At 33.6% G+C, this 81223-nt stretch carries 77 protein-coding genes, 1 tRNA gene, 1 pseudogene and 1 riboswitch; of the genes and pseudogenes, 33 read left to right on the plus strand and 46 right to left on the minus strand.

What is annotated here, in order from left to right; all coding sequences use genetic code 11:
• Nucleotides 1–144 precede the first annotated feature (144 nt).
• A complete protein-coding gene (gene ychF / locus E0Y80_RS17420; protein WP_156308958.1) occupies nucleotides 145–1245 on the minus strand; it encodes a redox-regulated ATPase YchF in 1101 nt (366 codons plus the stop codon).
• Nucleotides 1246–1507: 262 nt separating this feature from the next.
• Here ychF and E0Y80_RS17425 point away from each other — a divergent pair, with 262 nt between their 5' ends.
• From E0Y80_RS17425 to E0Y80_RS17440, 4 genes are all read left to right on the plus strand, one after another.
• Nucleotides 1508–1990, plus strand: a complete 483-nt coding sequence (locus E0Y80_RS17425; RefSeq protein ID WP_156308959.1) for a hypothetical protein — start codon at nucleotides 1508–1510, stop codon at nucleotides 1988–1990.
• A gap of 113 nt (nucleotides 1991–2103) precedes the next feature.
• Nucleotides 2104–3060, plus strand: a complete 957-nt coding sequence (locus E0Y80_RS17430; protein WP_231596087.1) for a polysaccharide deacetylase family protein — start codon at nucleotides 2104–2106, stop codon at nucleotides 3058–3060.
• Nucleotides 3061–3109: 49 nt separating this feature from the next.
• On the plus strand, nucleotides 3110–4894 hold the full coding sequence (locus E0Y80_RS17435) for an ABC transporter ATP-binding protein (protein ID WP_156308960.1): 1785 nt from the start codon (nucleotides 3110–3112) through the stop codon (nucleotides 4892–4894).
• 70 nt (nucleotides 4895–4964) lie between these two features.
• A complete protein-coding gene (locus E0Y80_RS17440) occupies nucleotides 4965–5939 on the plus strand; it encodes a 1-acyl-sn-glycerol-3-phosphate acyltransferase (protein WP_156308961.1) in 975 nt (324 codons plus the stop codon).
• On the opposite strand, the gene E0Y80_RS17445 is transcribed toward E0Y80_RS17440, so the two are convergent.
• Together E0Y80_RS17445 and E0Y80_RS17450 are read right to left on the minus strand one after the other, a co-directional pair.
• Nucleotides 5920–6531 (minus strand): DUF4126 domain-containing protein, encoded by a 612-nt coding sequence (locus E0Y80_RS17445; RefSeq protein ID WP_156308962.1) that lies wholly within the window; start codon nucleotides 6529–6531, stop codon nucleotides 5920–5922. The genes E0Y80_RS17440 and E0Y80_RS17445 overlap by 20 nt on opposite strands.
• A 102-nt stretch (nucleotides 6532–6633) precedes the next feature.
• A complete protein-coding gene (locus E0Y80_RS17450; RefSeq protein ID WP_156309027.1) occupies nucleotides 6634–8544 on the minus strand; it encodes an ABC-F family ATP-binding cassette domain-containing protein in 1911 nt (636 codons plus the stop codon).
• 52 nt (nucleotides 8545–8596) lie between these two features.
• Between E0Y80_RS17450 and E0Y80_RS17455 the strand changes: the two genes are divergently transcribed.
• A complete protein-coding gene (locus tag E0Y80_RS17455; protein ID WP_156308963.1) occupies nucleotides 8597–9634 on the plus strand; it encodes a quinone-dependent dihydroorotate dehydrogenase in 1038 nt (345 codons plus the stop codon).
• Nucleotides 9635–9708: 74 nt separating this feature from the next.
• Here E0Y80_RS17455 and E0Y80_RS17460 read toward each other — a convergent pair whose 3' ends face one another.
• From E0Y80_RS17460 to E0Y80_RS17495, 8 genes are all read right to left on the minus strand, one after another.
• The gene (locus tag E0Y80_RS17460; RefSeq protein WP_156308964.1) at nucleotides 9709–10173 is read right to left on the minus strand and encodes a copper resistance protein NlpE; all 465 of its coding nucleotides are present in this window, start codon (nucleotides 10171–10173) and stop codon (nucleotides 9709–9711) included.
• Between the two features lie 144 nt (nucleotides 10174–10317).
• Nucleotides 10318–10731 (minus strand): CBS domain-containing protein, encoded by a 414-nt coding sequence (locus E0Y80_RS17465; RefSeq protein ID WP_156308965.1) that lies wholly within the window; start codon nucleotides 10729–10731, stop codon nucleotides 10318–10320.
• Between the two features lie 152 nt (nucleotides 10732–10883).
• Nucleotides 10884–11543, minus strand: coding sequence for a thiaminase II (gene tenA, locus E0Y80_RS17470; RefSeq protein ID WP_156308966.1), 660 nt, complete (start codon nucleotides 11541–11543; stop codon nucleotides 10884–10886).
• The gene (thiD, locus tag E0Y80_RS17475; protein WP_156308967.1) at nucleotides 11530–12369 is read right to left on the minus strand and encodes a bifunctional hydroxymethylpyrimidine kinase/phosphomethylpyrimidine kinase; all 840 of its coding nucleotides are present in this window, start codon (nucleotides 12367–12369) and stop codon (nucleotides 11530–11532) included. The genes tenA and thiD overlap by 14 nt, the downstream gene beginning before the upstream one ends.
• The gene (gene thiE / locus E0Y80_RS17480; RefSeq protein WP_156308968.1) at nucleotides 12366–12998 is read right to left on the minus strand and encodes a thiamine phosphate synthase; all 633 of its coding nucleotides are present in this window, start codon (nucleotides 12996–12998) and stop codon (nucleotides 12366–12368) included. The genes thiD and thiE overlap by 4 nt, the downstream gene beginning before the upstream one ends.
• Nucleotides 12982–13791, minus strand: coding sequence for a hydroxyethylthiazole kinase (gene thiM / locus E0Y80_RS17485; RefSeq protein ID WP_156308969.1), 810 nt, complete (start codon nucleotides 13789–13791; stop codon nucleotides 12982–12984). The genes thiE and thiM overlap by 17 nt, the downstream gene beginning before the upstream one ends.
• A gap of 56 nt (nucleotides 13792–13847) precedes the next feature.
• A riboswitch (TPP riboswitch) is annotated at nucleotides 13848–13940 on the minus strand.
• Between the two features lie 52 nt (nucleotides 13941–13992).
• Nucleotides 13993–15678, minus strand: a complete 1686-nt coding sequence (locus tag E0Y80_RS17490) for a RyR domain-containing protein (RefSeq protein WP_156308970.1) — start codon at nucleotides 15676–15678, stop codon at nucleotides 13993–13995.
• Nucleotides 15679–15683: 5 nt separating this feature from the next.
• Nucleotides 15684–19019 carry a toll/interleukin-1 receptor domain-containing protein gene (locus E0Y80_RS17495; RefSeq protein ID WP_156308971.1) on the minus strand — a complete coding sequence of 1112 codons (3336 nt, stop codon included), beginning with the start codon at nucleotides 19017–19019 and terminating at the stop codon, nucleotides 15684–15686.
• A gap of 197 nt (nucleotides 19020–19216) precedes the next feature.
• Between E0Y80_RS17495 and E0Y80_RS17500 the strand changes: the two genes are divergently transcribed.
• The gene (locus tag E0Y80_RS17500) at nucleotides 19217–19408 is read left to right on the plus strand and encodes a hypothetical protein (protein ID WP_156308972.1); all 192 of its coding nucleotides are present in this window, start codon (nucleotides 19217–19219) and stop codon (nucleotides 19406–19408) included.
• A gap of 94 nt (nucleotides 19409–19502) precedes the next feature.
• Here E0Y80_RS17500 and E0Y80_RS17505 read toward each other — a convergent pair whose 3' ends face one another.
• A complete protein-coding gene (locus E0Y80_RS17505; protein WP_156308973.1) occupies nucleotides 19503–20030 on the minus strand; it encodes a YceI family protein in 528 nt (175 codons plus the stop codon).
• A gap of 232 nt (nucleotides 20031–20262) precedes the next feature.
• Between E0Y80_RS17505 and E0Y80_RS17510 the strand changes: the two genes are divergently transcribed.
• The 4 genes from E0Y80_RS17510 (at nucleotide 20263) to E0Y80_RS17525 (ending at nucleotide 26544) form a co-directional block, all read left to right on the plus strand.
• Complete coding sequence (locus E0Y80_RS17510) at nucleotides 20263–20667, plus strand: hypothetical protein (RefSeq protein WP_156308974.1); 405 nt, start codon at nucleotides 20263–20265, stop codon at nucleotides 20665–20667.
• Between the two features lie 170 nt (nucleotides 20668–20837).
• A complete protein-coding gene (locus tag E0Y80_RS17515) occupies nucleotides 20838–21920 on the plus strand; it encodes an efflux RND transporter periplasmic adaptor subunit (RefSeq protein WP_156308975.1) in 1083 nt (360 codons plus the stop codon).
• A 24-nt stretch (nucleotides 21921–21944) separates the two neighbouring features.
• Nucleotides 21945–25106, plus strand: coding sequence for an efflux RND transporter permease subunit (locus E0Y80_RS17520; RefSeq protein ID WP_156308976.1), 3162 nt, complete (start codon nucleotides 21945–21947; stop codon nucleotides 25104–25106).
• Nucleotides 25063–26544 (plus strand): TolC family protein, encoded by a 1482-nt coding sequence (locus E0Y80_RS17525; RefSeq protein ID WP_317163562.1) that lies wholly within the window; start codon nucleotides 25063–25065, stop codon nucleotides 26542–26544. The genes E0Y80_RS17520 and E0Y80_RS17525 overlap by 44 nt, the downstream gene beginning before the upstream one ends.
• 97 nt (nucleotides 26545–26641) lie before the next feature.
• Here E0Y80_RS17525 and E0Y80_RS17530 read toward each other — a convergent pair whose 3' ends face one another.
• Nucleotides 26642–27706: a LacI family DNA-binding transcriptional regulator gene (locus E0Y80_RS17530; RefSeq protein WP_156308977.1), complete on the minus strand. Its 1065-nt coding sequence runs from the start codon at nucleotides 27704–27706 to the stop codon at nucleotides 26642–26644.
• Between the two features lie 415 nt (nucleotides 27707–28121).
• Here E0Y80_RS17530 and E0Y80_RS17535 point away from each other — a divergent pair, with 415 nt between their 5' ends.
• From E0Y80_RS17535 to E0Y80_RS17545, 3 genes are all read left to right on the plus strand, one after another.
• Nucleotides 28122–28790: an NAD-dependent epimerase/dehydratase family protein gene (locus E0Y80_RS17535; RefSeq protein WP_156308978.1), complete on the plus strand. Its 669-nt coding sequence runs from the start codon at nucleotides 28122–28124 to the stop codon at nucleotides 28788–28790.
• Between the two features lie 479 nt (nucleotides 28791–29269).
• On the plus strand, nucleotides 29270–32398 hold the full coding sequence (locus E0Y80_RS17540) for a SusC/RagA family TonB-linked outer membrane protein (protein WP_156308979.1): 3129 nt from the start codon (nucleotides 29270–29272) through the stop codon (nucleotides 32396–32398).
• A gap of 20 nt (nucleotides 32399–32418) precedes the next feature.
• The gene (locus E0Y80_RS17545) at nucleotides 32419–33999 is read left to right on the plus strand and encodes a RagB/SusD family nutrient uptake outer membrane protein (RefSeq protein WP_156308980.1); all 1581 of its coding nucleotides are present in this window, start codon (nucleotides 32419–32421) and stop codon (nucleotides 33997–33999) included.
• A 48-nt stretch (nucleotides 34000–34047) separates the two neighbouring features.
• Here E0Y80_RS17545 and E0Y80_RS17550 read toward each other — a convergent pair whose 3' ends face one another.
• From E0Y80_RS17550 to E0Y80_RS17575, 6 genes are all read right to left on the minus strand, one after another.
• On the minus strand, nucleotides 34048–34590 hold the full coding sequence (locus E0Y80_RS17550; protein WP_197091651.1) for an AAA family ATPase: 543 nt from the start codon (nucleotides 34588–34590) through the stop codon (nucleotides 34048–34050).
• 9 nt (nucleotides 34591–34599) lie between these two features.
• On the minus strand, nucleotides 34600–35103 hold the full coding sequence (locus tag E0Y80_RS17555; protein ID WP_156308981.1) for a GNAT family N-acetyltransferase: 504 nt from the start codon (nucleotides 35101–35103) through the stop codon (nucleotides 34600–34602).
• Between the two features lie 91 nt (nucleotides 35104–35194).
• The gene (locus E0Y80_RS17560; protein ID WP_156308982.1) at nucleotides 35195–35545 is read right to left on the minus strand and encodes a hypothetical protein; all 351 of its coding nucleotides are present in this window, start codon (nucleotides 35543–35545) and stop codon (nucleotides 35195–35197) included.
• On the minus strand, nucleotides 35532–36086 hold the full coding sequence (locus E0Y80_RS17565) for an RNA polymerase sigma factor (protein WP_156308983.1): 555 nt from the start codon (nucleotides 36084–36086) through the stop codon (nucleotides 35532–35534). The genes E0Y80_RS17560 and E0Y80_RS17565 overlap by 14 nt, the downstream gene beginning before the upstream one ends.
• The gene (locus E0Y80_RS17570; RefSeq protein WP_156308984.1) at nucleotides 36079–36417 is read right to left on the minus strand and encodes a hypothetical protein; all 339 of its coding nucleotides are present in this window, start codon (nucleotides 36415–36417) and stop codon (nucleotides 36079–36081) included. Before E0Y80_RS17570 ends, E0Y80_RS17565 begins: the two co-directional genes overlap by 8 nt.
• 319 nt (nucleotides 36418–36736) lie before the next feature.
• A complete protein-coding gene (locus tag E0Y80_RS17575; RefSeq protein WP_156308985.1) occupies nucleotides 36737–38569 on the minus strand; it encodes an acyltransferase family protein in 1833 nt (610 codons plus the stop codon).
• 283 nt (nucleotides 38570–38852) lie between these two features.
• On the opposite strand from E0Y80_RS17575, the gene E0Y80_RS17580 reads away from it, so the two are divergent.
• Nucleotides 38853–39077 (plus strand): hypothetical protein, encoded by a 225-nt coding sequence (locus E0Y80_RS17580; protein ID WP_156308986.1) that lies wholly within the window; start codon nucleotides 38853–38855, stop codon nucleotides 39075–39077.
• 7 nt (nucleotides 39078–39084) lie between these two features.
• Here the strand turns inward: E0Y80_RS17580 and E0Y80_RS17585 are convergent, their stop codons facing one another.
• Both E0Y80_RS17585 and E0Y80_RS17590 read right to left on the minus strand, forming a co-directional pair.
• Complete coding sequence (locus E0Y80_RS17585; protein WP_156308987.1) at nucleotides 39085–39594, minus strand: YdeI/OmpD-associated family protein; 510 nt, start codon at nucleotides 39592–39594, stop codon at nucleotides 39085–39087.
• A 214-nt stretch (nucleotides 39595–39808) separates the two neighbouring features.
• The gene (locus E0Y80_RS17590; RefSeq protein ID WP_197091652.1) at nucleotides 39809–40444 is read right to left on the minus strand and encodes a helix-turn-helix domain-containing protein; all 636 of its coding nucleotides are present in this window, start codon (nucleotides 40442–40444) and stop codon (nucleotides 39809–39811) included.
• 605 nt (nucleotides 40445–41049) lie between these two features.
• On the opposite strand from E0Y80_RS17590, the gene E0Y80_RS17595 reads away from it, so the two are divergent.
• Complete coding sequence (locus E0Y80_RS17595) at nucleotides 41050–44307, plus strand: SusC/RagA family TonB-linked outer membrane protein (RefSeq protein WP_156308989.1); 3258 nt, start codon at nucleotides 41050–41052, stop codon at nucleotides 44305–44307.
• An 11-nt stretch (nucleotides 44308–44318) separates the two neighbouring features.
• On the plus strand, nucleotides 44319–46076 hold the full coding sequence (locus E0Y80_RS17600) for a RagB/SusD family nutrient uptake outer membrane protein (protein WP_156308990.1): 1758 nt from the start codon (nucleotides 44319–44321) through the stop codon (nucleotides 46074–46076).
• Between the two features lie 119 nt (nucleotides 46077–46195).
• On the opposite strand, the gene E0Y80_RS17605 is transcribed toward E0Y80_RS17600, so the two are convergent.
• Both E0Y80_RS17605 and E0Y80_RS21030 read right to left on the minus strand, forming a co-directional pair.
• Nucleotides 46196–47011 carry a sterol desaturase family protein gene (locus E0Y80_RS17605; protein ID WP_156308991.1) on the minus strand — a complete coding sequence of 272 codons (816 nt, stop codon included), beginning with the start codon at nucleotides 47009–47011 and terminating at the stop codon, nucleotides 46196–46198.
• A gap of 255 nt (nucleotides 47012–47266) precedes the next feature.
• Nucleotides 47267–47389, minus strand: a pseudogene (locus E0Y80_RS21030) (DinB family protein); the annotation flags it as partial.
• Nucleotides 47390–47513: 124 nt separating this feature from the next.
• On the opposite strand from E0Y80_RS21030, the gene E0Y80_RS17615 reads away from it, so the two are divergent.
• From E0Y80_RS17615 to E0Y80_RS17630, 4 genes are all read left to right on the plus strand, one after another.
• Nucleotides 47514–47789, plus strand: a complete 276-nt coding sequence (locus E0Y80_RS17615; protein ID WP_156308992.1) for a hypothetical protein — start codon at nucleotides 47514–47516, stop codon at nucleotides 47787–47789.
• A gap of 167 nt (nucleotides 47790–47956) precedes the next feature.
• Complete coding sequence (locus tag E0Y80_RS17620) at nucleotides 47957–48235, plus strand: HNH endonuclease (protein WP_156308993.1); 279 nt, start codon at nucleotides 47957–47959, stop codon at nucleotides 48233–48235.
• 4 nt (nucleotides 48236–48239) lie between these two features.
• On the plus strand, nucleotides 48240–48794 hold the full coding sequence (locus E0Y80_RS17625) for a hypothetical protein (protein ID WP_156308994.1): 555 nt from the start codon (nucleotides 48240–48242) through the stop codon (nucleotides 48792–48794).
• A 1-nt stretch (nucleotide 48795) separates the two neighbouring features.
• Complete coding sequence (locus E0Y80_RS17630; RefSeq protein ID WP_156308995.1) at nucleotides 48796–49749, plus strand: DUF4407 domain-containing protein; 954 nt, start codon at nucleotides 48796–48798, stop codon at nucleotides 49747–49749.
• A 237-nt stretch (nucleotides 49750–49986) separates the two neighbouring features.
• Here the strand turns inward: E0Y80_RS17630 and E0Y80_RS17635 are convergent, their stop codons facing one another.
• The 4 genes from E0Y80_RS17635 to E0Y80_RS17650 form a co-directional block, all read right to left on the minus strand.
• Entirely contained in the window at nucleotides 49987–50499 is a 513-nt protein-coding gene (locus tag E0Y80_RS17635) for a DinB family protein (protein ID WP_231596088.1), read from the minus strand.
• An 85-nt stretch (nucleotides 50500–50584) separates the two neighbouring features.
• A complete protein-coding gene (locus tag E0Y80_RS17640; RefSeq protein ID WP_231596089.1) occupies nucleotides 50585–51100 on the minus strand; it encodes a Crp/Fnr family transcriptional regulator in 516 nt (171 codons plus the stop codon).
• 18 nt (nucleotides 51101–51118) lie between these two features.
• Nucleotides 51119–51757, minus strand: a complete 639-nt coding sequence (locus E0Y80_RS17645) for a class I SAM-dependent methyltransferase (protein ID WP_156308997.1) — start codon at nucleotides 51755–51757, stop codon at nucleotides 51119–51121.
• Between the two features lie 79 nt (nucleotides 51758–51836).
• Nucleotides 51837–52847 (minus strand): hypothetical protein, encoded by a 1011-nt coding sequence (locus E0Y80_RS17650; protein ID WP_156308998.1) that lies wholly within the window; start codon nucleotides 52845–52847, stop codon nucleotides 51837–51839.
• Nucleotides 52848–53138: 291 nt separating this feature from the next.
• Between E0Y80_RS17650 and E0Y80_RS17655 the strand changes: the two genes are divergently transcribed.
• The 5 genes from E0Y80_RS17655 (at nucleotide 53139) to E0Y80_RS17675 (ending at nucleotide 57169) form a co-directional block, all read left to right on the plus strand.
• Nucleotides 53139–54269, plus strand: a complete 1131-nt coding sequence (locus tag E0Y80_RS17655; RefSeq protein ID WP_197091653.1) for an alpha/beta hydrolase — start codon at nucleotides 53139–53141, stop codon at nucleotides 54267–54269.
• Nucleotides 54270–54335: 66 nt separating this feature from the next.
• Complete coding sequence (locus E0Y80_RS17660; protein ID WP_156308999.1) at nucleotides 54336–54806, plus strand: nuclear transport factor 2 family protein; 471 nt, start codon at nucleotides 54336–54338, stop codon at nucleotides 54804–54806.
• A gap of 42 nt (nucleotides 54807–54848) precedes the next feature.
• Nucleotides 54849–55571, plus strand: a complete 723-nt coding sequence (locus tag E0Y80_RS17665; RefSeq protein ID WP_197091654.1) for a carboxymuconolactone decarboxylase family protein — start codon at nucleotides 54849–54851, stop codon at nucleotides 55569–55571.
• A 9-nt stretch (nucleotides 55572–55580) separates the two neighbouring features.
• Nucleotides 55581–56642: an alpha/beta hydrolase gene (locus E0Y80_RS17670; RefSeq protein ID WP_156309001.1), complete on the plus strand. Its 1062-nt coding sequence runs from the start codon at nucleotides 55581–55583 to the stop codon at nucleotides 56640–56642.
• An 11-nt stretch (nucleotides 56643–56653) separates the two neighbouring features.
• A complete protein-coding gene (locus E0Y80_RS17675) occupies nucleotides 56654–57169 on the plus strand; it encodes a cupin domain-containing protein (RefSeq protein ID WP_156309002.1) in 516 nt (171 codons plus the stop codon).
• Between the two features lie 102 nt (nucleotides 57170–57271).
• Here E0Y80_RS17675 and E0Y80_RS17680 read toward each other — a convergent pair whose 3' ends face one another.
• From E0Y80_RS17680 to E0Y80_RS17710, 8 genes are all read right to left on the minus strand, one after another.
• A complete protein-coding gene (locus tag E0Y80_RS17680) occupies nucleotides 57272–58450 on the minus strand; it encodes a lipoprotein N-acyltransferase Lnb domain-containing protein (RefSeq protein WP_156309003.1) in 1179 nt (392 codons plus the stop codon).
• A 154-nt stretch (nucleotides 58451–58604) separates the two neighbouring features.
• Nucleotides 58605–58988: a DUF695 domain-containing protein gene (locus tag E0Y80_RS17685; protein ID WP_197091655.1), complete on the minus strand. Its 384-nt coding sequence runs from the start codon at nucleotides 58986–58988 to the stop codon at nucleotides 58605–58607.
• Entirely contained in the window at nucleotides 58985–60535 is a 1551-nt protein-coding gene (locus E0Y80_RS17690) for a HEAT repeat domain-containing protein (protein ID WP_156309004.1), read from the minus strand. The genes E0Y80_RS17685 and E0Y80_RS17690 overlap by 4 nt, the downstream gene beginning before the upstream one ends.
• Before the next feature lie 207 nt (nucleotides 60536–60742).
• Complete coding sequence (locus E0Y80_RS17695) at nucleotides 60743–61297, minus strand: hypothetical protein (RefSeq protein ID WP_197091656.1); 555 nt, start codon at nucleotides 61295–61297, stop codon at nucleotides 60743–60745.
• On the minus strand, nucleotides 61257–61388 hold the full coding sequence (locus E0Y80_RS20885) for a hypothetical protein (RefSeq protein WP_262885874.1): 132 nt from the start codon (nucleotides 61386–61388) through the stop codon (nucleotides 61257–61259). Before E0Y80_RS20885 ends, E0Y80_RS17695 begins: the two co-directional genes overlap by 41 nt.
• Nucleotides 61389–61448: 60 nt before the next feature.
• On the minus strand, nucleotides 61449–62105 hold the full coding sequence (locus E0Y80_RS17700) for a DUF4304 domain-containing protein (RefSeq protein WP_156309006.1): 657 nt from the start codon (nucleotides 62103–62105) through the stop codon (nucleotides 61449–61451).
• A 134-nt stretch (nucleotides 62106–62239) separates the two neighbouring features.
• Nucleotides 62240–62326, minus strand: a tRNA-Ser gene (locus tag E0Y80_RS17705).
• A gap of 114 nt (nucleotides 62327–62440) precedes the next feature.
• Nucleotides 62441–64573: an HD family phosphohydrolase gene (locus E0Y80_RS17710; protein ID WP_156309007.1), complete on the minus strand. Its 2133-nt coding sequence runs from the start codon at nucleotides 64571–64573 to the stop codon at nucleotides 62441–62443.
• Nucleotides 64574–65100: 527 nt separating this feature from the next.
• Here E0Y80_RS17710 and rpe point away from each other — a divergent pair.
• The 4 genes from rpe to E0Y80_RS17730 all read left to right on the plus strand — a co-directional run bounded on the left by rpe (nucleotide 65101) and on the right by E0Y80_RS17730 (nucleotide 71264).
• Nucleotides 65101–65781, plus strand: a complete 681-nt coding sequence (rpe, locus tag E0Y80_RS17715) for a ribulose-phosphate 3-epimerase (RefSeq protein WP_156309008.1) — start codon at nucleotides 65101–65103, stop codon at nucleotides 65779–65781.
• A 143-nt stretch (nucleotides 65782–65924) separates the two neighbouring features.
• Entirely contained in the window at nucleotides 65925–68189 is a 2265-nt protein-coding gene (locus tag E0Y80_RS17720; protein WP_156309009.1) for an aconitate hydratase, read from the plus strand.
• A gap of 800 nt (nucleotides 68190–68989) precedes the next feature.
• Nucleotides 68990–70711, plus strand: coding sequence for a M14 family zinc carboxypeptidase (locus E0Y80_RS17725; RefSeq protein WP_156309033.1), 1722 nt, complete (start codon nucleotides 68990–68992; stop codon nucleotides 70709–70711).
• A gap of 79 nt (nucleotides 70712–70790) precedes the next feature.
• The gene (locus tag E0Y80_RS17730) at nucleotides 70791–71264 is read left to right on the plus strand and encodes a DinB family protein (RefSeq protein WP_156309010.1); all 474 of its coding nucleotides are present in this window, start codon (nucleotides 70791–70793) and stop codon (nucleotides 71262–71264) included.
• 82 nt (nucleotides 71265–71346) lie between these two features.
• Here E0Y80_RS17730 and E0Y80_RS17735 read toward each other — a convergent pair whose 3' ends face one another.
• Together E0Y80_RS17735 and E0Y80_RS17740 are read right to left on the minus strand one after the other, a co-directional pair.
• On the minus strand, nucleotides 71347–71790 hold the full coding sequence (locus E0Y80_RS17735) for a nuclear transport factor 2 family protein (protein WP_156309011.1): 444 nt from the start codon (nucleotides 71788–71790) through the stop codon (nucleotides 71347–71349).
• 205 nt (nucleotides 71791–71995) lie between these two features.
• Complete coding sequence (locus E0Y80_RS17740; protein ID WP_156309012.1) at nucleotides 71996–72358, minus strand: winged helix-turn-helix transcriptional regulator; 363 nt, start codon at nucleotides 72356–72358, stop codon at nucleotides 71996–71998.
• Nucleotides 72359–72512: 154 nt separating this feature from the next.
• Here E0Y80_RS17740 and E0Y80_RS17745 point away from each other — a divergent pair, with 154 nt between their 5' ends.
• Nucleotides 72513–73388, plus strand: a complete 876-nt coding sequence (locus E0Y80_RS17745) for a pirin family protein (protein WP_156309013.1) — start codon at nucleotides 72513–72515, stop codon at nucleotides 73386–73388.
• Here E0Y80_RS17745 and E0Y80_RS17750 read toward each other — a convergent pair.
• From E0Y80_RS17750 to E0Y80_RS17790, 9 genes are all read right to left on the minus strand, one after another.
• Nucleotides 73357–73782: a hypothetical protein gene (locus E0Y80_RS17750; protein WP_156309014.1), complete on the minus strand. Its 426-nt coding sequence runs from the start codon at nucleotides 73780–73782 to the stop codon at nucleotides 73357–73359. The two genes, E0Y80_RS17745 and E0Y80_RS17750, sit on opposite strands and share 32 nt — an antisense overlap.
• Nucleotides 73783–73851: 69 nt before the next feature.
• On the minus strand, nucleotides 73852–74214 hold the full coding sequence (locus tag E0Y80_RS17755; protein WP_156309015.1) for a hypothetical protein: 363 nt from the start codon (nucleotides 74212–74214) through the stop codon (nucleotides 73852–73854).
• Between the two features lie 303 nt (nucleotides 74215–74517).
• The gene (locus tag E0Y80_RS17760; RefSeq protein ID WP_156309016.1) at nucleotides 74518–74931 is read right to left on the minus strand and encodes a hypothetical protein; all 414 of its coding nucleotides are present in this window, start codon (nucleotides 74929–74931) and stop codon (nucleotides 74518–74520) included.
• A gap of 114 nt (nucleotides 74932–75045) precedes the next feature.
• Nucleotides 75046–75405, minus strand: a complete 360-nt coding sequence (locus tag E0Y80_RS17765; protein WP_156309017.1) for a DUF4180 domain-containing protein — start codon at nucleotides 75403–75405, stop codon at nucleotides 75046–75048.
• A gap of 153 nt (nucleotides 75406–75558) precedes the next feature.
• Nucleotides 75559–75771, minus strand: a complete 213-nt coding sequence (locus E0Y80_RS17770) for a YgaP family membrane protein (protein WP_156309018.1) — start codon at nucleotides 75769–75771, stop codon at nucleotides 75559–75561.
• A gap of 70 nt (nucleotides 75772–75841) precedes the next feature.
• Nucleotides 75842–76468, minus strand: coding sequence for a Crp/Fnr family transcriptional regulator (locus tag E0Y80_RS17775; protein ID WP_156309019.1), 627 nt, complete (start codon nucleotides 76466–76468; stop codon nucleotides 75842–75844).
• 384 nt (nucleotides 76469–76852) lie between these two features.
• Nucleotides 76853–77554, minus strand: a complete 702-nt coding sequence (locus E0Y80_RS17780) for a VIT1/CCC1 transporter family protein (RefSeq protein ID WP_156309020.1) — start codon at nucleotides 77552–77554, stop codon at nucleotides 76853–76855.
• 30 nt (nucleotides 77555–77584) lie between these two features.
• The gene (locus tag E0Y80_RS17785) at nucleotides 77585–78445 is read right to left on the minus strand and encodes a nucleotidyltransferase domain-containing protein (RefSeq protein ID WP_156309021.1); all 861 of its coding nucleotides are present in this window, start codon (nucleotides 78443–78445) and stop codon (nucleotides 77585–77587) included.
• Nucleotides 78446–78448: 3 nt separating this feature from the next.
• Nucleotides 78449–79402 carry a hypothetical protein gene (locus E0Y80_RS17790; RefSeq protein ID WP_156309022.1) on the minus strand — a complete coding sequence of 318 codons (954 nt, stop codon included), beginning with the start codon at nucleotides 79400–79402 and terminating at the stop codon, nucleotides 78449–78451.
• A gap of 170 nt (nucleotides 79403–79572) precedes the next feature.
• Here E0Y80_RS17790 and E0Y80_RS17795 point away from each other — a divergent pair, with 170 nt between their 5' ends.
• From E0Y80_RS17795 to E0Y80_RS17805, 3 genes are read left to right on the plus strand one after another with little or no spacing between them, the layout of a single operon-like run.
• Nucleotides 79573–80109 (plus strand): RNA polymerase sigma factor, encoded by a 537-nt coding sequence (locus E0Y80_RS17795; RefSeq protein WP_156309023.1) that lies wholly within the window; start codon nucleotides 79573–79575, stop codon nucleotides 80107–80109.
• Nucleotides 80090–80362, plus strand: coding sequence for a hypothetical protein (locus tag E0Y80_RS17800; protein ID WP_156309024.1), 273 nt, complete (start codon nucleotides 80090–80092; stop codon nucleotides 80360–80362). The genes E0Y80_RS17795 and E0Y80_RS17800 overlap by 20 nt, the downstream gene beginning before the upstream one ends.
• Before the next feature lie 13 nt (nucleotides 80363–80375).
• Nucleotides 80376–81056 (plus strand): ATP-dependent Clp protease proteolytic subunit, encoded by a 681-nt coding sequence (locus E0Y80_RS17805; RefSeq protein WP_156309025.1) that lies wholly within the window; start codon nucleotides 80376–80378, stop codon nucleotides 81054–81056.
• Nucleotides 81057–81223: the final 167 nt, after the last annotated feature.

Consider the following 81223-nt stretch of genomic DNA (forward strand, 5'->3'; position numbering starts at 1 on the left):
GAATAGCCATGGAGCTCCGGGATATGATAACTGCTATTCTAATCATATTTGCAGGAGGCGACCCAGGTAAAGTTTTTAAAACATAAAAAATGGTCGGAATTTCTTCCGACCATGACTACTAGTAAAGCCGCTTTTTTTTATGATTTAAACATTGAACCTGAAGTGCATAATGTCCCCATCTTCAACAATATATGTTTTTCCTTCAACGGATAATTTTCCAGCATCTTTGACTGCTACTTCAGAACCGAATTGTACGAAGTCATTGTATTTAATTACTTCAGCACGTATAAAACCTTTTTCAAAATCGGTATGTATTACACCAGCAGCCTGAGGGGCAGTATATCCTTTTTCAATCGTCCATGCACGAACTTCTTGAACCCCAGCTGTGAAATAAGTTGCCAAATCTAATAAGGAATAGGCTGCACGAATTAATTTGTGAACACCTGATTCTTCAAGGCCAAGATCCTCTAGGAACATTTTACGTTCTTCGTAATCTTCCAATTGTGCAATTTCAGACTCGATCTGAGCAGAAATAACCAAAACCTCAGCATTTTCATCTTTTACAGCTTCTTTTACTTTATCTACGTAAGCATTTCCAGTGTTTACTGATGCTTCATCTACATTACATACATAAAGGACAGGCTTAACGGTTAAAAGAGTTAAATCATCAATAAATTCAAAATCATCTTCTGAAATTGGGGCTGTCCTTGCTGATTTACCTGATTCCAGATGGGTTTTAACGACAGAAAGGACTTCAAAAGTTTTCTTAGCATCTTTGTCTCCACCTGTTTTTGCCATTTTTTCAACTTTTTGAATACGTTTCACTACCGTATCTAAATCTTTAAGTTGTAATTCAGTGTCGATAATTTCCTTATCTCGGATTGGATCTACGGATCCGTCAACATGGATGACATTTCCATCATCAAAACATCTTAACACATGAATGATGGCGTTAGTAGTACGGATATTACCCAAAAATTGATTACCGAGACCTTCACCTTTAGAAGCACCTTTAACAAGACCGGCGATATCTACGATTTCGATGGTATTAGGAACGATTCTTTGAGGGTTTACTAGTTCAGCTAATTTATTTAAGCGTGCATCCGGAACTGTAATTACTCCCACATTGGGTTCGATTGTACAGAATGGAAAGTTTGCAGCTTGAGCTTTAGCGTTTGATAAACAGTTAAATAAGGTTGATTTTCCTACGTTTGGTAGGCCTACTATCCCACATTGTAATGCCATAATGCTATTTTGTTAAAATTGCGACAAAGATAACAAAATGAACATAGATTACCTCAGTAGAATAAGAGTATTTTTCATACGTTAATCATTTTTAAAAGTTTTATAATATGACATTTTTGTGAAGAATAAGTTATTGATTATGAGTGTTGTAGTTGGTTTTTTACATTTTTTAACATTTTTGAATTAATCCTTAAGAATGAAATGGGTGTCAGAACAATAAAATATACGGACAAATTGGTCCTAAATATATAAGGAGGTATTTATGAAAAAGTTATTTTACGTAGCATTATTTTTAGGAGGCTTATTTTTTGTTAAGCCAGCAGAAGCACAAGTAAATGTAAGTTTTAATATTGGGGTACAACCTTCATGGGGACCTGTAGGTTATGAATATGCGCGATATTATTACATGCCAGAATTTGATATGTATTATGATGTTTCCAACAGATATTATACTTATTATGACGGTCGGACTTGGATTTCAAATCGTTCAATACCAAGAAGATATAGGGGTAGGGATTTCCATAGAACTTATAAAGTTGTAATTAACGAATCAAGACCATGGAGAAATCACAATCGTTATTATGATCGCTACCATGGGTATTCAAGAAATTATTCTCAAGTAGCAATTAGAGATGGAGGACGTCATTATCATAAATCTGACAAACACTACCGTAAAATGGAAAAAGAGCATTACAAACGCCACAAGAAAATGGAAAAGCGTTGGAATAAAGGCAGACATCATTAAGAATAGCAATTATAATATAGGGATAAAATGGGATGGGACTTCAGTTGAAGTCCCTTTCTTTTATCGACAAATATTTTTAGTTTTGTAAAAATTTTTAAATGATCCATTTGGCTATGTTGAAGAAGACTTTTGTCGTTTGTATTGCCGTATTATCCAGCCTTATTTTCGTTATTTCGTGCAATTCTATTGTTGGTTCCACAAATTCTAGTGAGTTGGGTGATTCCACAGATGTTGTTGCGGGTAAGAACACGAAAATTCAAAAAGATACCGTTAAGTTGATGGATATTTTGGATTCTTTAAATAAAGGAAAAATTCAATTTCCACCTTTGGATTCTATTAATAAAGTGGATCCGAAACTGGCCAAAAAGATGCTAAGGGATTCGATTTATAGAGAATTAAATAAGAAGGATAAACATATTTATTTAACTTTTGATGATGGACCTTTAATTGGTAGTTCGGCAATTGATTCTATAATTACTTCCAAAAACATAAAAATTTCAACGTTTCTGGTTGGAAAACATGCTGGTATGAGTAAAAGATTAAAGCGTGATTTCGAACGTTATATGAACAATCCTTTAGTAGATTGTTATAATCATAGTTTTTCTCATGCTGCTAATAAATTTCATGTATTTTATAGCAATCCTGAATTAGCTGTTGCAGATTTTGAAAAATGCGAAGAGGAATTAGGATTAAAGCATAAAATTGTCAGGATGCCTGGAAGAAACATCTGGTTATACGACGATGTTAGACGTGTTGATTTAACTTCGGGTAGCCAAACGGCTGATTTACTTGGAGTAAATGGCTATCGAATCTACGGATGGGATGTGGAGTGGAAAATTAATGGGTTAACTGGAAAGCCTGTTCAAAGTGTAGAAGAATTGTATGGTCGTATCCGTAACATGTTAGGAAATAAATCTACTTTAAAACCAAATAATATTGTTTTATTGATGCATGATGATATGTTTCAAAATAAAAAAGGACAACAATTATTGAGCAATTTGATCGATAGTTTAAAGCAACACAAGGATTATAAGTTTGACTTTATAGCAAATTATCCTATAAAATATTAATGTTTTGGGCTTGGTTTAAACTTTTTGAATTCAATTTAGTTTAACTTTTATGACCATTTCCCAACTCTTTAAAAAAGTATTACCATTTACCAAACCGTATAAGAATTTAATATTCTATACATTGATTTTGACAGTTGTTGGTTCATTTGCTGCTCAAGTCAATGCATTTATTTTAAAGTACACGGTTGATACCATTAGTAATTTATTAGTGAATAAAACCCCGCTCCGCACGGGGTTATATCTTTTAGGAATTATTTCTGCCATTTTATTAGGGAAAGAGATAGTGTATTCTATCGTTCAATTTGGACAGAAGTATTATGGTGAAAAATTAAGAATTATGATCGCTAGGGATTTTTCCCAAGCAATTGTTGACAGGATCCTTACGTATAAAATGGCATTTTACACTTCTAGTGTCAATGAATCAGGTAAATTACAAACTAGAATAGATGCTGGTATCAGTTCTTTAACGCGGTTAGTTCAAAATTTCTTTATAGATATCCTTCCTTTGTTTGCAAATGCTATAGTCGCATTGGTTTGTATGTTTTTGGCAAATTTTTATGTGGGACTAGTAGGCTTGTTTATTATTCCGATTTATTTTTATGTTTCTCAATTGCAAGCAAAGCGATTGTCTGGTTTTCGGAGGAATATGAGGCAGTATAGGGAGAATAAAAGCAATCAGTTAATTAACCTAATAGATTCTATAACTGTAATCAAATCTTTTGTAAGGGAAGAAACGGAGGCTCAAAAACATAAGGAGATTCAGTTTGAGATGACTGAAAATCAAATGGCCACTCGAAAGACTTCCTTTATTTTTGAAAGTATTAAAGGTTTTATCGAGCAAATTGGAGTTGTAATTGTCATCATTCTTACTGCCTATTTTGTTTTGACTGAACAAATGTCAATTGGAGCCATAATGTTTCATATAATGCTTTTTAATAATGTTTCAGCACCAATCAGACAACTTCATAGAATATATGATGAAGTCAATGATGCATTGATTTATTCTGAAAGTTTTTTTGGGATTTTGGAGGACGAAGGACAGAAAGAACCATCCGGCAAATATAGGCCTGATCATATTAAGGGATTGATCGAAATAAAAAATGTAGATTTTTCATATCCGAATGGTTACCAAGCCTTGACTGATGTTAGTATGAAAATATGCCCAAATCAGAATACAGCTTTGGTCGGATTATCAGGAGCAGGAAAAAGTACAATAATTAATTTGCTGGATAAATTTTATGAACCGACTACAGGAACAATTTATTTAGATGGAGTTGATTTAAAGGAATATGATACTGAGTTTTTGCGTGAAAATATTGGGCTTGTCTTGCAAAAGAATCACATTTTTAAAGGAACAATTGCTGATAATATTCGATATGGGAAAACAGAAGCGAATATGGAGGAGGTAATAGAGGCTTCAAAGAAGGCTTCGATCCATGATCAGATATTAGATCTTCCACATGGCTATGATTCTGAAGCGCATTTACTTTCTGGAGGACAACAACAACGAATTGCAATTGCGAGAATGTTTTTGAAGAATCCACCAATCATATTTTTAGATGAACCTACAGCAAATTTAGATGCGATTGCAACTGAGCAGATTAAGAATAGTTTAGATGCGATTAAGGTTGGACGAACAGTTATTATTGTTTCACATAGTATTTCTCAGATAATTGATTCTGAACATATCATTGTTATGGAAAAGGGTAGAGTTGTGGAGGATGGAACGCATGATGAATTGTTTGACCTTCACGGAACGTATTATAAGATTTTCAGTGCAATGGCAAATAGCTTAAATATTCATAAGATTACAGAGTCTATGAAAGAAGATTAGTTTTTTAGGAATTTAGGCGTGTTTTTTGTTAATGAAAAATTAAGATTCTAATAATAGAGAATATTAATTTATGCTTTACCCCATACTACGGTCCTTTGTTAAACTAGGCTTAAACTGGTATGTTTCTGACTGGCGATTAAAAAATCTTCAACTAGCTGCTTCAAAAGATCCAGCAATCATAGTGTCTAACCATCCTAATTCATTCTTTGATGCATTGGTGATCACAATTCATCAACCAAGTGAGATTTGTTTCTTAACTAGGGGTGATATTTTTGCCAAACCATTAGCAAATTGGGCGTTAAAAACATTGTTTATGCTACCTATCTACAAAAAACATGATGTTGAAGATTCTGATATAAGCAATGCATTTACATATGATGAATGTGTGCATCAATTGAAAATGGGTAGAAAATTATTAATATTCCCAGAAGGAGTTTCTCGAAATCATTTAGAATTACGTCCATTCATGACAACTGGACTAAGTTCTATTGTACAAAGGGCTGTTCAAATGGATGTTCCCATTCAAATACAACCATATGTTATTTCTTACAATTCATTTGATTTTATCCCTAAGTCAGTTGCTCTGGAGGCATTGGCTCCTATAGATAGCACAGATTATTTGAATAATTCAGAAGTTATGACTACTGAATTAATAAACAAGGTCAGGGAAGAACTTGAGGGGAAAATGCAAAATGAATTTAATAGTGAAAATCCTGAGATTCTTAATCAAAGGTCATGGATGAAAATTCCTGCAATGTTAGGATTTTATTCTCATAATTGGTTTTATCAAATTGCCAAAAATCAAGTGAAGAAAAAAACGGATAATACCATCTTTTTTGATTCGCTTTTATTCGGCGTTCTATTATTTACCTATCCTTTGCTAGTATTTATTATAAGCTTAATTGTAGGGAATATATTTGGATTCTGGATTGGAATGTTATTTTTTGTGTTGTTGCCCTTTTTATCATATTGCTGGACACATTATCAGCCAATAAGAAAAGGAGAGGTCGTGCTTGAAGAAAGAGTTAATAAATTGAATCCTTAAAATGATTTTGTTTAGGAGATCTTTTAATTTTGTTTAATATTTTCTTTCCATATTTAAAGGCTAAGAATAATATAATCACAACTAATATTCCTGCCAATAATGGCAGGAAAATGGCGAACACACTCATTAAAGTTGAGCTGATGGTTTCTACTGTTGAGATGATGGGATTTGCGATTCCTGCGGTAGTTCCAGAAGATGCTGCTCGAGTTCCTGCAAGAACAGAGCTAATTGTAGCCGCGGTTCCTCCACCCGCTATTATCGCTAAAGACCATTGGATCCATGAACTTATTTCTGTGAATTGAGATGCAAAAAGCATAGAACCAGCAATAGTCGCCAAAGGAACTGTAATGCTATCCAGAACATTATCAACGAAAGGTATATAATATGCTATAATCTCGGTTATGGTGGCAATTCCAGTTGCTATTACGGCAGGAAGAGTACCAATCCAGGAGTAACTAGAATCTAATGGAATGATTTTTAGATATGTTCCAAGGCTAAGGAAGAAGATAGGAAGAAATACCCTAAATCCAGTTGCAGCCGCAAGTCCAATTCCAATAAACAAGGAGATTAACAAAGGTAGATACTCGGTCATTGCTTGGTTTTAAGTTAATTACAACAAATTTCCAGCCAAATCTACAGTAAAAAAGGGACTGATAATTAAATCAATCCCTTTCCAAAGATTATTGTTGAATTATTATGCTTCTAAGTTCATAATTTCTTCAGCTAAAGATTCCCAATTTTGTTGTAATGACTCCAATTTAGCTTTTTCAGAATTGTAATTTCTCGTGTGTTCTTGAAGCTTAGCAGCATTAGAATAGATATCTTCTTGTGCTAATTCAACTTCTAATTGATTAACAAACCTTTCCTGAGATTCAATATTTCCTTCTAGTAAGCTCAATTCTTTATTTTTCTTTTGAAGAATTCTCTTTAAATCTTCTGAAGGCGGAGCTTTTTCTTTTTTAGGTTCTTCTTTAACTTTTTTTACTTCCTTAACATCGGGTTTTATTACTCTTTTAGAATTCCATTCATCAAATTCTTTATAATTACCTGGATATTCTTTGATTTCTTTATTTTCAATGAACCAAATTTTATTGGCAACATTATCCAGGAAGTACCGGTCATGGGATACAACTATAAATGTACCTTCATATTGCTGAAGAGCTTGGATAAGGATATTAACGGAAGCCATGTCCAAATGGTTTGTTGGCTCATCTAATACCAAGAAGTTTGCGTCAGCTGTTAAAGCCTTAGCCAAGGCTACTCTAGATTTTTCTCCACCTGAAAGAACTTTTATTTTTTTAAAAACATCATCTCCAGTAAAAAGGAAGCTACCTAAAATTGATCGTATTTCTGTTTCAGTATGTTTTGGAGCAAATGTCACCAATTCTTGAAGAATTGAGTTCTCTAAGTGTAAAGCTTCGAGCTGATGTTGAGCAAAGAATGTTTGAGAAACATTATGTCCTTTCGAGCTAGATCCGTCAAAATCCTTGTCAGCATCGGCCACAATTCTTAATAAGGTTGATTTACCCTTACCATTAGCACCAATTAAAGCTATTTTGTCTCCCTTTTCAATGAGACCATTTGTTTTTTCAAGGATATGGACATTAGGATAAGATTTGGAAATATTTTCCATGGTCACCACATGTCTTCCTGATGGTTTCGAAAATTTGAAGCTGAAATTTACTTCAGGGTTATCGTCGTCAACTTCATCAACTTTTTCCATTCTATCTAAAGCTTTAATACGTGATTGCACCATTTTTGCCTTACTAGCTTTAGATCTAAAACGTTCAATTAAACGTTCTTCTTGCTTAATTTTTGCCTGTTGATTTTTAAACTGGTTATTTTGGATTTCGCCACGAAGTGATTTCTCTTCTAGATAGAATGTATAGTTTCCAGCATAAAGGGTTAATTTACCTTTTCTTGATTCAACTGTTTTATTAATAATTTTATCAAGAAAGTATCGGTCATGTGAAACAATAACGATTGCTCCTTCAAAGCTTTGTAAATAAGTTTCCAACCATTTGATAGAAGGTAGGTCTAAGTGGTTGGTAGGTTCGTCCAATAATAGTATATCAGGTGCTTGAAGTAGGATTCTAGCAAGCATTACCCGCATTCTCCAACCTCCAGAAAATGTTGCTAAAGGTCTTTGTTGTTCCTCCTCAGAAAATCCTAATCCGGCTAATATTTCATGTGCACGGAATTCGATACTATATCCATCTAATGCTTCAAATTCTGTCTGCTTATCGCTTAGTTTATTTAAGATTTCATCAGAATAATCTGTTTCTAATTTTTTTAGAAGCGTTTCAATTTCACTATGCAGCTGGTTTTGGCGTTCAAAGGCCTCCATTGCAACATGTAATATGCTTTTTTCGGAATGATATGATAATAAATCTTGGTTTAAATAACCTAGTTTTAGGTCTTTAGCCATAGAAATAGTTCCGCTTGTCGGGCTGTATTCTCCTACGATAAGTTTTAATAAAGTTGACTTACCAGTGCCATTTGCACCGATTAAACCCACTTTATCACCAGGTTTAATATGCCAGTTTGCCTCATCGTACAAGGCCCTTGATCCAATTTCGAAAGTTAAGTTGTTTATAGATATCATTTCGGGTGCAAAAGTAATGAATATTTCTCCATCTTTGGCTACCTTTGCAGTCATGTATAAGTTAGTTAAACCATTTTTCTTTTCCATGAACCCTGAGGAGGCACATCATACGGTGACTTCAGGATTGAAATTTTTTAATAAAATCTGGGGTTCAAAAGCATTATTAAAATCATTGTATAGTGTTGATGACCCTAGATTAGAAACAAAGGTTTTTGGCTTAACCTTTAAAAATCCTGTAGGGTTAGCAGCTGGATTTGATAAAAATGCTGAATATATTGAGGATATGGCAAGATTAGGTTTCGGGTTCATAGAAATTGGAACTGTAACACCAAAACCTCAACCTGGTAATGATAAACCTCGGATGTTCAGATTGATTGATGATCAGGCGCTCATTAATAGAATGGGATTCAATAATAAAGGAGCTGAAGTTGCTGCTGCAAAATTGAAATTCTTAAAAGAAAAAAATGGAGTCTTAATTGGTGGAAATATAGGTAAAAATAAGGTTACACCAAATGAAGAGGCTGTTAATGACTACATATATTGTTTTAAAGCACTTTTTGAATATGTTGATTATTTTGTTGTCAATGTGAGTTCTCCAAATACTCCGGGACTTCGAGATCTTCAAGAAAAGGGCCCATTGATGCACATATTAAATACATTGCAGCAATTAAATTTAGAAAAACCAAATCCCAAACCTATTCTTTTAAAGATTGCGCCAGATTTGACCTTCACACAATTAGATGATATCGTAGAAATCGTTTTGGAAACTAAGATTGCTGGAGTAATAGCAACAAACACGACCATCGCGAGGGAGGGTTTACAAAGTCATCGAATGTTGGTACAGGAACCAGGAGGCGTAAGTGGTAAGCCTCTAACGAGACGTTCAACTGAGGTTATAAAATATTTAGCTGATAAATCAGAAAAGGCATTTCCAATCATTGGAGTAGGGGGCATACATTCGGCAGAAGATGCTATTGAGAAATTAAATGCCGGAGCTAGTTTGGTTCAAATTTATACGGGATTCATTTACCAGGGACCTGGTTTGGTTGGAGAGATCTGCAAAGGAATTTTGAAGGAAAGAAGTAAATAATAAAATGGGTGGAATTAAATGATGCCTATTAACATATAAAAAGGGAAGTTAAATTTTAACTTCCCTTTTTCATTTTATTGAACGACCTTTTTATAGATATATTTATCTTTAAGTGGTCCATCAACTGGATTTCCTTCTTGATCTAAAGAAAATAATTGATTTTCACCAACTTTAAGTTTCATATTTACTTCTTTTCCAACTAAATGAACCACACTACCGTTATTATGCCACATAAATTTACCAGTATCTTCTACTTTAGTATCTCTTTCTTGGTAAACACCTTTATAACTAAAGGTTTCATCAGGATTCAATGTAATTGTTGTTTCAATACCTGGACAATCAGCGCAAGGAATGACTCCAGTATAATTACCTGCCCAATCAACCGAATTTTGTGAAGTATGCGTTGTATCGACTATTGTAGAATCGGAAATTCCCATTGAACTTGAGTCTGTAGATTCCAATTGTTTTTTTGCGTTCGAGGTACATGAAGCAAAAGATATTAATGCGGTGGCACTTGCCAATAACCAAAGGTTTTTCATACAAAAATTATTTTGAACAAATGTACCCAAAAACTAAGCCAATTGGAATTACATAAAAAATTTTTTACAATTAATTTTCTTATAAAATAAAAAATGCTAGAACTAAATTTTTAGCATCAGCATTTTTTTAATTATAAACCAATTTTAATATTGATTTATGAAATACTTTAATAAATCCGTCGTTGTAACTATTCCTACAAGATCTTCTCCTTCAACTATTGGTATGGAATGGAAGGATACTTTTGATAATGTTTCTGCGACATCTTTGATATTTGTTTCTGGACTAACCGTAACTGGCGATTTAGCCATTAATTGCGGAATTGTGTACATGTCATATACAACGGCTTCAATATCGTCCTCTTCAGTTACATCTGCATAACTTATTTTTAATAAATCTGAGTAACTGACAACCCCAACTAATTTCTGACCTTCTACGATGGGAAGGTGGCGAATGTTATGTTTAATAAATAATTTCTCAGCATCATAGAGGCTGTCCTTCGGTGTTAAGGTTATTAACTCCTTTGTCATTATTTGTGAAATTGGAACCCTTTGTTTCATGATATTTGTTATTAATGGTTTTCGATTTTCTATACTCAAATATCAAGATCATTAAGTTTCATTCACAGGATAAAAATTACTTATAGATATGATCTTTTGCCATATTATTTTGAAATAATTTTCGTATTTTAAGATTTAGATTTTAGAAATTATTATTTTTTCCAAGTAACTTGATGGTATGCGGCTTCCCAAAACCTATATTCTAAAATACTAGCTGTTTGAAATGCCTCAAACATTTGGTTTTTTATTTCTTCAGTTGTATTATCTGCCATCCAATCTGTATAATCCTGCGCTTTTTTTACACCTTCTGCAAATTCTTCACCACTATATGTATTTATCCAATTTGCATATGGATTATGATCTTTTGATTGATTTTCAATGATGTAGTCACCTACTTCCTTGTAGATCCAAAAGCAAGGAAGAATACCAGCAATAGATACTTCAATTGGTTCAAAAGCTATAGTGCTTTTTAAGAAATGAATATAGTGATGACAAACCGGTTCAATAATAATGTCTTGATTATCTTGAAGTCCAAAATCTTTAAAATATCCTTCATGTAAAGCACTTTCAACTATCAATGCATTTTTTCCAAAATCGAAAAAATCTAAAGCCATTTGGTTATTTTTTGCCTTGGACCCTAAAGCAGCGAGTACTCTTCCGTAATGTTCCAAGTATTTTGAATCCTGTAGCATATAGAATTGAAATTTTTCCAAAGGCAGCGTTCCATCTTTTAACTCACTTATAAAAGGCATGTTAATAATTTCTAGAAATAATTCATGTATGTTATTCCATGCCTGATCAGTCCATTTCATATTTAATTAATTTTTGAGGGTTAAAAAAATGATTTAAAGGTCCATGTCCTTTTCCAATCAAAATGTCCTTACTACCTAAAATAGCGCTATTCACATATTCAAGAGCTAACTCGGTGGATTGTTCTAAATTATAACCTCGAGCAAGAAATGCTGCTAGAGCTGATGATAAAGTACAACCAGAACCATGTGTATTGATAGTATCAATCCGTTTTGATTCAAAATATTGGGCAGTCTTTTCTTGTTGAATAAGGATGCTTGTAAGAATATCCGAATTTAGGTGTCCACCCTTTAATAATGCAGCTTTACAACCTAAGGATAAAATCTTATCAGTAACTTCTTCCATTGATTTTAAACTTGATACCTTTTCATTTACTAAGACAGACACTTCATCTAAATTGGGAGTAATCACCGTTGAAATAGGAAATAGTAATTCCTTTATGAATTGAATGGTATCATCATTGATTAGTTTATGACCACTAGTTGAAACCATAACAGGATCGAAGACAATAGGTCCTTTATAATCCTTTAAAAACTCAGCTATTATTTCCACTAACTTTGAACTGTGAACCATTCCAATTTTGATGCTATCAGGATAAATGTCCTCGAAAATGCAGGCCATCTGTTCGCGAATTGCATCATCAGGGATTTCAAATATATTTTTGACACCTTGGGTATTTTGTATTGGTAATGCAGTTAAGACATTCATTGCATAGCAACCTAAAGAGGATATAGTCTTGCTGTCTGCCTGTATTCCAGCACCTCCACTTCCATCGAAACCAGCAATGCTGAGTACAGTAGGCACTGCATATTTTTTATTTAAATTCATTTCAATAATTCTTTTAATATTTGTGCTTCCTTCCTTGGATCGGTACTGCCACAAATGGCAGAAACAACAGCTATACTGTTAGCTCCCGCATTGAAAGATTCTTTTGCATTTGTTCTATTCATACCTCCAATTGCAATCAATGGTTTTTGTGTTTTCTCCTTCAAATTTTCGATGCCTTGAATTCCCCAAGGAGTGACTGTATTCGTTTTTGTGGGAGTTTTAAATATTGGACTAACCCCTAAATGATGCGTGGCCACAATTTGCTCGTTGTTTAGCTGATTAAGATATTCTAAGGACCATCCAATATGCATTTTATGTCCATATTGAGAAGCTATCTCAATTGGCTGTACATCAGATAATCCGACATGTACACCCCAACAGTCAATTTCGTTTGAAATACTTGCAGAATCATTGATTATTAATGGAATTTGGTATTTATCAGTTAACTTTTTGAGCGCTATTGATTTTGCAAGATAATCTTGATATGAGATGTCCTTTTCTCTTAATTGGATAATATCGACACCTCCTAAAATGGCTTCTTCTGCCACTTTTAACCAGTTTAATTCCTTACAGTCATTCTTAGAAATCACGAGATAAAGTGGATATGGGAATTCAGGATGGATTGGCATATCTTTTTAGTTTCAGGTTTTCCGAAATCTGTTCTTTGCTTAGGTTATATAAGGAGTCATATAAATGAAGTTGCAAGGAACCTGGACCTTTTGATAAGTTGGAAGCTAATTCTCCTGCTAGGCTAGTAATTCCAATTCCAGCAACAGCTTCTTGATAAGGATCATTATTTAATCCTAGGAAAGCACCAGTAATTGCTGTAGCTGTACAACCTAGACCAGTTACTTTAGTCATCATAATATGACCATTTGCAATTTCTGAAATCTCATCATTTGAAATAATAAAGTCCAATTCCCCAGAGATACAGACAATGGATCCATAAGTCTTATTAATATGAATCCCCGCGTCTAAAGCGGTAGAGCTTGATTCCGTACTATCCACACCTTTGCCTCCAGTAGAATTGAAATTTTGTAAGGCGATTATTTCTGATGCATTGCCACGAATTACAGTAGGTCTTAATTCAAGGAGTTGTTTTAAGGTTTCATTACGCAACGAAGAAATACCTGCACCAACCGGATCAAGTATCCAGGGATTACCAATTTTATTAGCCAATTTTGCAGCATGTAACATACTATCAGCCCAAACTTGGCTCAAAGTTCCAATGTTAATGACTAAGGCGTTGCAGAATCCAAGAACTTCATCAATTTCTTCTTGGGCATGAACCATAATAGGAGAGGCTCCTAATGCTAATAATGCATTGGCTGTATTATTCATCACAACGAAATTGGTGATATTTTGAACGAGGGGCGTTTTTTCTCGAACTTGGGTTAGCAATCTATAAATGTTGTTTTCCATTAATTAAATTTTATAATCATTAATGGTTAAAAGGGAGGGAAGGGCATTGTTTTGCCAAGCGTTATATTGCTTTTCCCTACGCCGGTTTTAACCGTATCAGGTTCAAAGGGACTCTCTCAATTCTTTTCAGAATACCCCTAAAGCCAAATCAAATATAGTCCAAACAATCTGTAAAGTCAAATTGTAGGAGGTATGCTCAATTTATGAATTTAATAATAATTTTATTCGAAGGATAGTATCTCTATCTTTTTGTTTTTCACTTTCACTCAAAATCTCCCATGGGATTAAGGAGGGGTGAAGCTTTAAATTATCGTCTCTTACTTGACCAAAATCCCAACCATTAATATAGCGGTGAGCCATCCATCTATTATGTTCAATGATTGCTAATCTTTCAACTTGTTCAGTTGTAAAAGTAATTTGATTTGGATCTTTTATTGGCCAGTCCTTGCCCGTTAATAAGAATTTATAAAGAATATGGTCAGCTTGGGCACGGTTTGCGTCTTTTGCATCTTCTCGTAAAGTTTCCCAATCTGAGGTATAAATGGAACTTTCGGAGCTTGCTCCAGATAATAATTTCCTATAATCATCATGTATTGCCTGTGCCAGTTGGTCTTGTTTTTTGCCTGTAATGAATTCAGCATTACAGATATCTTCCATTTGGCCAAAGAATTTAATCCTATCTGAAACCTCAGAGGAGCGTATTAATTTCCTTAAACCAATACCTTCAGCATTTAGTACATAAATCGGAAAATTATGCAGTTGTGTTCTATTTAATAATTCTAATGCTGCGTTTAGATTTTCATGATCTTGATCAAAAGCTATTATTAATAAGGTTTCATTACCTTTTGAATGTAATTCTTCTTCTTCAATAATTTCATTAAAGGTGCCTTGAAAGGAATGAAAACTAATCGGGAAAATATGCTGAGATTTGGGATACTGTTCATTAAAATAATTGCTGTCTTTCTCTTTATTCTCCGAATAGATAGATATTTGAAGTTTATTTTCTGTTGAAACATGAAATATTCTCATGGACTGTACAAGCATTGCCTTCGCAAATTCACCGTATCCAAGGAAAACAATTTTTTTGATATTACTGAGGTTACTTCCCTGTTTTTTTAGGTCCAAAGGAATTTGGGAAAAGAACTGACGAGCCAACATTTTATGAATATTAAAAAAATGTAATTTAATATTGTTGTTCTGAAAATGTATTCCCGTATTTTTCACCAAATCTATAAGCCTCGGATTGCTAATATGCAAGTAACAATTCAAATGGTTTTGACATTTTGAATCATCATAAATATCTTGTACAGCTTCAATAATTTCTATGACAGTTTGTTCGTTTTCTAAGAATACAATGAAAGTTGATGCTCTTTTAATCCCTGCCTCCAAGAGAGTGCTTTCTTCCTCTGCATTACCAATTATGACGATATGCCCCATCTTTTGTACCGAAATGATGTCTGCATGATCTGTTTCTTTTTCTAAGGCTACTCCCTTTTGATTATAATCCGTTTTGAGGCTTTTAAATAGATGACGACCCTTTTTCGAAATTCCGACCGATATTACATGATCTTTTTTAAAGGATGCTTTTAATAATTTGAATTGTTCTGAAAAGATTTTTTGAATGATTTTATAAGCTCCGAAAATAAGGATTCCTATAGTACAGATTTTAGCTACTATCAATTCCCAAGGAACGTTATTAGCTTCTAATCCCGATCCCGACGGATCACTTCCAAATGCAATTTTTATTATTCTATAGATTCGATCTGGTAAATATCGTAAAGAGTTACTTTCAGGATAAAATTTAGATAATCCAATCCATGAAATGATAATTAAAAATACTACAAATACTATTCCTAACAGACCTTTTTGTCTTCTTGTTATCTTCATATTGTTTATTTGCTAAGGTTTTGTTTAGCTTCATTTAAGATTGTTTCTACCTCAGATTTTAATGCTTTGTCTTTAATTTTGATCAATTGAGTTTCTGTGATTTCTGCAATGCGTTGACCTATGATTTTTGTGTCAGGGTTTTGACTAAAATAATTGGCTACCATAGCTCGAGCCAAAGGATGGTAGTCATAAGTCACTCCCAACAGTTGTAAGTTTGCATCATTTTTAATTGGATAATTTTTTCTTAACACATCCAAGATCTTTTCGGGTGAATTTGGAGAAACGGATCTTATAAAAGGATCCTCGAAATACCAGGTGTTATATTTTCCGACAGTATCTGTATAGTTTAAAATTGCGCCCGTTTCATTATCATATTTCTTACCATAGAATTTTTCCAAGTCCTTTGCCAATTGGTCTTTTGACATATTTACCTGACCCGGAACCTCCCAAATATTAATTACCAATCCGCTTAATAATGATTCCACAGTCATAATTTGCTTGTCATCTGGCATCATATAAATTCCATCGAACTTTTGATTTATAAAGGGCATGGTTAAAATATTTCCTGATTTTGCATCGATGACTTTAACAGCATAATCAAATCTTTCAGCGTCATCTTGGACAAAAATCTTGGAATCGTCATTTGAAAAGTGAAAATATTGTGAGTTTTTACTAATGCGGATATTTTGACCAAAAGATTTTTTACTATCTAAGTTCCATAAACGCATATGGGTAGCGTCTTCTGATAAAGCCATTACATTTCCTTCATTATTGAATACAATAAATGGAGATGCAATAGTTTTTACATCAAGTTCAGATTTAAAATCTTTTGTATTTAGTAATCTAGCATTTCCATTATTACTAACAATTATTAAGTAATCACTGTTGGGGCTAAATGCACCACTGTTTATAGTTTCATTACCTTCTGCTAATACTTTTTTAGATTTAATATCCAATACCCTCCAACTGTCAGGTTTTACCATTATTATTTTTTTGAAATCTGGACTTACTGAGAACCCCGGAATTTCTTGATCCATCTCAAATTTTAAGGTTTGATTACCCGTTTCAATATCCCAGGCAGAAAAACTTTTAGGTCCGGTACGAGCCAATACTTGAGTTTGATCATTATTAAAAATATATGTTTTTACCTCAGAATCGAAAGGTTTGCCAATTGGTTTCCCTGTTTCGGCATCAAAGAAATATGTTTTTCCACTTTTTCCTTTAACAAGAATCTTTTTGGTTTTGGGAAGAACCAAGAACATCAATATTTCTTCTTGAATTTTGATATAATCTTTTTCTTTTTGGCCAGACTTTAAATTTAATTTATCCAAAGCTTGCTTTCCTTTGTATCTTAAAAAAACATCATTGTTTGTTATCCCAGGTGATGCATGCTGAAGTCCGGATTCCTCATAAAATTGTGAAACACGGAGTGGTGAAGTTTTTTTGTTTTCAATAAATAATTGTGAATTATTGCTGACTAAAAACTGTGTCCAGTCTGCTGATGTTTCATCCTTCGCTATTAAACTGCGCTCCAATATTTTCATCAAGTCAGTCAAGAAGAAGATATTTCGCGGTAAATCCGAGGTTTTTATTACAGAACCTGTGTTTAAATCAACTTGTGAAATCTTCACGTTGTCACCAATAAAAAAGTTCCCCTTATCTGTAAAACCATAGAAAGTTATTGAAAATGGTTTCGGTAAAAACCATTCTTTTCCGGTTGCTTTATTAAAATAAAATATACCATCGGGATTATTATAAGCGATTTGGTTTCCATCAATACTAAATTCAGGAGCTCTTAATCCTGATTTTACAGTCTTTTTAAAGACTTCTTTAGGAATTTCATTTACAAGGTCAAATACCCGTATTTCATTATTATTATTAATGCTCTGTTCTATTATGAGAGTTCTAGAACTTTTGTCAAAATAAGCTGATGTAGGAACGAGTTGCTCAATGTTAATTAAAACTTGTTCTTGTTTTGTTTCTGTATTGAAAAATATAACCTGTTTTGATTGCTTATTTATTACGATATATTTCGAATCTGGAGATACCGCAGTTAATGATATATAACTACTATCAAGGTTGGGTCTTAAAATCTCTTTTTTATCATTTAAGATATTATAACGCACGATTTCTAAACCTGAGTTTATGATATACGCATTGTCTTTATGGTCAAATTGTGGAAATCTAGGTTGGTCTGAATTAATATCATCTTTTTGGGCAATTAGTTTTCTATTTACAGCATCCCATACTTGAAGGACATATTGCCGATTTCCGGCACTTGCAAATCCAACAAGCCATTTACCATTTGGCGAAAACCGGGTCGTTCCAATATTCACATTCGGCATTCTAATTAAATCCTCCTGAACAGCTAACATAGATTGAGCAAATAATGCGGCACTTTCATCACCTCTTCTTGTTGCTTCAGCGATGTATGCTGCACCATCTCCATATTCACTTTCCGTAAGTTTGTTAATCCCTGATGCATAAAGTGATTTAGCAAGATTTCTTAATGCAGAATTCCGTTGGGTCCAAGCAAAAATACCTGCCAAGATCGCGATAATTCCTAAGGCAGCAATTGCTGTAGCAATTCGTTTTATGTTTTTATTCTTTTGTTTGATTTTTTCTAATTGATATGCTTGGTCACGTTTGGTTAATTCTGCTAATGGAACACCTAATATTCCGGCAATTATTTTTAATAATGCAAGATCCAATCGTTTTTTATATTCATCAACTAAACCTTTTATTTGATAGTTTGGAATGTTGGCCTCTTGTAAATGTCTTCTATATGCTTCTGCAGATGTAAAACCTTCCTCTGTGGAATTGGGAATTCGAACATCAGCTGCTAAAACTTCCTCTGGTTGATCGAAATTGATTTTCCCGGTTTGGTCAATATTATATCTTAATTCATCTGGAAAACATTGTGCTTCCGTATTTTTCTCTCCATATTCGGGCTCTCCTTTTATTATAAGAGCCATAATTTTCTGAGACTTTCCACTTTGCTTAAAATATCTTAGTTCATCACGAACGTAGGTAGATTTAGCAGATTTGGGAGAACTTAAATAAATTAAGAATTCTGCTCGATCTAAAGCAGAAGTTAATGACCCACTTAAACTGGAACTCGCCGAGAGTTCCTTTTCGTCTTGAAATACAGGATATATCTGACGTGGAATTTCCTCCCCTTGTGAATTCTTTTTTCCTATTAAATCTTCAGGAATTTCATAAGTCTCTAATGCATGATGTAACCAATCTGCCCATTTTCTACCTTCTCCTTGATTATCACTATGACTGTAACTTATGAATGCCTTATATTGTTTTGTTAGGTCTTGTTCTTGATTATCCATAAATATGATTTTGGTAGTGTATCAAAATCTTTTTGTCAAAAATCAATCCTAATTCTAATATAATTTGAATTTTTTTGATAAAATTTATTTTTAATATTTAAAATCTTTAATGAAATATCAATTATTTTTAAAGATGTTGAAACTTATATGATGTAACACAAAAATATTAATAGAATTAATGAGAATATTATTTGATCATGCGTAGAAATGCTCAAAAAGCCTCGATTTCAATGTTTGTTAATCTAGGAGATCAGGAGCTGTTAGGTTCAATGGAAGAAGTAATTATTACTATTTATTTAAAGGTTAAACAATCAGGAAAGTTCAACTTGAAACCTGAGGATGGAATTATCGTGAGTAATGGAAGGAAAAGTTTAAAATTTGAAATTTGAGATTTAAATTTTGAAAAAAATAAATTGATATTATAAAAAAGAAGAAGATCCGAATATAATCGGATCTTCTTCTTTTTTATAATATAGTTTTTATTTATGCTAGAACGAACTGTAGGTCTGCTTGAAACTTAACATCATCACTTACCATAACGCCACCAGTTTCTAAAGCTGCATTCCAAGTTAAACCAAATTCAGCACGATTAATTTTTCCTGTTACTGTATATCCTGCTTTTTGATTTCCCCAAGGATCTTTACCAATACCACCAAATTCAACGTCAAAAGTAACTGGTTTAGTCACATCTTTAATTGTTAAATCACCTGAAAGTTTATATTCACCATCATCAGTTTTTTTAATGCCGCTTGATACAAACTTGATATCAGGGAATTGTGAAACAGCAAAGAAATCTTCACTTTTTAAGTGTTGGTCACGTTGGCTGTTTTTTGTATTGATTGAATCAGCTTTAATATCCACAGCCACATGTTGAGCTGTATCAAGTTGATCGCTATTGTTATCAACATTCACAGAGAAGTTTTCGAAATGACCTTTAACAGTTGAGATCATCATGTGTTTTACTTTAAATTCGATTTCGCTGTGTGCGCTATCTAAGTTCCAATTTGCCATAATATTTTTTCTAATTTTTTTCTAGTTGTTTTGTTTAACAAAGATGCACTGATAAATGTTTACACACATTGATGTATGTTAAGAAATACAAAAAGTTGTAGAGATTTATTAGTATTTGAATGAATCGTTGTTAAAATTAAATAATTGATAATGAATTACTGACGAAATTATGACGGTTAAAATCTGTTAAAGCTATTTGATTTATTGAATCGCATAGTATATTTGCCATCAAATGAAAGCGATTATCACATTTGTACTATTTTTCTTATTTCTTTTGATAAGAAGTGGTAATAGTCATGAGGTAATTAATCACTCTGATAGACCCGCTATCAGTTTTATGGAAAACCATGTTTTAAATATTAGTACTCAAAGCAAACATTATTTCCAACAATCAATCTTCTCGCAAGCAAATTCTAAAGGAACTGGAAATCATTCCAATCACATTTTGCTGGAGCAAGAATCTGAAGATTTTCAACTTTGGAAAGATTACCATCTTCAGATGGCTTTTTATGCCTGTTTGATAGCTTTTACGTTTTTAATGCTTCTTCCAAAGAATTCTGTAAGAAGACCGAATGCGTATATTCTCAATAATAATTCCAACCCTATTTTTATTTCTCAACGCTCGTTGAGAATTTAGTATCCAAGATACTTCAATGGTCAAATGCATTTATGCGGTTGATGTAAAGGTATCTTAGAATATAATTTCTTAATACAACAACAATCTTCGTTGGCTATTGAATGTCCTTATCCCTCATTTGGGTGTTGTGCCCATTTTACATTCAAAATTTTAAAAAATATTAAAACACAATGAAGAGAGTTGTAATGCTCATGAGCTCCTTGGCTGTATTATGCCAAGTGGCTTGCCATGAAAAAAAAGAAGAAAAAGAGGAAGACTTTAAATTTACTGCTACCTCTCCCGCAGAAATTGACACAAGTTTTAACAAAGAGTATGTTTCCCAGATTAAATCTGTTCGCAACATTGAACTCCGTGCTTTAGAAAAAGGTTATCTGGAACAGATTTATGTCGATGAAGGTCAGTATGTTCGGAAAGGTCAATTGCTGTTTCGTATCATGCCGAGAATGTATCAAGCCGAATTAAACAAACAAATGGCAGAGGTAGATGTCGCTCAGATCGAAGTACAAAATACCCAAAACCTATCCGATAAAAACATTGTTTCTCCTAATGAACTTGCTATGGCAAAAGCCAAATTGGAGCGGGCAAAAGCAGAAGCCGCAATTGCTAAATTGCATTTAACTTTTACTGAGGTTCGAGCACCTTTCGATGGTACAATCGATAGAATTCCATTGAAACTTGGAAGTCTTGTTGATGAAGGTGAATTGTTGACTACTTTATCTGATAACAGTCAGATGTTTGCTTACTTTAATGTCTCCGAACCTGAGTATTTAGATTATCAAAGAAACACAGCATCCCGTGGTGACAATCATGTTTCGTTATTGTTAGCGAATAATGAAGAACATGATCAAAAAGGGATTGTGGAAACTATTGAAGGTGAATTTGATATTGAAACGGGAAATATTGCATTCAGGGCAAGATTTCCAAATCCTAATAAATTATTGAGAAATGGCGAAACGGGAAAAGTTTTAATGACTGTTCCTATGAAACATGCATTGCTTATTCCCCAAAAGGCAACTTATGAAGTTCAAGACAAAAAATATGTATTTGTTATAGATAAGGAAGGAAAAGTGATATCCCAGTCTATAAAAGTAGGTGCGTCTTTACCGGACCTCTATGTGGTCTCTTCAGGGATAAGTAACCATGATAGAATTCTTTTAGAAGGTCTACAGAAAGTAAAAGATGGTGAAAAGATTAAGTACTCTTTCGTAGAACCTAAAGAAGCTATCTCCAACTTGAAAATTAGAACAGAATAAGTAATTAGGAAATATAGAATAATCATGTTTAATAGATTTATTAATAGGCCAGTTCTTTCTATTGTCATTTCCCTTATCATCGTGTTCTTAGGGGTATTGGCCATGACACAATTGCCAGTTACACAATTTCCATCAATTTCCCCTCCGAAAGTAAATGTTAAAGCGGAATATCCTGGAGCAAATGGTGAATTGATGATTAAAGCGGTAATTATCCCATTAGAAAGGGCAATTAATGGGGTTCCTGGTATGAAATATATGGCATCCGATGCAGGTAATGACGGAGAAGCCAGTATTCAAATTGTATTCGATTTGGGAACCGATCCAAACCAAGCATCAGTCAACGTTCAGAATAGGGTTGCCTCAGTAGTAAATAAGCTCCCTCCAATTGTAGTTCGTGAAGGAGTGAAAATTACTCGTGAAGAATCTAATATGTTGATGTATATCAATATGTACAGTGATGAAAAAGATTTGGATGGAAATTTCATGTTTAATTTTGCTGACATCAATGTGGTCTCCGAATTAAGACGTGTTCCGGGTGTAGGTGTGGCAGATATTTTGGGAAATAGGGAATATGCAATGCGAATCTGGTTAAAACCAGACCGTATGACAGCTTACAAGATTTCCTCCGAAGAGGTTATGAAAGCCCTGGAAGAACAAAGTTTAGAAGCTTCCCCAGGCCGTGCCGGTGAATCCTCAGGTATCAAATCCCAATCCTTTGAATATGTACTAAAATATTCTGGTCGTTTTACCACTGAAGAAGAATATGGTAATATAATATTAAAGGTTAATCCCAATGGTGAAATTCTTCGATTGAAGGATGTAGCAGATATACATTTTGGATCTGCCATGTATGATATTTATTCAACATTGAATGGTCGACCTTCTGCTGCTATCGTATTAAAACAATCTTATGGTAGTAATGCCTCACAAGTTATCAAAGATGTAAAATCCAAAATGGAAGAACTTCAACAATCCTTCCCTAAAGGTTTACATTATGAAATCAGTTATGACGTATCCAAATTCTTGGATGCTTCTATGGAAAAGGTGGTACATACTTTAGTTGAAGCTTTTATCCTTGTTGCTCTGGTGGTGTTCCTATTTTTAGGTGATTTAAGGTCTACTTTGATTCCAACTATAGCTGTGCCTGTATCATTAATCGGAGCATTTTTATTTATGCAATTTTTTGGAATAACCATCAATTTGATCACCTTATTTGCCTTGGTGCTAGCAATTGGGGTGGTCGTTGATGATGCTATTGTTGTAATTGAAGCTGTCCATAAAAAAATGGAAGAAGAGCATATTTCAGCATATAAAGCAACAAAAAGAGCCATGCATGAAATCGCTGGAGCCATTATTGCCATTACATTTCTAATGGCTGCTGTATTTATACCTGTAGCTTTTATGTCAGGACCTGTAGGAATTTTCTATAGGCAGTTTTCTATTACCATGGCGACTTCTATCATTCTTTCCGGATTAGTGGCGCTAACTTTAACTCCTGCTCTCTGTGCAATTTTATTAAAAAACAATCATGGTAAACCTAAAAAGAAGTCTATTGTAGACAAGTTTTTAGATGGATTTAACAGATCTTTTGACCGGGTTCAGAATCGTTATGTGAAGCTGTTAAACAAAATTGTTAATAAAAGAGCAATTACATTATTGGTTTTAATCAGTTTCTGTATCGGTGCATATTTTCTAAATAATAGTGTTCCTTCTGGATTTATCCCAAATGAAGACCAAGGAATGATTTATGCAATTATCCAGACCCCACCAGGATCTACATTAGAAAGAACGAATAAGGCTGCTCTCGATTTGCAAAAAGAAGCTGAAGTAATTGATGGTGTATCATCTGTATCTTCTTTAGCAGGATATGAGATTTTAAATGAAGGTACTGCAGCAAATACCGGAACGCTCCTAATCAACTTAAAAGGCTGGGAAGAACGAAAAGAATCTGCTATTGAAATAATTGAACAACTTGAAAAATGTGCTGAAAATATACCTGGAGCTTCTATTGAATTCTTTCAACCTCCAGCAGTACCCGGTTATGGTGCAGCAGGCGGTTTTGAACTCAGATTACTTGATAAAACTGGGAATAATGACTTCCAAAAAATGGAACAGGTTAGTCGGGATTTTGTTAAAGAACTGAATAATCGGAAAGAATTGGCCTCTGTCTTTACTTTCTTCAGTGCCAGCTTCCCACAATATCTATTAAAAATTGATAATGATGTTGCTCAGCAAAAAGGTGTTTCTATCGATAATGCTATGAGCACACTTTCAACCTTAGTTGGTTCAAATTACGAGACCAACTTTATCAAATTTGATAGGCAATATAAGGTAATGGTTCAGGCATTACCTCAATACCGTGCATTACCACAGGACATCCTAAAACTTTATGTGAAGAATGATAAAGATGAAATGGTTCCTTTTTCAGAATTTATGCATATGGAAAAGGTATATGGACTTTCCGAGATAACTCGTCATAATATGTATTTAGCATCTGAAATATCAGGATCTGCAGCACAGGGATTTAGTAGTGGTGAAGCAATTCAAATTGTTCAGGAAACTGCATTGAAATCATTACCTCGTGGCTATGCAATTGATTGGGCAGGTATTTCTAAAGATGAAGTGGCGAGGGGAAATCAAGCTATTTATATCTTTTTGATTTGTTTGGGTTTCGTTTATCTAATTCTTGCTGCCCAATATGAAAGTTTCATTTTACCATTTGCTGTTATTCTTTCACTTCCTGTCGGTATTTTCGGTGCATTTTTTCTATTGAAATTGCTTCAATTGGAAAATAATATATATGCTCAAGTGGCTTTAGTAATGTTGATTGGTTTGTTAGGAAAGAATGCAGTCTTGATTGTAGAATTTGCTGTTCAAAAACATCAGGAGGGATTAAGCATTTTTGAGGCTGCTCTTGAAGGAGCGAAAGTTCGTTTTAGACCTATCTTGATGACATCATTCGCATTTATTGCAGGGTTAATTCCTTTAGTTCTGGCAACAGGTCCAGGAGCTATTGGTAACCGAACGATTGGTACCGCTGCAGCAGGAGGGATGCTCTTCGGTACCGTCTTCGGCGTCCTCGTAATACCAGGGCTATATTACATTTTTGGAAGTATTGCTTCCAAACGGAAACTTATTAAACATGAAGATGAAAACCCATTATCTGAAGAAATCGATGGAAACTAAAAATAAAAACTACTTCAATTGGGTTGCAATCACTTTGTTGGCACTTTCAGCTTCCAGCTGTAAAGTGCCTCAAGCAACTCAAATGAAAGAAAATAAGAGCCTTCCGACCGCATTCAATGAGGAGCTTGTCAATCAGGATACCACAAATTCTGGGAATGTGAAATGGAGAGAATTTTTCACAGATCCTAATTTAATTTCCTTATTGGATACCGCTTTAAAGAATAATCAAGAGCTCAATATCACTTTGCAAGAACTTGAAATTGCAAAGAATGATATCATGCTCAGGAAAGGAGCATTAAAACCTATTGTAGGTGTCGGTGCAGGGGCAGGTATAGAGAAAGTTGGACGATACACTTCTCAAGGTGCTGGTGACGCATCTACAGAAATAACGCCTGGCCATGAAATGCCAGATCCCCTAGGAGATTTAAATGTGTCCGTTTTTGCACATTGGGAGGTGGATATCTGGAAAAAACTTAAATACTCAGAACAAGCAGCTGTTAACCGATATTTAGCAACAGTTGAAGGTAAAAACTTTGTTTTGAGTAGTTTAATTGCAGAAGTTGCTAATTCTTATTATGAACTGTTGGCATTAGATAACCAATTGGCTATAATACGTCAGAATATCCTTTTGCAAGAGAAAGCTTTAGAGGTGGTGAAAATACAAAAAGAGGCTACTAGAGTGACGGAACTAGCAGTCAAAAAGTTTGAAGCTGAAGTTGCCAAAACTAAAGGAATGGAATTTTCTACATTACAACAAATTAAGGAAACAGAAAACCGAATTAACTTTTTATTAGGCCGTTATCCTCAAGAAATTGTGCGTAATCAAAGTAGTTTTATAGATCTAGTCCCTGCAACTGTTAAAACTGGAATTCCTAGTCAACTATTAAATAATCGCCCGGATATTCTACAGGCAGAGCATGAATTAGCTGCCGCAAAATTGGATGTTCAGGTAGCACGCAAAGAATTCTACCCCTCATTAGATATTTCTGCAGCCTTTGGACTACAGGCTTTCAAACCTTCTTATCTCTTTCGATTGCCTGAATCTTTACTTTATAATTTAGCGGGTGATCTTACTGCCCCTTTATTAAATAAAAATGCAATTAAAGCGGAATTCAATTCTGCAAATTCAAGGCAGATTCAAGCAATTTATAATTACGAAAGGACTTTACTCAACGCTTTCACTGAAGTTTCAACCCAACTTTCAAATATTGACAACCTAGAAAAAGGATATGTTTATAAAAATCAAGAGGTTGATGCATTGAATAAATCTATTGATGTCTCTAATGAATTATTCAAGTCTGCAAGAGCAGATTATTTAGAAGTGTTGATGACTCAGCGTGATGTTTTGGATGCAAAATTAGAATTAATAGAAACTAAAAAACAACAACTCAATGCAGTTGTTAATGTATATAAAGCTTTAGGTGGTGGTTGGAAATAACCAATCAACTATGCTTAAATAGGGTTAGTTTTCCAGGGGAACAATTTTTATTGTTCCCCTTTTTTTTCCAAAGGGACTGATCCTTAAAGTTAATTAACTAAGGCATTGAGGATTTTCGTGGAATTAGCTTTGTATTTAGTTCGATTGTTTCAAAATCATCAATTGGATATTTGGATTTGATAATCTCAACTAATTTATTGAATGCTACCATTCCAATTTCTTCTGTGGGTTGTACGACTGTAGATAGCGAAGGATTTAGTGAATTTGGTATTCTAATATTCGAAAATCCTATGACGCAGACTTCATCTGGGACTTTGATGTTTAATTCTGCTAAAATACCTAAGGTCAATGTGGTTATATCATCTGTGGCTCCAAAAATAGCATTTGGCATTTTTCCTTGAGATTTTAAAAAATTTAATTTTTTGACTATTGAATTTTCAATCTCATCATGTTTACTATAATCACATTCCAAATAGAGATTCGTGTCAAAAGGAATTTGATGATCAAGTAAACATTTCTTAAATCCTAATAATCTATCTGCTGCAACCCCAATATTTTTACCTGTAATATGTAGAATTTTGGATCTGCCCGAATTAATTAAATGCTCAGTTGCTTCATAGGCACTAACCTTATTGTCGATTCCAACTTTATGAGTTTTTATTTCATGGTTTACCCGATCAAATAAAACCACAGGAATCCCGGAATTTTGGAGCGCTTCTAATTGTTCTATATTAGAGTTAAATGCAACAGGTGAAATTAGCAAACCATCAATTCCCCGCATCCTTAATACATCAATGGCATGCTTTTCTAATTTGATATCATCTCGACTTTGCATAATAATGATATCATATTTTTCCGCCTGTGATCCATTATGAATACCGTCCAATACTTGCGAAATAAATGTATTGCTAATGTTAAATACGATGACACCTATTGTATTGGTCTTTCCTGTTTTTAAAGTTCTTGCAACTTTATTAGGAACATAATGATGTTTTTCAGCATAATCCTGAACCAGCTTTTTCGTGGACTCACTGATTTCATAACTGTCCGATAAGGATTTTGATACAGTTGATACCGAAAGCTTTAAATCCTTGGCAATGTCCTTTAACGTCTTACGTTCAATCATAATTAGTTCATCTTGAAAAGGAAATTTAATTTCCAACTTCTCAATTTTTTAAATAAACGGAATTTTAATCGTTTTGACAATTTATTGAAGGCTTTAATTAATTTTTTAATAGATCTTTTTTAATGCCAATTCAGGATCAATGGGGTTTTAAACCTTTCTTATAGAGCATTGGAGTATTGCTTTCTGTTGTTTTGCTATGAAAAATCAGCTGTTTAATTTAAAAGGTATCTCTTGAATCGATTGATAACATCGCTGTAATAAGATGATAAACTATAAAAGGTAAATATATTTCTACAAATTAAATTAATAGTAAGCTTTTAATATTGAATAATGTTGCTTTAAAGGGGTTTTTTGAAAAAATATTAATAAATCAATAACAATTTGTTAAAAATTGGAATAATTTATGTTTCATTATGATAAATTATTTTAAAGAAGCCAAATTAATTAAAAAATGCATAAAATTAAAGTCATAATTACAGGAGCTACCGGAATGGTAGGTGAGGGGGTACTGCAAGAATGTTTGAATAATTCTGAAGTGGAAAAGGTGTTAATTGTGACTAGAAAGGAGTATCCAATTACTCATCCAAAATTAAAACAAATGATTTTTTCAGATATTCTGAATATTGATCAATTGGGTGATGAGTTAGTGGATTATAATGCTTGCTTTTTTTGTGCCGGTGTATCCTCTGTGGGAATGAATGAAGATAAGTACACCAAATTAACCTATGATTTAACTTTAAATTTTTCAAAAAAATTACTTGAAATTAATAAGGATATAGTCTTTTGTTATGTCTCCGGTAGTGGCACTGATAGCTCTGAAAAAGGAAAGGTGATGTGGGCTAGAGTAAAAGGAAAGACTGAGAATGATTTATTAAAACTTCCATTTAAAGCAGTCTATAATTTTAGGCCTGGTTTTATGCGTCCAAGTCCTGGTGCAAAAAATGTAAAAGGTGTTCTAAAATTTATTTCAGCTTTATATCCAATCCTTAGACCATTAAACAAAACTTATTTCCTAACTCTTGAAGAGGTAGGAAAAGCAATGGTTGCAGTCTCTAGGAATGGATATAATAAACATATATTGGAAACTCAAGATATTTCATTCTTAGCTTCTCAATCCTAAAATTTTTATAAATCAATTTACCACTTAATTCGGACTCAATTCTATAGTATCATCTTTTTATCTCCATATATTTTTTAATTGATTTATTGAGAATCATTAAAATAAATAAAAAGGATAAAATGAAGAATAACGAGAATTCTTAAACAAAAGCAATTCGATTTTAAATTGTTTTAAAGTATATCTCTGTTTTAAAATCTTTAAGTACTTAAAGTGTAAAGAATAAAGACGTTTTAGTAATTAAGTTATTTTCTTTTTAATTCTTGTTGGATTGTTAATTTAATTCAAAATTTAAGTTAAAAAATGCTTAATAATTTTTAAAAAAGTGTAGATGAAGTCAATTTTATTGCGTTAATTCGTATTGAACTTTAAAAGAACTAATAGTAAACCTGAAGCAATTATCGGCAACGATATTGTTATAGAAATTTTTAAAGCCAAAATTATAAATCGTTTTAGCATTATTTATTATTAACTATATTTTTATGTGGAATTCTGACAATTTTACTCGTAGAGGAAATAGGCTATGGATTATTCCGTTAGTACTCCTCGCAACAAGTTACAGTCCTGCTAACGCGAACGTTAGTTTAGGATCGAACACAGTTCCAACCACTAAATTGCACCAGCAAACCGTTTCTGGTACGGTTAGAGATGCTGGCAATAATCAGCCATTGGAAGGTGTTACAATCTCCATTAAAGGTACCACAACAGGTACGCAGACGGATGCAAGCGGTAATTTCTCAATCCAAGCCAGTAATGGACAGGTCATTGTTGCTAATTATATTGGGTTCAAGTCCCAAGAAAAAACCGTAAGCTCCAGCTCAATGAGCTTTTCATTGGAAAGTACAGATCAACAAATTGAAGAACTAGTTGTTGTCGGTTACGGTACAATGAGAAAATCAGACGTAACTGGATCCATTTCTAATGTAAAAGGAGAGGATATGATTAAAGCTCAAAGCTTTAGTCCACTTGAAAACCTAAGAGGTAAAGCTCCAGGTGTAAATATCTATTCTAACTCTAGTCAGCCAGGTGCTTATGCAAATAGGGTTATTATTCGTGGTACTAACACAATTAACTCTTCTTCAAATCCACTTTATGTAGTCGATGGGGTAGTGATGCAGGATTTTCACTTGTTAAATCCAAATGATATCGAAAGTATTGAGGTTTTAAAAGACGCATCTTCAGCAGCAATTTATGGTGCTCGTGGTGCAAATGGCGTTATCTTGGTTACTACCAAAAGAGGTAACAAGGACGGAAGAAAAACGATCAGTTACCAAGGTTCAGTTAGCAGTAACTCTGTACAAAGATATATGGATGTTCTAACTGGTCAAGAATGGGTGGATGCCTTTATGATCGGTCTTCAGAATGAAAATAATTGGCAAGGAAAAAATTGGAATCTGGACAAAAAATCATGGTTCAATGATCCTAATTATTTTGATGCTAGCGGTAATCCATTATACAATACGGATTGGCAAAAAGAGGCTACTAGAAACTCCTTATCTCATAATCACCAAATTGATATTCAACAAGGGGATGAAAGTTCGTCTGTAGGGGCTTTCTTAAATTATTCTGAAAATCAAGGTGTTGTAAACAATACATACAGTAAACGTATCAATGCTAAATTAGCATACGATTCTAAAGTTAAGGAATGGTTATCAACAAGTGTTAACTTATTGGCAAACCATACTTGGGGCCGTCATACTCCAGAAGACGGTGGTGGACAAGATGCCCGTCGTACAATGATTGAGATGCTTCCTTGGCTTCCTATTTATCAACCTGATGGAAAATATACTTCTTCTTCATCATCTACCGTATCGAATGTATTAGCATTTGAAGGTATGGCTAACCCTGTTTCTATTTTAGATTTACAGAAAAGAATGCGCTATAATACCCAAATCTTTGGTAACGCAGCATTAACTTTCCATATCGCGGATGGTTTGGATTTGAAAACCCAATTCGGTATTGATAATCATAGAAAAGAATATAGAGGTTACTCTTCTATTACATTAAACAATATTTCAAGACCTAATGGTTGGGCAGAAGTTAACAGCTGGAATGACCTATATTGGCAAGAAGAAACCTATTTGACTTATAATAAAACTTTTGATAAACATAGGGTTAATGCTATGGCAGGTCTTTCATGGCAAGAACGTACCTATTACGGTTTCAATGTGAGAACTGAAGGGTTTACAACAGATGCTTATGAATACAATAACTTAGGTGTGGGTTCAATCCCAGGTTCTCCAGGTTCGGGAACTAACAAATGGGCCATGAACTCTTACTTCGTTCGCGGAAACTATAGCTACGATGATCGTTATTCGGTAACATTAACTGCTCGTGCTGACGGTTCTTCTAAATTCGGTGAAAACAATAAATACGGATTTTTCCCTTCAGCAGGTGTGGCGTGGAATATTGGTAATGAAGCTTTTATGAAAGATCAGACTACAGTTTCTAATCTGAAATTACATACAAGTTATGGTGTTACAGGTAACTCTGAAATCAATCCGTATTCCTCTTTGTTTATGATCAATGCTGGAACAAGTTTAATGAATGGAGTCCGTGAACCTTTTGGATTTGTAGGAAATTTAGGTAACCCAGATTTACGTTGGGAAAAAACTAAAACTTATGATGCAGGATTTGAATTAGGATTATTTCAAAATAGATTGAATTTTGATGTCTCTGTTTACAATAGAACTACTACTGATTTATTATTAGAAGCACCAGTACCTTATGCAACAGGTTATGCTAGTGTTTATAAAAACATTGGTTCTGTTAGAAATAGAGGGGTGGAAATTTTAGTGAATGCATCTCCTGTAAGAAATGATGATTTATCTTGGAATATTACATTGAATGGTTCTTATAACAAGAATGAGGTCTTGAAATTAGGTGAAAACAACGAGGATATTCTATTGAATGGATGGGTTGGAGGTCCTAACAGTATTATTCGTGTTGGTGAAAACTTAAACAGTTTTTATGGTTATAAACGTAATGGAATTTATACAGTTCAGGATTTCGAAAATGGTGATATTGAAGAAAACAAAATTGGTAGACCTAACAGATCAACTAATCAACAGATCCTAGGTAAAGGTGTGCCTGATTGGATGGGTAGTTTTATCAATACAGTAAACTATAAAAACTTTGATTTAACCGTTGACCTACAATTTGTTTATGGTGTTGAAACCATGCAACAATTTTTCCACTCTACTTATGACCGTTTCGGTATTACCAATGGTTTGAAAACTATCCTTACTGATGCATACAATGGATCTAATCCAAATACTATGCAACAAGCAATTTACCTACAAAATAATGGTCACGCTGGTCAGGATACAAATGTGGATTCTCAATGGGTAGTAGATGGTTCATATTTACGTGTGAATGTATTGCAGTTGGGTTATACATTTAAATCAGATTTAGCAAGTAGAATGGGATTCTCGGCATTACGTATATACGCAAGTGCGAATAACCCTTGGTTGATTACAAATTCTAAATTCCAAGGTTATGATCCAGAGAGTACCTCATTGGGTGAAGGAAATAAATTCGGTCAAAATATGACTTTCTTCTCTTATCCAAGGGCGAAAACATTCACTTTCGGAGTTAACTTGACTTTATAATTTCTTGAAGAAACATTATTATGAAAACTAAAAATTTTGCAATCGCTATATTATTGACCGGTGCCTTAGGGTTAAGCTCATGCGAAAAGTTTTTGGAGGAAAAACCGCTTTCGAATGAAACATTAAACTTTTTCTTTAAAACTGAAGCACAGGCTATTGCCAATGTCAATGCTCTTTATCGTAGAGGAGCTCCCGTAAGATATGGAAATGCTGGGTCGGCTTATCTTGGACCGACAGCATCAATCCCAACCTTTTTAACTGGTTATTTCACCAATGCCTATGAAAACCAGGAACTCGTTTGTCTTTATTCTAAACAATTGAATAGACAACAGAATACTAGAATTGTTTCTAATACTATGAATACTATTTGGAATGAAAGTTATTCTTCAATAAATATCGCAAATGGTGGTATCAAGCATATTCCAGAAATTCCTTTCAATAACGAGAATGAAAAAAAGGTATTAATCGCTACTTCTAAATTCTTTAGAGCGTTCAACTATTTCTATTTAGTGAAAACTTTTGGAGATATTCCAATGCCACTTGAACCTACTGAGAACTTGGAAAATCTTTATTTGAAGAGAACTCCGACGGCTGATGTATATAAGCAGATTGAAGCTGATTTAAAAGAAGCAGTGGATGTGTTACCAGCTGTTACATTTACAGATAATAAAAACAGGGCAACGAAATATGTTGCTGCTATGACCTTAGCTAATGTCTATTTGCAGCAAAATAAGTTTGCTGAAGCTGCTACTTATTCAAAAATGGTGGTTAATTCTGCACATAATTTAACCCAGAACGAAGATTTAAAAATGAAAAGTGCGTACAATAAATTACGTACCACAGATAATTTACCGGAGAGTATCTATGCATATGAATTTGACGGTACAATTTCTGCCAGCGGTTGGTGGCCTACCTATGGTTTCAATTCTTCTGCAACTGCTGTTTTTGATAAATATTCGATTTTTGAACGTGTTTATGGTCCAAGTAAGACCTTCTTAAATGTTTATGAAGCAAATGATCTAAGGATTCAACCAAATCAATTCTACCACTGGGAATATAAAAATCCTAATACTGGAAAAATTTGGAAATCTGATGATGCTGCAATTTGGTATTATGTAGATGAAGCTGCTATATTAACGACTGGTCGCGGTACTAAAGATTTCAATATCTATCGTTATGCTGAAGCTTTATTAATTGCTGCTGAAAGTTCAGCGAAAGCTTCTAATGCAGTAACTGCTGAAGCAGCAGGATATCTTGCAAGAGTTAAAGCAAGAGCGAGTACAACTGGAAAAACAGTGGCTCAGTATACCACAGAATTGCAGGCTCTTTCTCCAGCGGCATTTGTTGAAGCTGTATGGACGGAGCGCCTTCGTGAATTGCCTCTAGAATTCAAAATGTGGGACGACTGTTTGCGTACCGGTAAATTCCCTGTAGTTTCTGCAACCGAAAAAGGAAAAGTTACTTACGTGAATTTAGTTGGTGCTAAAAACGCTGCGGGTGCAACATTTAAAGATTCCGACCTTTTATGGCCAATCTCTTTAGATGAATTACAACGAAATCCAGAGTTAACTCAAAACAAAGATTACCAAGCTACAAATTAAGGCGAATAATCATATAGAAAGAGGCTGTCACTGACAGCCTCTTTTGTTTCATAAATTTTCTAAAATAAATTTAACTCTTAATTCTATATCCATTTTCGGAATCTCTATAACCTCATATCCATATTTTAGATAAAGCTTTCTCATATAATCAAAGGTATACTGTGCCTCCTCCCAAGTTTGTTTCCTTTCAGAATCTGTAACATAAATCTCTTCCCAAGGAGGAAGAATAAAGATTTTATGATATAATGGCTTTTTAAGAATTTCAAATTGAGCAATTGTCATCGGTAGATTTTCCATTTCCATATAACAAATACTGTCAAGTAGGCCTCGATCAAAAAAGACAAACCCTTTTTCATTAAGGATTGATCGTTCATATTCTTTCAGAGATTCCTCCCACATTAACCTTGCATACTCAGCTTTATTTGCCCATGGTAATGCAGATCCACGATTCAATACTTGATCTTTAATAATTTGCCGGGCTACCTCTGGAATACAATGAAAACCATATTCAGAAAGATGGTTTAGTAAAGTGGTTTTCCCTGTACCAGGTCCTCCTGTGAGTACATAATAATTCCTTATTTGATTTTGCATAAATCTCCTTTAAAATATTAATTCAAGAACTTCTCCAGGTAATCCGTCAAAATCTCTAAATTCCCTTGTTTGGAACCCATTTTTTATCAATATTTTTCTCGAAGCAAGATTATTGGGATCTATAATTGCAAACATCCCTTTCAGCTTTTTCAACAAACGGCCGTAATCAATCAAACACGCTGCAATGGCACTTGCAATTCCTTTTCCCCAATATTCTGGAAGTATTATATAACCCAACTCGGCGATATCGGAATTTGATTCTGTAATCTCAAGTTTTGCTAAGCCAATAAATTTCCCACTTTTCCTATCAAATATTTTATAGGTCCCGAAATGATCCGAAATAGAATTTAATTTAAGTAGCTTTTTGAAATCCTCTCTTGCCTCATCAAACTCAAAGGGTCTTTCTGTGATCATGGCCATAACTTTTTCATCATTGACCATTTGAAAATAATAATCAAAATCTCGAGTACTATTTACAAACTTGAGAAGTTTATAATGTTCCAATTCTATCATAAATTAATAATTTTTAAATAAAAATAAAAATTATTAACGACAATAGACCTATTGTTTGATTTTTAATAATTACTCTAATGCATGGAACTAATTAATATACTTCAGAATTTTTCTTCATTTGTCTTAGTTTAAGAACCTTGTCACTTAAGATTACAAATAAGAAAACATAAATCATTTGAGAAAATATTGTAATATAATTTTTCAGCGATGGATCTGTTATTTTTGTTTCTAAAAATTCAGTTATTAGAAAAGTAAACCCTATTCCAAATATAGCACCAAATGCAAACGAAAATAAGGCATATTTCCTTGTCCTATTGATGGATGCTTTTTCAGCCTCTAGTTTTTCAATTCGAGCCATTACTTGAGAATCAAAATCATCAAATGGAAGTTCCATTTTTGAAAGCCCCATGAAGTCCTTTAACTTATCCTTATGCTCTTCCATATTGCAAGCTTTTTAGTTCTTTATTCAATTCGCTGGCCATTCTTTTTCTTCCTCGGTGGAGAATAACCTTTGCATTTGCATTTGTCCATCCAGTAATCTCACATAACTCCTGGATTGAAAGTTCCTCTAAATAGAAGAGTCTTAATGATAGGGCTTCATTGCTTGGTAATTTTAATAAAACCTCATTAATGATTTGTTTCTGTTCCTCAATAATCATACTTTTTAAAGCATTTTCATCTAATTCAACATCATGTCGTATAATGTCTAATTCTTCATATTGAATGGATTTATTGCGTATAATCTTATAAGAACAGTGCACAACTATTCTATAAAACCAGGTGCTGAATTTAGATTTGCCCTTAAAATTCTTTAGCGAAAGATAAGCCTGGACAAATGCTTCCTGCGTGGCTTCTTCAGCTAAAAGCTCATTTTTTACAATAGAAATAGCAACGGAAAAAGCCATGTCCTTGTAGGTACTGATTAAGTAACCAAAAGCATGGCGATCTCCTGAAAGTACTTTATCTATGTAAAGACTATCCATCAATATTTTCTTCGTTTTTTGTTTTTTTATCAGCTAGAATTAATGCAGCGCCAACTGTTAATGAAATAATACCAGTGACAATAAAACCTGCTGAATCATCATTGTCTGAAATTACCTGATTTGAAAATAATAAACCAGATGTCAATAATCCTATGGCCAATCCAATTACCACTGTTCCTATTCTTTTCCATGAATTAGGATTTCTTGGCGTCTTTGGAATCGGGCCCCCCAGTTTCGTAATTGTTTCAGAACGATACTTCGCAATAAAAAATGTACATAGAACAATACATGCAAAGAATGAAATAGGTATTAATACTTCTAATGCTCCCATAATTTTTAATATTTATTCATTAGTGTCTGGCTGCACGCTAAAGGTTACAACATTTTTAAAATTAATATTAATACCTGCAAAATATTCCGGTAGTGGGAAATAAAAAAATCCTGAGCTGGGAAGCTCAGGATTTTTACCAAACCAATTATTAACCTAAATTATGAAATTATTTACTCTTATTACTCTTTTGCTTTTTATACTACTAAAACGCATAGATTATCGGTTTCGTGTAAGGTTCGCAAAGGATTAACATCTTTTAACAGAGTTTTTTATTTCAATCTAAGCAAGTTTATCAATCATTTTCATCCTATGTTTTTGGTTATTTCTTAATCAAAGGTAAAATTTCCTTCTCAAATTCTTTTTCCATTTCCTTTTCCAATAATTCAGCTCCTCGACGATTGATATGCCTGTCATCATAATAAATTAAAGTATCTCGATAATATGGCGCATCATTATATATCGAGGCTTTGGAGATATCCCATATATAAACGTTCTTATTTACTCTGGCAATTGAATCTATAGTTCGAAAACTATGCTCATTTGCATGAAGTCTGAACTTATAATTGCTGTTTTTAACATAACCATGGTTAATTCTTACTGGATTTCTATCCATGATAGGGTATGAATTTATAAGCACTAATTTCTGATGTGGTTTCAAGGATTTTGCTAATGAATCAACTGCGCTGGTCACACTATGATATTCATCAAATGAATCTGCTGAAATGATAATCACATCACTCGAGTCAATCAACTGTTTGGTATGTGGAACTAATGACCTGGAATAATTATAATAAACTAATTCCCTTTCTGGTATTTCTGATTTTTTAATTCCTTCTAAAGCTGGAAATGAATCAGAGGTTAAGGTCTGTAATGAAAAATGAAATTTGTTTCCTAACAAATGGAAAAGTGGTTTTAATGAGTTGGCATGGCTATTTCCTAACAAAAAGACATGTGGATGTTTATCTGTACGATCACCTAAAAATGAAACATTGTCCCTATTATGAGATTCAATTGCAAAAGAGGCATGTGTATATTCAAATGGAGTTTCAAATTTTTTCGATAGTCCGTGTAAACTATAGGTGGCAATTCCAAATGGGAGAATAATTGCTGAAAATTTCAGAATGAAACTTTTGTTATTTCCTGTTCTTAATTTGTTTTCGATGAGCGTATAGGAAACCCAACTTAAAATAAACGTAAGAACAATAATCATAAAAATTTCTTGAAGATTGAATTGATGTCCTTCAAAAACTCCTTCTCTATATCTTAAAAAAGCCATGATTGGCCAATGCCATAGATATAACGAGTACGATAGGGTTCCTAAATAAACTAATAATCTATTTGACAAGAATTTACTGATAATATTTTCATTTGAGATAAGGATTAGCCCAATTCCAATACAAGGAATAATTGAATTAATACCTGGAAATACTGATTCTTCATTTAAAGTTATCAGACCATATAACAACAATATGAAACCTAGGATAGCAGATGGAAGGAATAGTCTCTTATTCTGGAGCTGACCATTAACCAAAATTATGCTAAATAATGATCCGATAAGAAATTCTGGAATTCGAGCTATCAACGAATAATACGTTCCTGTTTCCTGCCCAAAAATTAAATATCGATATTGATAATAACCTAATATGCCTAAAATTAAGGCTATTAATAGGTAGGGAAGTGTTTTTTTATTGAAAAAAATCAGGATAAAAGGCAGTAAAAAATAAAATTGCATTTCAATACCTAAGGACCAAGTGTGCAATAGGGGATTTTCTGCCTGTTTTGCTCCAAAATAAGAATCACCACCGGCGAAAAAGAAATTCGATACAAACATACCTGCAGTGATTAAGGATCGCCGCAATAATGGTAGATCCATAGGTAGGTAGATAAAAAACCCAACCACAGCAACAACTAATAGAAGAAAATAATATGCCGGAGCAATTCTTTTCAATCTTCCTTCGTAAAATTCTAGTATGCTGAATTTATGCTTCTCCTTCTTTTTTAATATTATTCCCGTAATAAGATATCCGCTGATGACAAAGAAAATGTCAACTCCTAAAAATCCAGAAGGTAACCAATTAGAGTTTAAATGAAAAATAAAAACCAGAAGAAAAGCAATCGCCCTTAGTCCTTGAATATCATTTCTATAACCCATAAAATATAATTTTAACGAAGGTAGAATTAAGTTGAATCAGTCCTTGTAATAAATATTCTACAAATTAATTGTTTTACTATCTAAAATTGGTAATTTTAGATTTATATCTACTTATAATCAATAGTTTAGGATATTAACTATTGTTCTTGATAACCTATAGCTATTATTAAAAACTCCAATAATTAAGATATTGAATTAATAAGTTTTTAACAATTAAAAACCAGATAAAATATTTCAGGATTTTTTTCGCAAACTTCATGATAGGTTTTCATGTTATTAGGTTATGAATAAGAATCTAGACAAAGAGTATACCCAAGATAACACCTCAAGTTCCGAAAAGAAAGACCCAAGTGCGGAATACTTAAATGAACTTCAAGCGCAGGCATTGGAAGTTAGTAAAGAAGAAGATGCCACTTTTGGAGAAAAAATTATTAGAGAAGGATTACAGAATTGGCCTGAATTGATAGATGAGGAACTTAGGAAGTTTAAAGAGAAGATAACTAAATAGGATGTTGTTAATTTAGCTTTTTAGGAATTGAATTTCGGCCTACAAAACTTCCATTTCCTAAAAGGAAGTTTATTGCCTTAATAATATTTCTTTGAATGCTTTCTTCAGACTTTAAATTTCCAATATACCTAACTATTTCCTTTTTTAAGGATGGTGTTAGCGATTGAAATATTTGATTGGCCTTGTTATTAGAATTCAATGCATGTATGAGTAGAGGATGCATTTTAATTTCCCTATTTTCCGTGTCAAGCTCGATATAGATTTCTAGCTCCTCCGAAATTCTTTTTGGAGAATTCTTCAACATTTTTGAATTAATATAAAGCCTCCAGTTTCCATCGTACCTTAATAAAGTTTGAAGAAACAACCCAGAACCATTAACCGAAACTTTCAAAGGGATATGACCTTTTCTTTTTCCTGAATGTAAAAAAATCTCCTCTAATATTTCTTCAGGTATAAATACAAATGGATTAATCCCAATTATGTTCAGAATCGTTTTAAAAGTATTGCAATAGGACATCCGGATTGAGTTTAATTATATTAAAAATACGCATTGTTAGGTATTTTATACTGAAAGCAGGCTACTTATATTTAGTGTCACACTAACTATTATCAATTTAATTTCAATTTGATTTGATAAAGTTAAAATAATCCCCCCTAAATTTTTATCTAGAATGACCTCTTGCTTGTCTAAGGAAGAGGTTAGTTTATTGAGGATTCATACGTGGAATTAATCAGTCGTTTTCAACAATTAAATATTTTCTGATAAATTCTCTAGGTGATATTCCTTTGATTTCCTTAAACTGCTTATTGAAATTTGAAATATTATTATATCCACTATTGAAACATGCTTCTGAAACATTAAACCTTTTTTCAATTAGCAATTTCGAGGCATGACCTATTCTTATTTCTTTTAAAAAATCTGAAAATGTTCGGTTTGTTTTTAATTTAAAATATCTGCAAAATGCTGCATTTGACATAGGAACTATTGAACTAACATCCTTTAATGAAATATCTTCCTTGAAATTTTTATATATGTAATTATAGATTTTATTAATTCTTGTTACCTCTTGAAGTTTCTCTTTTGAATTGTATCCTTCAGAAGATAGAATCCTAAAAGAATTGGAATGAGCTAATAAGTCTAATAATTCTAACATAATTACTGAGCGGGATAAACCGGTTTTATTTAACATTTTATTTAATAAAACTCTAGCTTCCGCAATTGTTTTTCCCGAAAATAAAATGCCCTTTGAGGCTTTATTAAAAAGAATATTGATAAATTTTGCTTCGGGTTTATTTAAGAAATCCTGACCAAGAAAATCTGGATAAAAATGAACAACAGTTACTCTTGCAAAAGATTTTTCATCCAATGTGTTATGGTATTGCCAACAATGAGGGAGGTAACTACCTAATAATACCAATTCGGGTCCCATAAAGTAATCTATGTGATCCCCAATTAGTCTTTTCCCTTCACAATTTTCAATTAATGCTATTTCAAAATTTAAATGTGTACGAAAAGTGGTATGTTTCTTTATTTCTAATTCTTCCGTTCGAATCGTAATTGACTGATCTAGCGGAAATATGAAGTTTTCATAAATAAAATTCATAACATTATTTTAGGTTTCGATTTTCAATATAGTAAAATTTTTATCATAAAACAACATATTCGTTGTTGCTGAAAAATATCAGGTCATGAAAATAAATGATTTTATTTTACAAGTATTAAGCAAATATAGTATCGATAATTGTCAATTTTAAGGTAGTAACTTTTCTATTAATAACTCAATTTAGTTAAGATGTTAACCTAACCTAAGTAAGTATCTCCCGATAGTTACTATTTGTTAACAGCACCTAATTACAAAGTATTAATGAATTAAAAAGAAATCTATCAATGAATTATTGATAGAGATGGAAATATATTATTTCAACCCAAGAAGTATAATTAATTAAGTGCAAACATTTATAAACCAGATTTATGAAATTAAATTCCAAAAATGAGAACGTTCATAAGTATGCTTTTTCTAAGAGATTATTAATAGTGAAGATTGCCTTACTTTCTTCATCTATTTCAATCAATCCCCTAAGTGCTGAAAGCATAGAAAAAATGAACTTAAATAGTTTCATGTTAAATACTGAAACTATTCAACAAACCTCTGTTTCAGGTAAGGTTACTAATTCATCAGGCCAACCTATTGTAGGAGCTTCCATCAAAGTGAAGGGAACTTCTATAGCAACATCAACTAATAATAATGGTGATTACTCTTTAGTAAATGTTCCTTTAAATTCTACAATAACAATTTCCTATATAGGATTCGAAAGCCAGGAAATGGCAATTAATAACCGAACAGTAATTAACATTACTCTTTCTGAAAGTTCATCAGATGTTGAAGAAGTAGTTGTTGTGGGATATGGAGTTCAAAAGAAAGTTAATCTTACAGGTTCTATTTCTTCCGTCAATACTGAAAATATAAATAATATTCCTGCAGCAAATCTATCCAATGTTATTGCTGGTAGAGCTCCTGGTGTAACAGCGGTTGGAACATCCGGCCTTGCAGGTGCTTCATCCTCGATTAGAATTAGAGGCAGTTTTTCTGAACCCTTATATGTAATTAATGGAATATTAAGTGGAAAAGCTGATTTTGATGCGTTGGATGCAAATGAAGTAGAAACCATTAACTTTTTGAAAGATGCTGCTACGGCTTCAATTTATGGTTCAAAAGCCGGTAATGGAGTGGTTTTAGTTACAACTAAACGAGGATTAGTACAAAAGCCTCTTTTTGACTATAAAGGTTCTTATTCTGTATCATCACCAACAAAACCGATTCAAGATTATACAGCATCCGAAGAAATTGAATTCTTAAATCAAGTGGCTGTTACTATGGGTCAACCAAAACCTTATGGTCAGGAGGTCGTCGATTATTTTAAAGATAAAAGTTATAGTATAAATGACTATATCTGGCAATCTCCAAAAGTTCAGCAACACAATGTCTCTGCTCGAGGAGGATCCGAAACTATACTTTATTATTTCTCCTTAGGGTACCATACTGAAGAAGGCTCCTATAAAAACTTAAATTATGATCGATATAATTTCAGATCTGATGTGACGGCAAAAATAACTGATAAGTTTAAGGTCAATGTAAATTTAAGCGGCAATCAAAGAAATTATGACCGTTGGTATTGGCCATATGATGGAGAGGATGATTTCAATGTTGGCGACTTTTATAGAGCAACATTTAATTGGACCCGATTGTATCCATTTTATGTGGATGAACAAGGAAATCCTACATCTAATACGAATGCATATCCTGTCGTTCCAGGTGCCTGGCACCCTGTTGAATTAATGGTCAATAGCGGAAGCTACCGATATAAGAAAAACAGAAATCTAGATGGTATTGTTCGTTTTGATTTAGATCTATCTGATCTTATCAAAGGTTTAAGGACGGACCTGCAAGGCCACTATATGGCCTCTGATAGAAACTCAAAAGCTTTCGTTCTTCATAATAAAGCCTACATTTTTCAGTCTGCGAGTGCTACAAATAAGTTTATCCCTGGACCAATTGATCCGACAAAAGTTAACATTCATAATCTAAGTTCTACATATCCAAATATTGCAGAACAAGTGAATTTAGACAATTCTTACCAAGTGAACTGGAATTTAAAATACGAAAATACTTTTGGGAATAATTTTGTAAACGGATTAATAGGCTATGAACAAGCTGGGGGTAATGGAAAATATCTGAATGGTAGAGCTGATGAACTTTTAACTACTTCAATTGACCAGATTTATAATACATCTTCCGACATATTAAAGCGTTGGTTTGATGGTCGTGAATTTGAAAATGCCCGAGCATCATGGATTGGAAGATTTAATTATATGTATTCTAATAAATACATCGCAGAATTTTCATTTCGCTATGATGGTAACTACAAATTTGCTCCCGGTCACCAATGGGGATTTTTTCCGTCTTTCTCTGCTGCATGGAGAATGTCTGAAGAGAATTTTATGAAAAACATTACATGGTTAAGTGATTTGAAATTGAGAGGATCCTACGGTTCTTCAGGAAATGATGATATTGATGGAGGCTCAATTGCACCCTTCCTTTGGAATCAAGCCTATACTAAAAGTACAGGATTTGTATTTGGAACTTCACTTTATGATGGACTTCAACCAACCGCAATGCCTAACCCTGCAATTACTTGGTCAACTTCCAGAATGTTTGATATCGGTTTAGATTATGGCATTTTAGATAATAAATTAACAGGTGAATTTGATTATTATAGTCGTACGCAAAGTGATATTTTAGGTGCTCGAATTGCATCCACACCTTCTACTCTCGGTGCTTCTCTTCCAAATGTTAATTATGCAGAAAGATCTTGGCGAGGCTTTGAATTTGCTTTAAACTGGAAATCCAATTTCTCTGATGACTTTAAATATTCTTTATATGGTAATATGGGATATTCTCGTGATCAATGGGATATTATAGATCAAGCTGAAGCTTTGACAGATGGAACCTATTTAAACAATTGGAGAAGTGCAATTGGCAAACCTGCAAACAGGGTTTATGGATTATTATCAAAAGGAATTATAAGAACCCAAGAGGAATTAGATAATCTTCCCCAAGGTTTTACACAATATGGGAGAACTCCAAAATTAGGATATCTCTTGTTTGAAGATATAAGAGGAGATAATTTTTCAGAAGGTCCTGATGGTAAAATTGATAACAACGACATGACCTACCTATCTGATAATGGTGCTCCAAGAATTAACTATGGATTTGGATTTAATTTTGAATGGAAAAATCTCAGTTTAAATGCTCATTTCCAAGGAGTAGGAGCTTATGACCGTATGATCAGCACAAGAAACGGTGGTGGTGTCTTTCAGAATGATCGTCCTTATTTTGAATTATGGGCAAATGATTATTGGACTCCAGAAAATCCGAACGCAACTTATCCTCGTGTTTCAGGTGAATTTCAGGTTGCGGATGTCGGTGGCGAAGCCTCAACATTTTGGATTAGAAACGGATCTTATCTCCGTCTAAAAAATCTCGATCTTGGCTATTCTTTACCTCAACAGTGGTTTAAATCTATTGGATTAAGCAAAGTTCAATTCTATTTAAATGCTACAAACTTATTCTATTTCTCAGGCCTAAAGGAACATGATCCAGAACAAAATACTTTAGACTCTTATCCATTAATGAAAACATTTACTGGAGGTTTTAATATTAACTTTTAAATGAAATTGTAATGAAAAATTCTCGTAAAATCAATCATAAAATAACGGCTATAATTGTTTTTGTGCTACTATTATCAAGTTGCAGCAAAGTATTAAATGATGTTGAAGATTTGGAAAGGTATCCTGCAAAAGGAACTTTTGAAGATCCAATCACTGCTAATGCATTTTTATATAATTTATATTCAAGAACTCTTTCCGGATGGCCAGTAAACCAAGGGAATTATGCTGACGAATCTAAAGGAATCGTTGCAGAAGGTTGGATAACAACCGATAATTCAACAATGAAATTTTGGCCTTATCAATCCATTAGAAACATTAACATCTTTCTGCAAGAAATGTCCAATAGTTCATTATCCAAAGATCAAAAAGATCCAATGATTGGTCAAGCCAAGTTTTTAAGAGCATTCTTATATTTTAAAATGGTTTATCATCACGGCGGTGTACCAATAATTGAAGTCCCTCAGGATATAAATGATGATTTAAAAGTAAAAAGAAATTCTACTGCTGAATGTTTTGACTTCATTGAAAAGGATCTTAAAGAAGCAGAAACTGTTTTACCTAACAAATTTATTGGAGGAGATAGGGGAAAAATAGATAAAGCAATTGTAAAGGCTTTTTTAGGAAGAGTTTTGTTGTTCAAAGCATCCCCTCAGTTTAATCCTTCCAATCCCTACGGAAACTCTTTTTGGCAAAATGCATATACTGCAAATAAGGATGCCATTACTTTTCTAGATCAAAATGGTTATGGGCTTCTAGAAGATTTCTCGAAATTATTTGAAACGAAAGGGCATAAGGAAAATATATTATCCGTAGTGTATGTTAATCCAGCAAAAACCAATGGCCGTGGAGAAGATGCGGTGCGTCCTCTTTCTGAATCAAAAAATGCAACCGGAGGAGACGAACCTACATGGGGAATGTCCCTTGCTTTTCCTATGAAGGATGGAAAAATGCCAGGCGATCCTAATTCAAAATACACATATAATCTTCAAACTTACTGGAAGGATAGAGATCCAAGATTCGATGCAACATTAGTTTGGAATGCCAGTGTATATGAACTTAGTGGTATTAAGGGTAGACGACAATACACAATGGGTGGAATTGCTAAATCTATGGACGCTTTCGGCTTAACCCTTCAGGGCGAAAATTATAGCAGGACTGGATTATACACGAAAAAGGGAATTATGGAAGAGCTACCTTCCACTCAAGTTACATTAAATGATGTAGATTGGCCAGAAATCCGGTATGCTGAAGTACTACTAAACTTGGCAGAAGCAGCAAATGAAACTGGTAAACCGGCCGAAGCGATAGCTGCAATCAAAGAAATTCGTAAAAGAGCTGGAATTGAAAACGGAATAGACAATATGTATGGCCTCAAATCAGGAATGAGTAGAGATGAAATTAGAACCGCTATATTAAACGAAAAGTATGTTGAGTTTATGTTTGAAGGAAAAAGATTCTGGGATTTGAGAAGACATCGGCTACTAGGTAAATTAAATGGAATGCATAAATATGGAATTATGGCAACTAAGGTAAATGGTAGATTACAAAATGAAATTACTACCGAAGACATTGGAAAAGCTAACCGATTTGAATTATTACCTGAAAATTTCACCTACGAAGTAGTTGAATTAATTACAAACGGGCCTAAAGCAATGGTAATGCCTGATACTTATTATTTCTTTCCAATTCAACTCTCAAATATAAACCAAAATCCAAACTTAGAACAGAATGTTGGATGGGGTGGAAAATTTGACCCTACATTAAAATAGATTCTTCATCAAAATATAAAAGGCCTCAAAAATATTCTTGAGGCTTTTTATATTTCATAACTTCATTTCTCTATTTCTTAAAATAATTGCAGGAAATTATTTAGTGAATAATTGAAATATTAACCCTTATCACTTTTTACTCTTTTAATATTAATGAATGGACTTTTCATTAAATATAAAAATCCCTGTTTCTTTTCGTCATCAAATTCCTCCAGGCCATATTTCATATCTTTTACAGGTATACTTTTGAATGTTCCAAAAATTCGATCCCAAACAATGAAAATATCAGCGAAATTACTGTCAGTGTAGAATTGATTTTGTTGATGATGAACTCGGTGTTGATCCGGGGTAACGAAAATAAGTCCTAATGTTTTATTCAACCAAGTAGGGTAGTGGAGGTTTGCATGTTCTAAGAATAGGAATATATTGAGAATAAAATAATACAAAGCCATTGAGAGAACATCAGTCCCAAAAATTCCAGCACATAGAATATTTCCAACTTGATAAACTAAAATCATCTCTAATGGGTGAAATCTGAAAGTACTAGATGAATCCATCGTTGTATCGCTATGGTGAACCCGATGTAAACGCCACATGATTGGAACTTTATGGGCCGCAATATGGATCCAATAAGTCGTAAAATCATATAACATAACACTGATTAGGAGCTTAATCCAAAATGGTAATTCTACAAGAAATAGGAGTCCAATCTTTCTTTCATTCAACCATTCAATGCAATAAACTTGAATGACCACGATAAATAGGTTGAGAAGTGTTAATGTGATCTGAAACAAAATGTTTTGTAACAAATGAGAGCCTCTTTTCTTAAATGAAAAAGGATTGGATACAATCTGCTCCATAGTAAAGAAAAGGACTAATAACCCGATTATGATATAATTCGAGTTAATGTTTAGAATTTTATTCAGCAATTCCATATATATAGTTTTTAGGGTTTCATTAATTAAACCTGGTTATGCTAATCAGAAATTGGCTAATGACAATAGGGATATGTTTATAATTGGGTAATAAAGGTTGTTTATTACCAAAGGACCAGCTTGAATTTCATATTAAAATCTGAAGGTGCTGCTTAATTTAGTGGATAGGCAAATAAAAATTGAAAGAAATATTTCTTTACAATGGATGTCAATTTTTTATAACGAACATATTAATTTACAAAGAAAACGCAAATTTTATCGTTTAAAAATTATAAAATCTGAAATAATAGGTTCCAACCCTGAATTTCTGAATTCAGTTGCAATTTGACCGCGATGATAAGTTGAATTATTGTGTATATGAAAAAGTAAGTCTCGAACATTGTTCTTATAGAGTTCCCCCGTCGACTTCTTTTAATGTATTTCTTCATCTAACTGATTCCTTTCTAAAAGCTCCAAACTGGTCTGATAATTATTTTGATCAATATCTTTTAAATCAGATAGCTTGCGGATTTCCCAAAATGCTTTTCCTATTACTGGATTCTCTAAAGTTTATGATTCTGAGTATAACCCTGCTTCTAAATTTGCAGCAATAATGACCTGTTCAAATGCAGATGATGGTTGTCCTTATATCCCAGGTGCTGAACAACAAATTCCTGTAACCTATTTACACCCTAAAATAGCAGATCATACTACGGATGAAGAAAGTGTTTTTCAGAATCGTAGTGTTGAAATAGCTAGAGAAATGTTTTATGTCTTTTCTCAAACTGACCTAAAATAATTCTGAGGTCCTTCAACATTACTAATTTAATAATCAATTCGCTACAAAATTTTTTTTATTTCCATTCTTAACTATCTTTTGCAATACATCTAGAAAATAATTAGAGAAGTCTTCTTACTTTAGAATCACTAACTACAGATTCATTCTAATTATTAATCTATTACCCCATGAAAGTTCCAGAAACGCATGGTACATACGGCGCATCTTTATTTGATATTAGGTGGCAACAAAAACGTAAGTCAATCCTCGCAAGGGATTTGAATAAGTGCGTTATTTGTCAAGAAGCTAAAGATTTACAGGTTCACCATCGTCAGTATCATTTTATTAACCGCCTCAATCGATTCAAAGAACCCTGGGATTACCCAAATGAATTGCTGATTACACTTTGTTCTGTTTGCCATAAACGTGGACATCGTAAATATAAAATACCAACCAAATACATTTAATCTAATGAGTCTATTTAATTTTTTTAAGAAAAAGCAGAATGGAAGCTCTCCAGAAGAGGCTTTGTTAAATGGTCATCTACCACCTATCCCCGAAGATATCTTTGTTGAAAAAGATACAGTGCAGGATTGGACAGCGCCTGTGAATTCTTTCACCGGAATTAATGCTATTTATGCTTATTTGCAGTCCGATTTCGAATCTAAGGGATTTAATGATGCTTTGACCAGTCCTGATGAAAAATATAAAGAAGATAACCTACGATTGATCAAATTTGACCTCGAAATCATTATTTCTAAAGTCAAAACTTATCATGATTCATTCCTCAAAGAATTGGAATTCCATATCAATTCACGGAAAAGATCTGGTTTAATTGACTTAGTCGAGGAATTACTCTCAAAAAAAGAGGATTTGGAAAACCATATTCGTAAGGTTACCGATATAGAAGAGTCTTTAAAAACTGATTCGGGCCTGTTCGAGCGTGCTATTTTAGCATATAAAAGAGGTTTTACAAAAGGTTTAGCCTCCATTACACAACGTACCTTACTTGCTAAAGAGTTTTGATATGAAGAAGAACTTATGGCTAAGGTTTGGTTGTTTCCTGACCGGCTACAATTACTATCTCGTTCAGCATTCCAGTGAGCTTAGCTCAAAGGCTGTCAAAAAATTTACTTCTGCAATTTTATTGATTGTATTGGTATGGATGTTTATTGCTTATTCTTTTGCAACTAGCTATCTCCATGTTGGTTTCTGGGGAGGAATATTGGCCTCAATTATCGCTGCTTTTGTGGTTATACAGATCGAACGTATTATTATTTTATCGACTAAAGTTAATAAATGGTCTGTTGGATTTCGAATTGCATTAGCTATCGTGATGGCAATTCTAGGATCTTTTATTCTTGATCAGATTATTTTCAAGGATGATATCGAACTCAAGAAAACTCAGATAATGGAGGAACGAGTGAAAGTTGCGATTAAAAATTCTGAAAACGATATCAACGATCAGGTGAAAAGCATAGACAACAGCATTGAACAGCTAGAAACGCGCTCTCAAAAATTGTCCGATGAGCTTCAAAAGAATCCCGTTATCGTAACATCTTATACCAATACATCAGTTACTCGGGATAATCAAGGCAATAGAATCAACAGTACCAATTCAACTAATAAAATGGTCAATGAGAATCCTAAAAAACGAGAACTAGAACAGATTAATGATCAGATCAACATTCTCAATTCTCAGAAATTTAAAACAATAGGTTCATTAGATTCTATTAAAGCAAATAAAGAAAAAGATCTACGAAAATCATCTGGATTTATCGATGAGTTGAATATTCTGCATGATGTCATTACCAGTTCAAATATTGGCTTTACAGTGTATCTGCTTTTCTTTCTCTTTTTCCTCTCTATTGAATTATTCGTAGTGACTATTAAGCTATTTGACAAAGCCTCAGATTATGATAAATTGATAAACCATCAAACTGAAGTCAGAATGAAGATGCTTGAAAGATTAAATGGGTAGGAGTGGGATTTTTTAATTCCTCATCAGTTAATTGAGAGAATGTGGTAGAGTTCATATTGGTCAATTTCATAATTTAGTTTAATTAAATTATGAAATTGAGCAAATATTTTATGAAATTTTATTTTCGATCAACTAGTTCTTCTAAGGTTTAATAACTAATCTGAAAGAAATTCAAAGGTAATATCTTTAAGCTCAAAATTAACTATGTAATTGACAATCTATTATTTATCATACATATCAATAATTTAAAATATTTTTTATCTGTTGAATATGTCTTATGTTATGATAAATTACAATCTTAAAAACATCGCCGAGTTTAAGTTTTATCCATTTGCTGATCGAAATACTTGTTTTAGTCTTTTCCAGGTCTTTGGATCTAGCAATTTTAAGTAAATCAAGCATTTTGCTCTGTTGTTCTAGAAATTCCTTAATCACATCCCTAGTTAAATTTGAATGAATAGGATCCATAGATTTGAAGGTCTTCATTTTATTGAGCTTTTGTTTGGGAAGCATGCTCTTCGCAAAATAATTGCCTAAAAAACCACTATGAAAAAACTCCGATGATTTTTCAAAATTTTGATTCATTTTTTTATGAATTTCATCCAAATAAAAGTCACCGTATAGATTTAAATGCTTTAAACACTCTAAAACACTCCAAGTATCTTTATTAATTCTTCGATTTAATTCTTCGTTTGTTAAAATTTCTAAATTTTCTACATAAATAATAATTTCTTCAGTTTCTGATTTCAAATTATTAAGAAGGAGTTCGGATTTAATTCGCATGTTTTTTTTATGCAATATTCAAATAAAATATCTGAGAAAGCCTTGATTGAAATCAATACTTTTTAAGTCTAGACAATGTCTCAGGAGTCATCCTTAAGTAGTTCGCAATATATTTATGTGGAATAATTTGAAATAATTTTGGATTTCTATGTAAAACTCGTTGATATCGTTCTTTTGGAGAAATTAAAAGTAAATCCTTCTCCCTTTCTATTTGCTGTAGAACCAAGTCTTCCAATATTCTTATATATAATTCTGTATTTACTTTTGAGCTGTAAATGAAATTAAAAAAATCTCTTTTATCGGCGAACCAAACCTCAGATTTCTTAATAGCTTGAATCATAAAATCTGAACGTTTATCATTGATAAAGGAATCTAAAGCGACAATTAAATCTCCAGCATACCCAAACCTAACAATTTGTTCTTCGTCTTCTTGGTAAATTGATATTTTTAAACTCCCAGTTTTTATTAAATAAATTCTGGTATCAATTGTATCATGCTGTTTTAGAAAATCATTTCTCTTAACAATAATTTTCTGATTAAATATGTGGATTAATGCGTTGAGATACAATGTTATATAAGTTAGTTTTTACGATTGTTCCTTCCTTGCAATTATAATCTTATGATTTTGACGCTCTTGACCCGAATCGCCATATCCCACGGTTAATTCATCAAGGAATTCAATGCGCTTTGATTTTAATAAATCTATTATTTTATCCGACTGATAGAAGTAGAAAAAGACTCTATCGCCACTTGAGGAAACTTGATAACTCGAATTTTCATAATTTCCCTCTACAAAACTTAAATATAAAATACCCTGATCATTCAGTTTATTCGCAATGTTATCAATGAAAGCTTCAAGTTCTTTTAAAGACAAATAAGGAATCAAAAAGCCTGCAATAATACCATCAAATATCCCCGAGACTTGTTCGATTTTCTTCGCATCCATCACCTCAAACATCAAAGTTGGATTGTTCTTCTTGGACAATTCAATCATATTAGGAGAATAATCAACTCCCAATAATTCCATTTCAGGTAACTTTGTCAATAAATACTTGCTTATGTTTCCAGGTCCACATCCTATTTCTAAAATCTTCGGCCTTTGATTTATTAATAAACTAAAAAACTGATCATAGCTTTTATTATAAATTTTAAGATCCATGAATTTTTCTTGATACTTTAAATAAACTTTATTCCAAGTCTTGAAGGTTTCTTGATGTTTGTCCATGACCTTTATGCCTTATAAATCCAATTATTCATTCATACTTGAAAAATAAGACAAAAATCTTAATTATATTTATTTCAACCTACATTTTAAGTCGATAGGTAATTCCAAACATAAACATGGATTCAGGGACAAACTGTTTTTTATTAAGTTGAAATAATGATAGCCTGTAATTTACGTTAGCACTTAGATCATTCGTTAATTCATAAGATAGTGGAATCCATATTCCCAGTTGATGTCTATAATCTACATATTTTTCGAGTGTACCAGGTAATATACTTGTTCTCATAACATTTTCCAATTCAAGATTAGGTTTTCGTGTGGTTGCATACACTCGATCCACATTTACATTCTGGTCAGGATGAAAGATTGAATATTCCAACTCATTAAAATTATAGGATAAACCATATCCCAACCTGAATTTTTGTATCCTATAGTTATTACTCAGGGATAGCTGATGGGAAAATTCTCGAGCATGTTTATCCTCGTAAATAATCAAGGGTGGGGGGAGAGGTAAATTTTTCAATAGATAAGTATGGCCTGAAAAATTTAAGTATCGATTCGGACGATAATAATAGTTTAATCCCATGCCCAAACCATAAAATCCCGCAACTGTACTTTTTATTCCAGAATGATCTTTTCGATTATATAGATTCACAATGGGAATTTCAAATTGTAATTCCCAAGAATGCTTTGAAATTTTAGGTTCATAGGAATAATAACCCTTTTTTGTTTCAGTTGAATCTAAATAGATATTTCCGGGGTAAGTAAATCGCTTGGGATGTAGTAAATCAACTAATATTCCGGCTCCATAGCCAATTGCCAAATTACTCCAAAATGCAAAGGATAGTTTTTTCTTGACAATATATTGCTGTGCTAAACTATCTTGAAATACACTGAATTGTATGCTGTCCATTTTACGCAATACATGAATAGTTGCTTTCTTATTTTGAATATTGACACTGCCTTCATTGTAATAGACAGTTCCTCCATGTTGAGTATGAATATTGATTTTTTTATACGGTGAATTAAAAATAGCAGCACAGGAAGTCAGTAACAATACCGAGGATAGCATTAGAAAATACCTAATCATATAAATAAAATGGTTTGGAAAGAATCACTTATTAATATTCAATAAAATTTCTCTAAAGTATAAAAATTATTGTTAATTAATTATGATAGTTATGTTAGAATTCTTGTATTATAAACTATTTAACATAAGTATAATTACAACTTCAGTAATTATGGTATATATATCAGTAATTGGGATAATCATATTTTTAGTTTTAAACCTGAACTTTGTTTAAGTTGTTATTCATAGATCAGGAATGTTAAATTTCTTTAAAGCCTGACTAACAGTATTCAATTAAAAAATATAAGCAGCATGAATAAATCATTGAATTATCAAAAAAGTAAAAAAACAATAAAATTGACTTCTTATTGGAAGAGAACCTCTATAATGTGCGGTATTGCTGCTTTATTTTCTGCTTGTACCACTTTAAAGGAAACTAATGTTTTATCTATAAAGGATCAGGGTAGTTTTTCGGTTGGAGGATCAAAGATAACCAACCCAGGAACTTTTAATGTTCAAGAAGCATTAAAGCCTGATGGTCAGACTATTCATGCTGATCATGCTTATGTTTTTTATCAAATTCCAGAGAATGCGTTAAAATTACCAATGGTATTTTTGCATGGAGCCGGACAGTCTAAAAAAACATGGGAAACAACACCTGATGGGAGGGAAGGATTTCAGAATATCTTCCTTCGTAGAAAATATCCGGTATACCTGCTAGACCAACCTAGACGTGGTGAAGCTGGAAAAAGTTCTGTTGAAATCAATATAAAACCTACCGCTGACGAGCAATTTTGGTTCACACAGTTTAGGTTGGGAAATTATCCTGATTTTTTCGCTGATGTCCAATTCCCTAAAGATCCAGAATCACTAGAGCAGTTTTATAGACAAATGACTCCCAATACAGGTGCTTTCGATGCGAAGGTTATTTCAGATGCTATTTCTATCCTTTTCGATAAAATAGGAGAAGGGATTTTAGTTACGCATTCACAAGGTGGAGGCCCCGGCTGGATGACGGCCATCAAAAATAAAAATGTCAAAGCTATAGTCGCCTATGAGCCATATAGTGGTTTTATGTTCCCTAAAGGTGAGCTGCCTAAGCCGATTGAATCTACTGGACTTTTTGGTGCATTAAATGGTGTAGAAATACCAATGGAAGATTTTATTAACCTTACAAAGATTCCTATTGTCATTTATTATGGTGATAACATTTCAGATTTCCCAACTGATGTTTGGAACAGTGATCATTGGCGCAGTGGCCTTAAAATGGCAAAACTTTGGGCTGAAACTATCAATAAACATGGTGGCGACGCTACTGTTGTTCATCTCCCTGAGATGGGAATCAAAGGTAATACCCATTTCCCATTCTCTGATTTAAATAATATAGAGGTAGCAAATGCATTGTCCAAATGGTTAAAGGATAAAAAATTGGATTCAAAATAAATTCGTTCTTCACACAATGCTGTTATTGACCTTACAAAGATTTAACAGCTTTTAAAATCTTTAGATATGAAAACATTAATTTTTACACTCTTATTTGGATTGGTTTATACATTTCCATCCTTCTCTCAAGAATCAACTGATTCAGCTGTAATAAAAGAAATTGAAACCCTTTCAAAAGACAAATGGAAATGGATGGCAGATAAAAATATGGAGCCGCTTGACCAACTTTTTGATGCCAAATCCATGTTTGTTCACATGGGGGGCTCGTGGGGTAAACAGCAAGAGATGGATGTCATTAAGTCAGGTAATATTTGGTATAAAAAAGCTGAAGTCTATTCGGTGGTTGTGAATATAATAGGAAATACCGCAATTCTTTTAAATGATATTGATCTTGAAGCTGTAGTAGGTGGAAATACTGTTGTAAATCCATTTATGGTTACTGAAGTATATATTAAGGAAAACGGAAAATGGAAAATGGGCTCGCTTACATTTTCAAGGTTGATGCGTCCTGTTAAAATGAATAGCAATTCTAAGTAGTTTTCTATAAATATATTTTAAGCATACACAATTTAAATTATCATGATAAGAACAGTGAAATCCATGTTGATTCTCCTTGCCGTAATTCTCTCGTCTTCTTTAAATGCACAACCCTCCCAAGAGCAATATCTAGATAAGAAGCAGAAAGCAATAGTTCGTATTGCTTCGTTGACAGGAAAGGGAGATCTTTTAAAGTTGACAGAAGAATTAAATGCTGGACTGGACGCGGGATTGAACATTAATCAAATCAAAGAAGTTTTGATGCATGTTTATGCTTATGCTGGTTTTCCGAGGAGTATTCGTGGCCTACAAACATTTATGCTGGTTGTAGATGAACGTAAATCAAAAGGCTTAGTTGATGAAATCGGACCGGAGGCATCAGAAATCCGTAATGATGCAAGTAAATACCTGCGGGGTAAAGCTATTTTAGAAGAATTGAGCGGTGTACCTGAACCAAATAGCAAAACTGGCTATGCAGCATTTGCACCTACTATTGAAATCTTTTTAAAAGAACATTTATTCGCTGATATATTTGAAAGGGATGTTTTGACTTATCAAGAAAGAGAACTGGCGACCATTTCCACCCTCAGTGGAATTTCAGGCGTTGATCCTATGTTACGTTCTCATTTCAATTTATCATTGAATGTGGGGCTTTCACCCAATCAATTACAAGAATTTGTGGAAATAATAAAAGACTCAATAGGTCAGGAAGAAGCTCAAGAAGCTCAACATGTTTTGGATGAGGTCTTGGCCATTAAGAAATAATTTGAACTAATGAAAAAATTAACATCAATATTTGCATTGTCAATACTTTTTAATTCTATTGATATTGCAAGTGCACAATCACAACAGAAAGATTATGAAATAAACCCATATACTTTGGTATATGAAGGGGCATTAACTGAAAATGAATCAGGTAAAGTAAACATTCATCCTGTGAAATATAATTTGAACGGCATTGAGATTGTTGCAAATGTATATACTCCTGCCAAATATGATGCTTCAAAAAAATATCCCGCAATTACTGTTGCTCATCCTAATGGGGGCATAAAGGAACAAACAGCGGGTTTATATGCACAGAAATTGGCTGAACTAGGTTATATTACCATAGCAGCAGATGCAGCATATCAAGGTGGGAGTGGAGGTAGTCACCGTCATATCGATAAACCTCAAAACCGAACAGAAGATATTAAAGGCATGGCAGATTTTATTCTGCAATATCCCGGGGTAGATCCAAATCGTTTAGGGGCATTGGGAATCTGCGGTGGTGGAGGTTATACCTTAAACGCTGTAAAATCTGATAAAAGATTTAAAGCAGTTGCAACCTTAAGTATGTTTAATTCTGGTCAAGTTAGAAGAAACGGATTCCTAAATTCAGAAGTTAATACTATTCAAGACCGTCTTCAGAAAGCTTCAGAAGCCCGAAAAATGGAAACGACTGGTAACATAACTTATGCTGGTGTAGCAAGTATTACCGATGAAGAATTGGAAAAAGTTCCTACAAAATTTTATCGTCAAGGATTTGAATATTATTATAGAACTCATGCCCACCCAAATTCAACTTTTTTATATACTATGAGCAGCCTAATGGATTTAATGACTTGGGATGCAAATGATCAAATCGAGCTGATCAGCCAACCTTTATTAATGATAGCTGGAAGTGAAGCTCAAACAAAATATATGACGGATGAGTCTTTCGAAAAGGCTGTTAATGCAAAAGAAAAAGAGCTTTTCATCATTCCAGGAGCAACCCATATTGAAACTTATTGGAAACCTGAATATGTGTTAAAAGCTTTAAATAAATTAAATGGGTTCTTTCAAGATAACCTTCAATAAAAAAGATAAAAATGAAAATAAAATTTAATATAAGTGAAATTATAGGAATAGTTGGAGCTGCTATTATTATAGGCTCTTGTACAAATCCATCACAACCTAATTCAGACCAAAAGCAAAATTCTGACAATAAACAACCTGTGAATGACTTAGTTTTTGAAAGGGGTGAAAAAGTAAATAATTCTAATTTTACTGGTGGAAACGTATGGCTGAAAAATTTAGTAGATGCAGATAGTATCAACCAAAACGCTGTAGGAAGTGTCACTTTTGAACCGGGAGCTCGCACTAAATGGCATGCTCATCCCGCAGGGCAAATTATTCTTGCAATCGATGGTGAAGGTTATTATCAAGAAGAAGGAAAGAACAAGGTTATCGTGAAAAAAGGAGAGGTAATGAAATGTCCATCAGATGTTCCTCATTGGCATGGAGCAAGTGCTCATAGTCACTTTGTTCAAGTGGCAATTACTGGACGTGAAAAAGGAGAAACTGTTTGGTTGAAAGAAGTGACAGACGAGGAATATAATAAATAATTATAGTGTTCCTTTTAAGTTGAGTTTCTAAAATAAATATATCTCATAATTAATTAGTAGGGAAGGAAGCTTTTTTGTTACGGCCAATCAAGATTATCGTAGTTATAGTGAGCTACTAGAAATGATATTATGGGAAGAATTCAAACTAGATTTTATATGGTTAATCAATCTAAATGCAAGAAGTAGAAAAATTAAAATCATAGTGACCATTTCTGATTTTTGTTGAAACAATAGAACGAATATTGATATTAAAATCAAAGTTAGACTTCCTAATCTATAAATATTGGCCAACCTATTTGGAGAATTGACAAACCCTGCATATATAAGATGAGTTGGCAAAGCCCAAAGAATATTTAAATTAGTGTTAAATATATCATGCTTACTCCAAACTGATAATATACCAAGTATACCTCCAATAATTCCTACAATAAAGAACAAGATGAAATCAAATACAAATAAAATTTGAATAGAATTTTTCGAATATGATAATGATAGAAAAACACTTATACCCAACAATAAAAAGAAAATAAAATTCGGATTATAAAAAAATGAAAACATTTTTTTATCGCTTCTTGATTGGTGTTGGGTTAAATTGTCAGTTTCAATTGCTATTAATGTATTTTTAGTAGCTAATTCTAAATTTTCTGGAAGAAACATGGCTGAGGTACTATTTAATGGTTTATCCATATTTATTCCCATGAGGATATTAATGCCTAATTGAACCCACGGTTTATTTGCTGTAATCGTATTTACTGTTTGACGGTAGGTCATTTCATTATTAGGGAAAATTATTTTTTCATCATGAAATATCATATCCCTTATTTTAGTTGCACAATTTTCTGAAAATGGTTTGTATTTATAATATAGGTTTTCAGGTTTAAAATTCTCATTTAACAAGGAAATAATTTTTTCTTTCTTATCACTTGAAAGGTTAAGTTTTAATTCAGTTATCCTTCTTTTTTCATAAAGGTATGATTGAATAAAAGGATAATATTGCTCAATTATTGAAAAATAATTCAAATCTCCGCTCAAGAAATTATAAATAAAATCAGGTTGCCTTGAATCGAATACTCCAAAATTATAAACTAAATCATTTTTTGGGTTTGAACTAAGATCTTTTATCCTCAACGCGCTATGACCAAACATGGAGTATAATTCATCTCCATTGCCAATGGTAATCAAGCTAATCTCAATATCATCGAAATCTTTACCTAATAATTTTGATGAACTATTCAAGAAAATTATTAAAAAGCATATTAATAGTTTTAATAATAATCCCATACTTCTAGTAAATAAACTCGTGTAAATTCTTAAATTTCTATGGTTATTGAATTAAATATCTGATTTAATCTTTATTAAAAAAAGCTTGACCCATTTTCTTCGCATTCATTTTTGGGAATAGGGATAGTAAAATTTCTCACTCAGTTAAGCCATGTCATTTTTTAATAGAATTATTTCCATTCCGACAAATACCAATCAGTAAATCCCCAATCTTCATCTTTATCGATTCTATAATCAAATGACCTTGGAGAGGAATTTTAAGAAATAATGCATTTGGTTTTCCTTCATCTGCTCCTTTTATCTCCTTGTCTAAATAATCTCCGAATTCATCGATAACTTGAACCTCCTTAGCTGATGGCATCCCATTTTCAATAAGATCTTGAAGATCGATAATTATTGATAATTGCCAGCAGAATACTTCTTTTGGTTCAAAGCCTTTCAAAGCCGTGTTTACAACTGCAATGCCTGGTAAATTTTCATCCTCAAATTCTAGGATTGAATAATATTCATCAGGGATTAAAACTCGGTATTTGGTCATTTGAAATAAAAGTTAAGTCCTTCTACTGGGTTCGATTCAAAATATTGTTTTTCATCATGTGTCTCGTATACAAAATTGAAAACCCGTTGTGCTCTTTCAATTTCATCTTGTTTTGCAGCTACAAATAGTCTTGCTGCTCGTTCTCTCCAATTACCCAAATAGTCAAATGCCAATTCCCGTATCTTCTCATTTTCGTCGATTGTTCCGATCATCAAGTCTGGAATTCCTTTCAAACCACCAATTTTGTGAAAGAGTTTTAACATTGACTTTTTTAAATCATAATTGCCCGTTTCGTAAATGCCTACAGCTCTTTCCATAACTTCTGGTCTCGGAATCTGGGATAAATATTCAATGATTACATTTCTAAGTCCAAGATAAGAACTATCAAGATTCGCAACAGCAAAATTATAACTATCTTCTGCATCGATTTTACAAAGCACTAAAAATGCAGTCTTTTTAACTCTTACTTTATTGTCATTCAGAAATGACTTTATTTTTTCAGGATAACTTTTATCATCAATTTCAGTTAACCCGATGAGTGATCCATTGACTTGTTTTCCTTCATTTAATTTGTCATAATAAAATTTTGCAAAGTCTATATTTGAATGTTTTAGTCTAAACCTTGCAAATTGCCTAACACTAGATGAATTGTCTGCTAAAAAATTTATTAAAATTTTCTCAAAATCAGGTTGATTTTTCAAGCAATATAATGTCTGTAGTCGAATATTCCCAGATTTGTCATTTAACAATTGCTTAATTTCTGCAGGTCCAAGATCAGCAAAATAATTTATAGCTAAACTTCTTATGATAAAATGTTTATCTCTTAAAAACAGATTAATTTCCCGCTGATTGCTTATAGGTGACTTTGAGATATGTCTTGCTAAGAGAATTCGTATCTGGTCCGGATAATTCTCAAATTTGTCTATTACATACTCTCTGTTTTTGGAAGTGATGAACTCCACAAATTCCTGATAAATATTGCTTAAGTCAATTCTTCCAACTTTTTCAAGCCATTCAAAAATTGGAAGGTTTTCAATTAAGCTATCAATGTATTTCTTTGTTTTATAATTATCAATTCCATTTTTTGCTAATTGTTGAATTGGCAAAACCCAATCAGCTAATCGATAGATCAGAAATTGTATAGCTCTTGGGCTGTCTATCTCTGATAGTTTTTTAACTGCTTTTTCTCGTACGTATCCATTGCCATTCAATGAACTAATTGCTAACAACTCAATATACTGTTCCCTACAATAATTTGCTTCATAATAGTCTATATCACTCTTTGAAATATTACAATATTTTAGTGTATTGAAATATCCCTTTTTGCTGTCAATCTTTTTAAATAGGTTAATTACTGTCTTTACAGTTGCTTCTCTAATCTCACTATTACCGTCTTTTAGAAAATCTACTAAATAATAGATGTCGGATGAATAACCATTAATGGCAATATTTGACAGGGCGTTTATTTTCTCAGCAGTATTGTCCTTTGAGAAAAACCAAGTTTTTCTTGGTTGTCTTAAAATTTCTATGTATTGCCAAATTTCCATTCTTGATATGTTTTGTTTGCTCTATTAGTAAAATTATAACAAAACAAAGTTAATAAAATATCTTTAAAGTTTAATTTAAGTAATTATTAAAATTTGTTAAAGAATTTACATAATAAAAATGTCTTATAAAATTTATAATCTCTGCATGGCAAAAGGTATACAGCATTACAACCAAGAGAAAGACATATCTATATTAATAGATGTATTTCATTGTTTTTCACCCCAGATAATGATTTTCGCTAGGTTGTCAACTTGAAATGTTTTGGACAGCTCATTTACTTTATTAGAATAAACTTCTAAATTTTTCAGAAGTTTTTCTAACGCTTCTTTCGTTTTATTATAATCAAGTCGAATTTCTTTTTTCGTATTCGGCGGAATAAATGTTTCATATTTATCTTCGCAGATTATTACAATTTCTTCTCCTTTTTTTATTATTAAAGGGCTTGGATGGCATTCAGTTAAGTAAAATTCAGAAAAATTCTCGATAAGAATGTTCTTCCAAAGTTGAATTTCCTCTAGTAATCCGCAGCATTGTGGGAATAATTCGATTTCATTATTAACAGATATGGCATAACCACCAAAAAGAGAAATTGAATCCTTTATATTAGAATCTCCGATATGTAGATTTATTATTTTCTCCATATCATCTATATTAATATCGAATAGAGGGTATTGGTAAATTCCTTTCTTAATTGGTTCAGGGAAATTTTTGTAATTTTTTTCAATTTCCCTTATTTTGATAAATAACCCATTCAATTTCATTATTAAATGGAGACCCATCTGGTGTTAATTCACTGCCTTTATCTTTTAATGTAGGAGGTTCAATTAATGGAATAAATCTGATTTCGTTCATTTATTAGGTTTTTGGGAGGTTTATCACCTAACATTATTATATGCACAGTATAGTACAATCTCAAAGATTTATACTGTATTTTTCCGCTATCTCTTTGTAGCAATTAACACGATGCCAATTAATATAAGCTTCAGATTCTTTTGTAACCGAAGTGCCATCTGAATAGATCGTTGTGGATTTATTTGTTATGGGTAATAGTGCATCTTCATAAAGCTCTTTTAATAATTTCTTAGCTTCATCTAATTTACCTAATTCCTTAAGTATAAAAAATCTTATGTCACCTATAAAAGTTGTATTTTCAACTGATGTGAAATCTAGCCAATTATCAAAATTTTCATATTTAATAAAGAAAGGAATGGTATAATCTATTAAATCATTGTTAAGTTCATTCGAAAGATTAATATAATTAGTTTGAGTTGTTAATTCATACCATATATCTTTATTAAATTTTAGAGAAGAAACTCTTTTTCTAACTTGAGACTGGTATTCTTTTGGAAATTTAGGCAAATCTCGGGTTGAAGTTTCTTTAAAAATTTTTTTATGAATTAATCCTAGGTTTAAAGTAAATTCTTTTGACTCAGCGGAATTCCATTTACTTTGTTGTAGATTAAGGCATTGGATTATATCTCCCACTTCTCTATAATAATTATTGCCACTTTTTTTAAAACCTAATGGTTTTAGGATTGGTGTTAAAGTTTCGCTAAGGGATATCTGTATTAAAGATGCTAAACTAAGAAATTTTTAACATTCCCCCCAAGAATTCAGCTTGGTCCTGAATTTGCTCAATCGAGTTTGGCAAATCCCTGTAAACAACAAAACCCGACTAAAAGTCGGGTTTTAATTAGTCTTTGCGGAGAGGGCGGGATTCGAACCCGCGGTACCGTTTCCAGTACGACAGTTTAGCAAACTGTTCCTTTCGGCCACTCAGGCACCTCTCCGGGTTTTGACAGTGCAAACATAACGCAAAATTTTCACTCTTCAAAGTCGATTTATCGAAAATTCCGCAATTTATCGCCGCCAATAAGCAACCTTTTGAATATCAATTTGTTTTTTTAGTTATCTTTTTTCTTGCTGAGATCATAATCGATCCTCACATGGTAAATACTCTTCAACATAGCCTTGAAAATCTTAGCCGATTCTGATATCTCACGCATCGTTATATCCGCATTCTGGAATTGACGCTGCATAAGCTTATGATCAATGATTTTGTCGACCAAATTATTAATCGACTCCTCAGTCGGTTCCTTTAACGCTCTTGATGCAGCCTCCACTGAATCCGCCATCATCAATACCGCAGTTTCTTTCGAAAATGGCACCGGGCCCGGATACTTGAAAATAGACTCATCGATTACCTTATCTGGATTCTCCTTAATCGCCATATTGTAGAAATAATCCACCTTCGTCGTACCGTGGTGTGTACGGATAAAGTCGATCACAACTTCCGGCATTTGATTTTTCCTCGCCATCTCAATCCCCTTAAGCACGTGGGAAATAATAATCTGTGCACTTTGTTCTGGTGTCAGCTCCTCATGCGGGTTATCGTTGGTTTTTTGGTTCTCAATAAAATAGAGCGGGTTGATCATCTTACCAATATCATGGTACAGTGCTCCTGCACGAACTAAAAGAGGGTTTCCGCCGATTTTATAGATCGCTGCCTCAGCTAGATTTGCTACCTGTAATGAGTGCTGGAAAGTTCCTGGTGCTTTCAACGATAATTCGCGTAATAACCTGGAATTACTATTCGTCAATTCCATTAAGGTCAGGTCTGAAACAATACCGAACAGTTTCTCAAAAGCATAGATCAATGGATAGGCGAGTAGGGTAAGACCAACACTGACTGTGAACGGTAAAATATCCTGCCAATAGATCGTCGAAAACGACCCATTTCTTGTCAATACCAATCCCATATAGGCTAGGATATAGGTTCCGAGTATCAGAACACTGGAAACCAAAAATTGCTCCCGCTTCACTAGCGTACGGATGCTGTAGATGGCAACCATACCAGCCGTAAATTGTAGGAATACAAAATCAAAACTATTTGGGACAAATAGCCCGGCAATCAATACCATTAAGATATGAATGTTGAGCGCTATTCTCGTATCAAATAATAATCTGAAGATAATAGGAACACTACAATAAGGAATGTAGTACAAGCTAGGGATCTTGATTTTAATTGCCCAACTTAATACCCCTAACATGACAAGAATTACGATAAAGATGATGAAGAGGAGACGGTTGTTATTAAAGATATCCTTCCTGAAAAAATAAAGGAATACCATCAGCAATGCCATCGCCAAGGATATCAAGATAAAATGACCAAATGTTACTAAATTCTGCTCACCGCTTATCCTAGATTCATCTTCGAAAACTTTCCTCAACGATTCTAATTTCTGATAGGTATCGTTGTTGATAATTTTACTTTGTTCTGCAATCAGCTCATCTTTCTGTACCATCCCTCGGGTAGTCGAAATATTTGCCAATGCTGTTTGCTCCACCTTATTGGTTTGCGATTCGTTAAAGACAAAGTTGATATTTATGTAGTTCTTAAGAACTTCTGCCAACCATCGTTTATGCTCAATTAATTTATTCTTTTCTAATGCCCCAACAATATATTGATTTGCCGACTCAATCGTAAAGCAGTCTACTGTATTCTTTTGCTGAGCAATATTATCATGGACAAGGACAAAATTATACTCGAGTCCTGTAGGATCATTCTTTGTTGTATCGCTTCCCTTATTCTGGAACCTATTGTTTAAGGAGATCACTCCGCGTTCATAGATGTAATTCAATAGGGCAGTACCTACTTCCCGATAACTATTAATATTTACAGTTTCCGATGAATCTAATTGACTGGCTTGCCATTTTTCATTCAGGTCGGTATTGAACTGGTCAATCTGCTCTTTACTAGCTACATCGTTTAAATTATAGATAGGTTGAACCGTCTTTAAAATATACTGTTTATCACGCTCCATTTCCTCGGCAGTTTTCAGGACTGCAAAGTTGTATGGAGAAATCAGATTCTCATGGTTCCATGGTTTTCCTTTTTGATATTCATATCTAAACCGAGGTTGTTTAGGTAGAAATATACAGATTAGGATAATGGTCAATACCACCATCCCATATTTCCATAGGGTTGAGTTTTGCTGTAATTTATCCTTAGGGTAGTTAATCTTTAATTTCGCCACGTTCTTGTTTTAGTGATCTTAACAAACAAATGTAATTAATTTACCGCAAACAGTTCGGAATCTGTAAACCTATTTCAGTATAAGACAATGTAAAAGACAGTATGGTTACGTTTGGGTTTCAGTCGTGTTTTAGTCGTGTCTCGTCCGCATCTTGGCAGGACATTGTCCACAGCTCGTCCGCTTGTGAGCGGACGAGCTCCGGATAAGTTTTGGACAAGCTGTGGATGAGACACGAGCGAAACACGAGCAAAACCCGACTCGGACTCAACTGAGATATGATTTACGGATAGCCTTATTTGAATTAATAAATTATAATGAATTTCTAATAGGAAGGGCTTAAAAATACCCTTTAGCAGTTCTTGAATAAGAATTTGCAATTAATAAGTATGGTGGGATTTTATTCATATAAGCAAGATTCTTATTGGAATGAGAAAATGAATGTTATGTGAATGTAGAGATTGCTTTTAAAAGAGCTTGATGTTTCAATTAGAGGATAATACTTGTTATCTTTGCAGAAAATTTAAGACATGTCCACACAACAACACTTAATTGCACCTTCGGTATTGGCAGCAGATTTTGCGAATCTACAGCGAGATATTGAGATGGTGAATAATAGCGAAGCTGATTGGTTCCATATTGATATTATGGACGGTGTATTCGTTCCTAATATTTCCTTTGGTTTTCCGGTTATGAGCGCAATTGCAAAACATGCGAAGAAGCCAATGGATGTGCATTTGATGATTGTTGATCCTGACCGTTATTTAAAAATCTGTAAGGACAATGGTGCGGATATTATTACCGTGCATTATGAGGCTTGTACTCACTTACATCGCACATTAGCAGCGATTAAGGAGTTGGGATGTAAAGCAGGTGTTGCGTTGAATCCTCATACTCCGGTTTCATTATTGAAAGATGTGATTCAGGATATTGACCTAGTTTGTTTGATGTCTGTGAATCCAGGATTTGGTGGTCAGAAATTCATTGAGCGTACTTACAGTAAAATCAAGGAATTGCGCGCGTTAGCAATAGAGAACGGAACGGATGTATTGATCGAAATTGATGGGGGAGTTGGTCTATCGAATGCAGGGAAGTTATTAGCTGCAGGGGCGGACGTTTTAGTAGCTGGAAGCTTTGTGTTTACGGCCGAAAACCCTACACAAACGATTCAGGAACTGAAAGCTGTAGACCCTTCTGTTCAATCGGTTTAGGTCTATTGTTTAGAATATTTCCAAATTAGGTTGAGATGGCAGAATTGCAAATTAAACGCAGTTTTTTTTGTATTTTTGCGTAAATAGCTCAAAAAAGAGAGCAAATAGTTAAAATTTAATAAATCATATTAAACTACAAATAAATGGCTTTTGATATAGACATGATCAAAAAGGTTTATTCTCAATATGATGAGCGTATTAAATCTGCTCGTCAGGTTGTTGATAAACCATTGACTCTAGCTGAGAAAATTTTATATGCGCACCTTTGGGATGGTAACGCAACTGAGGCATACGAGCGTGGAAAATCATATGTTGATTTTGCACCGGATCGCGTAGCAATGCAAGATGCTACTGCACAGATGGCATTATTGCAGTTCATGCAAGCTGGCCGTCCGAAAGCAGCGGTTCCTTCAACTGTACACTGTGACCACTTGATTCAAGCGCGTGATGGAGCAGCTGAGGATTTAAATCGTGCTAAAAACGAAAGTTCTGAAGTATTTAACTTCTTAAGTTCAGTATCGAACAAATACGGTATTGGTTTCTGGAAACCAGGTGCTGGTATTATCCACCAAGTAGTATTGGAAAACTATGCTTTCCCAGGTGGTATGATGATCGGTACGGACTCACACACAGTAAATGCTGGTGGTTTAGGTATGGTAGCTATCGGTGTTGGTGGTGCTGATGCATGTGACGTGATGGCTGGATTACCATGGGAGCTTAAATTCCCTAAATTAATCGGTGTTAAATTAACTGGTAAATTATCAGGATGGGCAGCTCCAAAAGATGTAATCTTGAAAGTTGCTGGTATCTTAACTGTAAAAGGTGGTACTGGTGCAATCGTAGAATACTTCGGTGATGGTGCTGAATCATTATCATGTACTGGTAAAGGTACGATCTGTAACATGGGTGCTGAAATTGGTGCTACCACTTCAACATTCGGTTATGATGCTTCAATGGAGCGTTACTTACGTGCTACTGACCGTGCTGAAGTTGCTGATGCTGCAAATGCTATTAAAGAGCATTTAACTGCTGACCCTGAAGTTTATGCTAATCCTGAACAATACTTCGATCAATTGATCGAAATCAACTTATCGGAGTTGGAGCCTTCATTGAATGGTCCTTTTACTCCAGATTTGTATACTCCAATCTCACGTATGCGTGAAGAAGCTGGTAAAAACGGCTGGCCTACAAAAGTTGAATGGGGATTAATCGGTTCATGTACTAACTCTTCATACGAAGATTTATCACGTGCTGCTTCTATCGCTCGTCAAGCTGTTGAAAAAGGTCTAGTTACGAAAGCTGAATTTGGTATCAACCCAGGTTCTGAGCAAGTTCGTTTTACTGCTGACCGTGATGGTTTATTGAAAACTTTCGAAGATCTAAACGCGACGATCTTTACAAATGCATGTGGACCATGTATTGGTATGTGGGATCGTGCTGGTGCAGATAAACAAGAGAAAAACACAATCGTTCACTCATTCAACCGTAACTTTGCAAAACGTGCTGACGGTAACCCGAATACCTTTGCATTCGTAACATCACCAGAAATGGTTGCTGCGATTGCTATCTCTGGTGATTTAGGATTTAACCCATTGACAGATACGTTAACTAATAAAAACGGAGAGCAAGTGAAATTAGATCCTCCTACTGGTGATGAATTGCCAGAAAAAGGATTTGCAGTTGATGATCCAGGATATCAAGCTCCTGCGGCAGATGGATCTTCTGTTGTAGTTGAAGTAAGTCCTGAATCTGATCGTCTTCAGTTATTAGAGCCGTTTGCAGCTTGGGAAGGTACTGATCTTAAAGGTTTGAAATTATTGATCAAAGCTAAAGGAAAATGTACAACTGACCACATCTCTATGGCAGGTCCTTGGTTGAAATACCGTGGTCACTTAGACAACATCTCTAATAATATGTTGATCGGTGCGGTAAACTACTTCAACGAAAAAACTGACAAGGTGAAGAACCAATTGACTGGCGAGTACGGTCCGGTTCCTTCAACTCAACGTGACTATAAAGCACACGGAATCGGTTCGATCGTTGTTGGTGATGAAAACTATGGTGAAGGTTCATCTCGTGAACACGCAGCTATGGAACCTCGTCACTTAGGTGTTCGTGCGGTATTAGTGAAATCATTCGCTCGTATCCACGAAACTAACTTGAAAAAACAAGGGATGCTTGGTCTTACCTTCGCTAATAAAGATGATTACGATAAGATCAAAGAAGATGATACTATCGATATCATTGGATTAACTGAATTCACTCCTAATAAACCGCTTACATTGGTATTACACCATTCAGACGGTACATCAGAAGAAATTCTTGCTAACCACACTTACAACGAACAACAAATCGGTTGGTTCAAAGCTGGTGGTGCATTGAATATTATTCGATCGAGTCAGAAGTAGTATTTAGTATTAAGTAGTTAGTATTTAGACTAGCAACGGAATATAGTAGTTAGTATTAGACTACGACGAAATAAAGTGCTGTTCGAGAGGACAGCACTTTTTTTATTTAAGAATGAACTTTATCACCTAAACCACTTTTAACTATATTTGGAGAAAATGACAAAAGTATAAAACCGGTCAACTCTATTTAGAGATGGACAACTGTCTCGATTCTTTTGTCCTATGTCTAATATCTCCTTGTCTCTTCTTAAAAATCCCAGCGGGATGACATATCTATAGCCAGACTCGCAGGGTCTGGAATAAGCGTTAATTTCAAAACAACTCCGTAGGAGTGACGTGTTAGCTAGAGGTTTTAGAAATATGCCACACCTACGGCGTTGAATTCTGTGATGTAAAATAAATTTCTATAGACATTGCATCCCTATGGGATTCATTGGATATTCCATCCCTACAGGATTTGACAAATATATTATCCCTCTGGGATTTGAATATATCCTTTCAAACCATTGCTATTCTAACTCAATAGGAGGTTGAAAAAAAGTGTTTTGGGGGAATGTTATCTCCTAAACCACTTTTAACTATATTTGATATAAATGACAAAGTATATAACCGGCCAAGTCTATTTAGAGATGGAAAACTGTCTCTGTCTCTGTCTTTTGTCTTTTGTCTTATTTCTATATTTGATGAAAATGACAAAAATATAAAACCTGTCAACTCTATTCAGAGACAGGCCAACTGTCTAGGCTCTTATGTCTTTTGTCTTATGTCTTATGTCTATTAACCAAATGAACAGAAATCTAATGAAAAGCATAGCTTTAATAGCTATTTTAATGGGTTCAGTCCATATGAACTTAAATGCTCAAAAAATCCCTTACGAACTGGATGCAAAGAAAAATACTACGGTTACCTATCAGGAATTAGTAGACTATTATGCGAGTTTGTTGAAAGGACGTAAGGATGCAAAAATAATTGATGTAGGGCAGACGGATGTTGGTAAGCCATTGCAGGTTATCGTACTATCCAAGGATGGAGATTTTGATCCGAGACTTATTAAGGCCAAAGGAAAAGCGGTTATGTTGATCAATAATGGCATTCATCCGGGTGAGCCAGAAGGTATAGATGCGTCTATGATGTTTGTCAGGGATTTGTTAACGGAAAATAAGCTTCCTGATAATTTGGTGCTTTGTGTGATACCGGTTTACAATATTGCGGGCATGTTGAATAGGGGTGAGTCTAGGGTAAATCAGAATGGTCCTAATGAATATGGATTTCGTGGTTCAAGGCAACATTATGATTTGAACAGGGATTTTATAAAAGGAGATTCCAGGAATTCCAGACTGTTTCAAAAGATCTTTAATACATGGGATCCTGATGTTTTCTTAGATACCCATACGAGCAACGGTGCGGATTACCAATATGTAATGACTTTAATAGAGACGCATAAGGACAAATTGCATAAGGACCTGGCTCCATATATGAAGTCAAAATTCACAGATGAGCTTTATAAAAGGATGGAAAAGGTTGGATTTCCGATGGTTCCCTATGTTAATTCAAAAGGTGAAACTCCAGAGAGTGGCTTAGTTTCTTTTTTGGAAAGTCCTAGATATTCAACAGGTTATGCAGCATTACATAATACAATAGGTTATATGCCTGAAACGCATATGTGGAAACCGTACCAGCAAAGGGTGGAATCGACTTATGCATTGATGAAGAGCTTGTTCGATGTATCGGTTAAGGAATCTAAGGATTTGGTTGCTTTAAGGAAGAAGATTAAACAAATGGTGGTGGATCAGGTGGAATTTCCTGTGAGTTGGAGCTTGGACACTAGTCATGTAGATACCATTAATTTTATGGGTTTCGAATCCGGGAAAAAGAAGAGTGAGGTATCAGGAGAGGATCGATTATATTATGACCGGAGTAAGCCTTTTCAAAAACAAGTTCCATATTTCAGCAGCTACAAGCCAAATGTTGTCATCAAGAAACCAAAGGCTTATATTATACCACAGGCTTATGATCGATTAATCGAGTTGATGAAGACGAATTCAGTCATCATGAGGCAATTGGGGAATGATCAAGTGATTGATGTAGAAATGTATTATATCAGCAGTTATAAAACACAAAGCTCAGCTTATGAAGGTCATTTTCCACATCATTCTGTAGAAGTAAGCTCGAAGAAAATGAAGGTGCCTTTTTATGCAGGAGACTGGGTTGTAGAAACTAACCAGCCCATGAACCGATATATCGTTGAAACCTTAGAGCCGCAAGGAATGGATTCGTTTTTCAATTGGAACTTCTTTGACGCTATTCTATCCCAGAAAGAATATTTTTCGGCGTATATATTTGAAGATACAGCTGCAGAACTGTTAAAGAATGATTCGAAGCTTAAAAAAGATTTCGAGGACGCTAAAAAGGCTGATCCGAAATTAGCAGGGAGTGGAAGAGCGCAATTGGAATGGATATATAAAAGGACGCATCATTATGAGCATAATTACGGGTTGTATCCTGTAGGTCGATTACTTTAATATGTTTAAAACCTGTTGACAAAAGGCTGTCATTGCTGCTTTGTAGATTTGATTATTCAATCATTTAAAAGAAAAATTTATGAGCACACAAGCATTTTTGACTAAGGAAGAATTTTTAAACAATTGGCAAGGCCATAGAACCTTAACAAGAAAAACAATTGAAAAATTTCCAGAAAAGGATCTTTTTGAATTCAAGATAGGAGTAATGCGTCCATTTAGCGATATGATCAAGGAGTTGCTAAGTATCGGCATACCAGGTTTGGAAGATATTGTCAATAACAGAATCAGCAAATACAATCATAATTTACCATTTGATACCAAAAAGGCTTTATTAGCAGAATGGGATCGTCAAACTCCGTTGATTACAGAGTTCTATAATCAGATTTCAGAAGATAAATTAAAAGAAGATTTCAATTTATTTGGAGAGTTTAATTTTCCAATCAATCAAAACATTGTTTATTTTTTGGATAATGAGATTCACCATCGTTCTCAAGGATATGTTTATTTAAGAGCGCTTGGAATCGAACCGCCAATGTTTTGGGATCGGTGGTAGAAGGTTTTAAGATAAAAAAAAATCCACGTCGCAAGACGTGGAATATCAATTAGTGAATTATAACCTTCGTATTAGAATTGATTTATTTTTGTTCGTAAACTGAGTTTACTTCTGTGATTTTCCATCCGTCTTGATCTTGGATCATGGTCAAGTAGTCAGTACGTTTAAAGTTTGAGAAGTTTAAAGAAACCTTAGCTAGTGTATATTTTCCAGCAGTTTCAACAACTTGGTAGTCGGTGTCACAATTGAAGGTGATACCTTTTTGGATTTTCAACTGTTTGATATATGAAGCTCTAGCTATTGGAGCTTGTTTATATTCTGTATTGAATTTTTGGGTGAAATCTTTTCCGAAAAGATCGTCAACATGTTCAACATTTCCTTTTACCGTAGTGTTGATATATGCATCAACTACATTTTCTACGACTGCTGTGTTTAATTTGTCCTTGTCTTTATCAACTGCGAAAGCTGTAACTGAAGATGCGAATAATAGACCTGCGATTGCGAATGTTTTTACTAGATTTTTCATGACTTATTTTTTTTAGTGGTTGTACCTGTTATATGTTTTTATTTATTATTTCTTATTTGATACACCAAAGGTATAGTCAAAAAAGACGCTATAACAGGCCAAATAGGCCAGTTCTTACAGTTTCTCGGTAAAAGAAGGAGTTGACTCGGTGAAAAATCATAAGGGAATGAAGCGAATTTTCACCGATGAAAAATCAGGGTAATTGTTATTTAGATTGGAGCATTTTGTAGCGATGGTTCTTACCCCAGTACACCAATTGTTTGATAAGATCTTTCGAAGACCTGCCGTAATCCGTAATCCGATACTCTACTGTCTTAGGTTTGGTATTTAATTCTTCCCTCTCAACAAGCATGTTGACTTCAAGGTCTTTCAATTCTTTGGTCAATACCTTGGCAGAAATTCCTAATACTTCACGTTGGATCTTTTTAAATGTATTCACTTCTTTTTCACGGGTGATGAGATAGTGTAGTATCAATAATTTCCATTTTCCACCTAAAATATCAAGTGTATCTCGCATCGCCAATAAGTTTTCCGTACAGGTAGGGGGATCGTTCTTTAGTGCCTTCATGAGTTTATTAATAGAAATCAATAATCGGATTAATTACTACAATTTATCCAAAACTTAATAGGTTTCCAAATGGTAACTAGTTACCGGGAGGCAACTCATACTAAGTGAGCGAGTTAATACATTTTAATTTGTATTAACAAAAGAAAGTACAGCCATGAAAACTAGAAATATAGAAAAAGTATTACATCCGGGAACATTTAATTGGGTTGGTGATGCATTTTATTCCACATCATTTATCGGGAAAGACATTCCCAGAAAAAGGATGGATCCGTTTTTTGCATTAGGATATAATGCGGATATAGAATTTGAAAGTTCTGAGATACCAAGAGGTGTTGGAGCGCATCCACACAAGGGATTTGAAACGGTGACCTTGGCGTACAAAGGTAAAATTGCGCATGAAGACAGCATGGGCAACAAAGGAGTAATTAGCGAGGGAGATGTGCAATGGATGACTGCAGGTTCAGGAATTTTGCATCAAGAATATCATGAAGAGGAGTGGTCAAAAACTGGTGGACTATTTCAGATGGTCCAAATGTGGGTGAACTTGCCTGCTAAGGATAAAAATACAAAACCTCATTATCAGGATTTATTGGCAACAGAAATGACGAAAGTTAGCTTGGAGAATGAGGGAGGGGATATTCATGTAATAGCAGGAGAATATAAAGGTGCAAAAGGGAAAGCTACAACCTATTCGCCGATTCATTTATATAATGCCTATTTACATCAAGCTGGTAAGGCGGAGTTTACCCTACCTGAAGATTATAATACTGCTATTTTGATTTTGGAGGGCATGGTAAAAGTAAATGGTCATACAACATTAACGAAAGATAGTTTTGCTATGTTCGAAAATGGAGGCGGAGATACTTTTATGTTGGAAGGTGTTTCTGAAGATAGTATTATTTTGATCTTGAGCGGAAAACCATTGAACGAACCGGTTGCACATTATGGTCCTTTTGTTATGAACACACAAGAGGAGTTGGAGCAAGCCTTTCAAGAATTCAGAGAGGGGAAGTTTGGTGAGTTACGATAATTTTTTCAGCTTTTAGACGTATAATTCGGTCGCTGCAAAAATTCAATATAAGATCATCCGTTTCTTTTGGATCTTCTTGATTTATTAAAAAAGTATGGTTTTGACGGTAATCCGCAGGATAGAAAGTCAGTTCACTTAAGATATGGTCGTCTGATAGATGTTCAGTAGATGGATCATTATTTTGGAAATAGGAATAATGATATGCTGTGAATATAATTTTAGAAAAGGGTAATTCTGCAGAAATATTATTGTTTAACCTTTGGAAAGGGATAATGATTTGGTCAGGATGAACCTCAAGATTGCTAATTGAAAAATTATAACAGTTGTGAAGGTCTATTTCAAAGCCTTCATAGCATAAATAAATTAAGTTCTTAATCTTAAAGTTCGTAAGCATAACTAAATATAATAAAAAAGGAAGCCGCACCCAATTGGGTACGGCTTCTTTACTAATATTTAATTGAGATTAGAAGCTAATTACATAGCTTGCGTATGATTTTGAAGTTAAACTGTTGTTTGATTTCACATCAACCTGAAAAGAATTGTTTTCAATTTTTTCAGGACGATTTATAGTAAACTGACCATTATCAATAGAGGTATGAATCAATTCGTCATTGATTAAGATTTCTAAATGATCATTAGTCTGATCACCGGACAATTTGAAGGTAAAATCAGTTTTGGTATTAGAAATTAATTCAAGTTTACCTTTTGGGTCAGCTTGAGGAATTTCCATTTGATTGATATTTAATTCTGAAGGAATTTCTTTGGTTTCAGGGTTTCCAAAAAGTAAACTTCCGATAAACATGGCTGAAAAAAATAGTTCATTCATAAGTTTTGAATTTTGTTATATGTTTAATTAATCTATTGTAATAACGATGTTACAAATTAGATTATTGCATTTACTATGCCAAAAGTGAGTTTTTAAGGTTTTTTAACAGGTATAAAAATAAAAATCCTGAGCTGGGGAAGCTCAGGATTTTACCAAACCAATTATTAACCTAAATTATGAAATTACTCTTTTATTACTCTTTGCTATTATTAACGCAATCAAAATACATATGTTATGTACAGCGATATTGATTAACAATTTTTAACAAAGAATTATTGAGTTTCAGTAATTCTGGTAAATAATTTATTTATCTCTTAAAACTAAGTTTTTAGCGAAGTAAGCCATTGGGAAATAAGCGAAAACCAAATCGACGAATGTGTACCAGATAGGTGAAGGCAACATAAAAATAGAAGCCAATCCGCCTAAATAGAAAAACACAGCAATTATCATAGCGTAAGTTAGCTTATTGTTAGGTGCGATCCATGAAGCAACTAAAGCACCTGCGAAGGTTCCTAAAGCATGAGCTAAAAAGGGGAATAGAAAATGCTTTGGTTCAAAAAGATGCATAGCAGCGCTCAATCCTTCGGCTGTACTTACATCTGCACCCTCAGGTGGTGGAATTACATTTGGACTAATATTGATAAGTGCCATATTAACAACACTTCCGATTACTATACCTAAAACAACAGCTAGGATCTTTCTAAAAATGGGATTCATTTGGATTAATAAATTATTTGATTAGAATGCAAATGTATATCAAAATCCAATTGAAAAACCAGTTGTTAAAAAATAATGTTTTGTTAAGAATTAAATCTGTATTAAAAATGCTGATTATTGTGATAGTTTTATTTTAGCAGTTTCAACGGAATCAAGAAAATTGACTGATTTACCTTTGTTGCTTTCAAAAATAAAATCCTTTAAACTCTTACTATCATATTTGCTGAAGTTACCAACAATTGCCAGCCTTACTCGGTATGTAGAAAATTTTTGGAGAATTTCACCAGCGATTTTAGTTTTCAGGTTGAAAAAATCTGGATGAATATTTTTTTCATGAATAATTAATCTGTCATAACCCTGATAATAAATATCGCCCATTACATCTTTTCCGTCTTCAGCTGTTTTCCAGATGTAATCATTCGCTCTTATTTCAGCAATTTGCTGATTATTAAGTGAATGTTTAATCAATTCCATTTTTTTATTTGTTTTTCGTCATAAACATAATAAATCTCTTGGAATAAAGAGGATAGATTTGGAGCAATAAATGATTAGGAAAGAAAAAGAAACCCCGCTTAAGGGATCTAAACGGGGTAAGGTATAAAGATAATAGTTATTTTGATTTTCCTTTTAATGTGCAGCTTTCTTTCTGCAGGTTGATATTCCAAGCAAACTGTATAATGGGCAGAAGCCAATTAAGCTAGTCAGAATGAATATGCCAGCTACAACTAATAGAACGATAGCTAAGGTTCCAGAAATAATTTTTGTAAAGAATAATACAGCAATAATAATAGCTAATATTATTCTAATTGTTTTGTCTTGTGAACCCATATTTGTTTTCATAGATTTTTGATTTTGGGTTGAACACTAAAACAAAAATGCTATATATATAGGTGTTTGTCAGTGACTTTTATCACATTGGAGAGAAAATTTCTACTTTATTTCTAAAAAGTTTCAAAATACCTTTTTGTTCCAACTGTTTTAACAATCTAGAAATAACTTCTCGCGAGGTAGAGAGCTCATTAGCAATCTCTTGATGGGTAATGTGAAGTATATTAGATTGAACAGCAGCAGATTTAATTTTTAAATATTCGATAAGTCTTTCATCAATTTTTTTGAAGGCAACGCTGTCTAAGGCATTTATGATTTCATCATAACGATTGTCCATGGTACGAAGTACGAACATCCTCCAGCTGGCATAACTGTCATACCATTTTGTTGAGATAGAGGAGGGGATAGCAATAAGTTCAACTCGTTCCTCAGCAATAGCTTTGATATTGCTTAATTTGTTCATTAATGATGTGGAAAGGGATACTGCGCAGCTTTGCCCTGATTTGATATAATATAAAATCAATTCATTTCCTTCACTAGTTTCTCTAATTACTTTAATCGTACCCTTAATCAAAAGTGGGATCACCTTTATATATTTATTGGGCTCGACTATCAAATCGCCAGGATTAAATTCTAATCTGGTACCAACCTGATCAAATTCTGCCCGAAGTCCCTGCTCTAGAAGAAAATCAAATTTCTTGTTTATCATTTTGAAAATAGTTGTGTGAATACTTGATGATGAAACTATATTAATGTTTAAACAATAAATATAGATAATGGGAAAATAAGTCCATCTTTATCTATCCAAAATATAAAAAATATTAGGATTTCGGCTACAAAGTATGGCTTAATTGGATTAATATTTGCTTTAAATATTAATATTAGCCATTAATTTGTCCTGATAATAAAAAAAATCTTTAAGTTGAACAGAAATTTAATTGAGTTAAAGAAATCGGTAATTACTTTACATTTTTAAGATCAAGTAAATAACTGTTGCTATTGTATTCAAAATAATAACCACGATTTACAATTGTAAGTAAGTTTGTTCAATAATTTCTTTAAAATGATTATAGCCATTGTTGCTATTCTTCATCTAAACATTGACTCCAAAGATATAACCCACTAATGCTGATAATCCCATGGCGATTGTTCCCCAAATGACAATTCTTATCACGGCTTTTGATATACTAGATCCACCCGTTTTTGCTGATACTGCACCTAATATTATTAGGGAGAGAATAGTAAAACCATAAAGGTAGTATTCCATATTATTTACAGGGGCAAAAAAGACAACGAGCAGCGGCAAGATTCCTCCTGCGGTAAAAGCGGCTCCAGATGCTAATGCAGCCTGAATAGGATTAGCCTGATTAATTTCTGTAATTCCGAGTTCATCCCTGACATGGGCAGCTAATGCATCTTGATCTGTTAATTCTTTTGCCACGAGTAAAGCTGTTTCTTGTTTTAGACCACGCTGTTCATAAATTCTGGCTAACATTTGGAGTTCAAGTTCTGGCATTTCGGCTAATTCTGCTGCTTCTCTTTTAATATCAGCCTTTTCAATGTCTGTTAGTGAACTTACTGAAACGTATTCTCCTGCTGCCATAGATAAAGCTCCAGCCACCACACTGGCAATGGTTGCCAAAAGGATAGGATCCTTGGTACTACTCGCCGTCGCGATACCAATTGCCAGACTAGATACTGAAATTATACCATCGTTCGCACCTAAAACCGCTGCTCTAAGCCAATTGCTGCGATTTATATAATGAGGGTCTAGGTAGTTTTCTAAGGTTAGCATTTTTGTTTTTTTTAAAATAGATGAATATTTTTATAGTTTAAATTTTGGTTGATATATATTTTTTGAAAATGATACAACTTCTTTAAAAAGATCTTTTAACAATTCTAAGTTGGATATTAAAGATTTTTTAGAAGTTAAGATATTAACAATTTTTTGATTCAATCTTTTGGGACAAATTGATAATTTTTCTAAAATTTCAGGAGCATTCTTGTCTCCAATTGGATAGACTTCATTTAATGCAAAGAGGCCGTTTACTAATGATTTTAATGTCCTGCTGAAACAGCCGAACGTATTATAATAATCTTCGTTATTCGCATATTGAAATGCCATCTTTATGCTGAATTCTGCCGACCATAAAGAATCTTGGATAATGGTATTCTTTAGAGATTCAGGATATGTCTTAATCAATGATTTCAGGTATATGAGAATATTCTGGGGATCATATTGAGGAATACAGTTTTCTATTTCTGCCAAATAGAAGATAGATGAGAAGCCAAAAGGAGGCTGTTGGTCAAAATTATTTTCCCAGATACCATCTTGAGCGTTTTGGATAGTTCTTCTGACTTGATTGATGTTTCTGTAAAGAAAATCTACTTTCCCTGCAGAGGTTTCAATCCACGCACCTCCGTTTACCCAAGGCCCCCATTCATAAAAATCAGTAACTACAGGCGTTTTATCTACTGCATATTTTTTTGCAACTAATTTAATTTCATCTATTGAAAAGGGATGGTTTTCATGATAGTATATGCCTATATCCAAGTCAGAATTAGAAGTTGCTCTACCTGTTGCATATGAACCTCCTAGGACAATGGCAGAAATATTATCGATTTTTTGCAGATCTGAACAGATATTTTCTAATGTTTTTTGCTTTTCAGGAGGTATGAGCATCATCGTTTATTCCTCTAATTTGACTTTTATGGCATTCAACAATCTTTTTTCAAAATCCTTGATAACATTTTGTGCCCAAAAATTGGCATAGAAATTCATTTTGGATTTCAATAGGTAATCACAACTTAATTGGACTTTTGTTTGATTTGTCGAAATTGGAGTCAGTGTATAGGAGATATTATTAAACCTAAAAAAATCACCTTTTAAAATATGATTGTCTGTGGGTTTGTTCCTTAAAAGAGATTTGGAAAGATCAATTTTAAAATTGACAAATTCATTTAGTTTCATTTCACTTATAGTCTCATATAATTGCAATCCATCAGTAAACTTTCCTATTCTATAAATTGTTGAATCATTTTTATATAATTTGGATTCAATTGGTCTTGGAATACCAATGAATTGATAGAATCCATCTTGGTAATGAATATTAGATAATTTGGGTACTTCTATCAAATTGGGAAAGATTTCAGCGCTGGGTTTATCAATAACGAGGAAATAAGATACTTTATAGTTTTCAGATATATCTGGAAATGAATTTTCTATGGGTAATAGGATCAATGGAAGCAAAAGAATAGAATAAAGTCGGTTGTTGTTCCGATCTTTTTTGAGAAAATATCTTACTAATAAAGCTACAGTTCCTGTTATTAATAAATAGGGAATTCCGAGAATTAAGAGACAAAATGTGTCTTCTAATTTGGTGACAACTGCTAATAAATAGAATAAGAATATTGCTAAAAAAGGGAAAAAGAATGATTTTATTGCTGATCTTCTTATGTCCTCAGATAAAATAATCGGAAGAAGTGATATGATAATAGGTGTAACAATAAAGAATGTGATTGAAAAGACATCACTAACTTCATTAAAAGAAGATTCATCTAAGAATATTCTCACTAATAGGCCATATAAAGCAGCTACTATTATTCCAAAATATTCATTGCTATATATTTTTTTAAGATCCATTGATTGATAGTGATTTATTCTCTTGAAGTTAACCAAGATTGAGGATGCTTGCAAGTAGGAAGAGTAAAAAATTGGAGTTGAGATGAATAAATTAAAGTTTATTAAATTTATTTTTAGAATTATGGTGATAGTTTCATAAAAATTGGAACATGTAATAAAAAGAGATTTATATGGAAGATGTTTGCAGTTCAAATGTAGCAAAGGACCGAGAATCACATTTCTTAGATTTATATCAAATCGCCTTTCCGGTAATTGCTAAATATGTAAGTCGAATGGGTGGTAGTTTTGAGGAAGCAAAAGACGTTTTTCAGGATGCTATGATTGTGTATTATGAAAAAAACAAGATCATCCCATTGTTGAATGATAGCGCTTATTTGGTGGGAATTTCCAAGAACTTATGGTTAAAGCGATATAGGGATAATTATCAACATACGATATCATTAGATAAGGTTCAGACAGATATTATGTCTGAGGAGGATTTAATGCCTGTCAGCAAGCGTCTGATGCGTTTTTTGGAAGTGGCTGGTGAGAAATGCATGAAACTCCTAAAGGCTTTCTATTATGATCAAATTCCATTGACAGAAATCGCAGGACAATTTGGATTCTCAGGTACTAGAAGCGCGACTGTTCAGAAATATAAATGTTTAGAAAAGGTAAGAGAAACTGTTAAAGAAAAAGCACTGGAATATGATGACTTCATGGAATGAAACGAAACGGATAGATGATTATTTGTTAGGAAAATTACCGGTGAATGAGGCATTGCTATTTGATGTTCAGCTATTGATCGATGAGGAGTTGGAAGCTAATGTTAAATCACAACAAAGATCTTATGAGATTATACGTCAGTTTGGTCGTGCGCAGCTGAGAAATGAATTAGAGGCCGTTCAGCAAAAACTGTTTACAGATCCTAAGTATACGAGCTTTAAGCAAAAGATAGTTCAGCTATTTAAAAAACCTTAAAATCCCTTAAACTATGCAAATCGATAAAAATGAGTTCCGCAAATTTGCGGTAGGGCATTGCTATGTCCAAAAAGATCGTGTTGACAATTATATTTCAGCGATCGATAATGCTCAAATCCCAGTGGCGATGACACCTTACATAACCGAAGAGCGGGAATTGAGAGTTTCACAAATGGATGTGTTTTCAAGGTTAATGATTGACCGGATTATTTTTATGGGAGTACCTGTTGACGCCAATATTGCCAATATTGTACAGGCTCAATTACTATTCCTCCAGTCAGTTGATCCTAAGAAGGATATTCATATGTATGTCAATTCACCAGGGGGTGAGATTTATGCTGGATTGGGTATTTATGATACGATGCAATTAGTAGGTCCAGATGTGGCCACCATTTGTACGGGAATGGCATTCTCCTTTGGAGCGGTTCTTCTGTGCGGGGGTGCTGCGGGGAAACGTGCTGCCTTGAAACATTCTCGGGTAATGTTACATCAGCCTCTTGGTGGGGTTCAAGGTCAAGCATCGGACATCGAAATTACAGCTAAGCAAGTTTTGAAATTAAAAACAGAACTGTATGAAATCATTGCCAAACATAGTGGTCAAACCTATCAAAAGGTGCATGATGTAAGCGATAGAGATTATTGGATGACTGCTGAGGAAGCTAAAGAATTTGGTGTAATTGATGAAATACTCTAATTATGAAATGAAGATTGGCCAGCTTCATGATTCCTTTATTCATTATTGGGATCATACCGAAAGTTTGGGGGGTAAAGATTTTTAAGCATACAATTTCATCACTCTGTACAGAAAGAATGTCGTGTCCCTTACGCCACGAAAGACGCTCCTGAAAGCTTTAAGTTTTG

This window comes from Sphingobacterium endophyticum (genome assembly GCF_009733535.1).
Classification (GTDB): domain Bacteria; phylum Bacteroidota; class Bacteroidia; order Sphingobacteriales; family Sphingobacteriaceae; genus Sphingobacterium; species Sphingobacterium endophyticum.

Bases quoted from the DNA above. Each gene is read 5' to 3' on its own strand.
- tenA (WP_156308966.1), bottom strand. From the start codon at position 11,543: ATGAAATGGACTGATCAGGCATGGAATAACATACATGAATTATTTCTA.
- E0Y80_RS17580 (WP_156308986.1), top strand. From the start codon at position 38,853: ATGAATAAGAATCTAGACAAAGAGTATACCCAAGATAACACCTCAAGT.
- E0Y80_RS17535 (WP_156308978.1), top strand. From the start codon at position 28,122: ATGCATAAAATTAAAGTCATAATTACAGGAGCTACCGGAATGGTAGGT.
- E0Y80_RS17520 (WP_156308976.1), top strand. From the start codon at position 21,945: ATGTTTAATAGATTTATTAATAGGCCAGTTCTTTCTATTGTCATTTCC.
- rpe (WP_156309008.1), top strand. From the start codon at position 65,101: ATGTCCACACAACAACACTTAATTGCACCTTCGGTATTGGCAGCAGAT.
- E0Y80_RS17625 (WP_156308994.1), top strand. From the start codon at position 48,240: ATGAGTCTATTTAATTTTTTTAAGAAAAAGCAGAATGGAAGCTCTCCA.
- E0Y80_RS17545 (WP_156308980.1), top strand. From the start codon at position 32,419: ATGAAAACTAAAAATTTTGCAATCGCTATATTATTGACCGGTGCCTTA.
- E0Y80_RS17565 (WP_156308983.1), bottom strand. From the start codon at position 36,086: ATGGATAGTCTTTACATAGATAAAGTACTTTCAGGAGATCGCCATGCT.
- E0Y80_RS17445 (WP_156308962.1), bottom strand. From the start codon at position 6,531: ATGACCGAGTATCTACCTTTGTTAATCTCCTTGTTTATTGGAATTGGA.
- E0Y80_RS17695 (WP_197091656.1), bottom strand. From the start codon at position 61,297: ATGAAATTGAATGGGTTATTTATCAAAATAAGGGAAATTGAAAAAAAT.
- thiE (WP_156308968.1), bottom strand. From the start codon at position 12,998: ATGCCAATCCATCCTGAATTCCCATATCCACTTTATCTCGTGATTTCT.
- E0Y80_RS17550 (WP_197091651.1), bottom strand. From the start codon at position 34,590: ATGCAAAATCAAATAAGGAATTATTATGTACTCACAGGAGGACCTGGT.
- E0Y80_RS17660 (WP_156308999.1), top strand. From the start codon at position 54,336: ATGAAAACATTAATTTTTACACTCTTATTTGGATTGGTTTATACATTT.
- E0Y80_RS17495 (WP_156308971.1), bottom strand. From the start codon at position 19,019: ATGGATAATCAAGAACAAGACCTAACAAAACAATATAAGGCATTCATA.
- E0Y80_RS17720 (WP_156309009.1), top strand. From the start codon at position 65,925: ATGGCTTTTGATATAGACATGATCAAAAAGGTTTATTCTCAATATGAT.
- E0Y80_RS17770 (WP_156309018.1), bottom strand. From the start codon at position 75,771: ATGAAAACAAATATGGGTTCACAAGACAAAACAATTAGAATAATATTA.
- E0Y80_RS17450 (WP_156309027.1), bottom strand. From the start codon at position 8,544: ATGATATCTATAAACAACTTAACTTTCGAAATTGGATCAAGGGCCTTG.
- E0Y80_RS17690 (WP_156309004.1), bottom strand. From the start codon at position 60,535: ATGGAAATTTGGCAATACATAGAAATTTTAAGACAACCAAGAAAAACT.
- E0Y80_RS17670 (WP_156309001.1), top strand. From the start codon at position 55,581: ATGAAAAAATTAACATCAATATTTGCATTGTCAATACTTTTTAATTCT.
- E0Y80_RS17460 (WP_156308964.1), bottom strand. From the start codon at position 10,173: ATGAAAAACCTTTGGTTATTGGCAAGTGCCACCGCATTAATATCTTTT.
- E0Y80_RS17740 (WP_156309012.1), bottom strand. From the start codon at position 72,358: ATGAAGGCACTAAAGAACGATCCCCCTACCTGTACGGAAAACTTATTG.
- E0Y80_RS17440 (WP_156308961.1), top strand. From the start codon at position 4,965: ATGCTTTACCCCATACTACGGTCCTTTGTTAAACTAGGCTTAAACTGG.
- E0Y80_RS17515 (WP_156308975.1), top strand. From the start codon at position 20,838: ATGAAGAGAGTTGTAATGCTCATGAGCTCCTTGGCTGTATTATGCCAA.
- E0Y80_RS20885 (WP_262885874.1), bottom strand. From the start codon at position 61,388: ATGAACGAAATCAGATTTATTCCATTAATTGAACCTCCTACATTAAAA.
- E0Y80_RS17525 (WP_317163562.1), top strand. From the start codon at position 25,063: ATGAAGATGAAAACCCATTATCTGAAGAAATCGATGGAAACTAAAAAT.
- E0Y80_RS17780 (WP_156309020.1), bottom strand. From the start codon at position 77,554: ATGCTAACCTTAGAAAACTACCTAGACCCTCATTATATAAATCGCAGC.
- E0Y80_RS17755 (WP_156309015.1), bottom strand. From the start codon at position 74,214: ATGAATGAACTATTTTTTTCAGCCATGTTTATCGGAAGTTTACTTTTT.
- E0Y80_RS17785 (WP_156309021.1), bottom strand. From the start codon at position 78,445: ATGATGCTCATACCTCCTGAAAAGCAAAAAACATTAGAAAATATCTGT.
- E0Y80_RS17675 (WP_156309002.1), top strand. From the start codon at position 56,654: ATGAAAATAAAATTTAATATAAGTGAAATTATAGGAATAGTTGGAGCT.
- ychF (WP_156308958.1), bottom strand. From the start codon at position 1,245: ATGGCATTACAATGTGGGATAGTAGGCCTACCAAACGTAGGAAAATCA.
- E0Y80_RS17435 (WP_156308960.1), top strand. From the start codon at position 3,110: ATGACCATTTCCCAACTCTTTAAAAAAGTATTACCATTTACCAAACCG.
- E0Y80_RS17425 (WP_156308959.1), top strand. From the start codon at position 1,508: ATGAAAAAGTTATTTTACGTAGCATTATTTTTAGGAGGCTTATTTTTT.
- E0Y80_RS17790 (WP_156309022.1), bottom strand. From the start codon at position 79,402: ATGGATCTTAAAAAAATATATAGCAATGAATATTTTGGAATAATAGTA.
- E0Y80_RS17775 (WP_156309019.1), bottom strand. From the start codon at position 76,468: ATGATAAACAAGAAATTTGATTTTCTTCTAGAGCAGGGACTTCGGGCA.
- E0Y80_RS17540 (WP_156308979.1), top strand. From the start codon at position 29,270: ATGTGGAATTCTGACAATTTTACTCGTAGAGGAAATAGGCTATGGATT.
- E0Y80_RS17725 (WP_156309033.1), top strand. From the start codon at position 68,990: ATGAAAAGCATAGCTTTAATAGCTATTTTAATGGGTTCAGTCCATATG.
- E0Y80_RS17555 (WP_156308981.1), bottom strand. From the start codon at position 35,103: ATGATAGAATTGGAACATTATAAACTTCTCAAGTTTGTAAATAGTACT.
- thiM (WP_156308969.1), bottom strand. From the start codon at position 13,791: ATGGAAAACAACATTTATAGATTGCTAACCCAAGTTCGAGAAAAAACG.
- E0Y80_RS17745 (WP_156309013.1), top strand. From the start codon at position 72,513: ATGAAAACTAGAAATATAGAAAAAGTATTACATCCGGGAACATTTAAT.
- E0Y80_RS17750 (WP_156309014.1), bottom strand. From the start codon at position 73,782: ATGCTTACGAACTTTAAGATTAAGAACTTAATTTATTTATGCTATGAA.
- E0Y80_RS17585 (WP_156308987.1), bottom strand. From the start codon at position 39,594: ATGTCCTATTGCAATACTTTTAAAACGATTCTGAACATAATTGGGATT.
- E0Y80_RS17665 (WP_197091654.1), top strand. From the start codon at position 54,849: ATGATAAGAACAGTGAAATCCATGTTGATTCTCCTTGCCGTAATTCTC.
- E0Y80_RS17735 (WP_156309011.1), bottom strand. From the start codon at position 71,790: ATGAAAAATCTAGTAAAAACATTCGCAATCGCAGGTCTATTATTCGCA.
- E0Y80_RS17455 (WP_156308963.1), top strand. From the start codon at position 8,597: ATGTATAAGTTAGTTAAACCATTTTTCTTTTCCATGAACCCTGAGGAG.
- E0Y80_RS17465 (WP_156308965.1), bottom strand. From the start codon at position 10,731: ATGAAACAAAGGGTTCCAATTTCACAAATAATGACAAAGGAGTTAATA.
- E0Y80_RS17500 (WP_156308972.1), top strand. From the start codon at position 19,217: ATGCGTAGAAATGCTCAAAAAGCCTCGATTTCAATGTTTGTTAATCTA.
- E0Y80_RS17505 (WP_156308973.1), bottom strand. From the start codon at position 20,030: ATGGCAAATTGGAACTTAGATAGCGCACACAGCGAAATCGAATTTAAA.
- E0Y80_RS17430 (WP_231596087.1), top strand. From the start codon at position 2,104: ATGTTGAAGAAGACTTTTGTCGTTTGTATTGCCGTATTATCCAGCCTT.
- E0Y80_RS17575 (WP_156308985.1), bottom strand. From the start codon at position 38,569: ATGGGTTATAGAAATGATATTCAAGGACTAAGGGCGATTGCTTTTCTT.
- E0Y80_RS17655 (WP_197091653.1), top strand. From the start codon at position 53,139: ATGAATAAATCATTGAATTATCAAAAAAGTAAAAAAACAATAAAATTG.
- E0Y80_RS17680 (WP_156309003.1), bottom strand. From the start codon at position 58,450: ATGGGATTATTATTAAAACTATTAATATGCTTTTTAATAATTTTCTTG.
- E0Y80_RS17795 (WP_156309023.1), top strand. From the start codon at position 79,573: ATGGAAGATGTTTGCAGTTCAAATGTAGCAAAGGACCGAGAATCACAT.
- E0Y80_RS17730 (WP_156309010.1), top strand. From the start codon at position 70,791: ATGAGCACACAAGCATTTTTGACTAAGGAAGAATTTTTAAACAATTGG.
- E0Y80_RS17650 (WP_156308998.1), bottom strand. From the start codon at position 52,847: ATGATTAGGTATTTTCTAATGCTATCCTCGGTATTGTTACTGACTTCC.
- E0Y80_RS17560 (WP_156308982.1), bottom strand. From the start codon at position 35,545: ATGGAAGAGCATAAGGATAAGTTAAAGGACTTCATGGGGCTTTCAAAA.
- E0Y80_RS17805 (WP_156309025.1), top strand. From the start codon at position 80,376: ATGCAAATCGATAAAAATGAGTTCCGCAAATTTGCGGTAGGGCATTGC.
- thiD (WP_156308967.1), bottom strand. From the start codon at position 12,369: ATGAATTTAAATAAAAAATATGCAGTGCCTACTGTACTCAGCATTGCT.
- E0Y80_RS17685 (WP_197091655.1), bottom strand. From the start codon at position 58,988: ATGACCAAATACCGAGTTTTAATCCCTGATGAATATTATTCAATCCTA.
- E0Y80_RS17645 (WP_156308997.1), bottom strand. From the start codon at position 51,757: ATGGACAAACATCAAGAAACCTTCAAGACTTGGAATAAAGTTTATTTA.
- E0Y80_RS17605 (WP_156308991.1), bottom strand. From the start codon at position 47,011: ATGGAATTGCTGAATAAAATTCTAAACATTAACTCGAATTATATCATA.
- E0Y80_RS17765 (WP_156309017.1), bottom strand. From the start codon at position 75,405: ATGGAATTGATTAAACATTCACTTAATAATCAGCAAATTGCTGAAATA.
- E0Y80_RS17620 (WP_156308993.1), top strand. From the start codon at position 47,957: ATGAAAGTTCCAGAAACGCATGGTACATACGGCGCATCTTTATTTGAT.
- E0Y80_RS17630 (WP_156308995.1), top strand. From the start codon at position 48,796: ATGAAGAAGAACTTATGGCTAAGGTTTGGTTGTTTCCTGACCGGCTAC.
- E0Y80_RS17600 (WP_156308990.1), top strand. From the start codon at position 44,319: ATGAAAAATTCTCGTAAAATCAATCATAAAATAACGGCTATAATTGTT.
- E0Y80_RS17760 (WP_156309016.1), bottom strand. From the start codon at position 74,931: ATGAATCCCATTTTTAGAAAGATCCTAGCTGTTGTTTTAGGTATAGTA.
- E0Y80_RS17490 (WP_156308970.1), bottom strand. From the start codon at position 15,678: ATGAAGATAACAAGAAGACAAAAAGGTCTGTTAGGAATAGTATTTGTA.
- E0Y80_RS17570 (WP_156308984.1), bottom strand. From the start codon at position 36,417: ATGGGAGCATTAGAAGTATTAATACCTATTTCATTCTTTGCATGTATT.
- E0Y80_RS17595 (WP_156308989.1), top strand. From the start codon at position 41,050: ATGAAATTAAATTCCAAAAATGAGAACGTTCATAAGTATGCTTTTTCT.
- E0Y80_RS17800 (WP_156309024.1), top strand. From the start codon at position 80,090: ATGATGACTTCATGGAATGAAACGAAACGGATAGATGATTATTTGTTA.
- E0Y80_RS17510 (WP_156308974.1), top strand. From the start codon at position 20,263: ATGAAAGCGATTATCACATTTGTACTATTTTTCTTATTTCTTTTGATA.